This window comes from Pontibacillus salipaludis, assembly GCF_014642405.1.
GTDB classification, from domain to species: Bacteria; Bacillota; Bacilli; order Bacillales; family BH030062; genus Pontibacillus; species Pontibacillus salipaludis.
This window is the reverse complement of the sequence record NZ_BMIN01000016.1, coordinates 1-99,534: the sequence shown is the minus strand read 5'-3', so window position 1 is coordinate 99,534 and position 99,534 is coordinate 1. Positions and strand designations below refer to the sequence as shown.

Below are 99,534 nucleotides of genomic sequence, written 5' to 3'. Positions count from 1 at the left end.
AATTTGCCTCCGGCTTCCTTCAGATTCCGGGTCACCCCGGACACCCTTGCCCTTGGCTAACGGCTACAACGACCTTCACCGTTCGGGACTCTAACCCTAAAGCTTGCGCCCATGTCGGGCACACATCTATAACGTAACCCTTTTACAAAAGGGTTACGTTAAGAATAAACCAACCTATAATAAACGTTTGAATAATGAACTTTGCAAGAGTTCCTCCGAGGAACCCAATAATAGCTCCTTTTGATGATTGTAGGGCTTCTTGCAAGTCTTCTTTCTGAATGTATTCCGTAATGAAAACAAAAATAAATGGCACAAGAATTACACCAAATGGCGGGAATACAAATGAGCCTATGATTACACCAATTGCAGCCATGCGCTCTCCCCACTTTGTCCCCCCATAGTGCTTAACAGCTTTACTGTTAATGATAATATCTGAGATAAGTAGTACGATGGTTAACACCACCATTGTAATCCAATACCATAAACCTAATTCACTGCCATTTACGGCGAATTGATATACAAGTACACTAATCCAAAGAAATAATGGACTTGGTAAGACGGGATAAACCAGCCCAACATAACTGAAAATAAAGCTTAAAATAATGATAAGCCACCAAACAATATCCATTTCCTCGCTCCTGTCTCTAAAAAATCTTGTTCGACACCACTATGCCAAACTTCAACTCCCTTGTCTAACGTTTTAGTGAACGAGATCAACTTTCACCCATTTCTTCAAACCGTTAATCATCCATACTTCACTAGCACGTTCTAAATCTTCTTTATAAAGTGTACGCACGTGTAAGATCCCTTCCTCAATTAAATATTCACGATACGTACCAGATAATAACCCACTCTCTATAGGTGGTGTTACATAATCACCATCTATAAGCAAAACAACATTTCCAATCAAGAATTCGGTTAGCTCTCTTCTTTTATTCCAAAGAAGAACAGAAAAATATTCAGAGTCCTTGTGCTCGTTGTATACATCTCTATGCGTTGTTTTATGATATAGAAAAGGATCCTCCTTATTAACCGATGTGTCCGCTACCTTACACCTCACAGCACGTAAAAGTTCCTTTTCTCGAACAACCTCACTCGTGATCTCGCCTTCTCTATTTAGTAAAAGCCTTACTTTGTAAAGGCCGTTTGAATAGCACCCCTTTATTTCCTCTAATTTTTTATAAATAGCAGTCTCTGGCCAAGAGTATTGAAAATAGGTGGCACTAGCTTCCATACGCTTCAGATGCTTCTCAACCAGGAAATAATCACCATTTTCTAAACGAATGGTTTCAAGAAGATGAAAAGAGGGGCGCTTCTCGGTTAAGAGTTTGGCTTTCACCCAAAGTTCGTCATATTCCCCTTTCGATGTAGATTCCCACGTTATTCCTCCGCCAGCACCGTATGTAGCGATCCTGGAATTATGGTCAATCCAAACAGTACGTATAGGAACGTTAAAGACCGCATTTCGATCTGGTGTGATCATCCCAATAGCTCCGCAGTATACATCTCGGGGTGATTGTTCTAATGAAGATATATAATCCATCGTCCGGATCTTAGGAGCTCCTGTAATCGAACCACACGGGAACAAAGCACGAAACACCTCAAAAAAAGGTAGTTCTTGGGCTATTTCACCCTGGACAGTAGAAGTCATTTGGTGGACGGTTGGATACGTTTCTATCTCAAATAATCGAGGTACCTTAACGGTTCCTGGTCTAGCAATACGACCAAGGTCATTACGAAGCAAATCAACAATCATTACGTTTTCAGAACGGTCTTTCTCTGAATGGGATAAGTGCTGCCTCAATTCTTCGTCTTCTATAGTTGTTTTCCCTCTCTTCACTGTCCCTTTCATAGGCTTTGTTGTGAGAAGCCCCCCATCTTTGCGAAAGAATAATTCCGGAGAGGCAGACAGGATCGAGTAATCGTCAAAATGTAAATAAGCGCTATAGGACGATCGTTGATTATGAGATAAAACATTAAATAGGGCGTGATCGTTTCCACTAAACTCAGCTTTTAAACGAGCTGTATAGTTCACCTGATACGTGTCCCCTTTTTCGATCGCCTCATGTATCGCGCGAATCCCTCTCTGGTACTCGGTATAATTAGATTGGAGTTTCCAGTTAGAAACTTCATAATCGTTTGTAGTTGACTCCAGGGGGACTGCGCTAGTGTCTCGAAAAACCCCCATCTTCAGTAAAGGCATATCAGGATTCAATGCAACCTTAAAACGGTCATCAAAAGCTGGTGCTGCTTCATAGGATACATAGCCAGCCACATACATCCCTTCCTCAATTGCCTCTTCTATCCTTTTAAAAGCAGGCTCAATGTCTTGCACTTCATTTGCTTCAATAACGTATTCGGGATTCGTAAATACATATGGCTCAACAACACCTTGCTGATCTGCAAAATTAAATTGAAATCTAATCATGAAGAAGCAACCTCCTTTACCGCAAAAAAGTTCTGTAACATATCATACCCCAGACTTGTTAGAATCGCTTCAGGATGGAATTGAATACCTTCGATTGGGTATTTTTTGTGACGAACCCCCATAATAGCACCGTCTTCTGAACGAGAAGTTACTACAAGTTCACTCGGCAGACTTTTGCTTTGAGCAACTAATGAGTGATACCTCGTCACAGCAGTTGGTGACGGAAGAGCTTTATATACCCCCTGTCTATCATGATGGATGCTTGTTACTTTTCCATGCATAGGTCTATTCCCCTTTACAACGACTCCACCAAAAGCTTCCACAATAATTTGGTGACCAAGACAAATGCCAAGTATGGGAATCTTGTTGAAGAAATGCCGAACTATGGACAAACAAATTCCCGCTTCTATTGGGGAACCAGGACCCGGAGACAGTACAATGGCCTCTGGTGTTAGTTCCTCAATCTCTTCAATAGTGATTTGGTCATTTCGGAAGACCTCTACCTCATAACCTCCCATTTGGATATATTGAAATAAGTTATACGTAAATGAATCATAGTTATCGATCATGACGATCATTCTTACCACCGCTTTTATGTAATAGTATTAACCTTCTTATTATAGCTTGATTTGGGTCCCCTACACAAAAGGAGAAATTTTGTAAAGACAACGTTTTAGGGTACTCTTAAAAAGACTATTGAGCATCGTTACCTTAATATAAATATGATATGGTTAACCTCATAAGATCGGAGGTAAAATATGACGATTCTTTTATTCATAACCATTATGTTTTGGGTCTTCGCTCTATGGGATGGATGGCGGGGCTTACGCTCTATTCAAGATCTGAGGAACATCAAAAGACAAAGTTCAGTGCAATTGGTTTCTGTAATAGTAGCTGCCAAAGACGAAGAACGTGCAATTGACAATACGCTTCAATCACTAGTAGCACAAACACATAAGCATCTTGAGATCATTGCTGTAAACGACCGTTCAGAAGACAACACGGGGGCTATTATGAAGAAATGGGCGAATGAGTCACCGTTACGAGTAAAAACGATTACCATAGAAACTTTGCCTACAGGTTGGTTAGGTAAGAATCACGCACTTTATAAAGGATACCAAAAAGCGAAAGGTGATGTTTTCGTTTTTACAGACGGAGATATACAATTCTCAGAAAGCGCAATCGAACGAGCGCTGTCGTTATTTGAGAAGGAAAAAGTTGATCACCTAACTGTTGCTCCTAATTTAGTCACAAAGAGTAAACGACTTAAAGCTTTCATAGCTTATTTCATGTTTGGGTTTGGCTTTTTTAAGAGACCCTGGACAGCTAATAAGGACAACTCCAAAAAAGGGGGGATGGGGATTGGAGCGTTCAATATGTTAAACCGTTCAACATATGAAGCTATCGGGACTCATGAAATGATTGCTACAAGGCCTGATGATGACCTATATCTTGGACAGAAGGTTAAGTCTAAGGGGTATAAGCAGCGTCTTGCTACAGGAATGGAAGATTTATCAGTTGAATGGTATCCCTCTTTAAAGGATGCCATTCAAGGGTTAGAAAAAAATACATTTGCTGGTTTGAACTATTCGGTTTTATTAAGCCTTGTTGCCGTTATAGGGACCTTTATTTCGCAAGTGTTGCCTTTCATAACATTGATGGTTACAACAAACACTAATAGAGGATTGAGTCTTATTGCTATAACACTTATGTGTACTCTAATGGCCATAACAACTAAGAAATTGACGCAATTTAAGATTTCTTACGCGCTCACTCTCCCCTACTCTGCTCTATTGTTTGTCTATACCATTGCACGAGCCGTGGCACTCACCATAAAAAAAGGCGGAATAGAGTGGCGCGGAACATTCTATTCCTTAAAAGAATTGAAGCATGCTCATAAAAAAGACTCAAACCCCAAGCATTAAACATGTAAAGAAGTCTCGATTATGAAATAATATATTCGTACTTACATAAAGGTAAAGGAGGCACACTTTCTTATGGAATCTAGTTTATTCTCCCCTATTACATTTGGAAAAGTAACATTAAAAAACCGGATCGCTATGTCCCCAATGTGTATGTACTCTTCACACACAGAAGACGGCAAAGTAGCTCCGTTTCATTTAGCCCATTATGAAAGCCGCGCTGCAGGCCAGGCAGGCCTTATTATGATTGAAGCAACCTCAGTATTACCTGAGGGACGAATTTCTCCACAAGACCTCGGTATATGGAGCGACGAACATATTGAAGGATTACAAGAAATTAATGAAGGAATACATCGTCATGGAGCAAGGTCAGCCATTCAATTAGGACACGCCGGTCGTAAGGCCATATTAGATCAAGATATATTTGCACCAAGTCCTATACCTTTCAAAGAAGACATGAAGACACCAACTGAAATGACCAATCAGGATATAAAACGAACAATAGAGGCCTTCAAGGAAGCTGCCCGACGTTCCAAAGAAGCACACTTTGATATTATTGAGTTACACGGGGCTCACGGTTATTTAATTAGTCAGTTCTTGTCTCCCTTAACAAATAAACGTTCTGACGAATATGGTGGAGACCGTAGTGGACGATTCCGTTTCTTAGAAGAAGTGATTGAAGAAGTCAAAACAGCATGGGATGGTCCGATTTTTGTACGCATTTCAGCTAATGAACACGATGAGAATGGCAATCAAATGGAGGATTTCCTTTACTATGCAGAGCGTATGAAAGCACTAGGAATCCATTTAATTGATTGTAGTTCTGGCGGAGTTGTACCCGTTCGTCCAGAAGTGTATCCCGGGTATCAGCTCCAGTACGCAGAGCAAATTCGTAACCAAGCATCAATTGCAACTGGTGCAGTTGGTATGATCACTTCCGGTCTTCAGGCTGAAGAAGTGATTCGTAACAAAAGAGCAGATTTAGTCTTCGTTGCACGTGCCATGCTACGAAATCCTTATTGGCCTAAAGCTGCCGCCGATGAACTCGGAGTGGAACTTGAAGGTCCAGTTCAGTACAAACGAGGCTGGATGTAACCAAAACGGTCCACTTCTATTTCAACAAAAAAAGGAGTATGAAACGTAAACGTTTCATACTCCTTTTCATTTAGCTTTATCATTAGTTGGTCTGTTATAGATGGGCATTCACTCACTTATTAAGTTTAAAAATTGACGGGTTCTTTCTTGTTTAGGATGTGTGAAAATCTCTTCTGGATGACCGCGTTCGACAACCTGCCCTTTGTCCATGAAAAGTACTTCATCAGCTACTTCCTTTGCGAAGCTCATCTCATGAGTGACCACCACCATCGTCATGCCTTCATTGGCAAGCTCTTTCATAACACGTAATACTTCGCCTACAAGTTCTGGATCCAAAGCAGAGGTAGGTTCATCAAACAACATAACTTCAGGATCAATAGCTAGGGCACGAGCAATCCCTACCCTTTGTTGTTGTCCACCCGAAAGTTGATGTGGATAAAAATCAACTTTGTCTCCAAGTCCAACTTTTTGCAATAGCTGAATGCCTTTCTCTTTTGCTTTTTCCTTATTGACCTTTTGAACAGTAACAGGTCCTTCAATTACATTTTCAAGAGCAGTCATATGAGGAAAGAGGTTGTATGTTTGAAACACCATCCCAGTCTGCTTGCGCAATGTTTGGATATCCTTTTTAGCTACTTTTCCGCCGAAGTTTAAGTGAGCTTTTTGGATAGAAATATTTCCTTTTGTTGGTGTCTCAAGGACATTTAAACAACGTAGCAACGTTGTTTTTCCAGAACCAGATGGTCCAATTACAACAACCACTTTCCCTTTATCAACGTTTAGGTCAATCCCATCTAAGACCACTAGGTTGCCAAATTGTTTGTGCAAATTCTGAATGGATAGCATACACAAGCTCCTAACTTCAACTAACGTAGCGGTTTAGTTTATTCTCAATTTGATCTTGTACAAGAGATAATATAAAACAAATAATCCAATAGATTAAGGCGGCTTCCACATATAAAAGAAGTGGTTCATAGGTATTTGCTACAATTTCTTGAGCTTTACGGAACATCTCAGCTACTAAAATCGTCGAAGCTAGAGAAGTATCCTTTACCAGACTAATAAATGAGTTCGATAAGGGTGGTATAGATACCCGAGTTGCTTGTGGCAAAATGACACGCCTCAATGACTGTCCATACGACATCCCGATTGATTGTGAAGCTTCCCACTGCCCTTTAGGAATGGAAAGAATAGCTGCGCGAATGATTTCAGATGCATATGCCCCTGTATTTAATGAGAACCCAATAATAGCAGCTGGGAAGGGGTCTATTTTAATGCCTATCGATGGTAACCCAAAGAATATAATAAACAATTGCACAAGTAGCGGGGTTCCTCGAATAATGGATATGTATACCCTGGCTATCCCGCTAAGCAATTTTATACCAGATATACGAAATAAAGCAGTCGTAATGGCTAACATAATCCCAATAACAAACGATATAAGAGTCATTGGAATGGAATAGAAGAGAGCTCCTTTCACCAACGGGAGAAAGGAACTCTGTGCAATATCGGTATATCGGTCTGCGTCGAATACCGCAGAGTACAATACATTATTTAGTAGATACATCTTCGCCAAACCATTCTTTCGAAATTTCGGCTAATGTGCCGTCTTCTTTCATTTCTTTCAGAGCGCCATTAACTGCTTCGACTAATTTATCGTTACCTTTACGGACCATAAGCGCACTCTCAGAGGCTTCATCCTCACGATCCACTATTTCTACCTGAGCGTTATCGCCTTTTTCTTTAATAAAATCTAAAACGGATAGACGATCGTTCACAGTTGCATCTGCACGTCCAGAAGCTAGTAGCTGCATAGCAGCGTTGAATCCTTCAACACCTGTTACTTCTGCACCGTATTCTTTAGCGATATCAGCAAAGTTACTTGTTAAAGATTGAGCAGCTGTTACCCCTTCTAGATCTTCGAAGCTGTTAATGTTGTCATTCCCTTTTTTAGCAACAAGTACAGCAGTTGAAATGGTGTAAGGTGTAGTGAAATCATATTTCTCCTTACGTTCTGGCTTAATACCAACTTGGTTTGCGATCATGTCAAAGCGTTTTGAGTTAAGCCCAGCAAACATAGAATCCCATTTTGTTTCCATGAATTTAACCTCAAGACCAAGGCGTTCTCCTACTTCACGTGCCACTTCCACATCATAACCCGTCAGCTCATCGTTTTCGTCATGGAAAGTATAAGGAGGGTACGTCCCTTCTGTTCCTACCCGCAGAACACCTTCCTCTTTAATTTGTTCATATAAATCCTGATCGGTATTAGTGCTTTCTTCTGATGTACTTTCCTCTTCATTCTTGTTATCTCCATTTGCAGCTTGCTGACTATTGTCTTCTTCATTAGAACCACATGCAACAATAACCAAAGCTAGTAAAGTAATTGAGATAACAGCTAAGAATTTCTTCATGTCGTCAACCTCCTATGATGTTTAATACCAACTAATCTTATAAGTATTAATTTTTTTGATGATACATATCATACCCTTCCTAAGTTGGGTGTGTCAATTAAACATTTAATAGTCTTCAAAAAATTTTGCTTATTCAGGTAACCGAAACACTGGTCTTTTGATGCTCAAAAAAATGCGCTACTTCTATAGCTATTATGGTTCTCTAAATCTTAAGTTATTTATACCATTCACATTCACCTTTAGACAGATGTTGAAATCATGTATTTAAACTTGCTTCTACACCACCTTTCGTTTAAACTTTTAAACTAACGAACAGAAAGAAGGAATGGAAGCATGTCTACTCAATTTGAACAGTTATTTCGCCTGAACACTCTAACGTTTCATGCATTGGGAGATACAGCGAGACAAGATATAATACTATTGTTAGACCAAAATAAACGGTTAAGTGTAAACGAAATAGCCGATAAATCTCCCCTTTCACGACCTGCAGTATCTCACCATCTGAAGATCCTACGTGATGCAGGTATCGTATCCATTGAGAAGGAAGGAACCAAACGGTACTATTTCCTGACTATTGAAGACAGAATTGACTTATTAAAACAATTGATTGCAGAAGTTGAAGAGCATTGCATAGAGTAGGAGGACCATCATGGAATTTATCTTTTTAGGAACAGGTGCAGGTGTTCCTTCGAAGAAACGAAACGTATCAAGCATCGCTTTACAGTTATTACAGGAAAGAGGTAGCACATGGCTTATTGACTGCGGGGAAGCCACACAACACCAAATTTTAAACACCTCTATCCGGCCTAGAAGAATTGAGAAGATATTTATTACTCATTTGCACGGAGATCATATTTTCGGATTGCCTGGTTTTTTAGGAAGCCGTTCTTTCCAAGGGGGAACTTCACCTTTAGAAATATATGGCCCTCGTGGTATAAAAACGTTTATTGAAACGGCACTTTCTGTTAGTTCAACGAGGTTAACCTACGATATACATATTCATGAAATCGAAGAAGGTAAGATTTATGAAGATGATCAATTCGTAATATCTTGTAAAAAGTTAGACCATGGAATTATGAGCTATGGATATGCTTTTGAGGAAAAGGATAAACCTGGTGAACTACTCGTGGAGCGATTAAAAGAAAAAGGCGTTCAACCTGGACCTATATATCAGCAAATTAAAGATCAGCCTCGCGTGATGCTAGAGAATGGAACAATGATTAACCGTGAGGATTATGTTGGGCCACCTAAAAAGGGAAGAAAAGTTTGTGTATTCGGGGACACAAGGTATCATGAGCGTTTTATACCTTTTGTAAAAAGTGCAGATGTTTTAGTTCATGAAGCAACATTCGCTGAAAATGAAGATGAATTAGCTTATAATTACTATCATTCCACAACAGCTCAGGCAGCTCGACTAGCAAGAGACGCAGGAGTAGCACAACTAATTCTTACCCATATTTCTTCTCGCTATCAGGACAACGACGTAGAACAATTATTAAATGAGGCAAAAAGCTATTTTTCTAATACAGAAATCGCTGCCGACTTGAGGCACTTCATGGTACGCGATTAAGGAGGTTTTGAGTTGAGGATCAATGAGTTAGTTGAACATCAACGAACATTTTACTACACAGAATCTACTAAGCCCTACTCATTTCGAAAAGAACAATTAAACACACTCAGGAGCATGATTGAAGAAAATGAGCAATCTATTATTCATGCCCTTTATAGGGACTTGCATAAATCAGAATTTGAAAGTTATACAACTGAAATTGGATTTTTATATAGTGAGATCACCTCTGCTATAAAAAATCTTAAAGAATGGATGAAACCTCAAAAGGTGAAGACGCCTTTTACACACGCAGGATCTAAAAGTTACTTATATCAAGAACCTTACGGAGTTACGCTCATAATTGCTCCGTGGAATTACCCTTTTCAACTCGCACTTGCCCCAGTTATTGGAGCCTTAGCTGCTGGAAACACAGTTGTTCTAAAACCATCAGAACTCACACCTGAAACATCATCTCTATTGAAAGAAATGATAGATAAATGGTTTGATCCTGCTGTACTTGCCGTAGTTGAAGGAGATGCTGAAGTTAGCCAAAAGTTACTTGAAGAGCGTTTTGATTTAATATTCTTCACAGGTAGTGTCCCAGTTGGAAAAATCGTAATGGAAAAAGCAAGCCAACATCTAACGCCTGTCATATTAGAGTTAGGAGGAAAAAGTCCAACAATTGTGGAGGAAGATGCAAATCTCGACCTAGCTGCAAAACGGATTGCTTGGGGTAAGTTCACCAACGCTGGTCAAACGTGTATTGCCCCTGATTATGTATATGTCCATTGGTCTGTTAAACCTGAATTGCTAAGTAAATTAAAACAAGCCATCAAAGACCTCTACGGTGAAGACCCTCTATATAATGAGGAGTACAGTCATATCGTCAATAAACGTCATTTCGATCGTTTATGTAAGTACTTAAACGATGGAGAACTGATTGCTGGCGGAGAGCGTGACGAGGACATAAATTCAATCGAACCAACTATTCTTGATCACATTACGTGGGATGATGCGGTCATGCAGGATGAGATCTTCGGGCCCATCTTACCTGTATTAACGTTCGATGACATCGAAGAAGTTGTAAGTGAAGTGAGAAACCACGAAAAACCTCTTGCTCTCTATTATTTTTCTGAGGATGAACAGAAACAAGAAGATATCTTATCTAAGTTATCTTTCGGGGGTGGGTGTATAAATGACACCCTCTTCCACGTTGCTAATCCTCACCTCCCCTTTGGAGGCGTTGGTCAAAGTGGCGTAGGTAGCTATCACGGTAAAGCAAGCTTTGATGCCTTCACTCATTCAAAAGGAATCGTTAAACAAACGACGAAGTTTGACCTTTCCATTCGCTATCCTGGCCGTAAACACGGTCTAAAACTTATAAAAAAATTACTCAAATAAACACTCCCCACTCTTATTTTTAAGAGTGGGGAATTTAGTTTAAGTCTGTTAATGCTTAGAGTCTTCCATATAAGCCCCCTTATATAGAAGACTCTAAGCTGAGACACTTTAGTGTGGAAAGGGCCGTTACGATTATGAGTGCTTGGGCTTGCTCGGGGACAACTCGCTTTCCTGCGGGGAGCTGGGAAGCCTCCTCGTTCGCTAACGCTCTCTGTGGGGTCTTCCCTAGGCTCCTTACCCCGCGGGAGTCTCGCAGTCCCCGAGCTAGCCCTTACGTTAACTAGGTTAACGGTCCTGGAATCACACAAAGTAATTTTGTTTCTTCTCATATGGCTTGTTTCCGTTCACCCTAATACGGAAAAGGTAGGCCTGGAAACTGCGAGACTCTCGTGGGAAGAAGAGCCAGTCTAGTTCCGGCGTGGAGGACCTAGCGTGACAAGTCATCTTTTTTACAAAGGCTTATCGCCTTTTCCAAAAAGCTGTCTTGTCCGTAGGGTCCTGGACACCACGCCTGCACTTTCTAATCTAGGTGAGACCCCGGAGGTCGGCTTGCCGGGTGAGGAGGCTCACCAGCTCCCCACAGGAAAGCGAGTGGTTTCCAGGCCTAACTTACGCTCAACTAAAGCAAACGGAAACATTCTCTCAGCTTCGAGTCTTCAACAATACTGCCCTATTCTTGAACAAGCTTGTTTTAAAGAATAACAACAGCAAACTTTAACAGAGCCTAGTTTTAAGACCTATGTAATATAACGGTGAGTACATCTTAATCCATTTGAGGTATCAATAATTCCGTAAGATCCATATGGAAGTTTACGCTTGTCCATTAGAGATCCTGGGTTGAATAGGAGTGTCTTTTTCACCCATCTTGTGAGTGGTAAGTGTGAATGGCCAAAGATAATGAGATCGACTTCCTCTTCCTCAAATGCTTCAATCACACGTTTTTCAGTAGTCTTCTTCTCCCCATGTCCATGAACAACACCTATTTTATATCCATCGATTTCTAAAAGTAACTTTTCAGGAAGAAGTTCTCGAATTTCATCTTCTTCAACATTCCCTTGAACACCTTTTACCTCTCCATAAGAAACTAGTGCTTCGTAAATCCCTCTACTACTCCAATCTCCTGCATGAATGATTAAGTCTACGTGCCTTAACTCTTGTATTAAAGATTCAGGGAATGCTTCCCCCTTCTTTGGCATATGTGTATCAGAGATAACGATTATTCTCATTTTCTCATTCCTTCCTAAAGGTGGTTATATGATGAAAGTTTTCTTAGCAGGTCCTTTCTTTAACGAAGAAGAACGTGAACGGGTACGAGAAATTGCTGAAGTTCTACAAGATATCAAGGGATTAGAAGTCTTTATCCCCATGAAAAACCAGTTCAAACCTCTAGAGTTTGGAGAAGAACGATGGAGAAAAGCCGTCTTCTCAAACGATGTGATACACATTTTAGAGTCAGATGTAATGGTCGCCATCCATGATAGTGGTGATAAACCCTATCCGGATTCCGGCACGATGTGGGAAATGGGGTTTGCTTATGCACATCGCATCCCCATTATTGTTTATACTGAAAAGGATACCGTTATGAATCTTATGATTGCGGAGTCAGGAAGAGCATTTGTTCATTCATTAGAGGACTTGATCGCTTACGACTTCCATACCCTCCCTTCTAATACTTATAATGGCGAGATCATCTGACATACTTGAGAGACGTTTTTCGTTGCTCCTTACCCGCTGCTTATGTACAATAATAGTGACCCAATAATCGAAACAGTTAAGCACGTTTCTTCATAAGAAAGGATTTAGATATCTTGACAACCATATGTTTAGTAAGACATGGTGAAACCGAGTGGAACAAACAATCGCGTTTACAAGGCCAAGAAGACATCCACTTAAATGATACAGGACGTCAGCAGGCAAAGGAAGCCGGTTTACACCTTCAACATTACGATTGGGACGTGTTCATTACAAGTCCTCTATCAAGAGCAAAAGAAACAGCTACTATTATATTAGACCATCTCAACCAACCTATTGATCTTGTGGAGATGGAGAACTTCAAAGAGCGAGCTTTCGGTGAAGGATCTGGGTTAACATATGATGAAATCCATGCGAGATACCCTAATCGCGATTATCAGGGACAAGAGGAGTGGGAACCATTCCAAAAACGAATTTTTGATGGCCTCAACGAAGTTCAACAACAATTTCAAGACAAAAAGATTCTATTAGTTGCTCATGGTGCTGTGATTAATGCCATATTATCCGTCCTATCTGAAGGAGAAATTGGTTCAGGTAAGACGAAGTTAATGAATGCGTGTATCAGTAACATTGAACACCTAAATGAACTTTGGCAAATCACAACCTACAATGAAACTCATCACCTTTCTTAAACACAGGAATCGAACATTTTAACAATGAACACAGGAGTGTATTTTACTTGACCTATATTCTCTTTACGATAGCTGCTATAGTTACCTTTTTACTAGCTGTAAACTTATCCACTTATGCAGATATCATTGAAAAGAAATCAGCTGCTACAGGTGCCATGATTGGGCTTTTGCTTGGTGCCGCAACATCCTTGCCAGAAATCACAACAAGTATCACCGCTGTAACCATAGATAATCCAGACCTAGCTTTAGGAAACCTATTGGGTAGTAATCTTTTTAACGTACTTATACTAGCGTTATTTGATCTTTATTACCGCAGGTCTCGCCTATTGCGTTACTCAACAAATGAACATGCAGCTACAGCGGGACTTGGTCTATTAATGTCGATGGTTATTTTATTATCCTTTATCATTTCCCTTCCGTATTCCTTCTGGGGAGTTGGACTTGATTCAATCATGATCATTGCATTTTACCTTGTTGGGATTAGAGTTATATCACAGTTCACCTCAAATGAGGTAGAAACCCCTGTTGAAGAAGCGAATGCAAGACACCAACAACGAATTAAAGATACGAGCTTAAACCAAGCCATTCTCTACTTCGCACTTGCTGCAATAGGAACAATACTTGCAGGAAGTCTTCTTACGGTAACTGGAGATCGCATTGCGCAAATTAGCGGACTTGGATCTACATTTGTTGGTTCATTACTAATCGCTGCAAGCACTTCATTACCCGAAGCTGTATCATCTTTTATCGCTATTCGATTGCGAAATTACTCTTTAATGATGAACGGGATACTTGGAAGCAACTTGTTTAACCTGCTCATTCTAGCCGGGACAGATATCTTTTTCAGAGATGGCCCTCTTCTCCAAGCAGGAAACGAAGCTCATGTATACTCCATAATTGGATCAATGCTCTTAATCGCAATTACTCTTTATGCCATTTTGCGAAAGAAATCAGCCAATTCACTAACGTACGTTATCCCTTCTACGTTAATTGTGCTGATTTACTTAGCATCAAGCTATTTGATCTACACTCATTCTACGATTTAAAACAACCAGCCATCTTGGCTGGTTGTTTTTATATGCCCTATATGCCCCCTTATGCGGAAGAATTGAAGCTGGAAGGGGCCGTTACGATTATGAGTGCTTGGGCTTGCTCGGGGACAACTCGCTTTCCTGCGGGGAGCTGGGAAGCCTCCTCGTTCGCATACGCTCTCTGCGGGGTCCCCCCTAGGCTCCTTTTCCCGCGGGAGTCTCGCAGTCCCCGAGCATGCCCTGGCTTTAATAAGGTGAACGATCCCGCAGTTCGCATCAGGATTTCTAATGTCAACCTATATGGCATGTTTTCGTTTACCCTTATATGGCAAAGGTGGGCCTGGAAACTGCAAGACTCCCGTGGGCAGAAGAGCCTAGGTGAGCCATAGGAAAGCGAGTGGTCTCCAGGCCCACCTTACACTAAACTAAAGGTAACGGAAACATTCTCTAAATTTCAAGTGTTCAACAATACCACCCTATTCTTGAGTTAGCTTATTAACAAGGAAGCATTAAAACTTTAATAAGACCAATTGAATAAAGAGACCATTTACCACAAGAAAATGACCATATGCTACAATAGGGATGATTATAGAAAGGAGCGATAGAATGGAACAACTCGTATTTATTGAAACAGGTATGGGCGTTGATGTTCACGGTCAGAATGTCACAAAAGCAGCTGTTCGTGCTGTAAAAAACGCCATACATACCAACTCTATGCCTGGTATTAAAAGTATTTTACCCGAACAGTCTTTAGACAACATGGTCGTTAACATAAAACTAGCAGCACCTTGTGATCACGAAAAGTTAGATATTGAAGAAGTTCGAAGCGCCATTCCTTATGGTACTGTCACAGTTGAAGTGATGGAAGGTGGCATGCTTACGACTAGTGGCATTCACTTAGAAGAAAAGGAAGACAAAAATGATTTAATGTATATCGTCAATGCTTCTGTAGAAGTAGGCTACTAATATCTAAATGATGAAACAAGCATTATACAAAACGACAGGAAGGTGAAGTTAATATGTTTAAAAAGGTAGCTTCTGATGCCCTTGGCTTAAGTGATGTGGGAAAAGTTATTCTTCCAGAGGACTATGATAAAGTCGATGCAGACGATTATGTAATGCATGAAGATGGGGAGAAGATCTTCTTCCTAATTAAATCTGCTGCTGATGAGTATTGCTTTACGAACAAAGCTTTAATTCACTTAGATGGTACTAGCGCAACAAGTAAAAAACGTATGCTTCATCGCTACGATTATTACAAACATACGATTTCAAATGTTGCCCTTGAAACCGCAGGTACCGTTGATTTAGATGTTGAGATTAAATTTTCAATGGGAAATCAGTCTTTCTCCATTGACGTTCACAAGAAGAACATCGAAGAACTGAAAGACCTATATAAAGCCCTCCTTAAAATAGCTGAGATTATGAGCGAGAATGATGCTTATTACGAATTTACAAAGCAGAGTCTTGATTATGCATCTAATACTTTGCATCGAGCAGATATTAAAGACAACCGTGTATTTGAGGAATTCAAGTCCATTAATCAGTTAGCGTTTAACTGGTTAGTTGAAAGTAAACAAAAATACACGGTAAAGGATTTTGGAGACGTATTTGAGCGCTATATCCAAAATTAGTTTCCAAGCAGCTATCGATTATTTCGAGTAGCTGCTTTTTCTATAAACGAAAAAGCATATTCCCTTCCTCAACGCTCATACACTAAAGGGACAGCCTAGAAGTGAGGTGATGTGAGCATGGGAGATGTGATTCCTTTTCCGAAACCTAAGATTAAACTAACACAGGAGGAATCAATCGAATTTAGGGAACTTCGTGATCTATTAGACCGAGCCCAGACATGGAAAGAACTCCGGATATGTCAACGCAAAGTAGAACAGTTTAAAAAACGTGTAAAGAAGCGCCACTCCCGAAACCCCTTACCTTGAAGTGGGTTTTCTTTTTTTGTTATTTATCAATTCGGAGTTACTACTAAGTATAAATAAAAAGCTCACTTCTAAAAAAGTGAGCTTGCTCTATTTTATTGATTTGTAAATGAGAGCGTGTGAAAACGATCGATTGCCTCTCTTAACCGCTCTTCTGGTTCTAGTAAACCAATTCGCACGAATCCTTCACCATATTCCCCAAAACCTACACCAGGTGCCACTACGATACCAATTTCATCTATTAGGTAATCAGCAAAGGATTCAGATGTAAAGCCTGCAGGAACCTCGAGCCACATAAAGAAAGATCCTTGTGGTGCCTCTACGTTCCAACCTATTTCAAGAAATCCTTCTACTAGTAGGTTCCTTCTTGCTTCATAGAGCTCAACTAACTCCTTAACAGAATCTTCACCTTTATCTAATGCTTCAGCGGCAGCTTCCTGAACCGCGCCAAATAAACTTACATAATAATGGTCCTGAACGAGTTCTAAAGCTTTAATAACACTTTTATTCCCCACGGCAAATGCGACACGCCACCCTGCCATATTAAATGTCTTACTCATTGTATACATCTCTACACCAACATCTTTGGCACCAGGGACCTGTAAAAAGCTAAGCGGTTTCTCCCCATCAAAACCAATCGCCCCGTAGGCAAAATCATGGACGACACAAATATCATGTTTATTCGCTACATCAATCGTTTCTTCAAAAAATTCCTCTGTGGCTGTAGCAGCTGTAGGGTTATTTGGGTAGTTCAAAAACATTAATTTGGCTTTATGTAGTGTTTCTTTAGATATCTGATCATATTGTGGGAGGAATTGATTCTCTTTTAGAAGAGGCATCTTCTCCATACTAGCATTTGCCATCGCAACCCCAGACCAGTAATCGGGATAACCAGGGTCCGGCACAAGGGCGGTGTCTCCTTCATCGAGAAAACATTGACTCACCTCAACGAGGCCTGTTTTACTGCCAAACATAATCGCTACCTCAGTTTCTGGGTCAAGGTCAACGTCATACTTTCTTTTATAAAAGTTTGCTACTGCTTTTTTTAAAAAAGGAAACCCTTTAAATGGAGAATATTTATGGTAGGTTTCGTTGTCAACTGCTCGCTTTAAGGATTCTGTAACAAACGAAGGTGTCGGCTGGTCAGGATTTCCTTGTCCTAAATTAATCATTTCCTTCCCACCTGCTTCGGCTCTCTTTACTTTATCTACTAATTTAGCAAAGAATTGCTCAGGCAATCGTTCTAGCGCCTTTGAATATGTAAACTGCTTCATGTCTCTCCCCCTCTAAACGGTCTTAATAAAACAGAATAGACCTATTCCCCCAATTTGTAAAGACCGAATTTTCTTACTAGTGAAATCATTAGTACCTTGTATTTTCGACTTAAAAGGGATAGGTTGAATGACGTTTTCAAGAAAAGAAAAAGCAGGTTGGCAGACAACAATACATAAAAAAAAGCTAACCAAAGGTTAGCTTTTACTATTTAAAATTAAATCTCGTTGGGTCCGTTCTGTAGGCGAGGTTATGATTAGAGAAACGCGCAAATTCAATTAGTTCCCGCTCTCTTTTTCGGGTTTTAAATTCACAAATAAATGGTTCAAGCTTGGGCGTTTGATAAGTAAATCGCTTTTTCAACACCAATCCCTCCTACTTAATTAGGTCAATTATAGTGTTAGCAGTTGAGCCTTATTTATGAATTAATGACGATTTGCAAACTCTTTAATTTTTGATGTTAAGAAATCGTACCCTTCGAGAGAGAAATGAAGACCGTCATGATCGGGACCATCGACTAAAGACTTAAAATCCTTCATCTTTACCATCTCTCCGAATAAATCGAAGCACTCGATACCTGTTTCTTCAGCAACTTCCCGAACAACATTCGCATAAGAGCGTAGCCTCTCATTCGTTCGTTTTTGTTGGGCTTCTTCATCTACCGCTGGAGGCGTTATTAGAAGCACACTAGTGTCCTCTAAACGCTTTATCATATGTAATAAGTTGTTCCTAAACTGTTCTAGTGGTACCTTCCGATGATCCGCCCCATCATTTGAACCAAAGAGGATCGTTACCATTGAAGGGGACTGAGCTAAAACGTCTCGTTCAAATCGCTTCACTCCATCTTCAGTCGTATCACCTGACACGCCTCTGTTAACAATAACCATATCCCTTAACTCTTCTTGAAGCTGTTTCGTTAATGGAGACTGAGTAAACCCATGTCCTGCGGTGATACTGTCTCCAAAGCATACCATTTTTCTCATTCTTTCTCTCCTTTTTACTATAATAGCCATTATATCAACCCTATAGCAGCTCAACAAAATTTGGATTGCTCATACTCTAAAGTTTATAAACAAAAAATAAAAAGGATCCAATCAAGCTATTGGATCCCTTCCATTAAATCAATATAAGCTTTAACACATAGCGTTATCTAGCGGATTTGCCCAGTACCTCTCATTTGATACTTAATTGTCGTCAAAGCCGGCAGCCCCATAGGTCCACGTGCATGGAGTTTCTGAGTTGATATGCCAATTTCTGCACCGAACCCTAGTGCTCCACCATCAGTAAACCGAGTAGATGCATTATGGTATAGTGCTGCAGCGTCTACAAGTTTCATAAAGAGTTCAACATTTTGAATATCTTCTGAAATAATTGCTTCTGAATGCTTTGTGCCGTAAAGTTCAATATGCTCTATTGCCTCTGTAACATCCGATACAACCTTCATTGCAATATGCTTACTTAGATACTCTTCTGCCCAATCAATTTCTGAAGCTTTCATTGCACCCGGTACCGCCTCAACAGCCAAGTCATCTCCATGCACAGAAATTCCGTTTTCATGAAACGCCGATAGTAGCGCTTCTTTATTGTCCTTCAACCACTTCTCATGAACGATTAACGTTTCTGCTGCATTACATACAGCAGGTCGATCGGTCTTTGCATTGATTAGAATCGAGATTGCTTTGTCAACTTCTGCACTTTGATCAATGTATATATGACAGTTTCCTACTCCCGTTTCTAGTACTGGAACCGTTGCATTATTTACAACTGCTTGAATTAGAGACCCACCGCCCCGAGGGATTAATACATCAATGTGGTCTTTCATGGTAAACAATGCATTAGTGGCTTTACGATCAGTGCTAGCTATAAATTGAATGGCATCCTTAGGAATCCTAGTGTTCAATAAACCTTCTTTCATGACTTCCACGATTTTCTTATTTGATTCAATCGCTGAAGATCCTCCCTTTAAGACAATAGAATTACCTGATTTTAAAGCAAGCCCTGTTGCATCTACTGTAACATTTGGACGAGCTTCATAAATCATTCCAATTACACCAAGAGGCACAGTCACTTTTTGAACTTGAAGGCCATTATCAAGTGTCCAATCTGATTGTACGATACCGGTAGGATCATCAAGAGAAGCCACTTCCCGCAAGCCATTTGCAAATTCAAAAACCCGTTCCTTTGTAAGCGATAAGCGGTCCATAAAAGCTTCTTCATAACCCGCTTCACGACCTTTGATCAAGTCTAATTCATTGGCTTTCAGTATCTCTTCCCATTTCGCTTCTAACTGATCCGCAATGGCAAATAACGCTTTATTCTTTTCTTCTGTAGTTAGTATGGATAGTGTCTTGGATGCTTTCTTTGCTTGAACTGCTTGTGCTTCTACATTCGTTTGTTCTTTTGTAACCATGTATCAATTCCTCCCTTATATTAAACACTTACTGGTAATGTAAAGTCGAGATGACATACAAAATCTTCACGTTCCACTGCTGCTTGTTTGTATTCGGATAATCTGTCAATCGGTTGACCTATAAAAGATTTAAAGGTTGTTGAAGAATAGTTCACTACACCAAGTCCTACCTCTTCTCCGGAAACGTCTATAACACGAACGACTGCTCCCTTGTCGAAATCACCATGAACTTTTGTAACATGTGCAGGGTGTAAGCTATTCTTTTGCTGAACAATCAAGTCCTTGGAATCCATACTAATAATCACTTCACCCTCAGGCCCTGAATTAAAGGCAATCCATTGTTTCTTTTGGTCTAGATTCGTTGTGTCTGGTTTGGATGTAAAGTACGTTCCTTTTGCTTGATGATGAACTGCATCATATACAATGTTTGCAGTGGAAGCCTTCCCTAAGAAAGAAGCGATCCCAGATGCCATCGCGATCTTAAAGGCATCAATCTTAGACTTCATGCCTCCTGTGCCAACAGAACTTCCTGATCCTCCTGCAGAGGCCTCAATTTCATCAGTAATTTCTTGTACATGCTCTACAAGTTTGGCGTCTGGATTATCATTCGGATTCTCTTCATAAAGTCCTTCGATATCTGAAAGAATAATGAGCTGATCTGCATCTACAAGCCCCGCTACTTTTGCAGATAGCGTGTCATTATCTCCAAATTTCAGAAAATCCATCGTAATCGTGTCGTTCTCATTAACAATTGGGATAATGCCACGATCAAGCAAAACGTTGATGGTACTCCTAGCATTATTGTAACGGTCCTCATCGGAGAAATCGCTTCGTGTAATGAGTATTTGTGACCCTACATACCCGTGTGAAAGGAATAAATCAGAATACGACTCAATAAGAAGTCCTTGACCAATAGAAGCTGCCGCTTGCTTCTCTGCAAGATCTGTTGGGCGTTCAAGGCAACCGAGCTTTCGGTACCCAGCTGCTACTGCACCAGAAGATACAAGCAATACTTCGTGTCCTTCATCTTTTAAGCGAACGACTTCGTCTACGATTTTTTCGAGCTTACGACGACTAATCTCACCGTGCATACTCGTTAGAGAGCTACTTCCAATTTTAATGACGATACGTTTCGATTCGGTTTCTGTAATCATACGTTCCTCCTGCAATTCGTTAATTTGTCTCTTATTAATTAGTTGCTACTAGTGGTTGTTCCGCTTGTTTGGACATTTCTTTAGAACGCGATGCGGCTCCTTTAATAGCTGCAGAAACTGCCTTTCCACCTCCATGAAGGTCAAGTGCATTAAGCCCTGCGGCTGTTGTTCCATTAGGTGATGTCACATTTTCTCTTAATTCAGTTGGGGTTTCTTCTCTCTCTTGAATCATTTTAGCTGCACCGAGTATGGTTTGCGCACCGATGGACCTTGCAAGCTCTCCATCAAGTCCTGCTTCAATGCCAGCTTGCTCCATATGCTCCATGAGGTTATAAAAATAAGCAGGTCCACTTCCGGCAATCCCAGTGAATATATCCATATGAGCTTCGTCAATAATATAAGCTTCTCCAAAGGATTCCATTAATGATTTTGTAAGGTAAATTCGATCTTTAGGGGCATGGGCTCCTGGTGCAATCGCCGTTGCAGATTCCCCGATCATGCTAGAAGTATTTGGCATGACTCGAATCACTTGCTGTTTCTCAGGTAAGTGACTCTCCATGTGTGAAGTTGTTATTCCTGCTAGGACAGAAATGATGGTTTGGTGTGGGTTTAAATGAGGCCGTAAAGATTCCAATACAGAATCAATGTCTTTTGGTTTCATCGCTAATACAAATAAGTCAATCGTTGCAAAGTCCAAATCTTCTCGCTTTTGAGCTTGAATGCCATATTTATATTTCAACTCGTTTAAACGATTCGTATTACTTCGGTTTGATACAATAATTTGACTTGGAGTGACCAGGTCTGACTGAACCATTCCTGATATCATCGCTTCAGCCATAGATCCGGCTCCTAAAAAAGCAATCGTTTGTGTCACTACGTTAACACGCTCCCTTTTTTCCGCTTTTGTTACAACGAAGATTATCGTAACATTCCAAAAAATATATGCAAGGGCTTTCGGATAAATGGGGTGCATAGAGGCGAAATAGTTAATGTAAACGGTTCCATTCCGTCTTATTCACTTCTTGTGACGTCTCACGAGGTCTTATTTCTTCTCAGAACGATTTATGAAGATTATGGAAAGGCTGTTTTCAAAACTTCTTATATTTTCGTAATATTCCCATAATTTCAGTTTTATCTAATCTTATTTCACATATTCCATGGTTACCACTTAGGCTCTTCAACTTTTAACAAGTTCTATTTTGGTTGCATATAAAATGCCACTTCTTTTGCGTCTTCTTGAGTCCGTAGATTCTCAGGATAAAAATATGTCCCTTTTGCTTTTTGAGCAAGAGCTTGAATAGCAATCCCTGACACAGATGCATCCCCTAAGAAAGATAAGATACCGTGATCTAATGTTTGTTTAAACGCTTCGATTTTAGATTTCATCCCCCCTGTCCCCCTATTACTTCCGCCCCCTCCAGCGAGAGCTTCAATTTCAGCTGTAATTCCAAACACTTCGTGAACTAATGTAGCAGCTGGATCAGTTCGTGGATTCCCTCTAAAAAGTCCATCTACATCAGACAATATCATATAGAAATCTGCGGTAACCAAACATGATACTTCAGCTCCGAGAGTGTCATTATCCCCAAACCTCAGAGACGTCATAGATACGGTATCGTTCTCATTAATGATTGGAATAATTCCTCGTTCTAATAATACATTTATCGTATTTCTTGCATTTAGAGAGCGACCTTGGTTAGAGAAATCGCTTTTGGTGAGGAGTATTTGGGAGCCAACATACCCATGTTCTAGTAATAAGTCAGCATACGTCCGAATAAGTTCCACTTGTCCTATAGAAGCAGCTGCTTGTTCTTCTGCTAAAGTTGTTGGACGAGTTAAACATCCCAGTTTACGATACCCTGCTGCGATTGCTCCAGAAGATACAAGCAATACTTCAAACCCGGCATCTTTCAATGAAACTACTTCATTCACGACCCGTTCGAGCTTTCGGTGACTCATTTCACCTTGTGCACTAGTAAGTGAGCTACTGCCTATTTTTAGCACGATTCGCTTGTTTTTAATTAAGTCCCCCATCAGTACCCCTCCCTTAACCTGACTTCATAACTAGCTGCTTTTTTCTGAATAATAAGAATAATTATACTTTTATTCGTATAGAAATTCAAAAGAATTTTTACGACAATATTTTATTTTTTAGATTAACGAAGCCAATTTAAAGGAATGAATATATATAACGAATAAAGGAGTACAAATTGATGTTCCATATAATAAAACGATATTTATCAATGTCAAAGCGCGAAAGAAAGAATGAACTACAGTCTACACTTTGGTTTATGCCCATGTGGTATATTATTGCTGCCATATGCCTCTCTGCTTTAACTTTTATATTAGATTATAAGCTAGATATAGCATCTTATTTCCCTAAGCTTGTAGCATTCAGCGCAAGTACAACTCAAACACTTTTAGGTTCCTTAGTTGGAGGGGTTTTAACGCTTAGTGCCTTCACAATCAACTCTATTCTGGTTGCCCTTACTACATTCAGTGGACAGTTTTCCTCTAAAATGCTTTTAAATTACATAAGCGACCGAAACACACAGCACGTTATGGGGATTTTCAACGGAAGTTTCATTTATGTATTACTAAATTTCCTCTATGTTTCTAATGAAGATATAGAATTCCTTCTAGCCATTCCGTTTCTTTCTATTGCGACCGTCTTTCTTGCAGCCATTACATTCGTTTATTTCATCAACCACACTACTACTTGGCTACAAGTTCACAACATTACCGCTCGTATGAAAGAAAATTCGAAGAGTATTATTCAAAGCTCTCTTATGAAAGAAATACAACCATTTCGTAAAGACCCAAAGGAGACCACCGCACATCTTCCTGCTGAAAAAGGAACTGTAATTAATGCAGAAAGCTCTGGTTATCTTCAGTTAGCAGATTTTCAACGACTCATCCATAAAGCAAAAGAAGACAACTTAATTATACAACTGCACCCGCGTATAGGAGAGTTCGTTCTATGTAACACGCCACTGTTTAGTTATTGGGGAGATGGCGAAAAATTTAATAAGAAGAAATACTTAAAATTAGTTGTCCTAGGTAAAAAACAAACAGAAATCCAAGACCTTGAATACGGGGTTAATAAACTTGCTGAAGTAGCCATCAGAGCCCTTGGAAATGATGACCCGCTAACCGTTACAAACACCCTTCATCAAATCACAGAACTACTTCAGGAAGTTGGTAGCGTTACTGACTTCTCCCCTTATCTATATGATGAAGAAGGTAATCTACGACTGATGCTTTGTCAGGAAGATTTTAAATATTACCTACACAAAGGCTTTGCCAATATACGAGAATATAGCCACCATAATGTCACGATCATTACTGAAATCTTGTCCATGCTTTCTTTAATGGCTAAAGGTATGGATGAGAGGTTCCATGACGATATATGGGAATTCGCTTTCCAAACGGTTAAAGGACTTAACGGTTGTAGTCTATTTGAGAATGATTGCTATTACCTTATTGACAACCTCAAATTAGTCACTAAGAACACACACAATCAAAATAAGTTTGAACCATTAAAAGAAGAGCTTTTAAAAACCATATATCAATAAAGTCCCAAATAAGCGCTCAGAATGAACTCTGAGCGCTTTATTATAAAGTCCAATAATAAAAAAATTGAGGGCAAAACCATTATGGCCATTGTCCTCAATTATTTCATAACAATATTCAGGAAGAGAAAATATAGACACGCGCTTCATATGGATACAGTTTTAATTCTGTATCACTTGGATCCTGGTCCCCATTATAATTACTAAGCACAAGAGAACCATGACTTACGGACATAGGAGATTGGAATTCCGCTTCAGATTCTGTGAGATTTGCAATCACGAAAGCCTTCTTTCGCCCTAATGTTCTTGTATAAGCATAAACCTTTTCGTCATCAGCATTTACCAAGTCATATGTCCCATACGTAAACAAATCATATTGTTTCTTCAACTGAATCATCGTCTTATAGTAGTGTAAGATTGAATTTTGTTCATGCTGTTGGGATTCTACATTAATCGTGTCGTGGTTGGGATTAACCTTCATCCATGGAGTAGCACTCGTAAAACCAGCATTTTTGTCTTGACTCCATTGCATAGGTGTACGACTATTGTCTCTTGAAGTACTCCATAATACATCCATGACTTCATTATGTGTGTACCCTTCTTCAATCATGTTTTGATACGTATTCTTAGCAGCAACGTCATCAAAATCTTCAATTGAAGGAAATTTAAAGTTCGTCATCCCTATTTCTTGCCCTTGATAGATAAACGGCGTTCCCTGCATGAAGAAATACATAGTCCCTAAAGATGTAGCGCTCTCGCGCCAATACTTACCATCATTCCCCCATGTTGAAACGCTTCTCGCTTTGTCATGGTTCTCAATGAAGAGAGCATTCCAACCATCTCCTTCAAGCCCTTTCTGCCAACGAGTCAAAGCATCCTTCAAAGCTAATACATCTAGCTTTTGATCCGCATCTTGGTCCCATAGGTCTAAGTGTTCAAACTGAAAGACCATATCCATCTTTCCTTCCTCACCAACCCAAAGGTGCGCTTCATCAGCACTTACACCATTGGCTTCACCCACGGTCATAACGTCATAGTTTCCATAAGTCTTATCTTTAAACTCTTGAAGAAACTCGTGAATGCCTTCCTGGTTCATGTGCATATCAAAAGAGGATACATACTTCTCTTTCTTAGGATTAGGAAGATCAGGAAGACCTGAGCGCTTCTTTATATGACTAATTGCATCAATACGGAAGCCATCGATACCTTTATCAAGCCACCAGTTTACTGTATCGTACAAAACTTCTCTAACTTCTTCATTCTCCCAGTTCAGGTCAGGCTGTTTCCGAGAGAATAAGTGCATATAATATTGACCAGTTTCTTCATCGTACTCCCATGCTGATCCTCCAAAGATGCTTTCCCAGTTATTTGGTTCTTCACCGTTTTTAGGATCTCTCCATATATACCAATCTCGTTTTGGACTCTCTATAGAGGACCTCGATTCTAAAAACCAAGGGTGTTCATCACTCGTATGGTTTAATACAAGATCAATTATAAGCTTCATCCCACGTTTATGTACTTCACGTAAAAGCTCATCAAAATCTTCCATTGTACCAAACTCTTCTAATATATCTTGATAGTCTGATATATCATAACCATTATCATCTTTAGGTGATTTGTACATTGGACAAATCCATATAAAATCTATACCCAAATCTTTCAAGTAATCAAGCCGACTAATCATCCCCTGTAAGTCACCAATACCATCGCCATTCGAATCTTGAAAGCTTCGGGGATACACTTGATACCCAACAGCTTCTTTCCACCATACTCTTTCCATCATCAATCCCTCATTTCTTTAACCGATTGTATACGTAACCTCCAAGCCATAATGATCAGAAACAATAGGAGTTGTTCTTCCATCAAATACAACTTCAGATTTCTGTACATTCACATGTTGATTACAAAAGATGTGATCGATCTTGATTCCTTCTTTGTTCTGATCCCAACCGGCAATTTTCCCTTCAATTGTTTCCTCACCAATTTGTTCAAGAGCTACTTTATGTGTATCAATCCATCCCTTTCTTAGGATATAATCATACCCTTCCTCATGACGGTCATCAGAAGCGTTGAAATCACCCAGAAGGAAAGATAGTCCTTCAGCATTCATGTGATTCATAAGTACATCCACTTGAGAATCATAAGGTTCGTCTTCATCTCCCCACCAACCTAGGTGGCAAGAGTAGAGGCTTACAGGTACCTCATTAATCACACACATTGCAGATACAATCTTTCGTGATTTCCAATAGTCTACTGAGCTAGACTTAGTTACATAAAATGACTCTGATGTATGAATGGGATGCCTTACAAGAAGGGCAAGCCCTTCTTCGTAGACATCATATCCATAATGGGAAACATCCCAGACTAACTGATAATCTGCGCTGCCTAGCTCATTCAATTCTTGTTGTATTAAGTAACCATAGTTATCATCTCTGATATGGTCGTACACATAATGAGCCTCTTTATGCTGACTTACTTCCTGTAACGCAACGGCATCATAGCGGCTGTTATGAATTCTCTCTGCAACTTGTTTAATTTTAGTCATTTGATTGTCTTCCTGCCATGCATGTACATTCAATGTCAGTAGTTTCATCTATTAAGCTCCTAGTTTTGTTTGAATCTCAGATTTTAGAACATCTGCTTTAGGGCCATAGATTGCTTGAACACCTCTATCTTTCACAACAAGTCCCATAGCTCCATTACGCTTCCACTCATCTTCTTTAGCTACTTTCTCTAAATCATTCACTGTTACACGCAAGCGTGTCATACAAGCGTCTACTTCATAGATGTTTTCCTTACCACCTAGTAATGCAATAACTTGACCGGATTGAGAATGATCTTCTCCGTTCTCGCTCATAGATGAATCTGCCGTACGATCTCCTTCTCCGCCGTCATCAATGTAATTGCCTTTACGCCCTGGAGTTGGTAATTTCATTTTTTTAATCATAACATTTGCAATGGAGAAGTTCAGTCCAAAGAATACAAGGCATGTTACGACAAAGTTAATTAGATCTCGCCCAATCCCTGCATTAATCATAAGAGGTGTACGAGTAATTAATTCAACCATACCAAATGCATGGACGCGTAAATCTACTAAGTCTACAACAGCAAAGGCTAAACCTGTCATGATCGCATACACAACGTATAATAAAGGTGCAGCAAACATAAACATAAATTCAATTGGTTCCGTAACCCCTGTTAGGAAGACCGCAAGTCCAGCCGAAAGGAATACAGATTTATACTTACTCTTCTTATCCTCGTCAACGTTTTTGTACATAGCAAGGGCTATACCAATTAAAGCCGCTGTTGATGTCACAACCTGACCTGCTTTAAAACGAGCAGGTGTAACGTTCTCTTTCAATTCATTATAAGCTTCCATATTGCCTTGAGACATATAGTTGTAAAGATCTGTTGCCCAAGCCAACCATAGCGGATCCTGACCAGCTACTGCTTGTCCTATATTTTTTCCAGTTTGAATAATGTACGTTCCGCCTAGTTCCGTATAATTAATTGGAACAGTTAACATATGGTGAAGACCAAACGGAAGCATTAGTCGTTCCATAGCGCCATATACAAATGGAGCTAAGATTGGTGCAGAATCACGAGATGTTGCAATCCATTCACCGAAGTTGTTAAGAACGGTTTGAACAGGAGGCCAGATAAGCGCCAATGCTAGGGATACAAATACTGAACCTACCATTACAACAAACGGTACAAAACGTTTTCCGTTAAAGAAACCTAATGCATCTGGTAATTTGTCAAAAGCATAATATTTATTAAAAAGACTAGCTCCTAAGAAACCTGAAATGATTCCGACAAATACCCCCATGTTTAATGCTGGTGCACCTAAGACATTAATAAAATAATCCCCGACAGGCATTTCTGTACCTAAAAATGATGTTACGGTTTGCTCGCCTTCAATCAACATGGCCGAGTTTACACCAAATATTGCTCCTGTAATTCGGTTAATAAAGATAAAGGCAAGAAGCGCAGCAAATGCTCCCCCTGCACGCTCTTTAGCCCAAGATCCACCAATAGCTACGGCGAATAAAATATGAAGGTTACCAATAATAGACCAACCGATATCTTCCATAATTCGCGCAAACGCTTGCATAAATGCAAGGTCATCAACAACCATATCGAGTGCTTTCCCTAACGAGATCATAATACCAGCTGCTGGCATTACGGCTACTACAACCATCAATGCTTTCCCGAATTTTTGCCAAAAATCAAATGAAAAGATCGGCAATTGCTTAATTTTAGACATGTTCCCACTCCCCTTATCTCAATCATCTGGAATCGTTTTCACAATTATGTAAAAAATGAAAACGTTTTGTGCAAACGTTTTCGCAACTTATGAATCAAATAGTACCGTAAAATCTTCCATTTAGCAAGACTAATCGAATAATTTTATAAAAATATTTTATCATATTTTTGTAAGTAATAGATGAGACGATCTAAATCGTGAGACTCTACACCTACTTCAATATCTTCCAATAGCAAATGAACCACCTTCTCAAGTAACTGAAATACTGTTAAGATTGCTCTCAAAAGGCGGATATCCTCATTCATATCAGCAAGACTCGCCTCATATCCGCCATCATTCATTGATTCTTCTATTATATGGAGGTTTTCTTTCCATTGAATATGTTCCTGATGTGTTAAATATCCGTTTTCAATTAATAACTTTATTAAACTAGGAGAATCTTTATATATACGAATCAATAGTTTTGACAATATTGGAAGTCGTTCATATACTTCTCCAAAACTAAGAAACCCTTGCTTAAGGACCTTCAGCAGTCTTTTAAGTAATCCAAAGTGAAACCCCTCTTCCCTATAGTCCACGATTGCCCTAAATATACCTTCAACAATCGTTGCATCAAGCCCCGTCACTTCTTCCCAAAGTGCGTCAAACCCCTCCTTTTCATATAACATACTATAGTAAGAAAGAGTTTCCCTTAGTTCGCGAAAGAATGATGGGGGGATGTTTTCTACAACGCTGCGTAAACGATTCTCATTGACATTTTGAACGAGTTTTTCGTGACCAGTGTCTAAAAACCCAGGAACTTGGTGAAAGGCATACAACAGATCTCCTGTCAGGCTAACTTTGTAAATATCGCCATTATTCAGGTCATATCGTTGACTTGCTACCTTTTTTAGCTGATTAATAGGAATTGCGTAAATCCCAGAAAAAGGTACTAATGGTTGAAGGAATGTTTCCTCAATAGAAAGCTGAAATCCCTTGTCAATTGCTGCCATCTGGTAAACACTTGGCTTCGCATCATTAAAGGTGTATACAGCTTCAAATGGTTTTTCAATAAGATGAAGGGTTTGAGCTAAGTTACCACCTAAAGAGAAACCCATTCCAATTTTTCTTAATGGAACGTTCGTTTTTAGTTGGATATATTCTGTAAGAAGTTCATCAAATGCTTTTGCCGATCGATATTGCGATATTCCTTGGCCTACAAAAATCCCTAACAAGTTATAAACCCAGTCTTTTGGCCTCCAGTCTGAAACCTCTACATGCTCACTACCACGAAAAATGGTGTACATCTCGTTCACTCCATTATGTGGATTGTAGAAGTGAATCACCGTCCCATCAAACCCCGTATCTTGTTCAGTTGTAGTAAAGGAAGAGGGATAGATGGTTATATCGACTTCTCTTTCTGACAAAGCACATTGATCCTTTAGCCACTCTTTAATTGCTTTAGGAGATGCTCCTTCATATTCAGTATTTACGACCTTTGCTCGAATTAGATCATCATTTAAAATTAACCTTTTCACCCTCATTCCCCTCCTACTGTTTCTGTCTTAAGTGTAGCAAAAAAATGAAAGGAACACGTCCTCAAATAGAATGATATTTCACCTAATTATGTATAAAAAAAGGGTGAAATCATTTGCGATTTCACCCTTTTTTATATGCAATCTATGCTGATTTTTGTTCGTTTACTTCTTCAGTTTCCACTTGATTCCCCATTAGTTTATCCACCACAATTGAGATCGCTCCGTCACCTGTTACATTTGTAGCTGTACCGAAGCTATCTTGTGTTAAATAAAGAGCAATCATTAGGGAAAGCATTGCATCATTGAACCCAAGCATGGATTGAAGGAGTCCAATTGCAGACATAACCGCTCCGCCTGGCACACCAGGTGCTGCAATCATTGTAAGGCCTAGTGCAAGGATGAATGGGAATACTTCAACAAAAGTAACTTCCATTCCATTCAAGAACATAACGGCCATGGCAGCACTTACGATTGTAATGGTACTACCAGAAAGATGAATGTTTGCACATAGCGGAACAACAAAATCTGCAATCTTATCTTTCACATTATTTTTTTTCGTTTGACGAAGCGTAACAGGAATCGTCGAAGCAGATGATTGTGTTCCAAGTGCTGTAAAATAAGCAGGAACCATATTTTTAATGGATGTAAAGATATTTTTCTTTGAAATTGCTGAAGCGGTTGTATATTGCAATGTAAGCATTACTAAATGTAAGACGATAATAATAGCAAATACCTTGATAAAAGTTGACATAATCGTTGCAACTTGACCACCGTAAGTCATGTTGGCAAATATGCCAAAAATGTGTATAGGTAATAAAGGAATAATAACGTACTGAATGACTTTTTCAATAATGCTTCTAAGGTCTTCAAATCCTTTTTGAAGTGCGTTCCCATTAATAGAAGCAAGACCAATCCCAATTACGAAAGCTAGAATCAACGCTGTCATAACACTCATAACAGGTGGCATTTCAACTTGGAAAAACCCTTCGAGTAGAAATTCTTCAGGATTTTCAAAGTTCCCGCCTAAGCTTCCCACAGTTAATATGTTAGGAAACACAGTACTTCCAACAACAAATGCTAATAGTCCAGCAAGTACCGTTGAACCATATGCAACACTTGCTGTTAAGCCTACAAGCTTACCTGCACCCTTTCCTAATTCACCTATTCCTGGTGCGATAAATGCTAAAATAATAAGCGGAATAATGAAGTTTAGAAAGTTCCCAAACAAGCCATTAAAAGTAGCGAACAGTTCAATTCCCCATTGAGGAAGTACTAACCCACTAATGATACCTAGTGCAATTCCGATTAAGAGTCGTGGTAATAATCCTATTTTCATGCTTTGTCCTCCTCAGGTGAACACGTGTTTTCTCTTGATGGATACAAGTATAGACCCTTGACTTCTATTTGTTAAGGAAAAAACATAAATTCGGAATATTCAGTTTATATAGCGGTTTCAATTCAAATGTATCATTTAACAAATCCCCTACATATATACAGCATGATTTCATGAAGCACCGCTAATACTATCCTTAATAACGTTTGTTAGGAGGAATCGTATGCTTTCATCACAAGAGCAACAAACGTTTCGTCACAAATTGATGAAACAAAAGGAAGAGCTAGAAGCTCACCTAGAACACAATGATCATTACGATCTTGAATCAGAAGCAGATCAAGAATCTGTTTCTGAACTATCCAATTATGATAACCACCCAGGAGATACGGCAACGTTTCTATATGAACGAGAGAAAGATATTGCGTTAAATGAGCACGCAGAACAAGAATTAAAAGATTTAAATCATGCCCTTGAAAGAATGGACAAGGGTGAATATGGTCAGTGTGAATCTTGCGGAAAAGACATTCCAAAGGACCGCCTTCAGGCCTTACCCACCACTACGTTTTGTATCGAACATAGTCCAAATCAACATGAGCATGAAGAACGTCCAGTAGAAGAAGAAATTCTTCAACCCGGCTTTAGAAGACACTCAGACGAAGCAGCGGGATCAAACTTTTATGACTCAGAAGACTCATGGCAAGATGTAGCACGTTATGGAACTTCAGAAACACCATCTGACTTCTCAGGCCAGGATATATCAGATTATGATGACACGTACATTAATTCAGATGAACCTGTAAGCTATGTTGAAGATTACGAAAACTTCACGGGCAATGATCTATACGGGAAAAACGTCACAGTTTACCCAAATGAGGCGCATGAAGAGTATGAAGAAGACTTGGATGAAGATGGTATGATGTCGATAATGGGTGATATTCCCTATCATGAAGGAGACAGTTACGTCGATGAGGACTAAAAAAGCCTTGCCATAGGGCAAGGCTTTTACTCTTTATTCTTAACCTGATCTTCTGTGTCATGGTCTGTATCTTCTAGTGGATCAATATCGATAGCAGGTGTGTTATTGTTCATGTAATACTGGGATAAATTCTCCCCTTCCATACCTCTATCCTCTTGGTCCTCACCGCTAAATGCCTTGCTCAACTTACTATTTGCAGTAAATGCTTCAGACATTTGGTGATCTTCATGTCGTTTCTTGTTAGTCATATGACTTTACCCTCCTGTTGTGTATTCCTTCTATTACACGTTTCCCAGGATGGGGCTATCTTAATCATTTAAATCTTAGGCTTTGTTAAAGTTTGTTGTTGTTAATCTTTAAAACAAGCTTGTTCAAGAACAGAGAAGGATTGTTGAAGACTCGAAGCTGAGAGAATGTTTCCGTTTGCGTTATTTGAGACTAAGGCGGTTGGGGAAATCACTCGCTTTCCGCGGCGAGCTGGGGAGCCTCCTCAGTCGCATTCGCTCCCTCCGGGGTCTCCCCTAGGCTCCTACTGCCTCAGGAGTCTCGCAATTTCCCCAACCACCTCTGCCATATATGGTGTAACGGAAACATGCCATATGAGGAAACCTCTCAACTCCCCCCCTTAAGATGTGGGGCCGTTAGGAAAACTATAGCAGGGGTGTCTGGGGAACGGGGGAGACTCCTGCGGGAGAAAGAGGTCGACGAGACCCCGCAGGGCCGGTTTCCCGAGGAGGCTCGACAGCTCGCCCGCGGAAAGCGAGTCGTTCCCCAGACACCCCAAACGCTCCACAAGCGTAACGGACCTTTATCTACATAAAAGTGTCTCAGCTTAGAGTCTTCCATATAAGGGGGCTTATATGGAACAAAATCAATATTAAGCGTTAACAAAGCCAAATCTTAAGGAGGTTTGTAATGGAGTTCGAACTACAAACTCATGAAGGAGCTTATCCAAACCAAGTTACAGTCGATCCTGATAATGGACGATATATGCTTCGTTCAGCGGATACCAGCGGAGAAATCTTTAATTCAGCTTACGAGCTTCTTAATTGGATTCAACAGAACTGGGACAAGGATGCATTTGTCCATCCTGAGAAGTATGATCAGATGATCGAAGCGATTCGGTCTAAAACTGATGAATGATATGTTCCGTAATGTAAAAACTAATGATTAGGAAGGGAGGAAAGATTGATGACAAAACGTAAAGTAACAAGAGATGCAGCCTTAAAGAACAATTCAACTCCTACTGAAAGCATGGCTAATGTAGAACTTACGGATGAGGCAAAAAGTCAAGAAGATATGCAGCGTGGAGCGAACCGTAATTCGAAGCATGGCATGCAAGGTGATCATAAAAAATAAGAGGAGTCTCTCCTCTTATTTTTTCGACTTCTTGCTTTCAATTCTCTCTGCTAAACTTCCAGCCTACCCTTTTATTTTTCATATCAGAAGTAATATAGTCAGATTGCAAGGTATATGATTTTCCTTCTATAACATAATATACTTGGCCTGTCCTTATCTGGCCAGGTTCTATAGTTTCGGACCAAATATCCTCATCTCCGACCTGTATAATCGAACTTTTCTTACTTACTTTAGTTAAGAGGTCAAATGTAGAAAACGCATCTTCTACAGAAATTGAAGAATCACCAGTATTTTCGATAATGAAAGTTGGTATAACAAAAAGACCTGATTGCGCTACTTCACCATTTATCTTTTCTGCAAACTCTACACTCTCTAACGTCATTTTATAATTCCCTATAGGTGTCTTAAAATGATGACTTTCCCCAATTGAATAATATACATCTTTATTAGTATCATTTTTAGAGAGTCCCTCTTTTGGATTTGAGTCACTTTCATCTGATGGATTTGCATCAATATCATCGCTACAGCCCGATGCTATAATTAAAAGAATTAAACTTGTTATCAAGACGTTTAGCACACCCCGCATTGCTGCAACTCCTCCTTTAACAAAAATATTATGTTAACTAGTTAATTTCACCATCTAAAAATTCCCAACCAATAGTTTTAGTACCTTGCATATCTGCAGTTACATACCTTGATTTAATTTCATACATTTCTCCTGGGTCCATATCATAATAGATTTTGCCGCTGACTGTTTCTCCAGGTTTGATTGCTTTATTCCACCACTTTTCCTGCTCGCCTATAACCGTTGATTGGTTTATCATGAATAACCGTGTTTTTATATCAATTGTGGAGAATATGGATTCAACTTTCACCGACTTATCCCCAGTATTCTCAATTGTGAACGTAGGAATTATAAATTCCCCATTCAAGGATTCTTGGCCATCCACTGCTTTTTTATCTTCTACACGATCAAGGGTCATCTTAAAATTACCTATCGTAGTTTTAAAATGATGGGTTTCTCCCACACTAAGTAGCCCCTCCCCTTCTTCAGTACTCGTCTTCGCAACATCGTCTGATGGTTCATTTGAATCATTTACAGATTGGTTATCACTACTACAGGCTGTTACCACAATAATTAAGATTAATGGTAATATTAGTTTTGATATTAGTTTCATCACAACATCCTCCGTATCCGTTAATAAACTCAAAACTTTTAATACAAGTTTCGATAAAACTATAACAAACTATTCTATATATTTCTTCAAAATTTATGTAAAAAAGTAAAATACTACTATTTATACATAAAATTAGCTAGCCCCAGCTAAGGGACTAGCTAATTTTACGATTTTGACTTTTTAGTCTTAAACACATCTCTGAAAAGCCATTCTCTGTCTACTTCTTCTGATACCGTTTTAAAGATAACTTTAACAACGGAGTAGAGCGGGATCGCAATAAGCATGCCAATGAACCCGTATAGAGCAGAAGCAACGATTAGAAGTAAAATGATTGTGATTGGATGGATATTCAAACGCTTCCCTAACACAAGAGGAGCCACCAAATTCCCTTCTAACTGTTGGACGATGATAAGCGTAATAATAACGTATAGAGCCATAGCTGGATCTTGCGTTAAAGCAACGATAACTGCTGGAATTACACCAATAATCGGACCGAAAAATGGAACAACAGCTGTTAGAGAAACAAATATACCTAATATTAGAGCGTAATCTAGCCCAAGAATGAGGTAACCAATATACATTAACACCCCGTCAACAAGTGCAACGATTACCTGACCTGTAATATATGCTGACACCGTTTCACTAATCCTTCTAAGAACATCTTTCCCTTTCGAATTATGACGATCTGGTATGAACTGAAGCATATAAGGAATGAATTTATGATCGTCTTTTAAGAAATAGAATAAGATAAACGGCACAATAACTAGAACAGTTGTAGCCCCTGTAATGGCTGATACAACCTGCATCACGTTATCACCTAATGATTGCAGGACCTCCGAGGCTCCACTACTTACCTTCTGTCTCAAGTTCTGTACAGAAACCATTCCCATGTCATTCTTCTCAATTGTTTTCTGAGCTTCTTCAGCTGACTTCTTTAATTGCTCTGGCAGTTTAGAGCTAATATTTTTCACTTGTTCTTGAATTGTACCCGCCAAAAAATAGATAGCCGCATAAATGATCGTAATAATGGAAAGAAACACAGTAAGTATGGCTGTTGTTTTATTCATAATTTTTGTTCTAGTTAATTTCGACACAATCGGCCTTAAAATATAAAATAAGAATCCCGCAATTAATATAGGATAAAAGAGCGTTTTAAGAATGGTTTTTATAGGACCAAAAAAACCTAATAACTCAAGGATATAAAGACCAATAAGTACAATGACAGTTCCAGTTGCATATTTAAAGAATGGATGTTTAAACCACATATAATTCCTCCTTCTGAGGGGCTTCAAACCCCAAATGTCGCAAAATTTGTAGAAATTTTTGTTGTTTAATTTTGTTTGAATGACGGTATAAACTACTAAATGATCAGATGCTTACATGCATAGTTGAATAGTTTCCCTTGCTTTTGTTTGTTTTCCAATCAAAAAGGAGGAGATTCAATATGAAAATCAAAGCAGCCAGCTGGAGAATGTTAACACCTCAAGATAAGTTATCGATCCTTAAAGCCATTAGCCAACGCCAAATTGTTGCTAAAAGTGCTTAGAACACTACTTAAAGCTTCGGTCTAACTTTTGTTTTACCTAAATAGCTTCTTTAAAAACCTAAAGATTCAAATCTGCATAAGTTTTTTTCTTCCATAAAAAAACAGGTGACTCTTATCACCTGTTACACATCAGAATAGGTTCGTAAATTGATAGGTCAGCCGGGCCATTTAAAAAAGTGATTCCATCAAGTTGACCTTTGCCATCCTACATTGCCTTTTCTATTGTCTAGTGTTAAATAAGAGGGCGTGACAGTTCTTAAAATAACGATATAAATCTTCTATTCCTTCCCCTAAACTTCCTGAAATAATAAAATTCACTTCAGCTAATCTTCTCATTAATACGAATTCAATTTCGAATATTCACGTAGTGCTAATCTTACAGAGATGCCCATTTCTCCTGAACCACGCCAGATACTACATCCTTATTGAGCGCGGAAATCACCAGAGCTTGTGCGAATTTCGATACGTTGATCTCCGCTCCCTTTTTGTCCTTTAACCTCATGTTCAGCTTTTCGTTCATAGTCGATTCCATCTAGATTGACTCGTTCATCACCTGAACTTGATTCATAATCAATGATAAAGGAGTCAGGTACTTGCGCAAACTGGAGGTAAACATCACCGCTAGACGTTTTGATCTCCAAGTCACCAGTTAGCATTAATTCACTAAAATCAATTGTACCTGATGATGAATCACCAATTATTTGTGCCACTTCCATCGTTTCTCCAACTACATCCCCACTGCTCGTATCAGTTAGGAAGCGATTCGCATAGACCTCTTTTAAACGAATAGTTCCACTAGATGAACGAGTGTTAATTTCTTCAGAGATCTTGATCTTGGCTAGTTCCATGTCACCTGAACTAGTCTTTATGCTTACAGTATTGGAATGTTGATCATTCACCCTAATATCACCCGAAGAAGATGAAAGAGTTAATCCTTCATAAAGCTTTTTGGGAAGACGTACTGTAAGCTTTAAGTCTTTCTGAATGAACCCAAATTGAAAACCTAGAATATCCTTTTGGCGAAGCTTTACAGAAAGTTCATCCCCCTTTTTTGTAGTGTTCAACTCATAATCCTCCCATACACCTTTACTCGCTTTACCGCCCCATTGTACGTAAATCGTATCGTCCTGACTTTGTACAATGTCAATGTCCGCGGATGAAGTATCAACACTAAGGTACTTGATTGAAGATCCCTTTACTTTCTTTTCTTCAAATACATCAACGATCTCCTGACTGAAGGCCCCGGTAACTTGAAGCGATACAAGAGTACCTAAGATACCAATAATAAAAACTAAACTTACCCATTTTATAAAAACCTTCATGCCGCATTCTCTCCCTTTACAATTCTTATATTAAAACGGATATAAGAAAGTGTTAGCTTATAAAGCCATTTTCCAACTATAAATAATCCGGAACTCATCAATAAACCACCACTACCTAGTGTTATAGAAATGAATAAGTTAACGAAGAATGGCTCAACAGTTCCCAAGAACATACTGCCGATGAAAAGGAAAGGTGTTATTGCCAGGCCGATGGCCATAGAACACAACCCTATATAAAGACCAATTACACCTATTGCAGGACCGAGGACTAGAATTAAATTTAAAAAGCTCACGCTCATGGTAGCGAATATAGCTTGTAAAATATGTTTAACGGACTTCTCAGATTGTGCTCGTTCAAGCCTGTACTGAGCTAATAAATCTTTGCCAATTCTCCTAGGGTCACCCAACTGATTCGCAAGCTCCTCTTCTGAATGACCTTTCATAATCCCAGTGTCAAAATGTTCTTCATAATCATATAGAAGCTCTTTTCGAACATCTTCAGGAAGTTTCCTCAATTGTACTTCCAACTTGTTCATAAACTGATCTTTATTCAATTTTATTCTCCTCCTCAATCAATTCTGTCACAGCACTAGTGAACATGTTCCAATCTTGGATGAGTGTCTCTTTGTAGGCTTTTCCTTTAGGCGTAATGGAGTAATATTTTCTAGATGGCCCTTCAGTAGATGCGGCAAAGTACGTAGTTAAATACTCTTCTTTGGTGAGGCGTCGTAGCAAGGGATAAAGAGTACCTTCTGCAATTTGAATCTTAGTAGAAACATTTTGAGCAAGCTCGTAGCCATATTGGTCTTTAGACGCAATCATAACGAGCACACATAACTCTAGTGCTCCTTTCTTAAATTGAACATTCACTTATCCACCTCCTATTCAACATTGTTCAGTACTAAATAATATTCATTAGTCAGGAAAAAGTTTCCTCTAAATTAATGTCATCTTACCTTATGGTACTGAATAATGCAAGGTAGTGAGAAAAAGATGTTCAATGCTTCAATCATTCAGTACACTATATGAATAAGGAGGTCTATACTATGAGCGTACCCCCTACTATCTTTGGACAAATCATTGATGAAGAAACACGGTGTGTGCACTATCACACAATTAAAGACGTTATTGCGATTAAATTTTATTGCTGCCATACATACTATCCTTGTTATAAATGTCATGAAGAAGCTTGTGAACATCCTATTCGTCGCTGGCCTAAGAAAAAGTTCCAAGAAGCAGCTATACTCTGTGGCCATTGTCAGTCACAATTCTCAATCAATACGTATTTAAAAGCCCCTTTCACCTGCCCCAACTGTAATCATGCATGGAATGAAGGGTGCGCCCTGCACTACCATATTTACTTTGAAGCATAGAACTTCCCCTATAGAGATACACTAAAGGTCGTAAAGGAGGCGTTACGATGTCGAATAAGAATAAGCAAGGAAAAAAACAAGGTAGCCAAAAAGGAAAACCTTATAATGACGCACTTGGTGCCCAAGATAATGTAATGTCAAAAGAAGAAATGAAAAAAGCCACACACCCAACCCAAACCACGATCGATGAAGACTGATTATACGATCCCCTCAAAAAGACATTGTGCAAAGCAATGTCTTTTTAATGTTTGGTATGGGCTTTATACCATATAAGGGGCCGCCAACGCTTATGAGTGCTTGGGCTTGCTCGGGGACAACTCGCTTTCCTGCGGGGAGCTGGAAAGAATTCAGCGAATTCACAGAATAGATAGAATTCTACTGAATAGGGCATTTGGATTGGATGATGCGAACTGAATCGTTTATGATAAAAATATGAAAATGAAACAGACTATCTATCAAACCTTACTACATTGGCTTGCACGAATTACGGCTGCAGACCCTGGTCTGACCCGCCTACTCAATGCAACAAAGGCCACGCTAAGTGTGATCTCCTCTGTACTCACTACAAATCTTCTATTAGATTGGCTCGATTACAGTTTAATTACCGTACCGATCTTCTCTGGAATTGTAGGACTCTTAGGTGTCTTTGCTGTATTTGACGACACGAGTCAAAAGCAAAAGGTCACAACGCTACTCCTTGCTCTATCAAGTGGAATAACACTTACCATTGGAGCCTGGACCTCTTCTTATTTCCACCTATCAGATGTAGCAATATTGAGCGTTGTATTCTTAGCTTTTTATCTTTCTCGTTACGGCTCCCGTTACTTCTCATTAAATATGATCGGCTTTATCTCGATTTACTTTTCAACAATCTTAGGTGTTCAATTTAACGATTTACCGATTTATTTTATCGGTATAGCCATAGGAGTCTTTTATGCATATTTCTATAAGTTTGTTTTATTAAAGAATAAACCAGAAAATGTACTAAAAAGAAGTATGACTTCCTTTCACATACAAACAAACCTGATCCTCTCTAGAGTCATTCATATTATTCAACACCCTTATGAGGATGAAAGTCAGCTACGCTACTTAAACCGCAACGTTTTAAAGTTGAATGAATATGCTCGAAATATTGCAGCACAACTTGGGGATGTGGACCCTTATGATGTATGGGAAGGAATAACAGCAAATCAACTTCGTCTGTATGTATTTGATGTGCAAATGTTAATGGAAACGTTAACCCCTACAATTAAGCAGCTTAAGGAACAAGAAGCACTTAGTCATAACGACGTGCAAAAGGCCCTTGTTCAACTCATTCAATCAACAAGAGACGTTAAGGTATTACGCCATCATAATGTAGTAGACCAGCTCCTAGAAGCTGAAAAGAGCGTACAGCAACTTCGAGCAGTTGCTCAAGAAATTAACCAACAAGAGTATGATGAGTGGTTATTCCTATTACGCCGACTGAATACGATGGCGAACCATGTTATAGAAGGTGCATTTGAGCTTCATGAAGTTCGTCACAAGAATATAGAACGGACAAATAAAGAAGAAGCACCCGATGAACCCTCTCAAGAAGAAGAACAAGAAGGACTTGAACCTACGACCAAAAAAGCACTCCAGGCTCTCCTAGCAGGGGCACTTTCGATTGCGCTTGGTTATTTATTAACCCCTACACACCAGTACTGGATATTACTTTCAGCATTTATTGTATTCATGGGAACAGATACAGTAGGACGCACCTTTATTAAAGCGAATGAACGTACGATTGGTACCATTGCTGGCGCGATTGTTGGATTTGGAGTTTCCTTAGTGTTAACCGGTCAAAGTACATGGCAGGTTGCGTTTATATTTTTGTGCATATTCATGGCCTTTTACTTGTTTAACGTCTCCTATTCTTTAGCCATGTTCTGGATTACTATGATTATCGCTATGCTATACGACCTTTTATTAGGTGGCATTACGTATCACCTATTACTAGCACGTGTCTTAGATACGTTCCTTGGGGCCTATATTGGATTCTTCTCAGCTGCATTAGTACTTCCGAACAAAACGAGAGAAAAAGTAACGGATACGACTCTTTCATTTTTAGATTCCTTGTCTAAATACATTGAGACTTATTTAATGGGCCTAAAAGGGAAGAACACAACCGAAAACTTGACTGAAATAGCTTTTGACCTTGATCAGTCTTTGCATCAATTCAAAATTGATTCAGAATCTATCCGAAAACGTCCCGCACGATTCTCAAGGTCTGATATTGAAAGATGGTTGACCATCCTTGTAGCGACGAATTACTATGCCAAACACTTAAATGCCACGAGAGGGCATGAACCTAACATTGATTCTGATTTAAAAGAAACAATCGATCACATCCAAGCTCATGTCAATCATAATATCGCAGCTATTAGTGAAATGTTACGTACGAAACGACATCAAACGATCTATGATTTAGAACACGATCGTGAGCGCATCGAACGTTATCCTGATCAGGACAACGATCTATCAAAACGTATCTTCGTATACAAACTTTACTACATTTGGCGCATCAACCAGTCCCTTGTACTACTTGCACAGGATATGGGCGCTCCAATATCAAGACCGCCTGAATAAATGTAAATAGTAGAACTTTTCTGTTTACATGAACAATTTAACGTGCTAAACTTCTAAAAAATAAGGAAAAGTAATGATGAAGACCAACATAAATTTGTGACCCTCAGAGAGTCGATGGTAGGTGAGAATCGACGGCACAGTTTATGGGTAGCCCTTCTAAACTAGTGTCCGAAATATAAAGTAGGCACACTCGGCGTCAACCGTTATCAGACTGGTAATTTTACCAAATGAGAGGACGACGCTTGTCGTTTATTAAAGGGTGGTACCGCGTTAATGACAACGCCCCTTGCTAGCAATACGTTAGCAAGGGGCGTTTTTTATTTTACCTTAAATACACAGGAGGGATTTTCAAATGCTACAAGATCAAACATTTCTTCGAGCTCCAGGACCAACACCGATTCCAGACCGCGTGAAACACGCGATGAACCAACCTATGATTGGACACCGCTCTCCTTCATTCGCAAAGCTATTCGCGGATACGAGCGAACGTCTAAAGCCTATTTTCGGAACATCTCAACCTGTCTATACACTGACGGCAAGCGGAACAGCAGCACTAGAAGCTGCTGTTACGAACACTGTCGCCCAAGGTGAGAAGGTAATCGTTGTTGTTGCAGGAGCATTTGGAGACCGCTTCGCAAACGTGTGTGAACATAATGGTTACAACACTCATCGATTAGAAATTGAATGGGGTCGCTCTGTTACATCTGAAGAACTTAAGAGAACCCTTCAGGAACATCAGGATGCAAAAGCAGTTCTGTTAACTTATAACGAGACATCAACTGGTGTTATACACCCTATTCAACAGCTTTCTGAAACAGTTCACCAATACAGTGATGCCCTTGTTTTAGTAGATGGAGTTAGCTGTATAGGAGGAGTACCAGGCAACATGGATCAATGGAACTTGGATGTGCTTGTTACTGGCTCCCAAAAAGCAATGATGCTACCACCAGGGTTATCATTTGTTGCATTAAGTAAAAAAGCTGAAGCCAAGCTTGAAGAAGGGAATCCATCTTTCTATTTAAATATAAAAGCTTATCAAAAGCAGCTTGAGAACAGTATGACTCCTTATACCCCTGCTGTCTCTTTAATCCATGGACTTCAGGAAGTAAGTAAAATGATGGAGGAAGAAACGCTTGACCATGTCTTCCACCGCCATCAAGTTATGAAAGAAATGACACGGGAAGGTATTAAAGCGCTTGGGTTACCGCTTCTGACAAACGAAGAGGATGCCTCCCCTACCGTGACATCTGTTAAAGAAACAGAACAATTTAAACCAGATGAACTTCGGAGCTTTCTCTCTAAACAATTCGGATTAACGTTAGCTGGCGGCCAGAAAGAATTAAAAGGGAAAATATTCAGAATCGGTCATATGGGATACTGCTCTCCAGCGGATGTCCTAACTACGCTATCTATGATTGAAATTGGCTTGCAACAACTTGGTGTAGATATTGAGCTAGGTGCAGGCGTTAAAGCAGCCCAGGAGGTGTATGTTAAACATGTTTAAAGTATTAGTAAGTGATCCAATTAGTGAAGATGGAATCAGAGCGCTTCTAGATTCTGACCAAGTTCAAGTAGACCAAAAAACTGATCTTTCGCCTGAGGCGTTAAAGGAAACGATTCCAGAATATGATGGTCTGATTGTACGCTCTCAAACAAAGGTGACAAAAGAGATTCTAGAATGTGCGACAAAGTTAAAAGTCATTGGTCGTGCTGGCGTTGGTGTTGACACCATTGACCTTGAAGCTGCTACCGAACACGGAGTGATAGTAGTCAACGCACCGAACGGAAATACAATTTCCACTTGTGAACACACTTTCGCTATGCTTATGGCATCGGCAAGAAACATCCCTCAAGCCCATAAAACATTAACAGAGGGTAATTGGGATAGAAAAACGTATAAAGGCGTTGAGCTTAAAGGAAAGACGCTTGGTATAGTCGGTATGGGAAGAATCGGAACAGAAGTATCCAAACGGGCAAAAGCTTTTCAGATGAATGTAATTGGCTACGATCCCTTCTTAACAGAAGAACGGGCCTCTCAAATTGGCATTCAAAAAGGTGATCTGGATAAAATTTATGAAAATGCAGATTTCATCACTGTCCACACGCCGCTCATTAAAGAAACTCATCACTTAATTAACAAGAGCGCATTCCAAAAAATGAAAAAAGGCGTCCGTATTGTAAACTGCGCACGCGGAGGAATCATCGATGAGACCGCTCTCCTTGAAGCCATTGATGAAGGAATAGTGGCAAGAGCTGCTCTGGATGTATTTGAAGAAGAACCACCAACAGATAACCCGCTCGTCGGCAAGCCAGAAGTCATTGTTACCCCGCACTTGGGGGCGTCCACCTCTGAAGCACAACTGTATGTTGCAGAAGATGTAAGTCAAGAAATCTTAAATATTCTTTCCGATCAACCGTTCCAAAACGCTGTTAATATGCCAGCTGTTAACGACGAAACAAGAAAGATTCTTGAGCCTTACTACTTATTAAGTGAGAAACTTGGAGAAATGATGATTCAACTCGCGAAACAACCTCCAAGACACATCAAGATCAGCTACGCAGGCACATTGACTGATTTTAATACTGAGCTTGTGACCCGCACCTTTGTAAAAGGGTTGCTTAGCCATTATCTAGGAGAAAAGGTGAATATAGTTAACGCAACTCACCTCGCCAAGCAATATGGTTTGAGCTACTCTGTCGAGAATACAACAGCTAGTCTAGGCTATTCTGGTCTAATCAGTGTAACTTTAACAACTGATGAGGGAGAATACAGCGCAGCCGGAACTTTATTTGATGGTTTAGGGCCACGTATTGTTCACGTGAATCAGTATACAATCGACATCGCACCAACAGATCGTCTCCTCTACATTCAACATACAGACGTTCCTGGAATCATAGGGCATGTTGGTAGCTTACTAGGCAAACATGAGATCAACATCGCAACCATGCAAGTTGGTCGTAAACAAGTTGGTGGTCAAGCGATTATGATGTTAACGATCGATAAAGCTCTCTCTGAGGAAGTATTAGGAGAACTGCTTCAAGTTGACCATATTCACTCTGCAAAAAATATAGATTTATAAAAATAATCGAGGCGGCCCTGCTTATATAAAAGCAGGGCCGTTTTGTTTGTTTTGTTGGGAATGCGGGGCTTTTCTGGCTGTGCGAATTCCTTTTTCAGCCGTGCTTCAACTCTTTCTGGCCGTGCGAATTCCTTTTTCAGCCGTGCTTCAACTCTTTCTGGCCGTGCGAATTCCTTTTTCCGCCGTGCTCCTACTCTTTCCGGCCGTGCGTCTCCCTTTTTCGGACGTGCTCCTACTCTTTCTAGACGTGCATCTCCCTTTTTCAGCCGTGCTCCTACTCTTTCTGGCCGTGCATCTCCCTTTTCCGGCCGTGCTCCTACTCTTTCCGGCCGTTCGTCTTCCTTTTTCCGCCGTGCTCCTACTCTTTCTGGCCGTGCATCTCCCTTTTTCAGCCGTGCTCCTACTCTTTCTGGCCGTGCATCTCCCTTTTTCGGCCGTGCTCCTACTCTTTCTAGACGTGCGACTTCCACCTTCAACCGTGATCAGCCTATTACTAGCCACAATAATGTTATTTAAAGCATGTAAGCCTCAATAAACATCTTCTTTCCCATAGAATCAAACGCAATAATGGAACTCCAAAGCTGTGTTTGTTAAAATCAACAAAGAGTATACGTGTAAGGGGGACATTAAATTGAATATTATGTCAATTGAACCGACACCAAGCCCCAATTCAATGAAGATCAACTTGAATGAACAATTAGCCGACGGAGAATCACGAAATTTTAAGAGAACCGATGATCTATCAGATGCGCCAGATTACATTCAACAACTTTTCGCAATTGAAGGGGTTAAAAATCTGTATCATGTTTCAGACTTTATTGCACTAGATCGAAATCCTAAGCACGCCTGGGAAAACATTCTACCTGCAGTGCGTTCTGTATTTGGCTCAGTCGCACAACCAGCTATGGAAGAGACTAATGAAGAAACACCAAATGCAGAAGCTTTTGGAGAAGTAAACGTTTATGTACAAATGTTTCGAGGAATTCCGATGCAAATTAAGCTTCAAGAAGGCGATAATGAGCAACGGGTAGGACTTCCAGAAAGATTTATGAACGCAGCCATGAAAGCATCACCTGCCTCACCTAATATGGTCATGGAAAGAAAATGGGTAGAACAAAATCCTCGGTACGGCGACGCTGAAGAAGTTGGCCAAGATGTTGCCGAAGAACTTTCAGCAAGCTACGACGAGGAACGTCTAACGTCATTAGTAGAACATGCTTTTGAAGATGGCGCGGGTGATATTCAAACAGGACAAGAAGAGACAAAACAAGTAACACTTGAAACGTTAGATGAAACAGATTGGAAAGTGCGCTATGCTGCACTCGATCGTATGAATCCAACGTATAATGATCTCCCTGTATTAGATAAAGCGCTAGAAGATGAGAAGGCTTCCATCCGCCGCCTGGCAACCGCATATTTGGGGATGATTGAAGAACCTGAAGTACTTCCCTATCTATATAAAGCATTAAAAGATAAATCAGTAACTGTACGCCGTACAGCCGGAGATTGTTTATCTGATCTAGGATTCAAGGAAGCCATGCCTGAAATGATTGCATCATTATCGGATCAAAATAAACTTGTACGATGGCGAGCGGCTATGTTTTTATACGAACTAGGTGATGAATCAGCAATTCCCGCTTTACAAGAAGCGATTCAAGATTCAGAATTTGAAGTACGCATGCAGGCTAAAATGGCACTTCGACGCATTGAAGGCGGAGAAGAAGCAAAAGGCTCTGTATGGCATCAAATGACACAGGCAAGAAAAGAACAGTAAGATCTTAAGGAGGAATAAAAAAATGAACCCATATGAAGAATATATGAAACAAGTAGCTCAACCAATGCGCGACGAACTAACAGGCGCGGGCTTCACAGAACTGACAACACCTGAAGAGGTAGACGCCTTCGTTAGTGAAATGGAAGGAACTGCTCTTGTGGTTATCAATTCCGTATGTGGCTGTGCAGCTGGCTTGGCACGACCTTCCGCGAAAGAATCTCTTACCCATACAAAACGCCCGGACCATATTGTGACTGTTTTTGCCGGACAAGACCGAGAAGCGACAAATCGAATGAGAGAATATTTAGAGGGTTTCGAACCATCCTCCCCTTCTATGGCTGTAATGAAAAAAGGCCAAGTTGTTCACTTTATTCCTCGTGAAGAAATTGAGGATCATGAAGTTGAAGAGATTGTAGCAAACTTGACCAACGCATACGACCAATTTTGTTAATAAAAAAAAAGAGGGTGCATCTATTGAGATGCACCCTCTTTCTTTTGCTGACGGTTTTCAACAAGCCTTAACTTCTTCGGTAAGTTGAATTTCTCCCTATTCCCCTTCAACATAAGGATTAAATATGCCGTAAAACTAGAAATACTAAGAGCAAACATTATGCGGACGGTGTAGTATAAACCTTTTGCAGGCTTGTCTAGTTCTATAATTTGCGACGCAAAAAGGCTAGTTAGTGCTGCTATAGCTCCGCACAATAGCGTTAGGCATAAGAGAGTAACAGACGGCCACCACCAACGTTCATTTACAAACAACTCTCGCATACCGAACGCCGAACTTACCATAACCACGATAAAGCTCGCCAATGTCCATAAGAATAACTCTAGCATAGAATCCCCTCCACTATTATCCTATGAACACCTTCTAATCTCTATAACCTACAATAAGAAAACTTACTCTATCATCCCTATGATTAAACACCACTTTATCCCGTTATCAAATTAGAGCATTAAACGGTGCCAGACACCCACTACTTCACTAAAGCGTTGAAGGGTGTCTGGCACGCGTCACTGCATTACTTTGTTAAAGCATTTAAGTTATAATGCTTCGTAAAGGTCTTTGATATTATTGATAATGTTGTGCTGATTATTTTGTTCAAATTCAAGTCTTGCTTTTTGACCTGAGAGTCCGGTTAAGACGGCTACGAAGTGACAGCCAAGGCTTTGTGCGGCTAGACCATCTGCTAAGGAGTCTCCAACAATTACAACAGAGTCCTTCTCTTCTTCAGTAAATGTATACAGAAGCGCTTCTTCTATACTTGAACGTTCTAACCACGCGAACATGTACGTAAACGGATTTGGCTTAGCTAGCGGGGCTTTGTCTCCGTGTTTCTTTTCAGCTTCTAACACATCAGATGCTGTCGCCATGCGGTTACGATCAAAGTAAGAGAGAATACCAAGATTCTCTAGAGGCTCAACTGTTTCAAGAGCAGGTCGGCCTGTTCCAATACCAAGAGTATGGCCCTCTTCCTTCAGCTTTGTAAATAGTTCATCAAGTTCTTCCATTGTAGCCAGCGGGGTTTCGATATGGATAAATCCTTCTTTCCCTTTCTGATAAGCCGGACGTCCAATAGACTTCTCCGTTAACCCTTCACCAACATACCATTCTTGGAAAGTCTCTCTGCCAAGCTCCCAAAGTTCACTGTTACGCGTAAATGCCATCGTTTCAATACCTGTCATTTCGTAAGCGACATAGTTTAAGTAAGTGAGTAATTCACCTCGCATTGCTTCTGCCTTTTTCATAACTGGGACGAACGTTTTATAGTCTGGTTCTATTCCAGCTTTATAAAGTTCTTCCCCAATCTCTTGGAGTGTCTCGCGATTTAGAGTCATATCTTGTAGCACTTTTTTTACATACTCCCCATTTGTCTCGCTTAACTGCGACAACAAGCGAATCAGTTGGAATGAAAACGTTAAGTACACCATATCCCAGTTTGCATTAATCCCTTTGGATTTAATAAGATAAAGCACTTCATCATCCTGAAAAACTTCCGCTCGAAGCTCTCCTACTTCACTTTCTGTTACATCTGTATGGAATCGGTCAGATTGAAGCCCTAAATAATTTTTACTATGTACAAGCTCCCACACCGTCAACGCTGAAGCATCGAAATACCTGTGTTCACTTAATAAAACACCATCAACATCAAATAGTATTGTTTTTCCCAATTGGCTCACCTACTCTTCTTAGATTTATGTCCTATTGTAGCAAGGTAAAGCACAAAAGAACAGACTAAGCTTTTCTTCTCTCACTATTGGTGATAGGACAATCCTAAACAGGCATAAAGTGATGAAGAGATGACAACAAAGGAGAGAAGCATATGGATAACTCCTCTTATTTACAATCGTTTTATGACCCTTATGTATACCAAACTCTTCAATCCGTCACAGGGAGCCAGGTTACCGTTCAGACCACACAAGGTTCAGTACGAGGGAAGCTGACAAACGTACTCCCAGACCATATCGTAGTAGAAATGAATAATACCCCGTTTTTCATTCGAACTCAGCAAATCGTTTGGGTATTCCCCTCTTCCTAAACTGAAAAAGGAGGCGTTCTTTTGTTTAAACGAGAAAATCGTATATTAGTAGAACTACCTATTCCAGAACACGGTGATCCAAACGCAATGGCAGCTGTGCAAGAGTTATTAGGCGGTAAATTCGGTGAGATGTCGACACTTAATAACTATATGTTCCAATCCTTTAACTTTCGTGGAAAGAAAAAGTTAAAACCCTTTTACGATTTAGTAGCAAGCATTACTGCCGAAGAGATGGGACACGTAGAACTAGTGACAACATCCATTAACCTGCTCTCAAAAGATAATACGTTCCCTGGTCCCCCTGATATTACACCCCTGCAAGCTGGCAAAGATGCTCGTAACACGTACCAGTTTATTTCTACTGCCCAAACGGCGTTAGTAGGAGATTCAATGGGGAATGCTTGGACAGGAGATAATGTATTTAACAGCGGGAATCTAGTGTTAGATCTCTTACACAATTTCTTCTTAGAACTCGGGGCACGAACTCATAAAATGAGAGTGTATGAGATGACAGATCACCCCACAGCTAGAGAAATGATCGGTTATTTACTCGTTCGTGGAGGAGTTCATGTCGTTGCCTATGCCAAAGCATTAGAAATCGCAACAGGTGTAGATGTAACGAAAATGCTACCTGTCCCAAATCTTGATAACTCCAAATTCGATTATGCCAGAAAATATGAAGAACAAGGATTAGATAATATTTTATACACATTTAGTGATACAGACTACAAAGATGTCAAACAAATTTGGAAAGGAAGTAACCCAGAAACGGGGGCACCTTTAAAAGTCATTGAAGGTTCCCCTAAAGGAGCACCTGTCCCTGACTTGGACGATATCCCAGAACAATTTGCCCCAGGAGTTGACGCAGATGATTATAGGCGAATCGCTAAGCGCTTAATGGAAAATATGTAAAAGTAACTAGGATTCAGAAAATAAAAAATGGTCTGAATATGTATTGACGGTTCTCATAAATTGTTCTATAATCCATAACAAGCTCATACGATGAAAGACAAAATGAATATCTTATCTAGAGTGGCGGAGGGACTAGGCCCTGCGAAGCCCGGCAACCTTCAAGCAATCTGTGCTTGAGTGGTGCTACATCCTACAGGTCTGTGGATCTGGAAGATAAGATGAGGACTGTTACATACACCCTCTTCTTATGAAGAGGGTTTTTTATATGTCCTCTTCTTCCCCTCACCTGTATGGCAATTTTTCCTAGACTCTAAAATTACCAAGGAGGAATTGTTATGACTTATAACCCCCATTTATTTGAAAAGGAAACACTTAGTTTACACGGAGGGCAGCAACCTGATCCAACAACTGGTTCTCGTGCTGTGCCCATTTATCAAACCACTTCTTATGTGTTTAACGACACGGATCACGCTCAAAACCTATTCTCACTAGCAGAACCAGGCAACATCTATACGCGTCTTGGCAACCCAACAGTTGATGTCTTCGAGCAACGCGTTGCTCTTTTAGAAGATGGAGTATCAGCAGTTGCAACTTCATCTGGGATGTCTGCCATTACACTTGCTATTTTGAATATCGCAAGTGCAGGTGATGAAATTGTGGCTTCTACGAACCTTTACGGGGGCACCTACAACCTCTTCGCCGTAACACTTCCTAAGTATGGAATTAATGTTACCTTTGTCGATAGCACAGATCCTGAACAATTCCGTGATGCCATCACAACAAAGACAAAAGCAATTTTTGCTGAAGTAATTGGTAATCCTAGCTTGCACGTACTAGATATCGAGTCAGTTGCTGATATCGCACATGAACATCACATCCCCCTTATTGTGGATAGCACCTTTGCAACGCCGATCCTATGCAAGCCTCTTTCATTCGGTGCGGATATTGTAGTTCACTCCGCCACGAAATGGATTGGAGGCCACGGAACTTCTATTGGAGGTGTGGTTGTTGATGGAGGTCGTTTCGACTGGAATCATGAAAAATTCCCGGGCTTTACTGAGCCAGATGCTAGTTACCACGGACTAAGGTATGGAGTTGACGTGGGAGCTGCAGGATTCGCTATCAAATTAAGAGTTCAACTACTTAGAGATATCGGTGCCTGCTTAAGTCCACACAATGCCTTCCATCTCTTGCAAGGACTTGAAACGCTGCACTTACGCATTGAACGCCATGTTCAAAATGCTAAAGAGATCGCCACCTATCTTGAGAACCACCCCGGTGTTGAATGGGTCTCCTACCCTGGACTCCCTTCACATCCATCCTATCAACTAGCAGAGAAGTACTTAGGTCAAGGCGCAGGATCAATGATTGTTTTTGGAATTAAAGGTGGTCGCGAGGAAGGGAGAAAAGTGATTGATACGATCACCTTGTGGTCTCATGTAGCGAATGTGGGAGATGCGAAATCACTCATCATTCACCCCGCATCGACGACTCACCAGCAGCTGAATGACGAAGATCTATTGAAAACAGGGGTAACAGAAGATTTAATTCGGTTGTCAGTTGGACTTGAATCAACCAATGATCTGATTCAGGACTTAGAACAAGCGATCCAAGAAGCTACAGGTTTAGCGAGCATAGCCCCATCGGTACCATCTTCCTCTGTTATCTTACAATCAAGTTTGTACAGGGATGAAACGACCGTTCGGCCTAAGACTATCGCCATTATTGGTAACGGTGCTTCTAAAAAGGAACTTTCAAAATTGTCTCGATTAGGATTTAAACTTAAACAAGAGGCTATTCACGAGGCTGATATTGTCTATGTGACAGAGAAACTAGACACTCCGATACAAATAGGTCCAAATACAAAGCTCATTGCCTATCAATCCAACACACTTAGCGAGAATCAATTACAATCAATCAAAGACCAAGATGCTTCATTACTTCAAACAGACCATTTATATCAAGATACTATTCATACTCGGACGTTAAGTGTAAAAGAAGAATATGATAAGGTATTATTTCGCACCACTTGATCAAGGAGGCTCATCATGACGATACGAATTGGACTACTAGGTTACGGAACAGTAGGAAAAGGGGTTATAGAAATTATTCATTCTCATCAAGAAAGAATTCAAGCATTACTTGGAGAACCCGTTGAAGTCACGGGAGTGCTAGTACAACATTTAAAAAAGAAACGTGAGATCCCTTCTTCTATTCTTGTCACATCGGATTTTGACCGTTTACTGCTTCAAGATATAGACATTGTTCTTGAAGCAATTGTTGGGGAAGAGCCTTCCTTTACCTATTGTAAAAAAGCGATTGAACAAGGCAAGCACGTTGTTACAGCCAATAAAGAAATGTACGCGATACACGGAAAAGAGTTAAAAGAATTAGCAAGTAAACATTCAGTCTCTGTAGGGTATGAATCGACAACTGTTGCAGGAACCCCTGTTATCCGTACTCTTCAACAGCTGCTACAAGTGAATCAGGTTGAAAAAGTGGAAGGAATTTTAAACGGAACTTCGAACTTCATCTTAACCAAAATGAGACAAGATGGAACTTCTTTTGAGCAGTCTCTTAAAGAAGCTCAACAAAAAGGATATGCCGAAGCAGACCCAACCAATGATATAAAAGGATACGACGCCTTTTATAAATTAATGAATATCAGCGAGCTTCTTTATGGAAAGCAACCTAACTGGGACGATGTATATGTAGAAGGAATTGATAGAGTTGACCCTACTCAAATCCTCGAAGCTTCATTCATGGATAAAAAAATAAAGCACGTGGCCACAATTGAGTGGAAAGATGGGGATGTTCGAGCATCCATTCAACCCATTTCTCTTACAGAACACCATCCTCTTTACTCGATTGATGGCGTCCAAAACGGTGTGGTCATTCATACCGATTTGGCCGGACCCTTAACATTATCCGGTCCAGGAGCAGGGGCCTCGTCCACTGCGAGTGGTATGATTGAAGATTTTATTACTATTTTTCAACAGTCCTATAACAACGTTCATCAATTTCAATAAATGAAGAAAAAGCTCAAAGTTATAGTAACTTTGAGCTTTTTAGCACTTTTAAATAGTTTGTTTAGGAGTATGTGACTTCAGCTTCTTAAACACCTACATATGCTATACTTCTAGGAAACGCTAAATAAAGGATTGGAACTCTTTAAGGAGGGATAAATTGAGCGACACTGCTGAAAACTTTTACGATCAATTAGCAGAGGATTATCACTTCATTTTTAATAACTGGGAGGATTCCTCAGCATTTCAAGGAAATACTATAAATAATATCATATTGTCCTCTCTTCCAAACTCTAAAACACTATCCATACTCGACTGTTCATGTGGAATTGGCACCCAATCTATAGGACTTGCGCAAAAAGGGCACCATGTAACCGCCACAGACATTAGCCTAGCTTCAGTAGAACGAGCAATAAAAGAAGCAAATAAGCGCGGAGTCAAGATCTCTTTTGGTATCTCTGATTTTCGTACATTAAACAAAGATATTAAAGGTACATATGATGTCGTCCTCTCAGCTGATAATTCAATTCCACATCTTCTAACGGAAGATGACTTACGCCAAACAGCTAACCAGCTCTATACAAAAGTGAGACCAGGCGGCATGCTAATCATTACCATGAGGAATTATACAGAAATTTTAAAAGAAAAACCTGCCTCTACTAAGCCAAGAACCTTTGATGGTGGTAATCGAATTGTCTTCCAACTGTGGGACTGGAAAGAAGACGGGCGAACCTATACACTCCATCACTTTATCATGCAAAAAGCGAAGGATATATGGAAGACGAAACAATATTCTACAAGTTATAGGGCCATATTACAGACCGAATTGACTTCCTTTCTTCAAGAAGCTGGTTTTCGTAATGTTTCTTGGCAGTCTCCAGAAGAAAGCGGTTATTACCAACCTGTTTTGCTGGCATGGAAGTAAAACCTATAAACACTTAGCCTTTCCTGAACTTGACTCAACCTTTCAAATTGCCTAAGCTAATCTATGCATGATTTTCAAAAGCGTTGACATCCAAGTTCCTTATCAACCCTGTGGCCAGACTGAGAAATAGATAATAGTTTAAATGATGCCGATTTTCATATAAGTGAGGTGGATGCACTTGAATAATACCATTCATATCCTCCTAGTGAGGGTTCATCATACCATAATAAGGATCAACAGATTGGAGTCTTTTCTATGCACCTGAAATGGCTGGGAGCGTTTATTATCCTTACTTTTCTTCTCTCTTCTTGTGCAACGGTTCAAAAGTCAGATGAACCAATTACCATTCAAAACTTTTCCTACCATGTAACAAACGAGAACGAGGAGAAAATTACATTCACTATCAATTTAGAAATACGAAATGGTACCCAAAACGAACGCTTTGTCAGCCTCATGTACCCAAGTTACATCACTCGTAACAAAGAAGGGACACAGCCACCCCTAAGTATTGAAGCTGATCAAGTCACTTATTTAACAAGAAGTATAACGGTGAAGAAGTCAGGTGAATTAACGGATAAAACCATTCAACAAATTGTTGAGAAAGAGATTCCTTTAATCGATGGAATTACGATTGGTAAGAGATATGAATTACCATCTACCTCTAAATAGAGGCTCTCGTTTAAGAGAGCCTCTTTTATTCAATATTGGTATCCGATTGCTTGATGGAAGAACCTTTTGGATATAGGGAAACACAAAGGAGAATAACAATGACTCCCAACACACAAAGGGTAGCAACCGCTACAGAACTTTGAATAGAAACGATTTCAGCTGTCATTCCTATAACAATAGTCGCTAATAGTGTAAGTAGTGCTTCGATCCAACCATATATACTTGAAATCCTGCCAATCATAAGCGCTGGAACCGATTGCTGTACATATGTGTTAAATCCAGTCTGGACCCAGGCCATAAAGAAGGAAAGGAGAAAGAATCCTGCTGCAGCTTGAATGAAGATCGTCGAGAATCCATAGGTTATATACCCACAAGATACAAGAATAGACCCTCCCCATACTACTAAACGATTTTCTAAGCGTTTAGCCAAGACAATCATAGCTAGAGCACCACAAACATACCCCGCGCCCGCTATACTTACCAGAAATCCATATTCTTTATCAGATAGAGATAATACATTTTTCGAAAATGCCGCTTCTAAAGAATCAATAGCAGTAGCCCCAATCATCAATAAAGCGACTAAAGAGTATGTCACTATAATTTTACGAGAGGTTTTCGTAAAATGCCAGACGGCTTTGAAGTCTTTCAACAGTAAGTCTAACGACATATTCTCGAATTCCTCTATTTCAGGTTTACATACGCTCATTTTAGGGAGCTTTAAAACGATAAGAGCAGATATAATAAAGGATAATCCGTTTAATGCAATGGCAACATTTAAACTGCTAATTATAAATAATAAACCCGCAATCGCAGGACCTAGTACAAATCCACCTGAATCCAACAGACTTCTCCAGGCATTAAAACGTTTCCTTTTCTCTACTGGAACAAGTTTTGTCATATAAGACAAAGTTGTTGTCTCACTTATTGAACTTCCCATGTAAATTAGGAAGACAAGGCCATAGATCAGTGATAGGTTCGTTGTTATTGAGATGAAGAGGACAAGCATCCCTCTAAAAAGGTCTAACCATAACATTGTATTTCGCTGATCAATACGATCAACAAAACTACCTGCCCATATATTAGTCACGACCATGGCAGCAGGTCTTAATAAATATAAGATCGTGACGGCAAAAGGGGATCCCGTCTTATTCAATACCATCAAATTCAAAGCAATCAGGAAAACCCAGTCACCAATCGTAGAGATCCCAAGTGCCGCTAGCAAAAATACTGAAGCAGACCACCGTTTGTCTTTCTTCATTCGACTCATTCATTTCCCTCCTCCAGCAAGATTAGATGTGATTTAGGAAGAATGAATCTGTATTAATTTCAACATAAAAAAACCCACCCCCAAGATTTGTTCATCTTGGGGGCGGGTTTTTCCGCGGTGCCACCCCAATTCGTTAATATGTCACCATATTAACCTTTTCAGGTACGGCATTCTTTGCTTATACCCTAGCTCTGTAACAGGAGCTCCTGGCACATGATCCCACAACTAGTTCCCATGCGCAGCTCAGAGGCTTGTTTCAATCAGGCGCTTCTACCCTCTTTCACCAACCGAGAGCTCTCTGAAAGAAACGATATGATCTACTCTTCTCTTCATAGCTTATATTATAATTGCTACAACATTACCAAAACGATACAAATCTGTAAACCCCTTGTTATTGAATGCTCTAAATGAGTAAAGGGTGCCAGGCACCCTTTACTGTGATAAAGTCTATCAAATTTAATCTTGTTGTTTGTTAAGAGCTTCTTGAAGAGAGACGTTTTTTAGTTTTCTTCTAGATAAGAAAAGCGAGACGTAATACGTGAATAGGATGATCATAAGACTAATCAGAATCATTAACCAGCTCAATTGAACAGGCATTGCAAATCCTGTTTGTTCAACTATTGAATTCATAAGCTGTTCAATGCTAAGAATTCCAATAGGAACAGATAAAAGGAATCCTAGAAGGACGATTGGCGTATAAACGTTAATCATTAGCCTAGAAATTTCTTGGTCTTTGTACCCCATAACTTTAAACAGAGAAATAGAAGGCGAATTCTCTTCTACAATTAGATTCGTAATAAGTGTTAAGACAATAACTCCAATTAAGAATGCGAAACCTGCTATTCCAAAGACAGAATAACGGGTTAAGGAAGACGTTGATTCGAAGTTCTCTATAATATCTTGCTTATTCTCTATAAATAATACGTCTTCCGAGTTATCTGGCTTATCTTCTGTCCATTTGGCCGTATATACCCCTTTTGGATAGCCAAGAAATTCGTTGACTTCACTTCGCTCACTATAAATAGAAAAACCAATATAAACCTTAGCTATTCCTGTGACTTCTTTCTCTATCGTCTTGTTGTTGTACGCATTTTCAAGAGTAATCGTATCCCCTTTTGAAAGACCTAGCGCACTTGCAAACGGTTCGCTTAACACCACTCCATTTTTAAGTGTTGAATGAAGTAGTTTCCCATCTTCGGTTTGGAGCTGAATGTGTTCAGTGTCAGGTTCTATCCCGTAAATCATAGACTGTTGCTCAATTTCCTTGGCTTTTTCTCCATTTATTTCGATAATATCTGCTTCAGCTACTGTAAAGGGACTTTCGCCTTTAGTTGTCTCTTCTTGTTGTAAGGTTTTGAAATGAGCAGCGTAATTATATGTCATGATATCTTTATAGGTTGAATCCACAATTCCGTCCATTCCTTTGTACATCGTAGCTCCAAAGATCAATAGAATACTTGAAAACATAACCCCCAAAAGAATGTAAACAGCTCTTGCTTTACTTCTGGCTAACAGTCGAATACGAAAGCGTGAAATAAAGCTCCCTTTGTTAATAATCGGCAATCGTTCTAATAATGACTTCTTCCCTTTTGATGTATCCTTTGGCCGTAATAAATCGAGCGGAGACTGTTGCAACGGTTTTTTGATAACAAAATACGTCATGATGAGTAATATTATATTTGGCACGAAGAAGCCAATTACAAGTACTCTAGGATCCCAATCAAAGTATGAAATGCTAGGTAGATTGAAGTAATTGGAATATAGGTCGGTTATGGGAATCGATAAAGCTGCACCAGCTGTCACGCCTAAAATAGACCCAACGAGTCCAATAATAGTCGCATACATCATATAATGCTTTGTCAGTTCACTGTTCCGATAGCCTAACGCTTTCATGGTTCCAATTTCTTTTCGTTGCATTTCTAACCGTCGCTTCATAATCATAAGAACCATAAAAACAGATAACGCTAATATAAATAGCGGTAGTGTTGTAATCATCGTCTCTGAACTTTCAATCTCTGATTCTACAAATTGAATTCTAGGATTCTCTTCTTGGTTCATCCATTTCAACAAAGAATAGTTTTCCGTAACAGCGGATTTAAAGGCATTCCTTTCTTCTTCTGATGCCTCGTTCCCTAAAATTTGAGTTACTGTTTTATCAGCAATAGATTGAAGGGTATGTTCAGTCGTCATCCCGATTCCAAACGTATTCGGATCACTAAGAAGATCACTTTCACGTTCAAGAACATAAATATAATCCGGAAGATACACTAAGCCTGTTACCTTTAATGTTCGGCCCTTTACATCGATTTCATCTCCAACGGTAATATGATGAGCTTTAGCGAAAACGGGAGATAGAGCGATCTCGTCTGCTTCTTCAGGCAGTTTCCCTTCCGAGGCGTAAGGGATGTTGATCTTATTTGTATTTGAGAATAGCCTAAGAGTTGTTCCATTCCCATTGTAAGGAATATCTCCGTAAAGTCGTTCTTCTAAAGATAAATTATAATTCTTTTCCCATTCTTCAAGTTGATCTGAAGACACTTCATTAGCTAAAATCATATGGAAATCTTCCTGCATGTATTCTTCTTTAAATTGATCATTTCGGTTATCCAAAGTCGAGATTCCCATTGACATGGATACATACAGCATAATAGATAATAGTAGAAGAATGATTACACCAAAATACTGAAATTTCTTCTCCTTAAATTGACGAAGTATACTTTTTCTAAGGATCATACCCATTTCACCTTCTCTGGATCAACCGGTTCCTCATTATAATAGTGCTCAATAATTTCACCGCTTTTCATTCTAACTACCTTATGAGCCATTTCTCCGATACCGTTATTGTGAGTAATAATACAAACAGTTGTACCATATGTCTCATTTACATATTTTAAAAGACTAAGGATTTTCTTCCCTGTCTCCTCATCTAAAGCGCCAGTTGGTTCATCACACAGAAGTACGCGAGGGTTTTTTATAAGTGCTCGCGCGATGGCAACACGCTGTTGTTCTCCCCCACTTAATTGATAAGGAAACTTATCCTTTTTGTCCCACATGCCAACTTTTTCTAACGTATCTTTCATATTTAAAGGGTTTTGACTTAACTCTTTCCCTACCTCTACGTTTTCTTCAACTGTTAAGGTTGGCATGAGATTATACTGTTGAAAGATAAAGCCAAGGGTGTTCCTTCGGTATTCTGTAAGTTCCTTATCTTTCATTTTAGTCAAATCATGGTCATGAACCGTAATTTCTCCTTCATCATGACGGTCAATGCCTCCAATTACATTGAGTAACGTAGACTTACCAGAACCTGATGGACCGAGAATAGCCACGATTTGCTTATCAGGAATTTCAATTGAGGCATTCTTTAACGCATGAACGTTTACTTCACCACTTTGATAAATCCTGTTTACATTCCATAGCACGATACTCATACGCTCATCTCCATTTCAAAATTTGAAATATATACACAAAATCATTTCATTTCTCTTCCTTTTCATCTTACCTCAGTATATGTCAGAAGACAATATTTTTTGAACTAAATAAACCATTTCATTTCAAAACATTTATCCCTTTAGTTATATAAAGCGAAAAAGCGTGCCAGACACCCTTTACTTGGTTAAAGGGTGTCTGGCACGCTTTCTTACTGTGAAGCAATAAAAAACAAACTAGCTATCAACGCTAGTTTGTTTCATGGTCAGATCGGTTTACTTTTTTGAAATCGTCTAGAAAGTCCTTCTGAAAACTTGTTGTGGGCGTTGCCTTTGGTTTGGCTTTTAATTTCTTAAATGGATTCGTACCATATTTATCAGTAAGTTCTCCTATAGCAGAGTACAATTTTTCGTTTTTCGCTTCGCTCTCATATGTGAATAAGTCAAGTTGCATAGTCGCATCTTGTTTTTCACTAAGGTCTTGCGCTGTAACGCCCATTAGTCTTATAGGATCACCGTTCCAATGATCTTCCCATAGCTTCATTGCATACTGATAGATCTCTTCCACCTTACTTATATATTCGGGTAATTGCTTACTTCTCGTAATCGTCTTACGATCATGATAACGAATCATTAACTGGATGTTTCTCGAAACAACTTCTTTATTTTCCATCCGGTCTGCTACTTTTTGAGATAACTGTCGCAGTAGTTTTGTAATCTCATTATCATCCGTTGTATCATGAGGCAATGTTTGAGAGTTTCCAATGCTTTTGAATTCACTCACTGCATCAGGATCAACCAAACGATCATCAATACCATTTGCACGATTTTGAAGTCGTTCACCGTTAATCCCAAGTTTCCCTTTTAAAACATAAACATCAGCTTTAGCAAGATCCTCAATTGTTTGGATATGACTAGCGTTTAATTTCTCAGCCGTTTTCTCTCCAACACCATACATCTCACGCACTGGCATGGGCCATAATTTATTAGGAATATCACGCTTTCTGAGGACAGTAATTCCCATTGGCTTCTTCATATCTGAAGCCATCTTAGCTAAGAACTTGTTAGGTGCAATACCTATTGAACAAGGAAGTTCAAGCTGTTCCATAACCGTATCTTGAATCCATTTCGCAATCTCTAGAGGGGTGCCCTGATCAGCGCAATCAGTTATATCCATATATCCTTCGTCAATCGAAACAGGTTGTACAAGTGGTGTAACTTGGGAAAGTATCGAGAACATTTCCCTTGAAGCCTTACGATAGCGTTCAAAATTGGGACGCATCACAATCATATTCGGACAAAGACGTCTCGCTTGCCACAAGGGCATTGTCGTCTTTACACCTTTATCCCGGGCTTCATAACTTGCAGTTACAACGATTCCCTTTCGTTCCTCAGGATTCCCCGCTATCGCAAGAGGTTTCCCTTTTAATTCCGGATTATAGGCCATCTCTACAGACGCATAAAAACTATTCATATCTACATGAAAAATGACTCTTCCGTTCTTTGGATACCACTTCGACAAAATCAGAACACCTCCTCTCTAACGAACATTCGTTCTATATGTATTGTAACATATATGCCTCTACTACGCTCTCCTGCCATACTACTCTTTAATACAGTAAAGAACAAACGCGTGCCAGACACCCTTTACCTCAGTAAAGGGTGTCTGGCACGCGTTAGCTTAGTAAAGCAATTAAGCAGAAAAAAACCCTTCCAACTATAGGGAGTTTGGATCTGCTCTCTACAGGTTGGAAGGATTTTCTTCCCCTTCGTTTGAGCAAGCAGCTTGGTTTTCTTTATTTATACAAGAACCTAGCGAGTTCGCGGTTCTTGCGGCTGCTCGATTGTAAATCATATCAAACTTACTTTTCGCAAGTCTTCGTTTTGCAATGGATTCAAAAGGATTTTGCAAGACCTGTAAATATGATTCCAGTTGCTCTCTCTCTTCTTGAGTTAATCGGACTTTCATAACAAACCTCTTTCCGTGGAGTAGTATTTATGGTTCCTTTGTTGCCGCAATTTCATCGGAAGAGTCTTTCTTACGGTACACATGCGGGCTTCGATCCTCTTCTGAGCAGGCTAATTTTTGTTCATAATCAATACAGGCATTTTCAAGAGATTCTTTTTGATACTTTTGAATGTACGATAACCCAGCATAACCTGCTAATAACGACGTCACAATAATAGATAGCTGATTTTCTGTACCCGTCAACGTCACAGTACTCTTTGCAATAATACCAGCGCCAACCCCAATAATTAGATCTCCTATTACTCCTAGCTCAAATAAGATTGGATCGGTATTCTTATTATCTCCGTACCGAATTCCCACTAAAAACAACAGGAAGCTAATGCACGCATTCACAATCGTAACAACCAGCATAAGCGCCTTGATCAACCCACGGTGGGAAGAACGGCTCCACTCCTCAAACCCCTTGAACTTGAAATCAATGCTAACAATCGGAAGTAAAATACAAGCATTCCTCTTATAATGACCTATTAAAGCACCCACTAAGCTTACTAAAATCGCCAACTTAAAGATGTCCCAAAGCTCGACTAGTGAATAAACCTGATCCATATCATCACCCTTCTCTATAGTGTTAACCTAATAATACTATTATTGTTAGAATTTTCAATCATTTTTGGAACAATTGAATCTATAGCATTATAGGTTGTCACATTTCAATAGGTCAAAAGACTATTTTAAATGCGAACGCATGTACCTTTAGACATAGCCTTTTTACCTCCTTTAGATATATCCGCCTATTTTTAAAAGACATTAAAAAGGAGAGCACATCGGCAATGCTCCCCCATCTAATGCTATTCAACAGCTTACCATATGTGATAGCTTATCCCTAGTCTATATACCATGACCAAAGAAATTAAAATGATACCTAAACCACCCCATATCGAAGCTTTATTTTTTTCAAGCCCCCCTGTGATCATTGTTCGAATGCCCATCAAAAAGAATATGCCTGAAATAGCTGTTTTCGATTTAAATTCTGTAAACATATAATCATCGTACCGACTTTGACCATTAACGACATACGCTCCATGATCTTGATAGAGAAACACAATAAAACAAACCGTTTGCAAGATTGTTATGATAGGAAAAAGGATTCCTCGGGTGGCTCCCTTTTCTTGCAAATAGTTATGTACATAAGATTGAACCTTATTAGAACGAATGTATGTAATACTTGAGATTACCACTAATAACGGTGCCCCGTACCTCAAAGCATTGCTCAACGAGATGTTTTTAAGAGCCCAAATCAGGAATCCTAAACTGACAAAATAAAGAGCAATAAAAAGATAATGAGGACGATTAACTTTCTCTTGATCCACAGCCAACGCTCACCCCCAGGCCAATTTTATCCATAAATTGGAGCAAAATGCAATAAAAAGTGCCCAGGCTCTTCAAAGCCTGGGCGTTGGTCTGCCTATTAGCAGATGATGTGAAGTGAAGATAGGAACGCTCTAACCATTCTTGTTTAAGCTCTTTATCTACATACTTGTAGCTCACATCATTCGTTCCGATGCAACACTATTCTTCTTTACGTTCCATTGAACGAAGAACAGCTGTTAATAGAATAGCTCCTACTACCATGACCGCACCGACCCATGGAGTGTGCTCAAGGCCGATCGAGTCTACAACTAACCCACCAACGAAAGAACCGATCGCAATACCAACGTTAAAGGCTGCAATGTTTAATGCCGACGCAACGTTGACAGCAGATGGTACATACTTTTCAGCTAGGTTTACGACTAGAATTTGTAATGCAGGAACATTCATGAATGCAAAGAGACCCATGAAGAAAATCGTGATTAAACCAAGTACTTTAAATGGCGCAGTAACCGCTAAGATGAATAAAATAATAGCCTGGAATACGAACATCCAAAACAGTGCTTTAAGTGGATTCTTGTTAGATGCTTTCCCACCAATTGTGTTACCTATTGCAACTGCAAGGCCGTAAAGAACTAGGATCATGCTTACCCAGTTTGCACTAAATCCAGTAATATCTTCTAATATTGGAGATAGATACGTGAATGCAACGAACGTACCTCCATATCCTAAGCCAGTAATAACAAAAGCTAATATTAATTTACCATTTGTTAAGATCTTAAGCTGTTCACTAAATTTTGCTGGTGGTGCTTCTTTAAGGTTTTTCGGAACTAATATGGCACTAGAAAGAACACCAATTAGTCCAAGTAACGCTACACCCCAGAATGTTGCTCTCCAACCAAAGGCTTGTCCAATAAAGGTCCCAAGCGGAACACCTGTTACAGTGGCAACTGTCAGCCCTGTGAACATGAAGGCAATCGCACTGGCCCGCTTATGTTGCGGAACTAAATCGGCAGCAATTGTTGCCCCAATAGAGAAGAATATTCCGTGCGAGAAAGCTGTAATAAAACGAGCTATAAATAAGACTGTAAAACTCGTTGATAACGCTGCTACTGAGTTACCAACTATAAACAAAACCATTAAAGACATGAGAAGCGTTTTCCGATTCATGTTCGACGTTAATGCGGTAAGAACCGGTGCACCAATCGATACACCAATAGCATAACCAGAAATCAATAAGCCTGCCAACGTAATCGATATTGATAAATCATCAGCAATCGATGAGAGAAGTCCTACGGGAACAAATTCTGTAGTTCCAATACCAAAAGCACTAATCGCTAGCGCTAAGAGCGCCAGAGTGCCTCCTTTATTTTGAGTTTGATTTGCAGATTGTGTGTTAGAACTCATGAAAGAGATCCTCCTTTAAAATGTTTTCAACTAAAAGGTAAGGCGCCATTACCTTTTTGAACGTGTACACCACATTATGCAATGTACATTTTCATTACGGAAGTACGTACTTTAAAGTACGGTAGGTACTAAAAAGTAACTGTAGTTGTTTCATACATAAGACATATGGTTGCGCTTTGCCTATTGGCTTACCTCCTTTGCAACAATTGCTATTATGCCGTGTAAGGGTAAAAGAAAAAAGTACGTACTTTCTTGTAGTATAGGTACTTCGAGGTAACAATTTAGAATTGCCAAGGGGTGAAGATGTAATATTTTTATGAACAAAAAAAGGACCACCTATATGGTGATCCTTTTTTACTCATTATTGCATTTGTTGTTGATTTGTTTGAGCATAGCTTTGTAGCATCTGGTTCATATCTTGAGGAGCTAATTGAGGGACTTGATAGTACCCGTGCTTGTTTTGATATAGGAAAATTTCATAAGACATTTCAATTAAATTCGGTACACTGTCTGCAATAACACGTCTTAGTACTGGATTGGTCATTTCTAAAGCAGTCATGGAGAACAAAGTGGCAAGTGATTTTGTCTGACCTAACATGTATGCGGATAACCCTTTATCTGATAGTTCCTGTACAGATTGATTCGGTTTTTTAGGCTGTCCAGGTTTTAACCCGTATACGGTTGTATGATCTTCTTCCATTTTATACACCTGCGTTGAAACAGAGGGCTTATTCCCGGTAGTGAAGCTCTCAACGATTGTATTATACATGGTCTCGATAAACGTATATTGACGATTTAGAATATCCTTTAACCTCTGATCTTGAATATGTTGCTCATACATTTGGTATTGATCCATTAAACTAATAACAGAAGCTATTACTTCATGCGCGTCAAATAGTTCATGGCCTCCATGATTTGTAGATGGAGCCGTTGTTTTTCCGTTATTATTTGGATTTGGCTGTTGTTGCTGTTGCATGAAACCCCTCCTGTAAATTGAATCAATTGTTAGTGTGCACTTATAATAAAGTTCTATGTACAGTAAGAGGGCGTAAGTTCCCACTAAATAGAGCCACTAAACCAGATGTCTAACATAGTCCATACGTCACAATATGAAAATCATTTTAATTCCAGACAAAAAAAGACTTCCATCCTTAAGGATAGAAGTCTTTTGCATTAATTATTAGCCGTTTCTTGTACGATCGCTGCTACAAGTTCAGCTGTTTTCTCCAATTCATCAAGAGGCATACGTTCATTCGTCGTATGAATCTCTTCGTACCCTACGCAAAGGTTGACCGTAGGAATTCCGTGGCCTGCAATAATATTCGCATCACTTCCTCCACCACTAGTTAGAAGTTCAGTAGGGCGTCCAATTGTCTTCGCTGCACGACGAGCAACCTCTACAACTTCTTCTCCTTCACTATGCTTAAACCCTGGGTACATGACTTCTGTTTCGATATCAACACTTCCACCCATTTCATCTGCAGTTTCTTCAAGTGCTTTCTTCATCTTCTCTACTTGCGCTTCCATTTTTTCAGGCACAAGAGAACGTGCTTCTGCTAAGATCTCAACGTGGTCGCACACAATATTTGTCTTCTGACCACCTTCAAAACGTCCAATGTTAGCAGTTGTTTCTTCATCGATTCGACCTAATGGCATTTTGGAAACAGCACGTGCTGCAAGTGTAATGGCAGAGATTCCTTTTTCAGGCGCAACTCCTGCGTGAGCTGTTTTCCCCTTCACGACAGCATTCAGCTTCGCTTGCGTAGGTGCAGCCACTACAATATTACCGACTTTCCCATCACTATCAAGAGCGTAACCGTATTTCGCAGTTAAATGCTCAGGCTTTAGCGCTTTAGCTCCAACTAGACCAGATTCTTCTCCGACTGTGATAATAAATTGAATATCGCCATGTGCTACTTCATTTTCTTTAAGGGTTTTAATCGCTTCAAAAATGGCAGCCAGGCCTGTTTTATCATCCGCTCCAAGAATCGTGGTCCCGTCAGTAACAACATACCCATCTTTAATAGTTGGTTTTACGCCGTTGCCTGGAACGACTGTATCCATATGGGAAGTGAAATATATAGTGTCAACGCCTTCTTTATTTCCTTTAAGCGTACATATTAAGTTTCCTGCTCCATGACCCGTTACTTCCTTCGCATTATCTTCAAATACTTCGACACCAAGGTCTGTAAACTTGGTTTTTAATACTTCGTTTATTTTCGCTTCGTCTCCGGTTTCAGAGTCGATTTGTACCAATTCCAGAAATTCTTCAATCAAACGCTCGCGATTCACTGTAAGCATGTTTGTTGCCTCCTTCAATTATGTAAAAAAAGAGATGACTCTCTATTAGTACGTTAGCGAAAGCCATCTCAAGTGTCAAACGATGTTTATTATAATGGAATATTTCCATGCTTTTTCTTCGGACGATCTTCTTGTTTATTCTTTAGCATATCAAGGGCTTGTATAAGTGAGATTCGAGTTTCTCTTGGATCGATAACATCATCCACCATGCCTAGTCCAGCTGCGACATAAGGATTCGCAAACTTCTCCCGGTACTCATCGATTTTAGCTTGGCGTGTTTCTTCAGGATTCTCGCTTCCTTTAATGTCTTTAGCAAAAATAATATTCGCTGCTCCTTCTGGCCCCATGACGGCTATTTCGGCATTTGGCCATGCATAGACGAGGTCAGCACCAATTGATTTACTATTCAATGCAACATACGCACCACCATATGCTTTACGGGTAATGACCGTGATTTTAGGAACCGTTGCCTCTGAGTATGCATATAAAATTTTGGCGCCATGTCTAATAATACCCCCGTGTTCTTGTTTGACACCAGGGAAAAATCCAGTCACATCCTCAAAAGTAATGAGAGGGATATTAAACGAATCACAAAAACGTATAAATCTTGAGGCCTTATCAGAAGAATCGATATCAAGTCCTCCTGCCATGACTTTTGGCTGGTTACATACAAGACCCACCGTTTTTCCTTTTATACGAGCAAACCCAACAACGATGTTCTTGGCGAAGTCAGGATGAATTTCAAAAAAGGAGTCCTCATCCACTACTTCATTGAGTATTGTCCGAACGTCGTATGGCCTTATTGGATCAAACGGTATTAAATCCGTTAAATTAGAACGATAGTGATCCTCGTCATCCATTTCAATTTGGCGTGGTTTCTCATTATTATTAGCAGGAAGGTAATCAATTAAGGATCGCACTTGATCTAACGCTTCTTCTTCAGTCTTTGCTTTCAAGTGCGCGTTCCCACTTTTACTATTATGTACATGCGCACCACCAAGGTCCTCAGAAGAGATTTGCTCGCCTGTTACGGTCTCAATTACTTTAGGTCCTGTAATAAACATTTGCGAGGTTTCTTCTACCATAATAACGAAATCCGTAATAGCAGGAGAGTACACAGCTCCTCCTGCACAAGGTCCCATTATGACAGATATTTGAGGAATGACACCAGAATAGATCGAGTTCCTGTAAAAAACTTGACCATATCCATCAAGAGATGTAACTCCTTCTTGTATACGAGCTCCGCCTGAATCATTTAAGCCGATGAAAGGAACACCGTTCTTTACAGCTAAGTCCATAGCCGCTGCTATTTTCTTAGCATGCATTTCTCCTAAAGCGCCGCCAAAAACGGTAAAATCCTGGGCAAATAAATACACATCATTCCCTTTAATCTTACCGAACCCGGTTACAACGCCTTCCCCAGGAGCTTCTTTCCCTCCCATGCCAAAGTCAGTCCCGCGATGTTCAATAAAAGGATTCAACTCTACAAAGCTTCCTTCATCAAGTAAGTAATCAATACGCTCACGAGCTGTCATTTTACCCTTATCGCGTTGCTTTTGGATCCGTTCGTCTCCCCCTCCCATCTCAACAGCACGTCGTTTATCATACAATTCATTGATCTTATCATAGATATCCATTACGACTTTTCACCTCCGTGTTGGCATAACTCATATAAAACACCATGAGATGCTTTAGGGTGCAGGAACGCAACATCTGCATTATGGGCTCCTTTTTTTGGTTCTTCGTTTAATAAAGGAACGCCGTCTTCTCTATAATTCTTCAAACGGTCTTTAATATCTGAAACTTCAAAAGCAATATGATGAATCCCTTCTCCTTTCTTCTCTATAAACTTGTAGATAGGAGAATCTTCATTAAGAGGCTCTAATAATTCGATCTGTGTTTCGCCAATCGGCAAAAACGCCACCTTTACTCCCTCACTTTGCACCTCTTCCACATCCTTCAAAGATAGACCTAACGTATCTGTGTAGAAAGGAAGCGCTTGTTCAATATGATGAACCGCTATTCCTATATGAGCAATTTTCTCAGGAGGCTTCACACTTTCTGACTTGTCCGGATCCACAAGGCGCCTAATGTACTTCGCTACCTCATCTGTTGAACTTCCAGGGGTAAAGATCTTCTTAATACCTTTCTCCTCTAAATATGGAATATCTTCAGGAGGAATAACACCACCTCCAAAGACAGGGATGTCCGCGGCATTATATTTCTTTAGTGTATCAACAATTTTAGGAAAAAGTGACCTGTGGGCTCCTGATAAAGAAGATAATCCGACAATATCCACATCTTCTTGTATGGCAGCCTGAGCTATTTGGTCAGGTGACTGACGCAGCCCTGTATATATCACTTCCATTCCATGGTCTCGTAATGCTTGAGATATGACGAGCGCACCCCGATCATGCCCATCAAGTCCAGGTTTTGCAATAAGTACGCGAATTTTTCGATTCATAACCTTTCCCCCTATCGAGTTTAGCGTGCAATATACTCTCCAAATTCCCTTCGCAATGTATGACAGATCTCACCTACAGTAGCATAGGCTTTCACTGCCTCTAAAATATGTGGCATTAGATTATCCGTCTGATCTTGAGCAGCTTCTTTAATTCGATTGAGCGCTTGTTCAACTCTAGCCTGATCTCGATTGTTTCGGAGGCTTTCTGTTTTCTGTACTTGCGCCTTTTCTAAAGCTTCATCAACGCGTAATAATTCTTGATTCACTTCTTCGTCAATTTTATACTGGTTCATACCAACGATGACTTCTTCACCGCTCTCAATTTTCTTCTGCGTTTCATAAGCCGCATGGTGGATCTCTCTCTGCATGTATCCTTCTTCAACCGCTTGGACGGCGCCCCCCATGTCTTTAATTTGTTCTAAGTACTGATTGACTTGTTCTTCAATTTTGTCAGTTAGTTCTTCTACATAATAAGAGCCAGCTAGCGGATCGACCGTGTCTGCAACGCCGCTTTCATTCGCTATAATCTGTTGAGTCCTTAGTGCAATACGGGCAGACTCTTCGGTCGGTAAGGCCAACGCTTCATCTCTTGAGTTTGTATGTAAACTCTGCGTTCCTCCCATAACCGCAGACAGAGCTTGTAAGGCCACTCGAACAATATTGTTATCGGGCTGTTGGGCTGTAAGGGTAGATCCTCCTGTTTGAGTATGGAACCTGAGCTTCCAGCTTTTTGGATCTTCTGCTTTATAGTGCTCTTTCATAATCTTTGCCCACACCCGACGAGCTGCTCTGAATTTAGCTGCTTCTTCAAAAAATTGATTGTGTGCGTTAAAGAAGAACGCAAGGCGTGGAGCAAATTGGTCAACTTTTAAACCTGATTCAATTGCAGCATCTACATACGCTAATCCATTTGCGATCGTAAAGGCCACCTCTTGTACAGCAGTCGAACCTGCTTCCCGAATGTGGTATCCAGATATACTAATTGTATTAAACTTAGGCAGATACTCCTGGCAATAACCAAAGATATCTGTAATGAGACGCATGGATGGTTTCGGAGGAAAAATATATGTACCTCTAGCAATGTATTCTTTTAAGATATCGTTTTGGATCGTGCCTGTTAATTTCTCTTTAGGAACACCTTGCTTTTCACCCACAGCGATATACATACACAGTAAAACTGATGCAGGTGCATTAATCGTCATGGATGTACTCACTTTATCAAGTGGAATTTGGTCAAATAGCGTTTCCATATCGGCTAAACTATCTATGGCCACCCCTACTTTTCCCACTTCTCCTTCTGCCATGGGATCATCAGAGTCATATCCGATTTGCGTTGGCAGATCAAATGCTACCGATAAACCTGTCTGTCCTTGTTCTAATAAGTACCTGAATCGTTCGTTCGTTTCCTGGGCAGAACCAAATCCCGCATACTGGCGCATCGTCCAGAAACGACTTCTATACATTGTTGGTTGAATCCCTCGAGTGTATGGATATTGCCCGGGAAACCCTATATTCTCGACATATTTCTCATTTATTTCACCGCTGTACAAACGATCAATCCCAATGTGAGAACTCGTTTCAAACGTATCCTTACGCTCTGGAAATCGTTCAATAGCCTTTTTGGTCTGCTCTTCCCACTTTTTCTTATGTTCATTATAGGTAGAACCCATACGAACGCCCCCCTTTTATCGAAATCTTGTCATTTTGAATACTATTCGATAAACATCAAGAAAACCCTTTCAATTTTTCGACAATTTAATTGTATCATGAATAAAGGTGGAAAATGAACGATTACTCATTATCTTTCTTAATATCTTCCTAGCCTCTAGGCTCAATGTTTTTTATTATTTGTTCCATATAAGCCCCCTTACATGGAACACTCGAAGTTGAGAGAATGCTTCCGTTTGCTCAGATTGAGGGTAAGGTGGTTCGGGAAATCACTCGCTATATGTAGAAGACACGGAAGCATGCTGTATAAAGTACCAGAATTATGGATATCCCCACCACAAGCGATTTTTGTGGCCGTTCCACTACTTCTGGCAAGGGGTGTCTGGGGAACGGCGAGACTCCTACGGGAGAAAGAGGTCGACGAGACCCCGGAGCGAACGAAGTGAGTGAGGAGGCTCGACAGCTCGCCCGTGGAAAGCGAGTCGTTCCCCAGACACCCCTAGCCTCAACATCATAACGGCCCAGTCTCACTAACATACCTCAGCTTCGAGTCCTCATAATTACTGCCCTATTTTGAATAAACTTGGTTAATAACAACCTTAAACTTTAACAAAGCCTTTCTCAGCAGAAGAGAAATCAACAGAAGTGTATGAAAAGGAGACTTGTTCATTTTCAGAATTCGGGTTAAAATGGGACTAGTATCGGGGACGAAGGAGGTCAATACTATGGCATCTAAAACTACACAAAAGAAACAATCAGAAGCAACACAACAACGTAAACCATCAAAGCGTGAAAAGCGTCAAAAATTTGTTGTGTACCTAATGATTGTAACGATGTTATTAACATCACTACTTGCTGGAGCGGGTATGTTCTTATAATGAATAGATCGACAAAAAGCATTTGGCTATTGAAGCCAAATGCTTTTCTTTTTCTTCTTATGCTTTTATATGGCGGATCGCTTCTGCGACTTCTGTAGTAGGAGGCATACAAGAAAAGTTTTCGCAGATATAGGCAGTCGAACGATTATGAATTTTTTTATAATCTGCTGTGAAAGGTGCAAGGCTTGCAAGTCTTTCTACAGAATTACCAACGAGATAAGTCAATTCAGGGTGGAAATCTTCTTGAAGAGAACGCAGTAGTTCATCCATTCCGTCATCCCCTTCACTTTTAAGGACCACAACTTCTTTAGCGCTACTTTGCATAAGCAAATACGTCTGCAAAAAGTACGCATGCCCATCTGAATACTTCACTAAGTCATCTGTGAAAGAAGCAATTGTATGATTTGCAACTTCTTCTTTACTAACATCGCCAGTTAATCTTGCTAGTCGCAAAAGTTGTAAGGAAGCTACACTATTCCCAGAAGGCACCGCTCCATCCGCAGCTTCTTTAGGACGGGTTATAAGCTGTTCATGATCGGTACCATATAGATAGAAACCTCCCTGATCTCCATCTAAAAATAAAGCCATCATTTGCTCGCTAAGTATATTCGCCTTTTGTAAATAGTCAAGGTTAAAACTTGCTTCATACATTTCGATATAACCCCATAATAAATACGCATAATCATCAATGAGCCCTAAATGTTTCACTTCACCATCTCGATACCGTACCATAAGGCGGCCATCTACAAATAGGTGCCGTTCTATAAAAAGAAGGGATTGTTCCGCTTCTTCAAAATAGGTTTTGTTTCCAAACACTCTAGAAGCTTTTGCAAGAGCTGTAATCATCATTCCATTCCATGAGGTGATAATCTTATCATCTTTAAATGGACGAACCCTCTCCTCTCTTGCCTTAAATAACTTCTCCCTCCCTACTTTAAGGGACTCTCTAAGGCTGTACTCTTTTAAGCCATTTCGTAATGCATAGGATTTGAGGTCAGATTGAAGCAAATTCGGAATACTTTTCCCTTCAAAGTTCCCTTGGTCCTTAATGTCATATACGTCACAAAACAAATCGCCTAGAGGTTGTCCAAGAACTTCTATTATTTCATCAGGTGACCAAACGTAAAACTTTCCTTCTACACCTTCTGAATCCGCATCTTCAGCAGAGTAAAATCCTCCTTCTGAGTGTTTTAATTCACGAAGAACATATGAAATAACCTCTTCTGCCACTTCCTTAAACCGTTCTTCCTTAGTTACTTGATAGGCTTCCGTATAAGCAATCGCAAGGAGAGCTTGATCATACAGCATTTTCTCAAAATGCGGTACCAAAAATTTCTCATCAACACTATAACGGGCAAATCCGTATCCGATATGGTCATAAATCCCTCCCGCCGCCAGTCCGTCTAAGGTTTTTTGGACCATGTTAAGAGCCTCTTCTTCTCCAGAATAACGATAGTAACGCAACAAATACATTAACGTGTGTGGTCTTGGAAATTTTGGAGCCCCGCCAAAACCTCCATATGTTTCATCAAAGCTTTTTTGGAATGAATCATAAGTTTGTTGAAGAACATCTTTTGTTAAATCTGTGGAATTCGTCATCTTAAATGCCTGATTTAAAGCATTCTGTACATTTTTCTCTATGTTCTTCACTTTGTCAGGTTGCTCTTTAAAGTTGTGATAGAGTTGCAAGATTACGTCGCGAAAGCCTGGCATTCCGTACCTGCTTTCTTTTGGAAAATATGTACCTGAATAAAAGGGGATCTGATCAGGGGTGAGAAACACGTTAAGAGGCCATCCTCCCATTCCATTCATCATATGACAAACAGTCATGTAGATTGAATCAAGATCTGGTCGCTCTTCGCGGTCCACTTTTATCGATACAAACCGCTCGTTTAAAAGCGTCGCTATCTTCTCATCTTCAAAGGATTCTCGTTCCATTACGTGACACCAATGACACGTTGAATATCCAATGCTAAGAAAGATAGGCTTCCCTTCTTCTCTTGATTTCTGAAAGGCTTCTTCTCCCCATGGATACCAATCAACGGGGTTGTATGCGTGCTGAAGCAAATATGGGGATTTCTCATGAATTAACCGATTAGGATTATTATGTAGAGACTCATTTGGATCCATTATTTTCTTTCACCTCATTATTTTGGTTTATGCATGCCACTATAACACATCTTAAAGGATATAAAGGTAGAATTTGTTGAGATTTGGATTGTTATTCCCCTCATAAAGCACCTTTTTCTTGAAACACTAAGTAAGGAGTACCATGCTTAAAGAGAGGATGTTTCGATGAAGAACAATCAATGGTGGTCCATGTTTAATACAAGAAAAAGGCCCATGTGGATGGGACTGTTTGGTAAGCGTAAGAGAAGTCGCGGCCCAATGGTTATGTCAGTTTTAGGTGTAATGGCTACAATGGTTAGCGCTGCCTTTTACGGCATTGCCCGCGGTCGCCAAGATGAAGACACGAATCAGAATGAACCGATGAGTAAATATGCCGGTAAAATTCAGGAGTATATGAAGCGTGCAGACTCCCGACCAACAGGAGCTGCCTTTGCTGAATTTGCCGATGAGATTATGCCAGAAGCTAAAGAAAAACAAGAGGAAGAAAAATAAAAATGCGGACGGCTATGAAGAGCCGTCCGACATTCCCCTTAAGAAAGCCTATAATTAGCTATATCAGTCTTTTCTTCATCACAAGATCGGTCGTTTCATATCCCATTTTCTTATACAGCCCAAGGGCTGTTTTATTATGAGCGAAGACATGAAGTCCAATTTGACTAATCTCCATTGATTCAGCATACACCTCAAGTGCTTTCATAGCTGCCTTACCATACCCTTTTCCTTGCTCTGCTTCATGTAGCTTTATATCATAAATAAAAATATGGGTTTCTTCAAGACGATGTTGATGATGAAGCCAGATCATGCCCACCTCATTTCTCTCTTCATTTACAATCGTAAACAACTCATGCTCCTTCGTATCAAGACCATTAGGTAAAAGGCTCTCGAACTGCTCTTGTGCATTAATAAGGGCTTCTGACTCTGTCCAATTCCCGGCTATAACATGTTCCATTGCGTATTCATGTATTGATTCTAAATAATAATCCTCGAACGTTTCTTGTTTCATCGGTATAAAACGTACTTTCATATGATCCCCCTTTCAGCTCACCTCTGTTTACCATATGTGTGTTACTGCTAATCGTATACTCGAGTATGAAGAATAGGCAAGCAGGAAGATTGTTACTCACTAAAATGAGTTCTCTGACTAGCATCTACCTTTACGAGGTTTTCACGAATCATTGCTATTGAGATGATAAGGGAAACTAGGCTTAAAATAAAGAACCCCACTGCATACGATGGAATTCTTTCTGCTGGAAGTAGATCAGTAATCTCGATAAGAAAAAAATATATACCAATTCCATTCCCATCCACTTGTGTTCCAAGAGCCCACAATTTCAAACCCTTACTTAACGAAAGTAATGCAAGTAAAACTAAAATAGCTACTCCTGTCCAACGTCGAAGAAAATCCATACATCTCTCCCTCCTTACTCACTTCTACTACAAATTCAGAATAAATCCTTCTAGAGAGAGACACTTCATCCATTAAATGACAAAACATGTCATAAAAACATATTTTTCGACAAGTAGATGCCATTTACATCACATGGGTTAGATTCCACGTTTTAGACTTTCATCTCTTTTATCTTTAAGAGATTTGATAGAAAACCTATTTTTATTTAATATTCTCCCACCCTCTCTCATAAAGATAGAGTGAGGGAGGGGTCAAGTTTGCAACGAATATCAAAAGCTTCTATACAATCGAAGGTAACCTTCATAAGCCGATATCTAGTAATCTATGGATTACTATTTATCATGATCGCAATTATGACGGCTACCTCTTATAGCAAAACATTCTTATCATCTCAAACAATTGAAAATGCCTTAAAGTCATTTCAAAGCACGGAAGTATTATTAGCTGTAATGGGGAGAGAGATGCCCCCTCTTTTACAAGAATATGAAGAAGAGGTACCAGATTTATCTACTTCAAAATTTGTAGTCGATGCTTTAACCGATATTCGTCTTGGGGATGCGCGCAGTCTACTCGGACGCGAAATCCCCGGATTAGATGCATACCACACAGAAATCTTAATAGCTGGAGAAGGAACAGATTACACTACACTTCCGTACGAATCTCCACCTCCTGATGACTTCTTTTCAAGCGCTGAGGATAAAAAGGACACACCACCTGAAGAAGATACAGTACCAGAAGAAGCTTCTGTATTGATTTACCATACCCATACGTGGGAAGCGTTCTTGCCTAATTTAAGCGGTGCAACAAAACCTAATGAAGCAGTCAGTCACGATGAGACGAAGAATATTGTCAATGTAGGTGCCATGTTGAAAGAGGAGTTATTAAAATACAATATTCAATCTCAACATGTAAAAGATAACGTTGCAACCGAGTTAAAAGAAAGGAACTGGTCATATCCTGATTCTTATAAAGCCTCAAGAGAAATTGCCACAGAAGCCCTAGCGAAAAATGATAAAGTAGAATATATCTTTGACCTTCATCGTGATTCCGTTGATAAAAAGATCACGACAACAACCATAAACGGACAACCTTACGCCCGTCTCTTCTTCATCGTGGGTAAGGAGAACAAATTCTATGAAGAAAACCTTCGTTTCGTAACCGAATTAAACAAAAAACTAAATCAAGAATACCCAGGCATTAGCCGAGGCGTATTCCAGAAGAGCAAAGCTCAAGGAAATGGACTCTATAATCAAGACTTATCTGAGAAAGCGTTGCTAATTGAAATCGGTGGCTATGCCAACAATAATGAAGAAATCAAGAAAACCGTAGAGGCTTTTGCCAAAGTGTTTAGTGAAATGTATAAAGGCGATATGGAAGTAAATGCTCAATAAACCTTGGCTTTTATGGTTTTTATGGGCAGTCTTATCTACTCTCATCTCCTTCTTTTTCTTTCACTGGATGATAACACTTGGATGCTTTGTTTCAGGACTAACATTATCAGTGATTAAGTTGTTTCAGGAGTTTCAGGTGAAGAACTGAGCTTTTTAGCTCAGTTCTTTTTTGAGTTAGGAGGCTTAGGTCGATTGTTCAAATACCTTGGACATCTCAATCATCTCCGCATAGAAAAAGCACCTTTCTTAGAAAAGGTGCTTTTAAATTAATGACTTATATCCTCTTTGTCCTTAACCTCAACACTCATAACAATAGCGTAATCTTCCTCTTTGATCACTTCTGGAAGTTTAGTAGGATCTCCAATCCCACCACTACTTATGGAATTACCTCCAGATGCTACCCAATACGCGACATACGTTTCTTCCCCTTTTACTAGCGTGTGTTTCTCTGATAGTCCGGCATAAGTAGACATCCCGAGATCCTCAGGAATAGTTGCCTTACTACCTCCCAGTCCATTTGCATTCCCCATATAAAGGTGAGCTAAATCATCATCTGTTAGCATGGCAAACGATAAAAGGTCTTCTTCATATGTCGTTTCTAATGCACCATACATTTTACTGCCGCCTTTTAAGTATTCACCATCTTTATAATAGGTGAATTTCGTAACTAGGTCCTCCCCTTCTCCTAAACTGCCATTCATTTCAAAGTATTCTGTATGGGTAATTCCTGTTGCCGATACAAGTTCTTTCTCCCGCTCTGTTAATTCAATCGGTGTAATGGTTAAAGATTCATTTCCTTTCTCCTCTTCTGCACAAGCAGCAAGTATAACTAAAAGGAAAAGAAAAACAATCATTCGTTTCATTTCGTCACTCCTTTATTTAGAGTAATATGTATAGCGTTACAGATAAAAAGGAACTACCCTTATTTTAAGTAAGCAACTAACCTTACAATTTAACCATCCATTATCGTACCACAATTAACCAAAAACGGTATCGCCCAAAGAGGATTCTTTCCAATTTTCTAGAAATGGTAGATAACAACTTTAAAGGAGCGATGAAATGAAAACGACTAAAAGCCCCATCCATAACAGTGTAAACACCATGTTTGTGCCCGTAAGTGACTTACAAACTTCCGCTAAATGGTACTCTGATCTACTAGGTCAGGAGTTTAACCCTTCTGAAGTAGAGGAACCAGTCTACAATATGAAAATTGATCACTACACTGGCGTCCTACTCGATTCCGGACCTCCCGACGAGAAACAAAAAGTAACCCCCTCAGCTCATCCTCTATTTAACTTCCATACGGATGATATTGATGCTTCGTACCAATATATAAAGGAATTAGAATATAGCATTACCTCTAACATCACACGTTTTGAAGACCTTTCTTTCTTTACAATTAAAGACCCCGATGGCAATATTATTATGATCTGTACAGGCTAGTATTCAAAAGCGAAAGTGCCCGTTTAGCAACGTATAGGCTGGGCTGAACCAAAGTAGAGATCAAGGAAACACGATGAGCCTATGCGAATCGATGTTGACTGATCGACCGGAGGTGAGGGAAGTCTACTAGTTGCTGGGCACTGGAGCTAGACGATCAAAAGCGAAAGTGCCCGTTTAGCAACGTATAGGCTGGACTGAACCAAAGTAGAGATCAAGGAAACACGATGAGCCTATGCGAATCGATGTTGACTGATCGACCTGGTCACACAAAAAGGCTTGAGGACAACAATCCTCAAGCCTTTAACTTTAATTCTTTTACACGTTGCCGCAAATCCTCCGGCCACCAAGCTCCACAATCCTCAGACACAACACAAGCCGCGCACGCCTCCAAGTCATACACCATCATGTCTTTTATTGGAGGAGCGTATAGATGTAAAGTGATTAACCCGCTCTTCTTATCATCTTTCATTGTATGAACCCCTTTTACAGGAGCGAATAGAAACTCCCCCTTCTCTTTGTGTTCGTCAAATAAGGCACGGGGAATTCGTCCGTCTTCTACCTCAAAAATCGTATGCTTAGTCGTACCGTTCAGTACATGTATCCACCCATACGAGTTGCCGTGGTCATGAGGGGCGCATACAAGGTTTGACCAGTTCATCACGAGCAGTTCCACCTCTTCGTTATGAAACAATACCTTTCTGTAATAAGGCTTCCCCCCGGGGTCCATAAGTTGTTCTTTTACATCTTCCACTTTTGTATTAAGCTTGCTGAGAGCTTGCCTTAATTCTTCTTTTGAGGGTGATTTTAGCCTTCCAAGTACATTTTCTAATCGATCTTTCCATTCCATATTAAGTCCTCCTCTTTCTAAGTAATCCGATAAGATTCCACACCTGACCATTCACAAAAACGACACCAACGATAATAATGACGCCACCCACCACACTTTGGAAAAAGATTTTCTCATTGAGAAGCAGGACAGCTGCCAGCAATGTAGCCAGTGGTTCTAAATACATAAAAGCAGACGCTTGCGAGGCTTCCAGCACTTCATGTGCTTTGCCCCAATACCAATAGGCAATGCCTGAGACGAAGACCCCAAGAAAAATAAGGTGCCCCCACTCTGTGGCAGACAAAGTCGGTAAACTCTTCCACCCTTGATTCTTCAAAAGAATGGGTAATGTGAGAAAGAAAGACAATGCACTCATATAGAAGGTAATGACAAGTGAAGGCAAAGGGATTGATAAACGCTTTAGTAAAATTCCATATATCGCCCAGTTAAATGTACTAAGAAGCATGAGGAGATATCCGATATCGATGGCAAATGCGACCCCCTGGCCACTTCTTGAGGTCGTAATCAAAATGACTCCGGCTATAGCTGCTCCTATACCAACAGCTCTAGAAAGGGTTACTTTCTCGTGTAGAAAAATCATGGATAAGAAAACAGTAAACACAGGAGAAAATGAAATCATCCATCCTGCATGAGAAGCATCAATCGTTAATAGCGCTGTTGCTTGAATGATTTGGTGAACGAATACCCCTAATATTCCGAGTACAATTAGAGATGGTATATATTTGAGAGATAATTTCATAGGATATCTCATAACAAGCAGCACACATAACAGGAAGATGGCCCCGATCCCGAATCGAATGACCAGTACCGTGTAAGGATCTAGTTTATCTAAAACAGCCTTTGTCGAGACAAAAGAAACGCCCCAAAACGTGATGGATAAAGTAGCATAGAAAGAGGCAGCAATTTTCGATGGCATAAACGACGCTCCCCACTTCGAAAGATCTTCTTTCTTTCATCCTATGCCTGTCCAAAGGGTTCATGAAAGAATCATTTGGAAATTTTTGTTGAGAAGATATTGTTGTTAACCTACAATAGTAATAGAATTGTCGGAAAATTAGGAGGATGACTGTGCTCTTTTACTATTGATCTTTGTGAAGTTCTCATCCAACATCCATCTATTTAAAGGAGGACTTACACATGGAATGGGTTAAAGAATTTTATAATAGGCAGTATGAACTGTTAACAGATAGTCCGTTGAATCACATACTACGGGATGACTTAGTTGATAAGATGGAGGAACTATTTGAAGGAAAGCCAACCAACCTTCTCGAATTAGGTGGAGGGACAGGACAGTTTGCTGTTGCTGCAGCGAAAAGAGGCTATGACGTAACCGTTATTGAACTTATTCCAAAAGCGGTTTTGAAGATAAAAGCCTTGGCTAGAGAGCATGAAGTTGAGGATAAGCTTCATATAATAGAAGGGGATTTCTATGAAGCAGAATTTAACAATCCTTTTGATTGTATTTGTTATTGGGATGGATTCGGGGTTGGCTCAGATGAGGACCAATCGAAACTTCTACATCTAATAGAAGGATGGTTAAGTTCAGGTAGTCTAGCTCTCATTGATTGCTACACACCTTGGTATTGGGCGTATACGGCCGGAATAGAGATGAGCTTAGATGACATTATGAGACAGTATGACTTTGACCCTTATCACTGTCGCATGATTGATACATGGTGGTCCGTTAACGACGAAAGCCAGGCCGTGACTCAGTCTCTTCGTTGTTATTCCCCAGCCGATCTTGAACTTTTACTTGCAGAAAGCAAACTTATATTAGATCACACTATACCAGGTGGAGCCATGGATTACGATAAAGGTGAATACAAGGAAAATGTACCCCTCCATCAGGCTATGTCGTATACAGCTCGGTTGAAGAAAAATACAGGATAACTCAAAAAGGAGTATGATTTGATTCATACTCCCTTTTCCTATGTATCAGCTCTTCTAATGTTATTGCTATTGTTCCATATAAGCCCTTTTATATGGACATTTGAAGTTGAGAGAATGCTTCCGTTTGCTCAAATTGAGAATAAGGTGGTTCGGGAAATCACTCGCTTTCCGCGGCGAGCTGGGAAGCCTCCTCGTTCGCTTTCGCTCTCTGTGGGGTCTTCCCTAGGCTCCCACTGCCGCAGGAGTCTCGCAATTTCCCGAACCACCTTTGCCATATATTGAAGGAACGGAAGCACGCTTCATAAGCGGTCGGATTGTTAGAGCCTCGCCATACTAGAGTTGCGGGGCCGTTCTACAACTTCTGATAAGGGGTGTCTGGGGAACGGGGAGACTCCTGCGGGAGAAAGAGGTTGACGAGATCCCGCAGGGCGGTTTTCCCGAGGAAGCTCGACAGCTCGCCCGCGGAAAGCGAGTCGTTCCCCAGACACCCCAAGCTCTCAACAAAATAACGGCCCCATTTACACTAACATGTCTCAGCTTCGAGTCTTCAGAAATCCTGTCCTATTCTTGAAGAAACAAATTATAAGAAATCACAATACTAAACTTATTGCTGTCTACTTGAAGCGCTTAGCCATGTAATATTCATCATGAAGGATTCCATCAATACACAGGGACCCTGATCTTGTCCCTTCTATCACAAAGCCGCTTTTCTTATAAAGACTTATAGCTGCAGTATTTACTGTAGCTACTGTAAGTTCAATTCTTATAAGTCCAACTTGAAATGCCCACTCGTCTATTTTTTGAAACAAGGATGTACCAATTCCCTTTCCTCGGTATTCTTTACGGAGGCCTACTACAAGATAGCCTGCATGATTGGTCCGTTTAGTGGTTCCACCAAATATGATCACATAACCTATTAGATTGCCGTTCTCTTCAACTACTAGTATGGTTGAATTTTCCTGATTCTTCATTCTTTCAATTTGTTTCCGGTGTCCTTCTACGGTAGTTTGTCTTTCGCCCTCTTCCATAAGCATGTACTGCGAATGACCTTCTACGCTTTCTATTAAACTTTTGAAACGATCAGCTTCTTCTGTATCAACCTCTCTTACTACCACCTAATCCCCCCTCTAAAGAATCATTATTCAATATCCTTAAGCCTTCCCTTTCTACTAGCTATTTCTATAAAAATCACTAAACTAAATGTAAAGGTGACTAGGATACCGGCTGCGATCCTACCAGAGACAATGTCTACAACACTAAGCACGAAAACCAAATTGGTCATAAATAAATAGAAGTAAATAAGCTTCTTTAACATATTCGCCTCCTTATTTCTCAACTCTCAAGAACACTCATCGGATTTCTGTATTGAAAGTGTATCACGATTATTCAGTAAATTTCATTTGACCTTATTAATAAAAAGTAGCTCAGCTAAAAGAAGAGATACCTCTTTACTAACTGAACTACTTTTATCATAAGTCTTTTATTTAGTGTCCGCCACCATGGCCTTCAAGATCACCAATAGCTTTAACTGTGGGAGGATGAGCTTTTGAATATTCATATTCAATATCATAGGTCTCTCCGACTTCAACAAGGTTCCAGGTCATTTTGTCTTTAAATTTTAATTCTTTCTCCATGCCTTCTACCTTGATTATGTACTTATGGGACTTTTCCATCTCTTTATCATGTTTTTCAATAACTTTAACATCATGTAGCGTCTCGTGATGGGCAATTTTCGTATTCAAGTAAAACGATAATCCCGTGATTACAATGATGCTGACAATAATAGTCGTGATTAATTTTTTCTTCACGGCGTTTCCTCCTTCTGCTTTCTCGTTTCTATTTAATCACAGAACAAGTCTGTTGACCATTTTTTATAAAAATTGATTTAAAGTTTCGTACACAAATGCCTGGTAAGGGGTTTCAGGTAATTGTTTGACCCCTTCGTAAGCTTCTTTTGCATACACCTTCCCCTTTTCCCACTTTCCTAGATCCTTAAGACAGAGAGCTTGATAGGCTTTCACTTGGTGAATCATGGAACGATCAAATGGATGCACCCATTCTGGAATAATTGTAAATTCATCCAACAACTCTAACGCTCCCTCTATATCACCCATATGATATAGAGCTTTCCCCTTTTCCATTACATAATACGAATTCACTGAACCTCCTGTTATGTCTTTAAAAGCCTCAATGTCTTGGATCGCTTCTTCGTATTCTCCCGTAGCTTCATTATGATAATGGGACCGCAATAATAGAACCGCTGCTTTTGCGTCTGTACTATCTACAAACTTGCTGTATAAATCAAGCTTTTCTAAAAAATACGATACTTCCTCATTATTTCGCATCATAATCGAATAAAGACAAGCAATTCTGTACAGTTCTTCAATTTGATAAAAGACCTTCGTTGTTCTTGAATACGATATCGCAGAGTGTAGAACTTCCTCCGCTTCTTTGTTCTGACCAATTGCAAAGAGTAAAGAAGCTTCATGAGTCTGGTATTTCAGAAAGGTTAACGTTTCAAGTTCCGCCCCATGGGATTGAATTAGCGCATGCTTTTCTCTTAATAAATGAAGGGATTCTTCATATTGTCCACATTTCAATTTACTCCATGATTGAAATAAAGTAATAGTAGCCGACTTTTCATAAAGGGCTAATGTCATATACTGATGATCGGCAAGATCTAAATAATTTTCCCAGTTTGTAGCACCTGTTTTATATAAGCTTTTACCGTAGAGTTCTAAGACTTTTGCTGACTCATAGCACAAGGGTAAGTGCTCAGTTTGAACGAGAGAAACACATTTTATAACTTCCACATCATTTCCTTCTCTAAAGTAAGTTTCAATAGTAGCTAGAAGCTCACGTATCTCTGTTATACTGACTTCCTCAAGTAACTCATTTACAGTTACATTTAGTTGCTCTGCAATGTAATGGAGACTTTCCATTGATGGCTTGGCTTTATCATTTTCAATTAAGCTAACCATCCCTTTAGTCATATGCTCACCAGCTAATCCTTGTAACGTTAACTTTTTCTTCTTTCTAAGCGTTTTAATACGTAGTCCTAAGGATCCCATACGATTAACCCCCTCAATATGTTTAATTATATTAAACTTCCCCCTTTATTGAAAGAACGTTCTATGTTACGATTTGTTTAATTTAATTAAACTTATTGTTTGGAGGAGCGATTCTATTGGACGTGAAAAAACGTGTAACCTATCATTTATGGACATTTGCATTCAGTAAGCTTCTATCATCTTTTGGAAGCAGCGTGTATGGGTTTGGAATTAGCTTGTATATCTTAACAGCAACAGGTTCAGCCATTGGATTTGCCGTCAATTTGGTTTGTCATACTCTCCCAAGAGCAATCCTAGCACCATTTGCCGGAACGCTTGCTGATCGACTATCAAAAAAGAAAATCGTCCTCTTCTCTCAAGGAGGGGCAACACTAATTGTCACAGGCTTACTAACCTTTACGTTTATTTCTGACCTCAATATTTATGCCATCTATACAGCCACGACATTCCTCTCTCTTTTTTCAACCTTTAATAGCGTCACTCTGACCTCAGCGATCACTCAACTATTTGATCAAGAAAGAATTCAAAAGGCCATCTCCTTACAACAAGCATCCATCTCTCTATCGACAATCGGAGGACCTGTTCTTGGAGGAGCCTTATTTGGCCTGGTTTCCATGCGAACATTCTTATTCATTTACATTTCATGCTATATCCTTTCAATCTTATTACAATCCACTATGAACTTCTCTCTTTACAGAAAAAACAATCAAACTAAATCTTCAACTTTAACCACCTCCCTTATACAAGGATTGCAATACGTAAAGAATAACCCATTACTCTTAAATTTATTTCTTGTGTCTTTACTTATAAATTTCTTCGCTGTAGCTCTGGCTATTGGTCTACCCTATATGGCGGTTGAGCGACTTGATATCCAACCTGGTCATTTCGGAATTATAGAAGGGACATTTGCGAGCGGTATGCTTCTAGCTTCACTATACTTTTCTATTCAAAAGACTTTTCTTAACCCTCTTCGATTAACAAGATGGGGAATAATTGTAGCAAGCTCTCTAATGGCTTTGACCACTTTACCAATGCTCATTTCGCTTAGTTATACAGCAAACGTGAGCTTTTATATTATAATGGGGCTTTTCTATGGTTTATCTATATCTTTTATTAACACCCCTCTTGGTTTACTATTGCAGAGGGTCATTGAAGAAGACGTAAAAGGACGAGTGTTTGGCATTATGGAAATGATGGCGCAGGGTTTATCTCCTATTGGGATGATGGCTTATGGATTTGCCTTAGATAGGTTTGGTGCTGTATGGAGCATTATTCCATCAAGTTTATGTATGATTGCTTTCACATTACTTCTTTTAAATGAAAAACAGGTCAGAACCCACCCTATCGAATCCTCTTCTGCAACTAAAGCATAAAAGGGCACCCGCTCCACCTTTTTCCATGCTATAATTAACCCAAGAAATGGGGGATTGTTTTGCAAAGCTTACCTACATTTATAGTAAGTGGAATAGGATTTTTCTTCCTTTACTATTTTGAGATTACTAACCTATGGCTTATTGCTCTCTTCGGGGTGCTCCTGGTAGTCTTTGCGATCTTCCCGACTCTTAACATCTTATTATGGGAGAAGGATATACCCAAAATCGAACGCTTTCTGTTAAAGAATAAAAAAAACCTTACCTTTTATACGGTATATGCCCTCGCCAATGGGCTAGACGAGGAAATTCAATCGACTACAAAAAAACTAGTCTCAAAATCAAAGCATCGTTCACGTCAAGCTCTTTACAAAATTGGCGAAGCCCTTCACTTTAAAGATCTAGAAGCTGCTAATGAAGAACTAAGTTATATTACAGCACCTGCTTATCGCGCGTATTATGAAGGTTTTATACGTCTCGAAGAGGGAGATCTGGCTCAAGCTAATCGTATAATTGATGAGACTCAGAACACGTGGATGAAAAATGCTCTAATGGCAGAACGTGAGAGGTTGGCAGGTCATTTAGATGAGGCAATCCTTTATGCGGAAGAGGCCAAAAAGAATTCGAAAGGACTTCAATACTATACGTTACATAAGACATTCGAACGAGAACTTGGCATCTAATACATAAAACATATCTTATTAGCCTTTATCTGAAACTTCCCCCTCCCACGTTCGTCTAACCTACTGAACCAACTTTACAAGGGGACCTATATCTAATGAAATCAAAAACTATATACAAAGGGGCTCTTTCAATAGGTTTGCTGCTTAGCGCTTGGGGAGTGACAGGAAATATTGTAAGTGATGCTTCAAAAAACCACTCACAACTCGAGATTCAAGAACAAACCGAAAACACCCTCTCTACTTCTCTGAATGAATTTCAATACCATAACCAGATCAAACAAACGAAAGATCTTCAATATCTTTATACTCATACATTAGCAGATCTTCAAGAGGAGATGTTTGGGGATGAAAACGGTATAAACGAATACGGAATTACATACCTCGATCGAGAACAACAAAAAATTGTAATTGGACTCATTGAACAAGAGGATCATGGCCAAGAATTTAAAAAGAAAGTGTTAGAAACCATTCCTAATGAGAATGTTCAATGGAAAACCGTTAATTATTCTATGAATACACTTATGAGCAAAGTACCTATGGTGTACGAAGAAACAGATGCACTAATTGAAGACAAAGAAAACAATTACCAAATACGCTATGATATGGAAAATAATCGTTTAGAACTCCTCATCGATTACATCACTTCAGAACAGAGAAAAACGCTCATTCAAAAGTTCGGCAGTATGCTTTCCATTCACGTAAACAAGATGTAAAAACTACTAGTCTGCTACATCATTATTTTTGTTCAGAGGCTACACACGACCATGCAAACTTAGACTCTTACCCACTGCTTTTCGTAAATGTGTAATGGACTCCTTTTTCTAGTACATATTCTTTATTTTACTTAATAGGATTATAACCCTTACAATAGAAGGATAGGTGAAGTTAGTCACCAATAGAGGAGGAAACCAATTAATGGGAAAAGAGTACAATTTGAACTCAACGGACTTTCAATCTTTGAAAACCGCCTCTAAGAAGATGTTCAATATGATTAGCACTCGTTTAAATGTTAATACAGCTTATGTAGCCAAACGTGGAGAAACTGCGATGACTGTACTTAGTTCTTTTAACAAAGATGAGGAAATCATTCCAGAGGGGTACGAGGTAGATTATGGCGGTAGTTATTGCCGACATATTATTAACCATAAAAACCAAGAGATGCACACACCGGATGTCAATGAGTACCATGTGACTAGGGACTTAGCCGTCACTCCTGAACTTGGTGTAAAAGGCTACTTAGGTGTTACCCTTACAGATACTGAAGGAACTGTATTTGGAACGTTATGTGTAATGGACAGGGAAGAAAAAGTCTTTAGCGACGAGGACGTAGAATACTTAAAGTCTATGGCTGACCTACTCTCACATATAATCGAACTCGATCAAACCAAGTTTAATATGGGTTTTCTCAATGTCCCTATCCTTCCAATTACGAACGGAGTATCCATTCTAACGCTCCAAGGAGTAATCGACGATGATCGAGCGAGCAAAATTATGGATACAGTGTTGCGACATACTTCTAGTAAACAAATCGATTATATCATTATTGATTTATCGGGGCTTGTCATTGTAGATGATGTATTTCCGACTTTACTTGTGAAGCTTGTCCAGTCACTTCAATTAATTGGCGCAGAAACGATTATTACAGGGATTACACCTGAAGCTGCACTTCATAATATAAGTAGTCAGCATATTAAAGACCTGAAGGCAAAGACCGTCCAGAACCTTGAGGGGGCACTTGAATATATCGGTTTTTATTTACAAGAAAAATAAGCAAAAAAACCCCACATGCCATGTTCATGTGGGTTTTTTTTTTATACCTCTAAAGTTCGCAGCCGTTCACTATAATTTTCGTACACTTCAATTGCATCATTGAGTAAATATAAATCATTATCGCGCAGTTCTGTTGCCAAAGTGTTTAAATCTTCCCATAAAAAAGATTCATTTACTTCAATAGCTGAACGTTGGAATACTCCTTCAGAAGACCCTACAGGATCATTTCCATTGCGTTTCAACCGATCTGTTAGCAATTCCATTTCATCAGACACATAATCTTTTAGCTCTTCATATGGAAGTTGTTGTTCATCATCACCCATTTTAAAGATATCCAACTTCCCTCTTACAACAAACAAATCAGCTAAATAATTATTCACAATTTCAACTTGGTCCGGTAACAAGTCGGCCCCTCTGTTCTGGATAAGATTATTCATATCGATCACCTCTGTTTATCTATTTTTCTTCCCCTATTATATGGATGATAAACTATCGATCATTATTCCTATTACCTACAATTTTCAATAATATAATTCTAAGTTATTCTATTACAACCTCTTCATCAGTGACCTTCCCATTTCCGAATGTCCAAACTCTATATTCTGTATCAGAGCCTTTCTTAACAATTAGGGCATATTCTCTGAAGAACTCACCCCATCCTCCCAGTCTATTAATGCTTTCAATAGAAGTAATTTCAGGATTATGGTCTAATACTTCCGACTTCACACTGTGGAATTTCGCTTGTACGAATAGGTTCAGGGCTAGATACCCTACAAGGAGAACTCCAGCTATTCCTCCCGTAATAGTTAAAAGTAGTTTCTTATTAAGTGTATTCAAAAAAATCGCCCTCCCCCTTTTGTTTAGCTCTGTTCATTTTTATTTGTTCCATGATTTATAATCTTTCAACATTCCAACTTTTCTCTAATTGTATGGATACTTCTTCGGAGCTTGGATTGGTATTAAATGTCAAACGCATTGTATGGCTCTTGTGATCAATAGAAGAAAACACATAACTACTCTTCAAATCGGATTTTGGGGAAATAGTGCATTTTACTAGTTGATCTATAGGCGGGATGACCATGGGTTCTTCTCGGTGATATAAGGTAATCGAAATACGTTCATAAGTTCTCTCCTGACCATTAATTTGAACCAATCGATCATGCTTGTTCCTCATAAATTTTTGATACGATGAGAGGTCCTCCCAAAAACTAAAAATATAAGCCGTTTCTAATTCAGACGTATCCCAACCGCCAAACTGGCCACTAAACCCATCCATTTCACTAAGATCACTCCAATAAGTTTGAGCTTCTTGAAATGATTTTTTTAGATTTACTGGGACATGACACTTTATTAGTTTAAGAATCATTAACCACTGTCACCTTGGGCCATTTGACTTGCTAGGTCCATCAGTAATTCTTTGATCTGTTCGGAGTTATCTCCACTTCCTGCATGAGAAATTTCATGTAGGACTCCATCTTTCATCCAATACACGCTCGGAGATTGAAAATCTTCCCCCTCTTTATTGGAAGAAGCTGAGTAGTAGGCCTTCTGCCCCCCCGAAAGCTTAATCTCATTACTATGTTTGATAAGTTGTTCAAAATCTACTAGTTCAAAATCTGCAGCAAAAATCGCGATACTCTTTTTATCCCTTCCTTCTGTAGAAGCTGTAAGAGCTATACCGATATCTTGTTGATCATCAGGATCTTTAAAATCGCTAATGAGCACATCATCGAACGAACCATAGGCTTCTGGAAGGTCAGTCGGGATCCTCAATTGAAATGGAAGTGACTCAACAGCTTCTTCTACTGAGTTCGCTTCATACATTGTCGGTTGCTCTTTTTCTGTTTTAAGTACATTCTCATAAACCTTTAAATGATCTGTGTTAAGCGTGGCAGCCTCACTTTGACATCCAACTAACAGAGCAAAGGCTAACGCTCCTATGTATTTTTTCAAAAGCTCGCTCCCCTCCTAGCATTTATCCATTGCCTTGTTCGTAGAGTCTATTTACTCAAAAAAGCCCTTCCTTTATTGAACTAGTAAAAGATTGATTAATAGGTAAGAATAATCCGAAAAAGGTTTTTCATTCTCCTTCTTTCCCCAAATCTATATAGATGTGTTTGATGTCATTTCGTATGATCAGTTTCTTACAGAATGAATTACATCATAAAATTTCATTCATCATTTTACCATATTTCCGAATGATAAAGTCTTGAATAATAATGATTTTACCTAAAATTGTAACACACGCAAATAAAAGAAGACGCTACCTATAATATGAGGTAACGTCTCTTCGTATGATCTAGCCAAATTGTGGCTCTACACGAATGGTGCACAAGAGATTTTCTTTCACAGATTGGAAAGCATCAACCTCCCCTGTGTCTCTTGAAATCTTATACAGGGGATCAAGTAACGTATAACAATCTTGCCTATGCAGTTGACAATCTTGAAGACCTAACACGGTTTCGTAGGCGAACTGCCAAAGGTCCTTATTTAGTTTCTCAGGAAGTACCTTTGCTAGCAGAGCCGTCATTCTTAAAATCTCTGCTAAGATAGCCGTGTTGTTATTCGCGTATTCCCGCACGTGAGCAAATCCTTTATGAAGATAAAAGCTGAAATCTTTCTGATCGAGTATAAATCGAAGTTTCCCATCTTTATCTCCCAAGTACGGAGAGAAATTTGATTGTTTTCCAATGCTTTTTAATAAATCTGTGATCTGATGTAGCGTATTTGATACGGTTAAAGGATCATTGTTGCCAATCGCTTTAATGGCCACTTCCGCAAGCTTATTCACACCGTATTCAAGGTCCTGAATTTCTGTTTGCTTTTCACCGATCTCTATGAAACCTAAATACTTCTCATCATCAATTGGGTTATCTTCTGACCATATTGTTAATAATGGTGCCTCGCTCAGGACAAATTCCCCTATGCCTGCCTCAAGCTTTACAGTAACCCCATCATGTTCTGCTTGTTGAACAATTTGGGCAATATCAGCAAGTTGCACATAACCAGTTTCCTGAGCATGAAGGTTACGACCTTCTTCATCAGGTAATTTCTGAATACGACCTTCCTCATAATCGAGAATGAAAGGTTCCTCTTCTTTTATGAGTGATTCTTGGACAGATTTTGATTTCTTATTCATATTAAAACTAATATTGTGTACCTGCATCCATGTTGTCGTATGATTAATAAAGTAAACAAATGTTAATGCTGCAATAATCGCAGTCAGGATCGAAAGAATTGGAGTTGCAAATATATATTCTTCCTTCTCATGCGTAACATATAGGAAGTTTAATAACACATAGATAAAGCTACCGTTAAAAATCCCCAACACATGCTGGGTCATCTTATCACTCACAAAGTTCACAAGCATCTTTGAGGAGAATTGACCGCTAAAAGTTGTTAATGCAACTAGCAATGAGTTAATGGTAAAAGCACTAAGTGTCAACACCCCACCAACAAGTGCACTCAGTAACACTTGAAGTGTTGTTCCACTAAATCCTAGTCCAACAGGTAAATACGATCCGACATCTAATATATAGTCTAAATAAAACGTAAATATAGATAATAAAATAGCGCCAGCAATATACCATAAAGGCATAAACCAAAGAGTAGAGTTCAGTTCTGTTTTCCTCTGTCTTCTTGACATGGAACCATATTTCTTAATGTAACCAAAAAGGCTCATGATGGATCCCCTCACATTCTTAGAAAGTACTCTTCCCTCGTTCCCCCATCATAATGGATTTAACCCGTACCAACTACAAATTCATACAACCGTAAAATAATGATAGGAGATTGTAATATAATTGGCTGAAATCCCCTTATAACAATCCTATAAATGGAAAAGATAGCTTTATAACATAAATAAGGGTGATTGAATGAACGAACGTAAACCAAAGAGTTCTATTCTTAGTCCAGCTTTACAATCAAGATTGATCATCAGTTGCTTTATATTTATAGCACTATTACTAAGTGTCAGCATTAGCGAGGAAGACTTACAAACGAGGTGGGTCTTAAGCGCCTTACTCCTTGGTATGAATAGTTACATTGCTAAAGCCTTAGCACTTCACCTAACCTATAAAAGATCAAGAAGGATACGCACATGGTCTTTAATTGAGAAACTAAGGCTTAGCATATACCTTTTTGTAACGTTGATTACAATGGGAGCGAGTGGTTCATGGGAAGTATATTATCTCTTCTCTATTGCTTTAGCTCTGTTGCTCATGCATAAGTACAGCGACACTTTATTCTCCAAAAGTAAAACCACGCATGACGCTTTTGCCATGCGTGAAATCGATCAAATGAGCGGGACTGAGTTTGAACAATTTGTCTCTAAACTATATGAAGGCCTCGGATATACTACTCAACTTAATCCTGCAACAGGGGATTACGGCGCAGCCATTCTAACAGTGAAAAAAAGAGTAAAAACAGCTATTCAAACAAAGTGCTACGGAAGCGATAAGAAGGTTGGGGTTAACGCAATTAATGAAGTAGTCGGAGGAGCAGAGTATTGGAAAGCTGATCGTAAGGTGGTTCTAACAAATCGCAATTTCTCTAGTTCAGCCATAATGTCAGCACAGCGAGATGGGGTAACCCTCATCGATCGAGACGGATTGCAAATTCTTTTAGATCACTATAAAAAGGAAGTGGAAAAAGGGAGGAAGGGAAGACTTTTTCCTTTACAGAAACGTTCGGGCAAATAGCTCGCAAATGTAAAAGTAGCCCAGTACACTTGGGGTTCTGGGCTTTTTATGTATCACCTAATAGTATGAGCTTAATTCTTAAAACTTGGAACAGAAGTTATCACTAAGAGGATCCCCTTGTTAATCGATCCGCTCTAAAAGTACTAACCACCGTCACCAATTGACCCGAAAACAGAAACAAAATCCAGTATCCAATATTACTTGCAGCAAGAATTATTGCAACGATATTCAGTAAAATTCCTAACACAAACCCGATGTTAGTCTTCCAATCCTTCAACACAGCCCAATTCATTGTCTTTCTCCCCTTATTTATAACTAAAATGCACGATCTTGATGAATTTCTTTCATTTCTTTTTCATACTCTTTTGATTTACCTTTGGGTATACTTAAGCTCTCCCATTGCTCACCCTTACTCTCTTTCCCAATATAAACGATTTGTCCTACATGATAAGCATAATGAGCCATTTGCCTCTCAATCGCTTCTAGTACAACGTGGCCTTCACTTCTTATATATATGGTCTTAAGTAAGTCTTCCTCTGTTAATCTTCCTATAGCTGTTAACAAAATGCTCCAACCTTCTTCCCAACTTTCGAGAATGGCTTCCTTCGACATATGGGGGTCTTCAAATTCTTGATCACGATTTCGAAAAGGTTTCTCTCCATCACTAGTCAATAAATCCGACCACCTGGACTTCATGTTCCCGCTCAGGTGCTTCACGATGATAGCAATACTGTTTGACTGCTCTTGAGATGTTTGATGAAAATCTTCTTTGGATAATTGCCGGAACGTGTTATCGCCTAATTCCTTTACACGTCGAAATCGGTCTTCAACAATACGTAAATATGCTTTCCCAATTGTCACTTAATCCACCTACTTTTCACTAGTTATATAAGCGCAAAAAATTATAGATAAGAGTAATAACTGAATTTTAACATAAATATCCAAACTGATAAAAAATTCCCCTCTTATGAAAGGAGACTAAGTCTCATTCGACTTAGTCTCCTTTCATTTTATATGGACTTTTAACTTTCGATAACTCCATGGTTTCATTGCCATCTATAACAACTTCAATTTCTTCTTGTCCTTTTAGTGAATCTGGTAGTTTCAGATCTCCTTTATACCCTGAGCTCCCAACAACCTTTATTGAAAATGTAGTGCGCGGCTGTACTAAAGATAAAGATACTGTGCCTACTTTTTCCTCATTTAATGCTTCCATATCTAGAACACGAAGGATAGCTAAATGTTCCTCCTCAGATAATTTCTGAATGGTAAACTCAAATTTCTCACTTTCCCCCTTGTAAATAGAAGTATCATTGGCCGTGGCATCAATTTCCCTAACGATGCACGCTAGTTCTTCCTTAACTTCACTATACGTTGCAAGGTTTTCAGAGATAGGATTTGAGTTATGAATATAAGAAATTCTTGTAATGAGATCAGAGATTTGTTCCTTTAATTTTGGTTCTTGGATTAGCTGTTCTGCTGAACTTAAAAATACCCATGTTGTCTTTACGTTAGACTTCCACGTTCCTAGCTTAGGCTCTAACTCCAAACTCTGCATTTCCTCTTCGGTGTATTGGAAATAAGCAGAAACATTCTTACGATTGAGAAGGGGATTAACTCTCTTAGCCTCAGGTGTATAAAATATTGAAGCATTATAGAGATAGCCTAATGCGACCCTTCTATCTGGAAGATTAAGAGATGTAGATAGTATAAAATCAGAATAAATCGGCTCCACCCCTTTAAAGTATTCTTGAGTTGCCGTCCATTCTTGTTCAGCTGGTGTGGAGGGGCCTTCTTCCATTAATAGCAACGTTACACTTGTAATCATGAGGAGAAAAGCTACAACGGATGCAGGATATAAGAACCAATCACGCTTTCTCTTCTGTTTTATGGACTGTATACTCTGCCAATTTCTCTCCTTCTGATTCTCATCCATCTCAAATGTTGGAAGCTTCTTCATATCCTCTTTCATATTATTGTGATCGCGCATATTTCATCCCCCTCTCATCCATTACACTCGCTAATTTCTCTTTAGCCCTATAAAAAGTCGTATCCACTTTAGAAGTACTCCACCTTAACACATCCGCTGTTTCTCTAGTACTTAACTCTAAAATTCCTCTACAAATGACGACTTCTCGATATTTCGTCTTTAAACTATTAATCGCCTGATACAATCGCTGATCTTCTTCTTTATTTAATACTATATCTTCTGGACTCAAACCAACATCATGACTTTCTCCTCTATCTATCAACCTTTCCCATTTTTTCTTTCTGTATCGATCAATAGAAACGCGTCTCGCAATTGAGAAGAGCCACGTCTTCGGTGAAGCTTTCCCCTTAAATGAAGGAGCATGTTTCCAAGCTCTTATAAACACTTCTTGAACTAAATCATCTACATCATCCGTTCGATTGTAATACACGAGAAACTGGTACACATGCTGACTGTATAATTCGTACCATTCCTTTACCTGATCTTCCTGATCCATACACCCTCCTCCTTTATTCTTTATCCATTGGCTCTGTTAATGCTTAGATTTTGTTCCATATAAGCCCCCTTATGTGGAACACTAGGATCTTGGATCTGCATTGCGATAGATAGAGACGTTTCCGTCAGCTTGAATAGAGCGTAAGGTGGGCCTGGAAATCACTCGCTTTCCGCGGGCGAGCTGTCGAGCCTCCTCGGGAAACCCACCCTGCGGGGTCTCGTCGACCTCTTTCTCCCGCAGGAGTCTCGCAATTTCCAGGCCCACCTCTCCCAAATGGGGAGAGACGGAAACACACAAAATTTGTGAGGTAGGGGGGAGAGCAACTTAAATAAATGGGTCCGTTCACCTAATTAGCGTCAGGGCAGGCTTGGGGACTGCGAGACTCCCGCGGGGTAAGGAGCCTAGGGGAGACCCCGGAAAGCGCGTAGCGATTGAGGAGGCTTCCCAGCTCCCCGCAGGAAAGCGAGTTGTCCCCAAGCCTGCCCAACTTCTCTTCTGGTAAAGGACCTCCCCTAACCAAGTATCTCAGTTTCAATCCTTCACTAATCCCGCCCTATTCTTGGACAAGGTTGTTGTAAAGAAGAAAAAAGCAAACTTTAGCAGAGCCTATCCATTAGACGATAGAGAAGCTATTAATCTTACAGTTTTATGTAAATCGATCTACAGTTTAATACAAAGATTACTACAATTTCGATGGAATTTCATAGTTTTACCACTTCTATACAAGGGAACTTCCTAACGAACATTATGTTATAGAGGAGAGATTTCATGATTACAGAAGGATGGACTTGGCTATGGGAGAAGCATGAGCAGGCTAAAGATTTAATGCGTTTTTTTGCAAAACCAGATGAAAATGCCTCCTCTACAAAAAAACATTCCTCACAACAATCTTCTGGCGGAGGTGATGGTGGAGGAAGGAGTTTTAAGAAAGCACAGTTAATCGGGCTGTTTGCAGGGCCTCTGTTGTTTGCACTGACTTTTATCTTTTTTCAACCTGAAGGCCTTTCCTATGAAGGAAAAGCAGTATTAGCTAGTACCATTTGGGTAGCGGTATGGTGGATGACTGAAGCCGTACCTATTCCAGTTTCTTCCCTTATCCCCATTGTGCTATTTCCATTAACCGGCGGTCTGAATATGGACCAGACAGCCTCATCTTATGGTGATGACACCATCTTTTTATTTATGGGCGGCTTTATGATTGCACTTGCCATGGAGAAGTGGAACCTACATAAACGCATAGCACTGACAATCATATTAGCAATCGGAACAAATACGAAACGAATCGTTCTAGGATTTATGGTCGCGACAGGTTTCTTATCGATGTGGATATCTAACACGGCTACTGCAATGATGATGGTGCCAATTGGTCTCGCGATTATATACCAGGTTTCCGAACAGCTAAAAGATGATGACTCGATTGATACCGCTAAAGAGAACTTCGGGTTCGGAAAGGCTCTGATGTTAGGAATTGCTTATTCTGCTTCGATTGGAGGTATTTCGACACTCATTGGAACACCCCCAAATACAGCTTTGGCAGCTGCTATTAGCAACCTATATGGAGTTGAAATTTCATTTGCTCGTTGGATGTTGTTTGGGGTCCCTATTGCCTGGGTGTTTATATTTATCGCCTGGTTTTACCTTGTGAAAGTCGCTTATCCTCCTAAAATCAGTGAACTTCCTGGTGGACGTGAGGTTATCAAAAATGAAAAAGACGATCTTGGTAACGCATCTTTTGAAGAAAAAGTGATCTTACTCGTCTTTACGCTAGCCGCTTTCTCTTGGGTAACCCGTTCCTTTCTATTACAACCCTATGTAAATGAGAATATCGGAGACGCCATGATTGCATTAACAGCCTCCTTTATTCTTTTTGTAATCCCTTCAAGAACCACAAGAGGTGACCGTCTTCTTGACTGGGACACAGCAGTAAAATTGCCTTGGGGTATTCTGTTACTATTTGGCGGAGGACTTGCCATAGCAACAGGATTCATTGAATCTGGATTATCTGAGTGGATTGGAAATCGACTAACTGTTTTACAAGGAATCCATATATTTGTGGTGCTTCTTGTTGTTTCTGCAATGGTTATTTTCTTAACCGAAATTACATCAAATACAGCGACAGCCAATATGATGTACCCGATTATGGCTTCTCTAGCTGTGGCTCTAGGTGTTCACCCATACGCCGTTATGATTGCTGCAGGCGTGGCTTCTTCATCTGCTTTTATGCTCCCTGTAGCCACCCCGCCCAATGCAGTCGTTTTCGGTTCTAATTATTTACGAATACCCGATATGGCCAAAGCGGGATTTGCCCTTAATCTGACAGGTATTATCATTGTAACGCTTTCTGTTTATTTCTGGCTTCCAATCGCATGGGGGATCGACCTTACGGAAATTCCAGAGATGCTTAAGAAAGAATAATGAAAAGGATAGGAAGTCAACCTATCCTTTTTTAATGCTCTTCATAAAAAAACGCCCCAAGGATAGGCTCATCCTCAGGGCGTTTCTTCATTACAACTGTGTCAGTGTATTTGATACCATCATAACGGTCACAATAATCGCGTAAATAATCCCACCAAGGTAAGGGTTTTTCGTTACTCTGTAAATTTTACGTGTGATGATTGCTGCTAGTGGGATAATAACAATAATTGGGAACAACCAGATACCTGCAATGTTTGAGATGTTTGTAAAGAACACATCTCCTTCTATAAAAAAGTGTGTATATTGAATGGCGACAATTACAATAGCGCTCAAGCCATTAAAAAGCGCCATTAATGCCGTGTTTAACCACTCTTTCTTTCCGTTTGAAACGTAGTTGAAACAGTTAACCGCTATTGAATTCGTTACATAGAAGAGTAAGAAGAATGGTACATACTTAAGCGCAATCAATAGTTTATCTGGTGTAAATGCTTTAATAGTGAGTACCCAAATCCGGAAGTCTGTCGTAAAGAAATAATCTGCTATAAAGACTAATCCAAACGCACTCGTCGTTACGAGCAAAGAGAGTAAAATCGTCTTCCACAATGTTCGCAAATTAATAATGACTCCAGATGCCCGAAGGTCTAATCCGTCTTTTTTCGAGAAGAATATATAGGAAACGAACAAAATCACAAGTGTTACCACGCCCATGACAGCCGACCAGACACCAATATAATAAACAGGTGCTTGTGGGAAAAATTCTGGACGATTTGTTGCACTCCACGTAAATAAAGCTAAATAAGACCAACCTGATATGAGAGCACTAACGATTAGCCCACCCCAAAACCATGCTTTACCTACTCCCCGAGGTGCTGGACCTGCTACAGCAGTCTCGTTGGCTTTCAATGATGAAAATACGCTTGTATTTAACATCGCTTTGGTAAAGCTTACCACAAACATAAAGAATGCTACTAAACCTAGGAAGTTGAAGAATACTTTCCACTGCCAGATTTGATTAGAAGAATCAATCTCTTTAGGTGAACCTATAGATTCATCAAAGTAGTTTAATAAACTCGTGACGACACTCTGAGAGAAATGATTCCAGGGGTGAATCTGGTTTGGATTATAAATGATACGCATTGCCTCTTCCCCATTTACTTCCTGTTTATATACGGTGTAACTGTCACGCTCCTCATTTACCTCACTTGGGTCCATTCCAAAATGAAGAAACGACTGAGCATACTTAGTATCGATATAATCCCTCGGTGGTGTAACGCTTCCAGCTTCCCCAATACTACGGAAGAAGAATTCATCATATTTTGCAGCTATGATCCCTACATCTCGTGTTCCATACATATTTGTATACTCTTGATCATCGTTCCTCATAGACCAGTACAAAGGTTCTCCTGGATCGTTCGTGTACATCGCATCATTGGCAACGAGTAGGACAGTTGAAATTAATCGCTCTTCTTCGGGCTTCTTATTGTCCTCAAGCACAGACCAGTTAGCAGCTCTTGCGCCATTAGAGTGTCCTGTGACACCAATTTTATCTCGGTCCACATAAGGGAGATCTGCCATTAATTCAACCGCGTCATACATCCCCGTCCCTCGATTTGGCCATTCTGCAGGCTCGACTGGGTCAGAATTTCCATGACCATACATATCAATGGAAATGACAACATAACCTCTTCTAGCAAGTTCTACATTGTTCAAATCCTGCATCTCACGGTTATTATACCAGCCATGACTCGTCACGACTCCTGGAGCTTTTGACTCTTCAGAAACGCCCTCAGGTTTAAATAGTAATGCACTCATTAAGTGACCTGATGGAGTTTCCCATCGTAAATCTTTAACTTCAACATCCGTTCCAGATGTTTGCACGAAATAGGCACCCACCATACTAATAAGAGCCAATACAAGTGAGAGAATCAAGTACTTTGGAGTTCGTTTACCATTTTTCATGATGTCTTTCCCCCTTTAATGGTACATGTATATGCTTGGGAACGCTTCCAAAACACTTGTATCAAACATTCTTTTATAAAAATGTAGACTCTATAAAAAATGCTCTACATTTAGCCACAATCGAGTAGGAGGAGGTGACTAACCTCCGTCCTCTCACACCACCGAGCGTACGGGTCCGTACTCGGCGGTTTCCTTAAGTTTGACGTAAAAGTTTATATCGATGAGATAAACTACGAAGCCCTAGA

Annotated in this window: 98 protein-coding genes, 1 pseudogene, 1 riboswitch and 2 other annotated features; of the genes and pseudogenes, 38 read left to right on the top strand and 61 right to left on the bottom strand. The window is 39.7% G+C overall.

Features of this window, described 5'->3' with window-relative positions; all coding sequences use genetic code 11:
• Window positions 1-142: 142 nt before the first annotated feature.
• From IEW76_RS15920 to IEW76_RS15910, 3 genes are all read right to left on the bottom strand, one after another.
• Complete coding sequence (locus IEW76_RS15920) at window positions 143-628, bottom strand: DUF456 domain-containing protein (protein WP_188655423.1); 486 nt, start codon at window positions 626-628, stop codon at window positions 143-145.
• A gap of 72 nt (window positions 629-700) precedes the next feature.
• Window positions 701-2,428: an aminodeoxychorismate synthase component I gene (gene pabB / locus IEW76_RS15915; protein WP_188655422.1), complete on the bottom strand. Its 1,728-nt coding sequence runs from the start codon at window positions 2,426-2,428 to the stop codon at window positions 701-703.
• Window positions 2,425-3,006, bottom strand: coding sequence for an anthranilate synthase component II (locus tag IEW76_RS15910; RefSeq protein ID WP_188655421.1), 582 nt, complete (start codon window positions 3,004-3,006; stop codon window positions 2,425-2,427). The genes pabB and IEW76_RS15910 overlap by 4 nt, the downstream gene beginning before the upstream one ends.
• Before the next feature lie 180 nt (window positions 3,007-3,186).
• Between IEW76_RS15910 and IEW76_RS15905 the strand changes: the two genes are divergently transcribed.
• Together IEW76_RS15905 and namA are read left to right on the top strand one after the other, a co-directional pair.
• Complete coding sequence (locus tag IEW76_RS15905; RefSeq protein ID WP_188655420.1) at window positions 3,187-4,353, top strand: glycosyltransferase family 2 protein; 1,167 nt, start codon at window positions 3,187-3,189, stop codon at window positions 4,351-4,353.
• A gap of 72 nt (window positions 4,354-4,425) precedes the next feature.
• The gene (gene namA, locus IEW76_RS15900) at window positions 4,426-5,445 is read left to right on the top strand and encodes an NADPH dehydrogenase NamA (RefSeq protein ID WP_188655419.1); all 1,020 of its coding nucleotides are present in this window, start codon (window positions 4,426-4,428) and stop codon (window positions 5,443-5,445) included.
• Between the two features lie 108 nt (window positions 5,446-5,553).
• Here the strand turns inward: namA and IEW76_RS15895 are convergent, their stop codons facing one another.
• From IEW76_RS15895 to IEW76_RS15885, 3 genes are read right to left on the bottom strand one after another with little or no spacing between them, the layout of a single operon-like run.
• A complete protein-coding gene (locus IEW76_RS15895) occupies window positions 5,554-6,291 on the bottom strand; it encodes an amino acid ABC transporter ATP-binding protein (RefSeq protein WP_188655418.1) in 738 nt (245 codons plus the stop codon).
• Window positions 6,292-6,307: 16 nt separating this feature from the next.
• On the bottom strand, window positions 6,308-7,012 hold the full coding sequence (locus IEW76_RS15890) for an amino acid ABC transporter permease (protein WP_188655417.1): 705 nt from the start codon (window positions 7,010-7,012) through the stop codon (window positions 6,308-6,310).
• On the bottom strand, window positions 6,996-7,859 hold the full coding sequence (locus IEW76_RS15885) for an amino acid ABC transporter substrate-binding protein (protein WP_188655416.1): 864 nt from the start codon (window positions 7,857-7,859) through the stop codon (window positions 6,996-6,998). Before IEW76_RS15885 ends, IEW76_RS15890 begins: the two co-directional genes overlap by 17 nt.
• Before the next feature lie 333 nt (window positions 7,860-8,192).
• On the opposite strand from IEW76_RS15885, the gene IEW76_RS15880 reads away from it, so the two are divergent.
• The 3 genes from IEW76_RS15880 to IEW76_RS15870 are packed head-to-tail and all read left to right on the top strand — an operon-like array spanning window position 8,193 to window position 10,809.
• Complete coding sequence (locus tag IEW76_RS15880; protein WP_188655415.1) at window positions 8,193-8,498, top strand: ArsR/SmtB family transcription factor; 306 nt, start codon at window positions 8,193-8,195, stop codon at window positions 8,496-8,498.
• A 10-nt stretch (window positions 8,499-8,508) separates the two neighbouring features.
• Window positions 8,509-9,429, top strand: coding sequence for a ribonuclease Z (gene rnz, locus IEW76_RS15875; RefSeq protein ID WP_188655414.1), 921 nt, complete (start codon window positions 8,509-8,511; stop codon window positions 9,427-9,429).
• Window positions 9,430-9,447: 18 nt separating this feature from the next.
• A complete protein-coding gene (locus IEW76_RS15870; RefSeq protein WP_188655428.1) occupies window positions 9,448-10,809 on the top strand; it encodes an aldehyde dehydrogenase in 1,362 nt (453 codons plus the stop codon).
• Window positions 10,810-11,546: 737 nt separating this feature from the next.
• Here IEW76_RS15870 and IEW76_RS15865 read toward each other — a convergent pair.
• Window positions 11,547-12,035, bottom strand: coding sequence for a metallophosphoesterase family protein (locus tag IEW76_RS15865; RefSeq protein WP_188655413.1), 489 nt, complete (start codon window positions 12,033-12,035; stop codon window positions 11,547-11,549).
• A gap of 28 nt (window positions 12,036-12,063) precedes the next feature.
• On the opposite strand from IEW76_RS15865, the gene IEW76_RS15860 reads away from it, so the two are divergent.
• The 5 genes from IEW76_RS15860 (at window position 12,064) to IEW76_RS15840 (ending at window position 15,858) form a co-directional block, all read left to right on the top strand.
• Window positions 12,064-12,504: a nucleoside 2-deoxyribosyltransferase gene (locus IEW76_RS15860; protein WP_188655412.1), complete on the top strand. Its 441-nt coding sequence runs from the start codon at window positions 12,064-12,066 to the stop codon at window positions 12,502-12,504.
• A gap of 113 nt (window positions 12,505-12,617) precedes the next feature.
• Complete coding sequence (locus IEW76_RS15855) at window positions 12,618-13,193, top strand: histidine phosphatase family protein (protein ID WP_188655411.1); 576 nt, start codon at window positions 12,618-12,620, stop codon at window positions 13,191-13,193.
• A gap of 47 nt (window positions 13,194-13,240) precedes the next feature.
• A complete protein-coding gene (locus IEW76_RS15850; protein ID WP_188655410.1) occupies window positions 13,241-14,239 on the top strand; it encodes a sodium:calcium antiporter in 999 nt (332 codons plus the stop codon).
• Between the two features lie 591 nt (window positions 14,240-14,830).
• Complete coding sequence (locus tag IEW76_RS15845) at window positions 14,831-15,190, top strand: Lin0512 family protein (protein ID WP_188655409.1); 360 nt, start codon at window positions 14,831-14,833, stop codon at window positions 15,188-15,190.
• Between the two features lie 53 nt (window positions 15,191-15,243).
• A complete protein-coding gene (locus IEW76_RS15840) occupies window positions 15,244-15,858 on the top strand; it encodes a PH domain-containing protein (protein WP_188655408.1) in 615 nt (204 codons plus the stop codon).
• A gap of 398 nt (window positions 15,859-16,256) precedes the next feature.
• Here the strand turns inward: IEW76_RS15840 and IEW76_RS15835 are convergent, their stop codons facing one another.
• The 6 genes and pseudogenes from IEW76_RS15835 to proB (IEW76_RS15810) form a co-directional block, all read right to left on the bottom strand.
• On the bottom strand, window positions 16,257-17,435 hold the full coding sequence (locus IEW76_RS15835; RefSeq protein ID WP_188655407.1) for a pyridoxal phosphate-dependent aminotransferase: 1,179 nt from the start codon (window positions 17,433-17,435) through the stop codon (window positions 16,257-16,259).
• Window positions 17,436-17,858: 423 nt separating this feature from the next.
• Entirely contained in the window at window positions 17,859-18,416 is a 558-nt protein-coding gene (locus IEW76_RS15830; RefSeq protein WP_188655406.1) for a GDSL-type esterase/lipase family protein, read from the bottom strand.
• A 167-nt stretch (window positions 18,417-18,583) separates the two neighbouring features.
• The gene (locus IEW76_RS15825) at window positions 18,584-19,843 is read right to left on the bottom strand and encodes a glutamate-5-semialdehyde dehydrogenase (protein WP_188655405.1); all 1,260 of its coding nucleotides are present in this window, start codon (window positions 19,841-19,843) and stop codon (window positions 18,584-18,586) included.
• Window positions 19,844-19,863: 20 nt separating this feature from the next.
• Complete coding sequence (gene proB / locus IEW76_RS15820; RefSeq protein WP_188655404.1) at window positions 19,864-20,997, bottom strand: glutamate 5-kinase; 1,134 nt, start codon at window positions 20,995-20,997, stop codon at window positions 19,864-19,866.
• Between the two features lie 34 nt (window positions 20,998-21,031).
• Window positions 21,032-21,970 (bottom strand): pyrroline-5-carboxylate reductase, encoded by a 939-nt coding sequence (proC, locus tag IEW76_RS15815; protein ID WP_188655403.1) that lies wholly within the window; start codon window positions 21,968-21,970, stop codon window positions 21,032-21,034.
• A 224-nt stretch (window positions 21,971-22,194) separates the two neighbouring features.
• Window positions 22,195-23,031, bottom strand: a pseudogene (gene proB, locus IEW76_RS15810) (glutamate 5-kinase); the annotation flags it as partial.
• A gap of 179 nt (window positions 23,032-23,210) precedes the next feature.
• Here proB (IEW76_RS15810) and IEW76_RS15805 point away from each other — a divergent pair.
• On the top strand, window positions 23,211-24,572 hold the full coding sequence (locus IEW76_RS15805; RefSeq protein WP_188655401.1) for a DUF2254 domain-containing protein: 1,362 nt from the start codon (window positions 23,211-23,213) through the stop codon (window positions 24,570-24,572).
• A 115-nt stretch (window positions 24,573-24,687) separates the two neighbouring features.
• Here the strand turns inward: IEW76_RS15805 and IEW76_RS15800 are convergent, their stop codons facing one another.
• The 5 genes from IEW76_RS15800 to IEW76_RS15780 form a co-directional block, all read right to left on the bottom strand.
• Entirely contained in the window at window positions 24,688-26,349 is a 1,662-nt protein-coding gene (locus IEW76_RS15800) for a glycoside hydrolase family 13 protein (RefSeq protein WP_188655427.1), read from the bottom strand.
• 18 nt (window positions 26,350-26,367) lie between these two features.
• Window positions 26,368-27,162 (bottom strand): endonuclease/exonuclease/phosphatase family protein, encoded by a 795-nt coding sequence (locus IEW76_RS15795; RefSeq protein WP_188655400.1) that lies wholly within the window; start codon window positions 27,160-27,162, stop codon window positions 26,368-26,370.
• Window positions 27,163-27,165: 3 nt separating this feature from the next.
• Window positions 27,166-28,818: a PTS transporter subunit IIBC gene (locus tag IEW76_RS15790; RefSeq protein ID WP_188655426.1), complete on the bottom strand. Its 1,653-nt coding sequence runs from the start codon at window positions 28,816-28,818 to the stop codon at window positions 27,166-27,168.
• A gap of 161 nt (window positions 28,819-28,979) precedes the next feature.
• A complete protein-coding gene (locus tag IEW76_RS15785) occupies window positions 28,980-30,353 on the bottom strand; it encodes a DUF6792 domain-containing protein (RefSeq protein WP_188655399.1) in 1,374 nt (457 codons plus the stop codon).
• A 142-nt stretch (window positions 30,354-30,495) separates the two neighbouring features.
• Window positions 30,496-31,689 carry a dicarboxylate/amino acid:cation symporter gene (locus IEW76_RS15780; protein WP_188655398.1) on the bottom strand — a complete coding sequence of 398 codons (1,194 nt, stop codon included), beginning with the start codon at window positions 31,687-31,689 and terminating at the stop codon, window positions 30,496-30,498.
• A gap of 220 nt (window positions 31,690-31,909) precedes the next feature.
• Between IEW76_RS15780 and IEW76_RS15775 the strand changes: the two genes are divergently transcribed.
• Complete coding sequence (locus IEW76_RS15775; RefSeq protein ID WP_188655397.1) at window positions 31,910-32,662, top strand: TraR/DksA C4-type zinc finger protein; 753 nt, start codon at window positions 31,910-31,912, stop codon at window positions 32,660-32,662.
• A gap of 26 nt (window positions 32,663-32,688) precedes the next feature.
• Here IEW76_RS15775 and IEW76_RS15770 read toward each other — a convergent pair whose 3' ends face one another.
• On the bottom strand, window positions 32,689-32,910 hold the full coding sequence (locus IEW76_RS15770; protein ID WP_188655396.1) for a hypothetical protein: 222 nt from the start codon (window positions 32,908-32,910) through the stop codon (window positions 32,689-32,691).
• Between the two features lie 667 nt (window positions 32,911-33,577).
• Here IEW76_RS15770 and IEW76_RS15765 point away from each other — a divergent pair.
• A complete protein-coding gene (locus IEW76_RS15765; protein WP_188655395.1) occupies window positions 33,578-33,805 on the top strand; it encodes a hypothetical protein in 228 nt (75 codons plus the stop codon).
• Window positions 33,806-33,853: 48 nt separating this feature from the next.
• Window positions 33,854-34,021 carry a protein YkzP gene (gene ykzP / locus IEW76_RS15760; RefSeq protein WP_188655394.1) on the top strand — a complete coding sequence of 56 codons (168 nt, stop codon included), beginning with the start codon at window positions 33,854-33,856 and terminating at the stop codon, window positions 34,019-34,021.
• Window positions 34,022-34,058: 37 nt separating this feature from the next.
• Here ykzP and IEW76_RS15755 read toward each other — a convergent pair whose 3' ends face one another.
• The 6 genes from IEW76_RS15755 to IEW76_RS15730 all read right to left on the bottom strand — a co-directional run bounded on the left by IEW76_RS15755 (window position 34,059) and on the right by IEW76_RS15730 (window position 38,937).
• Window positions 34,059-34,607, bottom strand: a complete 549-nt coding sequence (locus IEW76_RS15755; RefSeq protein WP_188655393.1) for a DUF4352 domain-containing protein — start codon at window positions 34,605-34,607, stop codon at window positions 34,059-34,061.
• Between the two features lie 37 nt (window positions 34,608-34,644).
• Window positions 34,645-35,199 (bottom strand): DUF4352 domain-containing protein, encoded by a 555-nt coding sequence (locus tag IEW76_RS15750; RefSeq protein WP_188655392.1) that lies wholly within the window; start codon window positions 35,197-35,199, stop codon window positions 34,645-34,647.
• A gap of 164 nt (window positions 35,200-35,363) precedes the next feature.
• Window positions 35,364-36,464 (bottom strand): AI-2E family transporter, encoded by a 1,101-nt coding sequence (locus IEW76_RS15745; protein WP_188655391.1) that lies wholly within the window; start codon window positions 36,462-36,464, stop codon window positions 35,364-35,366.
• A gap of 703 nt (window positions 36,465-37,167) precedes the next feature.
• A complete protein-coding gene (locus tag IEW76_RS15740) occupies window positions 37,168-38,067 on the bottom strand; it encodes a DUF4097 family beta strand repeat-containing protein (RefSeq protein ID WP_188655390.1) in 900 nt (299 codons plus the stop codon).
• Window positions 38,064-38,621, bottom strand: coding sequence for an HAAS signaling domain-containing protein (locus IEW76_RS15735; RefSeq protein WP_188655389.1), 558 nt, complete (start codon window positions 38,619-38,621; stop codon window positions 38,064-38,066). The genes IEW76_RS15740 and IEW76_RS15735 overlap by 4 nt, the downstream gene beginning before the upstream one ends.
• Window positions 38,614-38,937: a PadR family transcriptional regulator gene (locus IEW76_RS15730; protein WP_188655388.1), complete on the bottom strand. Its 324-nt coding sequence runs from the start codon at window positions 38,935-38,937 to the stop codon at window positions 38,614-38,616. Before IEW76_RS15730 ends, IEW76_RS15735 begins: the two co-directional genes overlap by 8 nt.
• Before the next feature lie 176 nt (window positions 38,938-39,113).
• Here IEW76_RS15730 and IEW76_RS15725 point away from each other — a divergent pair, with 176 nt between their 5' ends.
• The 5 genes from IEW76_RS15725 to serA all read left to right on the top strand — a co-directional run bounded on the left by IEW76_RS15725 (window position 39,114) and on the right by serA (window position 45,130).
• On the top strand, window positions 39,114-39,440 hold the full coding sequence (locus tag IEW76_RS15725) for a CHY zinc finger protein (RefSeq protein WP_188655387.1): 327 nt from the start codon (window positions 39,114-39,116) through the stop codon (window positions 39,438-39,440).
• Window positions 39,441-39,487: 47 nt separating this feature from the next.
• Complete coding sequence (locus IEW76_RS15720; RefSeq protein ID WP_188655386.1) at window positions 39,488-39,637, top strand: hypothetical protein; 150 nt, start codon at window positions 39,488-39,490, stop codon at window positions 39,635-39,637.
• Window positions 39,638-39,872: 235 nt separating this feature from the next.
• Window positions 39,873-42,050: an FUSC family protein gene (locus IEW76_RS15715; protein WP_188655385.1), complete on the top strand. Its 2,178-nt coding sequence runs from the start codon at window positions 39,873-39,875 to the stop codon at window positions 42,048-42,050.
• Window positions 42,051-42,114: 64 nt separating this feature from the next.
• Window positions 42,115-42,340 (top strand) — a binding site (T-box leader).
• A gap of 62 nt (window positions 42,341-42,402) precedes the next feature.
• Window positions 42,403-43,554: a pyridoxal-phosphate-dependent aminotransferase family protein gene (locus IEW76_RS15710; RefSeq protein WP_188655384.1), complete on the top strand. Its 1,152-nt coding sequence runs from the start codon at window positions 42,403-42,405 to the stop codon at window positions 43,552-43,554.
• Window positions 43,547-45,130 (top strand): phosphoglycerate dehydrogenase, encoded by a 1,584-nt coding sequence (serA, locus tag IEW76_RS15705; protein ID WP_188655383.1) that lies wholly within the window; start codon window positions 43,547-43,549, stop codon window positions 45,128-45,130. Before IEW76_RS15710 ends, serA begins: the two co-directional genes overlap by 8 nt.
• On the opposite strand, the gene IEW76_RS15700 is transcribed toward serA, so the two are convergent.
• Window positions 45,103-45,606, bottom strand: coding sequence for a hypothetical protein (locus IEW76_RS15700; protein ID WP_188655382.1), 504 nt, complete (start codon window positions 45,604-45,606; stop codon window positions 45,103-45,105). The genes serA and IEW76_RS15700 overlap by 28 nt on opposite strands.
• Before the next feature lie 155 nt (window positions 45,607-45,761).
• Between IEW76_RS15700 and IEW76_RS15695 the strand changes: the two genes are divergently transcribed.
• A complete protein-coding gene (locus IEW76_RS15695) occupies window positions 45,762-46,904 on the top strand; it encodes a conserved virulence factor C family protein (RefSeq protein ID WP_188655381.1) in 1,143 nt (380 codons plus the stop codon).
• A gap of 22 nt (window positions 46,905-46,926) precedes the next feature.
• Entirely contained in the window at window positions 46,927-47,355 is a 429-nt protein-coding gene (locus tag IEW76_RS15690) for a BrxA/BrxB family bacilliredoxin (protein WP_188655380.1), read from the top strand.
• Between the two features lie 20 nt (window positions 47,356-47,375).
• On the opposite strand, the gene IEW76_RS15685 is transcribed toward IEW76_RS15690, so the two are convergent.
• A complete protein-coding gene (locus tag IEW76_RS15685; protein ID WP_188655379.1) occupies window positions 47,376-47,741 on the bottom strand; it encodes a hypothetical protein in 366 nt (121 codons plus the stop codon).
• Window positions 47,742-47,948: 207 nt separating this feature from the next.
• Entirely contained in the window at window positions 47,949-49,076 is a 1,128-nt protein-coding gene (locus tag IEW76_RS15680; protein WP_188655378.1) for an HAD family hydrolase, read from the bottom strand.
• Between the two features lie 152 nt (window positions 49,077-49,228).
• Here IEW76_RS15680 and IEW76_RS15675 point away from each other — a divergent pair, with 152 nt between their 5' ends.
• The 6 genes from IEW76_RS15675 to IEW76_RS15650 all read left to right on the top strand — a co-directional run bounded on the left by IEW76_RS15675 (window position 49,229) and on the right by IEW76_RS15650 (window position 54,976).
• Complete coding sequence (locus IEW76_RS15675; protein WP_188655377.1) at window positions 49,229-49,444, top strand: YuzF family protein; 216 nt, start codon at window positions 49,229-49,231, stop codon at window positions 49,442-49,444.
• A gap of 21 nt (window positions 49,445-49,465) precedes the next feature.
• Entirely contained in the window at window positions 49,466-50,356 is an 891-nt protein-coding gene (locus IEW76_RS15670) for a manganese catalase family protein (RefSeq protein WP_188655376.1), read from the top strand.
• A 108-nt stretch (window positions 50,357-50,464) separates the two neighbouring features.
• A riboswitch (SAM riboswitch) is annotated at window positions 50,465-50,576 on the top strand.
• A gap of 115 nt (window positions 50,577-50,691) precedes the next feature.
• Window positions 50,692-52,389 carry an O-acetylhomoserine aminocarboxypropyltransferase/cysteine synthase family protein gene (locus IEW76_RS15665; protein ID WP_188655375.1) on the top strand — a complete coding sequence of 566 codons (1,698 nt, stop codon included), beginning with the start codon at window positions 50,692-50,694 and terminating at the stop codon, window positions 52,387-52,389.
• A gap of 15 nt (window positions 52,390-52,404) precedes the next feature.
• On the top strand, window positions 52,405-53,385 hold the full coding sequence (locus IEW76_RS15660) for a homoserine dehydrogenase (protein WP_229721266.1): 981 nt from the start codon (window positions 52,405-52,407) through the stop codon (window positions 53,383-53,385).
• Window positions 53,386-53,542: 157 nt separating this feature from the next.
• The gene (locus tag IEW76_RS15655; protein WP_188655374.1) at window positions 53,543-54,307 is read left to right on the top strand and encodes a class I SAM-dependent DNA methyltransferase; all 765 of its coding nucleotides are present in this window, start codon (window positions 53,543-53,545) and stop codon (window positions 54,305-54,307) included.
• A gap of 255 nt (window positions 54,308-54,562) precedes the next feature.
• Window positions 54,563-54,976, top strand: a complete 414-nt coding sequence (locus IEW76_RS15650) for a hypothetical protein (RefSeq protein WP_188655373.1) — start codon at window positions 54,563-54,565, stop codon at window positions 54,974-54,976.
• A 25-nt stretch (window positions 54,977-55,001) separates the two neighbouring features.
• Here the strand turns inward: IEW76_RS15650 and IEW76_RS15645 are convergent, their stop codons facing one another.
• The 13 genes from IEW76_RS15645 to IEW76_RS15585 form a co-directional block, all read right to left on the bottom strand.
• Complete coding sequence (locus IEW76_RS15645; RefSeq protein WP_188655372.1) at window positions 55,002-56,243, bottom strand: MFS transporter; 1,242 nt, start codon at window positions 56,241-56,243, stop codon at window positions 55,002-55,004.
• A gap of 95 nt (window positions 56,244-56,338) precedes the next feature.
• Window positions 56,339-56,585: a binding site (T-box leader), on the bottom strand.
• A 114-nt stretch (window positions 56,586-56,699) separates the two neighbouring features.
• Window positions 56,700-58,976, bottom strand: a complete 2,277-nt coding sequence (locus tag IEW76_RS15640) for an ABC transporter permease (RefSeq protein ID WP_188655371.1) — start codon at window positions 58,974-58,976, stop codon at window positions 56,700-56,702.
• The gene (locus IEW76_RS15635; protein WP_188655370.1) at window positions 58,973-59,674 is read right to left on the bottom strand and encodes an ABC transporter ATP-binding protein; all 702 of its coding nucleotides are present in this window, start codon (window positions 59,672-59,674) and stop codon (window positions 58,973-58,975) included. The genes IEW76_RS15640 and IEW76_RS15635 overlap by 4 nt, the downstream gene beginning before the upstream one ends.
• A gap of 247 nt (window positions 59,675-59,921) precedes the next feature.
• On the bottom strand, window positions 59,922-61,193 hold the full coding sequence (locus IEW76_RS15630; protein ID WP_188655369.1) for a DNA polymerase IV: 1,272 nt from the start codon (window positions 61,191-61,193) through the stop codon (window positions 59,922-59,924).
• 219 nt (window positions 61,194-61,412) lie between these two features.
• A complete protein-coding gene (locus IEW76_RS15625; protein ID WP_188655368.1) occupies window positions 61,413-61,640 on the bottom strand; it encodes a hypothetical protein in 228 nt (75 codons plus the stop codon).
• A 27-nt stretch (window positions 61,641-61,667) separates the two neighbouring features.
• Window positions 61,668-62,246, bottom strand: coding sequence for a hypothetical protein (locus tag IEW76_RS15620; protein WP_188655367.1), 579 nt, complete (start codon window positions 62,244-62,246; stop codon window positions 61,668-61,670).
• 254 nt (window positions 62,247-62,500) lie between these two features.
• On the bottom strand, window positions 62,501-63,016 hold the full coding sequence (locus IEW76_RS15615; RefSeq protein ID WP_188655366.1) for a hypothetical protein: 516 nt from the start codon (window positions 63,014-63,016) through the stop codon (window positions 62,501-62,503).
• 193 nt (window positions 63,017-63,209) lie between these two features.
• Entirely contained in the window at window positions 63,210-64,415 is a 1,206-nt protein-coding gene (locus IEW76_RS15610; RefSeq protein ID WP_188655365.1) for an MFS transporter, read from the bottom strand.
• 361 nt (window positions 64,416-64,776) lie between these two features.
• Window positions 64,777-65,391: a spore coat protein gene (locus tag IEW76_RS15605; RefSeq protein WP_188655364.1), complete on the bottom strand. Its 615-nt coding sequence runs from the start codon at window positions 65,389-65,391 to the stop codon at window positions 64,777-64,779.
• Between the two features lie 197 nt (window positions 65,392-65,588).
• On the bottom strand, window positions 65,589-66,716 hold the full coding sequence (locus IEW76_RS15600; protein ID WP_188655363.1) for a M20/M25/M40 family metallo-hydrolase: 1,128 nt from the start codon (window positions 66,714-66,716) through the stop codon (window positions 65,589-65,591).
• A gap of 89 nt (window positions 66,717-66,805) precedes the next feature.
• Window positions 66,806-68,353 carry an acyl-CoA carboxylase subunit beta gene (locus tag IEW76_RS15595; RefSeq protein ID WP_188655362.1) on the bottom strand — a complete coding sequence of 516 codons (1,548 nt, stop codon included), beginning with the start codon at window positions 68,351-68,353 and terminating at the stop codon, window positions 66,806-66,808.
• Window positions 68,353-69,180: a methylmalonyl-CoA epimerase gene (gene mce / locus IEW76_RS15590; protein WP_188655361.1), complete on the bottom strand. Its 828-nt coding sequence runs from the start codon at window positions 69,178-69,180 to the stop codon at window positions 68,353-68,355. The genes IEW76_RS15595 and mce overlap by 1 nt, the downstream gene beginning before the upstream one ends.
• Before the next feature lie 20 nt (window positions 69,181-69,200).
• A complete protein-coding gene (locus tag IEW76_RS15585) occupies window positions 69,201-70,850 on the bottom strand; it encodes an acyl-CoA mutase large subunit family protein (RefSeq protein WP_188655360.1) in 1,650 nt (549 codons plus the stop codon).
• Between the two features lie 723 nt (window positions 70,851-71,573).
• Between IEW76_RS15585 and prli42 the strand changes: the two genes are divergently transcribed.
• Entirely contained in the window at window positions 71,574-71,726 is a 153-nt protein-coding gene (gene prli42 / locus IEW76_RS15580) for a stressosome-associated protein Prli42 (protein ID WP_188655359.1), read from the top strand.
• A gap of 57 nt (window positions 71,727-71,783) precedes the next feature.
• Here the strand turns inward: prli42 and IEW76_RS15575 are convergent, their stop codons facing one another.
• Entirely contained in the window at window positions 71,784-73,856 is a 2,073-nt protein-coding gene (locus IEW76_RS15575) for a thioredoxin domain-containing protein (protein ID WP_188655358.1), read from the bottom strand.
• A gap of 165 nt (window positions 73,857-74,021) precedes the next feature.
• Here IEW76_RS15575 and IEW76_RS15570 point away from each other — a divergent pair, with 165 nt between their 5' ends.
• Window positions 74,022-74,348 (top strand): hypothetical protein, encoded by a 327-nt coding sequence (locus IEW76_RS15570; RefSeq protein WP_188655357.1) that lies wholly within the window; start codon window positions 74,022-74,024, stop codon window positions 74,346-74,348.
• 58 nt (window positions 74,349-74,406) lie between these two features.
• Here IEW76_RS15570 and IEW76_RS15565 read toward each other — a convergent pair whose 3' ends face one another.
• Both IEW76_RS15565 and IEW76_RS15560 read right to left on the bottom strand, forming a co-directional pair.
• Entirely contained in the window at window positions 74,407-74,880 is a 474-nt protein-coding gene (locus IEW76_RS15565) for a GNAT family N-acetyltransferase (protein ID WP_229721265.1), read from the bottom strand.
• Between the two features lie 92 nt (window positions 74,881-74,972).
• A complete protein-coding gene (locus tag IEW76_RS15560; RefSeq protein WP_188655356.1) occupies window positions 74,973-75,263 on the bottom strand; it encodes a hypothetical protein in 291 nt (96 codons plus the stop codon).
• A gap of 258 nt (window positions 75,264-75,521) precedes the next feature.
• On the opposite strand from IEW76_RS15560, the gene spoIIP reads away from it, so the two are divergent.
• Entirely contained in the window at window positions 75,522-76,655 is a 1,134-nt protein-coding gene (gene spoIIP, locus IEW76_RS15555; protein ID WP_188655355.1) for a stage II sporulation protein P, read from the top strand.
• Window positions 76,656-76,921: 266 nt separating this feature from the next.
• On the opposite strand, the gene IEW76_RS15550 is transcribed toward spoIIP, so the two are convergent.
• Window positions 76,922-77,518: a membrane lipoprotein lipid attachment site-containing protein gene (locus IEW76_RS15550; protein ID WP_188655354.1), complete on the bottom strand. Its 597-nt coding sequence runs from the start codon at window positions 77,516-77,518 to the stop codon at window positions 76,922-76,924.
• 196 nt (window positions 77,519-77,714) lie between these two features.
• Between IEW76_RS15550 and IEW76_RS15545 the strand changes: the two genes are divergently transcribed.
• Entirely contained in the window at window positions 77,715-78,098 is a 384-nt protein-coding gene (locus IEW76_RS15545) for a VOC family protein (RefSeq protein WP_188655353.1), read from the top strand.
• A 292-nt stretch (window positions 78,099-78,390) separates the two neighbouring features.
• On the opposite strand, the gene IEW76_RS15540 is transcribed toward IEW76_RS15545, so the two are convergent.
• Window positions 78,391-78,945, bottom strand: a complete 555-nt coding sequence (locus IEW76_RS15540; protein WP_188655352.1) for a cysteine dioxygenase — start codon at window positions 78,943-78,945, stop codon at window positions 78,391-78,393.
• A gap of 1 nt (window position 78,946) precedes the next feature.
• Window positions 78,947-79,861: a DMT family transporter gene (locus tag IEW76_RS15535; RefSeq protein WP_188655351.1), complete on the bottom strand. Its 915-nt coding sequence runs from the start codon at window positions 79,859-79,861 to the stop codon at window positions 78,947-78,949.
• A gap of 221 nt (window positions 79,862-80,082) precedes the next feature.
• On the opposite strand from IEW76_RS15535, the gene IEW76_RS15530 reads away from it, so the two are divergent.
• A complete protein-coding gene (locus IEW76_RS15530; protein WP_188655350.1) occupies window positions 80,083-80,835 on the top strand; it encodes a class I SAM-dependent methyltransferase in 753 nt (250 codons plus the stop codon).
• A 614-nt stretch (window positions 80,836-81,449) separates the two neighbouring features.
• Here the strand turns inward: IEW76_RS15530 and IEW76_RS15525 are convergent.
• From IEW76_RS15525 to IEW76_RS15510, 4 genes are all read right to left on the bottom strand, one after another.
• The gene (locus IEW76_RS15525) at window positions 81,450-81,950 is read right to left on the bottom strand and encodes a GNAT family N-acetyltransferase (RefSeq protein WP_188655349.1); all 501 of its coding nucleotides are present in this window, start codon (window positions 81,948-81,950) and stop codon (window positions 81,450-81,452) included.
• 23 nt (window positions 81,951-81,973) lie between these two features.
• Window positions 81,974-82,150, bottom strand: coding sequence for a hypothetical protein (locus tag IEW76_RS15520; protein ID WP_188655348.1), 177 nt, complete (start codon window positions 82,148-82,150; stop codon window positions 81,974-81,976).
• Between the two features lie 169 nt (window positions 82,151-82,319).
• A complete protein-coding gene (locus tag IEW76_RS15515) occupies window positions 82,320-82,643 on the bottom strand; it encodes a hypothetical protein (protein ID WP_188655347.1) in 324 nt (107 codons plus the stop codon).
• Between the two features lie 63 nt (window positions 82,644-82,706).
• A complete protein-coding gene (locus IEW76_RS15510) occupies window positions 82,707-83,906 on the bottom strand; it encodes a helix-turn-helix domain-containing protein (RefSeq protein WP_188655346.1) in 1,200 nt (399 codons plus the stop codon).
• 122 nt (window positions 83,907-84,028) lie between these two features.
• Between IEW76_RS15510 and IEW76_RS15505 the strand changes: the two genes are divergently transcribed.
• From IEW76_RS15505 to IEW76_RS15490, 4 genes are all read left to right on the top strand, one after another.
• Complete coding sequence (locus IEW76_RS15505) at window positions 84,029-85,279, top strand: MFS transporter (RefSeq protein WP_229721269.1); 1,251 nt, start codon at window positions 84,029-84,031, stop codon at window positions 85,277-85,279.
• A gap of 59 nt (window positions 85,280-85,338) precedes the next feature.
• On the top strand, window positions 85,339-85,959 hold the full coding sequence (locus tag IEW76_RS15500; RefSeq protein WP_188655344.1) for a hypothetical protein: 621 nt from the start codon (window positions 85,339-85,341) through the stop codon (window positions 85,957-85,959).
• 95 nt (window positions 85,960-86,054) lie between these two features.
• Window positions 86,055-86,672 (top strand): hypothetical protein, encoded by a 618-nt coding sequence (locus tag IEW76_RS15495; protein ID WP_188655343.1) that lies wholly within the window; start codon window positions 86,055-86,057, stop codon window positions 86,670-86,672.
• Between the two features lie 202 nt (window positions 86,673-86,874).
• Window positions 86,875-87,729, top strand: coding sequence for an STAS domain-containing protein (locus IEW76_RS15490; RefSeq protein ID WP_188655342.1), 855 nt, complete (start codon window positions 86,875-86,877; stop codon window positions 87,727-87,729).
• A gap of 41 nt (window positions 87,730-87,770) precedes the next feature.
• Here the strand turns inward: IEW76_RS15490 and IEW76_RS15485 are convergent, their stop codons facing one another.
• The 5 genes from IEW76_RS15485 to IEW76_RS15465 form a co-directional block, all read right to left on the bottom strand.
• Entirely contained in the window at window positions 87,771-88,166 is a 396-nt protein-coding gene (locus tag IEW76_RS15485; RefSeq protein WP_188655341.1) for a hypothetical protein, read from the bottom strand.
• Between the two features lie 103 nt (window positions 88,167-88,269).
• Window positions 88,270-88,566, bottom strand: a complete 297-nt coding sequence (locus IEW76_RS15480; RefSeq protein ID WP_188655340.1) for a hypothetical protein — start codon at window positions 88,564-88,566, stop codon at window positions 88,270-88,272.
• Between the two features lie 55 nt (window positions 88,567-88,621).
• Window positions 88,622-89,095 carry a YdbC family protein gene (locus IEW76_RS15475; protein ID WP_188655339.1) on the bottom strand — a complete coding sequence of 158 codons (474 nt, stop codon included), beginning with the start codon at window positions 89,093-89,095 and terminating at the stop codon, window positions 88,622-88,624.
• Window positions 89,095-89,682, bottom strand: a complete 588-nt coding sequence (locus IEW76_RS15470) for a hypothetical protein (RefSeq protein WP_188655338.1) — start codon at window positions 89,680-89,682, stop codon at window positions 89,095-89,097. Before IEW76_RS15470 ends, IEW76_RS15475 begins: the two co-directional genes overlap by 1 nt.
• Window positions 89,683-90,028: 346 nt before the next feature.
• Window positions 90,029-91,411 carry a DUF2254 domain-containing protein gene (locus IEW76_RS15465; protein WP_188655337.1) on the bottom strand — a complete coding sequence of 461 codons (1,383 nt, stop codon included), beginning with the start codon at window positions 91,409-91,411 and terminating at the stop codon, window positions 90,029-90,031.
• Between the two features lie 193 nt (window positions 91,412-91,604).
• On the opposite strand from IEW76_RS15465, the gene IEW76_RS15460 reads away from it, so the two are divergent.
• Window positions 91,605-92,429, top strand: coding sequence for a restriction endonuclease (locus tag IEW76_RS15460; protein WP_188655336.1), 825 nt, complete (start codon window positions 91,605-91,607; stop codon window positions 92,427-92,429).
• Window positions 92,430-92,532: 103 nt separating this feature from the next.
• On the opposite strand, the gene IEW76_RS15455 is transcribed toward IEW76_RS15460, so the two are convergent.
• The 4 genes from IEW76_RS15455 to IEW76_RS15440 form a co-directional block, all read right to left on the bottom strand.
• Complete coding sequence (locus IEW76_RS15455; protein WP_188655335.1) at window positions 92,533-92,721, bottom strand: hypothetical protein; 189 nt, start codon at window positions 92,719-92,721, stop codon at window positions 92,533-92,535.
• Window positions 92,722-92,744: 23 nt separating this feature from the next.
• Complete coding sequence (locus IEW76_RS15450; protein WP_188655334.1) at window positions 92,745-93,290, bottom strand: DUF1572 family protein; 546 nt, start codon at window positions 93,288-93,290, stop codon at window positions 92,745-92,747.
• A 133-nt stretch (window positions 93,291-93,423) separates the two neighbouring features.
• Window positions 93,424-94,419 (bottom strand): hypothetical protein, encoded by a 996-nt coding sequence (locus IEW76_RS15445; RefSeq protein WP_188655333.1) that lies wholly within the window; start codon window positions 94,417-94,419, stop codon window positions 93,424-93,426.
• Entirely contained in the window at window positions 94,403-94,915 is a 513-nt protein-coding gene (locus IEW76_RS15440; protein ID WP_188655332.1) for an RNA polymerase sigma factor, read from the bottom strand. Before IEW76_RS15440 ends, IEW76_RS15445 begins: the two co-directional genes overlap by 17 nt.
• A 768-nt stretch (window positions 94,916-95,683) precedes the next feature.
• Between IEW76_RS15440 and IEW76_RS15435 the strand changes: the two genes are divergently transcribed.
• A complete protein-coding gene (locus IEW76_RS15435) occupies window positions 95,684-97,330 on the top strand; it encodes an SLC13 family permease (protein ID WP_188655331.1) in 1,647 nt (548 codons plus the stop codon).
• A 90-nt stretch (window positions 97,331-97,420) separates the two neighbouring features.
• On the opposite strand, the gene IEW76_RS15430 is transcribed toward IEW76_RS15435, so the two are convergent.
• Window positions 97,421-99,289: a dienelactone hydrolase family protein gene (locus tag IEW76_RS15430; RefSeq protein ID WP_188655330.1), complete on the bottom strand. Its 1,869-nt coding sequence runs from the start codon at window positions 99,287-99,289 to the stop codon at window positions 97,421-97,423.
• Between the last annotated feature and the right edge of the window lie 245 nt (window positions 99,290-99,534).

Excerpts from the sequence above, each read along its gene's own strand:
- IEW76_RS15920 (WP_188655423.1), bottom strand. The coding sequence starts at position 628 with ATGGATATTGTTTGGTGGCTTATCATTATTTTAAGCTTTATTTTCAGT.
- pabB (WP_188655422.1), bottom strand. The coding sequence starts at position 2,428 with ATGATTAGATTTCAATTTAATTTTGCAGATCAGCAAGGTGTTGTTGAG.
- IEW76_RS15910 (WP_188655421.1), bottom strand. The coding sequence starts at position 3,006 with ATGATCGTCATGATCGATAACTATGATTCATTTACGTATAACTTATTT.
- IEW76_RS15905 (WP_188655420.1), top strand. The coding sequence starts at position 3,187 with ATGACGATTCTTTTATTCATAACCATTATGTTTTGGGTCTTCGCTCTA.
- namA (WP_188655419.1), top strand. The coding sequence starts at position 4,426 with ATGGAATCTAGTTTATTCTCCCCTATTACATTTGGAAAAGTAACATTA.
- IEW76_RS15895 (WP_188655418.1), bottom strand. The coding sequence starts at position 6,291 with ATGCTATCCATTCAGAATTTGCACAAACAATTTGGCAACCTAGTGGTC.
- IEW76_RS15890 (WP_188655417.1), bottom strand. The coding sequence starts at position 7,012 with ATGTATCTACTAAATAATGTATTGTACTCTGCGGTATTCGACGCAGAC.
- IEW76_RS15885 (WP_188655416.1), bottom strand. The coding sequence starts at position 7,859 with ATGAAGAAATTCTTAGCTGTTATCTCAATTACTTTACTAGCTTTGGTT.
- IEW76_RS15880 (WP_188655415.1), top strand. The coding sequence starts at position 8,193 with ATGTCTACTCAATTTGAACAGTTATTTCGCCTGAACACTCTAACGTTT.
- rnz (WP_188655414.1), top strand. The coding sequence starts at position 8,509 with ATGGAATTTATCTTTTTAGGAACAGGTGCAGGTGTTCCTTCGAAGAAA.
- IEW76_RS15865 (WP_188655413.1), bottom strand. The coding sequence starts at position 12,035 with ATGAGAATAATCGTTATCTCTGATACACATATGCCAAAGAAGGGGGAA.
- IEW76_RS15860 (WP_188655412.1), top strand. The coding sequence starts at position 12,064 with ATGATGAAAGTTTTCTTAGCAGGTCCTTTCTTTAACGAAGAAGAACGT.
- IEW76_RS15845 (WP_188655409.1), top strand. The coding sequence starts at position 14,831 with ATGGAACAACTCGTATTTATTGAAACAGGTATGGGCGTTGATGTTCAC.
- IEW76_RS15840 (WP_188655408.1), top strand. The coding sequence starts at position 15,244 with ATGTTTAAAAAGGTAGCTTCTGATGCCCTTGGCTTAAGTGATGTGGGA.
- IEW76_RS15835 (WP_188655407.1), bottom strand. The coding sequence starts at position 17,435 with ATGAAGCAGTTTACATATTCAAAGGCGCTAGAACGATTGCCTGAGCAA.
- IEW76_RS15830 (WP_188655406.1), bottom strand. The coding sequence starts at position 18,416 with ATGAGAAAAATGGTATGCTTTGGAGACAGTATCACCGCAGGACATGGG.
- IEW76_RS15825 (WP_188655405.1), bottom strand. The coding sequence starts at position 19,843 with ATGGTTACAAAAGAACAAACGAATGTAGAAGCACAAGCAGTTCAAGCA.
- proB (WP_188655404.1), bottom strand. The coding sequence starts at position 20,997 with ATGATTACAGAAACCGAATCGAAACGTATCGTCATTAAAATTGGAAGT.
- proC (WP_188655403.1), bottom strand. The coding sequence starts at position 21,970 with ATGCACCCCATTTATCCGAAAGCCCTTGCATATATTTTTTGGAATGTT.
- IEW76_RS15805 (WP_188655401.1), top strand. The coding sequence starts at position 23,211 with ATGTTCCATATAATAAAACGATATTTATCAATGTCAAAGCGCGAAAGA.
- IEW76_RS15800 (WP_188655427.1), bottom strand. The coding sequence starts at position 26,349 with ATGGAAAGAGTATGGTGGAAAGAAGCTGTTGGGTATCAAGTGTATCCC.
- IEW76_RS15795 (WP_188655400.1), bottom strand. The coding sequence starts at position 27,162 with ATGAAACTACTGACATTGAATGTACATGCATGGCAGGAAGACAATCAA.
- IEW76_RS15780 (WP_188655398.1), bottom strand. The coding sequence starts at position 31,689 with ATGAAAATAGGATTATTACCACGACTCTTAATCGGAATTGCACTAGGT.
- IEW76_RS15775 (WP_188655397.1), top strand. The coding sequence starts at position 31,910 with ATGCTTTCATCACAAGAGCAACAAACGTTTCGTCACAAATTGATGAAA.
- IEW76_RS15770 (WP_188655396.1), bottom strand. The coding sequence starts at position 32,910 with ATGACTAACAAGAAACGACATGAAGATCACCAAATGTCTGAAGCATTT.
- IEW76_RS15765 (WP_188655395.1), top strand. The coding sequence starts at position 33,578 with ATGGAGTTCGAACTACAAACTCATGAAGGAGCTTATCCAAACCAAGTT.
- ykzP (WP_188655394.1), top strand. The coding sequence starts at position 33,854 with ATGACAAAACGTAAAGTAACAAGAGATGCAGCCTTAAAGAACAATTCA.
- IEW76_RS15755 (WP_188655393.1), bottom strand. The coding sequence starts at position 34,607 with ATGCGGGGTGTGCTAAACGTCTTGATAACAAGTTTAATTCTTTTAATT.
- IEW76_RS15750 (WP_188655392.1), bottom strand. The coding sequence starts at position 35,199 with ATGAAACTAATATCAAAACTAATATTACCATTAATCTTAATTATTGTG.
- IEW76_RS15745 (WP_188655391.1), bottom strand. The coding sequence starts at position 36,464 with ATGTGGTTTAAACATCCATTCTTTAAATATGCAACTGGAACTGTCATT.
- IEW76_RS15740 (WP_188655390.1), bottom strand. The coding sequence starts at position 38,067 with ATGAAGGTTTTTATAAAATGGGTAAGTTTAGTTTTTATTATTGGTATC.
- IEW76_RS15725 (WP_188655387.1), top strand. The coding sequence starts at position 39,114 with ATGAGCGTACCCCCTACTATCTTTGGACAAATCATTGATGAAGAAACA.
- IEW76_RS15720 (WP_188655386.1), top strand. The coding sequence starts at position 39,488 with ATGTCGAATAAGAATAAGCAAGGAAAAAAACAAGGTAGCCAAAAAGGA.
- IEW76_RS15715 (WP_188655385.1), top strand. The coding sequence starts at position 39,873 with ATGAAAATGAAACAGACTATCTATCAAACCTTACTACATTGGCTTGCA.
- IEW76_RS15710 (WP_188655384.1), top strand. The coding sequence starts at position 42,403 with ATGCTACAAGATCAAACATTTCTTCGAGCTCCAGGACCAACACCGATT.
- serA (WP_188655383.1), top strand. The coding sequence starts at position 43,547 with ATGTTTAAAGTATTAGTAAGTGATCCAATTAGTGAAGATGGAATCAGA.
- IEW76_RS15690 (WP_188655380.1), top strand. The coding sequence starts at position 46,927 with ATGAACCCATATGAAGAATATATGAAACAAGTAGCTCAACCAATGCGC.
- IEW76_RS15685 (WP_188655379.1), bottom strand. The coding sequence starts at position 47,741 with ATGCTAGAGTTATTCTTATGGACATTGGCGAGCTTTATCGTGGTTATG.
- IEW76_RS15675 (WP_188655377.1), top strand. The coding sequence starts at position 49,229 with ATGGATAACTCCTCTTATTTACAATCGTTTTATGACCCTTATGTATAC.
- IEW76_RS15665 (WP_188655375.1), top strand. The coding sequence starts at position 50,692 with ATGACTTATAACCCCCATTTATTTGAAAAGGAAACACTTAGTTTACAC.
- IEW76_RS15660 (WP_229721266.1), top strand. The coding sequence starts at position 52,405 with ATGACGATACGAATTGGACTACTAGGTTACGGAACAGTAGGAAAAGGG.
- IEW76_RS15650 (WP_188655373.1), top strand. The coding sequence starts at position 54,563 with ATGCACCTGAAATGGCTGGGAGCGTTTATTATCCTTACTTTTCTTCTC.
- IEW76_RS15645 (WP_188655372.1), bottom strand. The coding sequence starts at position 56,243 with ATGAGTCGAATGAAGAAAGACAAACGGTGGTCTGCTTCAGTATTTTTG.
- IEW76_RS15640 (WP_188655371.1), bottom strand. The coding sequence starts at position 58,976 with ATGATCCTTAGAAAAAGTATACTTCGTCAATTTAAGGAGAAGAAATTT.
- IEW76_RS15635 (WP_188655370.1), bottom strand. The coding sequence starts at position 59,674 with ATGAGTATCGTGCTATGGAATGTAAACAGGATTTATCAAAGTGGTGAA.
- IEW76_RS15625 (WP_188655368.1), bottom strand. The coding sequence starts at position 61,640 with ATGAAAGTCCGATTAACTCAAGAAGAGAGAGAGCAACTGGAATCATAT.
- IEW76_RS15620 (WP_188655367.1), bottom strand. The coding sequence starts at position 62,246 with ATGGATCAGGTTTATTCACTAGTCGAGCTTTGGGACATCTTTAAGTTG.
- IEW76_RS15610 (WP_188655365.1), bottom strand. The coding sequence starts at position 64,415 with ATGAGTTCTAACACACAATCTGCAAATCAAACTCAAAATAAAGGAGGC.
- IEW76_RS15605 (WP_188655364.1), bottom strand. The coding sequence starts at position 65,391 with ATGCAACAGCAACAACAGCCAAATCCAAATAATAACGGAAAAACAACG.
- IEW76_RS15600 (WP_188655363.1), bottom strand. The coding sequence starts at position 66,716 with ATGCTTACAGTGAATCGCGAGCGTTTGATTGAAGAATTTCTGGAATTG.
- IEW76_RS15595 (WP_188655362.1), bottom strand. The coding sequence starts at position 68,353 with ATGGATATCTATGATAAGATCAATGAATTGTATGATAAACGACGTGCT.
- mce (WP_188655361.1), bottom strand. The coding sequence starts at position 69,180 with ATGAATCGAAAAATTCGCGTACTTATTGCAAAACCTGGACTTGATGGG.
- IEW76_RS15585 (WP_188655360.1), bottom strand. The coding sequence starts at position 70,850 with ATGGGTTCTACCTATAATGAACATAAGAAAAAGTGGGAAGAGCAGACC.
- prli42 (WP_188655359.1), top strand. The coding sequence starts at position 71,574 with ATGGCATCTAAAACTACACAAAAGAAACAATCAGAAGCAACACAACAA.
- IEW76_RS15575 (WP_188655358.1), bottom strand. The coding sequence starts at position 73,856 with ATGGATCCAAATGAGTCTCTACATAATAATCCTAATCGGTTAATTCAT.
- IEW76_RS15570 (WP_188655357.1), top strand. The coding sequence starts at position 74,022 with ATGAAGAACAATCAATGGTGGTCCATGTTTAATACAAGAAAAAGGCCC.
- IEW76_RS15565 (WP_229721265.1), bottom strand. The coding sequence starts at position 74,880 with ATGAAAGTACGTTTTATACCGATGAAACAAGAAACGTTCGAGGATTAT.
- IEW76_RS15560 (WP_188655356.1), bottom strand. The coding sequence starts at position 75,263 with ATGGATTTTCTTCGACGTTGGACAGGAGTAGCTATTTTAGTTTTACTT.
- IEW76_RS15550 (WP_188655354.1), bottom strand. The coding sequence starts at position 77,518 with ATGAAACGAATGATTGTTTTTCTTTTCCTTTTAGTTATACTTGCTGCT.
- IEW76_RS15545 (WP_188655353.1), top strand. The coding sequence starts at position 77,715 with ATGAAAACGACTAAAAGCCCCATCCATAACAGTGTAAACACCATGTTT.
- IEW76_RS15540 (WP_188655352.1), bottom strand. The coding sequence starts at position 78,945 with ATGGAATGGAAAGATCGATTAGAAAATGTACTTGGAAGGCTAAAATCA.
- IEW76_RS15535 (WP_188655351.1), bottom strand. The coding sequence starts at position 79,861 with ATGCCATCGAAAATTGCTGCCTCTTTCTATGCTACTTTATCCATCACG.
- IEW76_RS15530 (WP_188655350.1), top strand. The coding sequence starts at position 80,083 with ATGGAATGGGTTAAAGAATTTTATAATAGGCAGTATGAACTGTTAACA.
- IEW76_RS15520 (WP_188655348.1), bottom strand. The coding sequence starts at position 82,150 with ATGTTAAAGAAGCTTATTTACTTCTATTTATTTATGACCAATTTGGTT.
- IEW76_RS15510 (WP_188655346.1), bottom strand. The coding sequence starts at position 83,906 with ATGGGATCCTTAGGACTACGTATTAAAACGCTTAGAAAGAAGAAAAAG.
- IEW76_RS15495 (WP_188655343.1), top strand. The coding sequence starts at position 86,055 with ATGAAATCAAAAACTATATACAAAGGGGCTCTTTCAATAGGTTTGCTG.
- IEW76_RS15490 (WP_188655342.1), top strand. The coding sequence starts at position 86,875 with ATGGGAAAAGAGTACAATTTGAACTCAACGGACTTTCAATCTTTGAAA.
- IEW76_RS15485 (WP_188655341.1), bottom strand. The coding sequence starts at position 88,166 with ATGAATAATCTTATCCAGAACAGAGGGGCCGACTTGTTACCGGACCAA.
- IEW76_RS15475 (WP_188655339.1), bottom strand. The coding sequence starts at position 89,095 with ATGATTCTTAAACTAATAAAGTGTCATGTCCCAGTAAATCTAAAAAAA.
- IEW76_RS15465 (WP_188655337.1), bottom strand. The coding sequence starts at position 91,411 with ATGAGCCTTTTTGGTTACATTAAGAAATATGGTTCCATGTCAAGAAGA.
- IEW76_RS15460 (WP_188655336.1), top strand. The coding sequence starts at position 91,605 with ATGAACGAACGTAAACCAAAGAGTTCTATTCTTAGTCCAGCTTTACAA.
- IEW76_RS15455 (WP_188655335.1), bottom strand. The coding sequence starts at position 92,721 with ATGAATTGGGCTGTGTTGAAGGATTGGAAGACTAACATCGGGTTTGTG.
- IEW76_RS15445 (WP_188655333.1), bottom strand. The coding sequence starts at position 94,419 with ATGCGCGATCACAATAATATGAAAGAGGATATGAAGAAGCTTCCAACA.
- IEW76_RS15440 (WP_188655332.1), bottom strand. The coding sequence starts at position 94,915 with ATGGATCAGGAAGATCAGGTAAAGGAATGGTACGAATTATACAGTCAG.
- IEW76_RS15435 (WP_188655331.1), top strand. The coding sequence starts at position 95,684 with ATGATTACAGAAGGATGGACTTGGCTATGGGAGAAGCATGAGCAGGCT.
- IEW76_RS15430 (WP_188655330.1), bottom strand. The coding sequence starts at position 99,289 with ATGAAAAATGGTAAACGAACTCCAAAGTACTTGATTCTCTCACTTGTA.